This window comes from Neoaquamicrobium sediminum, from assembly GCF_040970315.1.
Lineage (GTDB): Bacteria > Pseudomonadota > Alphaproteobacteria > Rhizobiales > Rhizobiaceae > Aerobium > Aerobium sediminum.
The window spans coordinates 171,017-280,912 of sequence record NZ_JAZHFV010000002.1; the positions used below are offsets into that span (position 1 = coordinate 171,017).

At 63.2% G+C, this 109,896-nt stretch carries 123 protein-coding genes, 2 tRNA genes and 1 riboswitch (2 of these 126 only partly in view); of the genes, 89 read left to right on the top strand and 36 right to left on the bottom strand.

Annotation, left to right across the window (positions count from 1 at the left end; all coding sequences use genetic code 11):
- Positions 1-866 carry the end of a ligase-associated DNA damage response DEXH box helicase gene (locus tag V1479_RS06095; RefSeq protein ID WP_368802133.1) on the top strand. The gene continues 1,645 nt to the left of window position 1, outside the view, so only the last 866 of its 2,511 coding nucleotides appear in the window; its start codon lies off the left edge, out of view; it ends in the stop codon at positions 864-866.
- A gap of 44 nt (positions 867-910) precedes the next feature.
- Complete coding sequence (gene pdeM, locus V1479_RS06100; RefSeq protein ID WP_368802828.1) at positions 911-1,579, top strand: ligase-associated DNA damage response endonuclease PdeM; 669 nt, start codon at positions 911-913, stop codon at positions 1,577-1,579.
- Here pdeM and V1479_RS06105 read toward each other — a convergent pair whose 3' ends face one another.
- From V1479_RS06105 to V1479_RS06120, 4 genes are all read right to left on the bottom strand, one after another.
- Positions 1,580-2,032: a DUF3429 domain-containing protein gene (locus tag V1479_RS06105; RefSeq protein WP_368802134.1), complete on the bottom strand. Its 453-nt coding sequence runs from the start codon at positions 2,030-2,032 to the stop codon at positions 1,580-1,582. It lies immediately after the preceding gene.
- A gap of 5 nt (positions 2,033-2,037) precedes the next feature.
- Entirely contained in the window at positions 2,038-2,841 is an 804-nt protein-coding gene (locus V1479_RS06110; RefSeq protein ID WP_173187164.1) for a TIGR02186 family protein, read from the bottom strand.
- Positions 2,842-2,844: 3 nt separating this feature from the next.
- On the bottom strand, positions 2,845-3,768 hold the full coding sequence (locus tag V1479_RS06115; protein WP_173187162.1) for a sulfite exporter TauE/SafE family protein: 924 nt from the start codon (positions 3,766-3,768) through the stop codon (positions 2,845-2,847).
- A 179-nt stretch (positions 3,769-3,947) separates the two neighbouring features.
- Entirely contained in the window at positions 3,948-7,649 is a 3,702-nt protein-coding gene (locus V1479_RS06120) for a peptidoglycan-binding protein (RefSeq protein WP_368802135.1), read from the bottom strand.
- Positions 7,650-8,069: 420 nt separating this feature from the next.
- Between V1479_RS06120 and V1479_RS06125 the strand changes: the two genes are divergently transcribed.
- The 11 genes from V1479_RS06125 (at position 8,070) to V1479_RS06175 (ending at position 19,399) form a co-directional block, all read left to right on the top strand.
- Positions 8,070-8,507, top strand: a complete 438-nt coding sequence (locus V1479_RS06125; protein WP_368802829.1) for a MerR family transcriptional regulator — start codon at positions 8,070-8,072, stop codon at positions 8,505-8,507.
- A gap of 341 nt (positions 8,508-8,848) precedes the next feature.
- Positions 8,849-10,639, top strand: coding sequence for an acyl-CoA dehydrogenase C-terminal domain-containing protein (locus V1479_RS06130; protein ID WP_368802136.1), 1,791 nt, complete (start codon positions 8,849-8,851; stop codon positions 10,637-10,639).
- Between the two features lie 68 nt (positions 10,640-10,707).
- Positions 10,708-11,874, top strand: coding sequence for an acyl-CoA dehydrogenase family protein (locus V1479_RS06135; protein WP_368802830.1), 1,167 nt, complete (start codon positions 10,708-10,710; stop codon positions 11,872-11,874).
- A gap of 2 nt (positions 11,875-11,876) precedes the next feature.
- Positions 11,877-12,509 (top strand): glutathione S-transferase family protein, encoded by a 633-nt coding sequence (locus tag V1479_RS06140; protein ID WP_368802137.1) that lies wholly within the window; start codon positions 11,877-11,879, stop codon positions 12,507-12,509.
- A 61-nt stretch (positions 12,510-12,570) separates the two neighbouring features.
- The gene (locus V1479_RS06145) at positions 12,571-13,779 is read left to right on the top strand and encodes an acetyl-CoA C-acetyltransferase (RefSeq protein ID WP_173187158.1); all 1,209 of its coding nucleotides are present in this window, start codon (positions 12,571-12,573) and stop codon (positions 13,777-13,779) included.
- An 8-nt stretch (positions 13,780-13,787) separates the two neighbouring features.
- On the top strand, positions 13,788-14,372 hold the full coding sequence (locus tag V1479_RS06150; protein WP_368802138.1) for a cysteine hydrolase family protein: 585 nt from the start codon (positions 13,788-13,790) through the stop codon (positions 14,370-14,372).
- An 11-nt stretch (positions 14,373-14,383) separates the two neighbouring features.
- Entirely contained in the window at positions 14,384-16,597 is a 2,214-nt protein-coding gene (locus V1479_RS06155; RefSeq protein ID WP_368802139.1) for a 3-hydroxyacyl-CoA dehydrogenase NAD-binding domain-containing protein, read from the top strand.
- A gap of 69 nt (positions 16,598-16,666) precedes the next feature.
- Positions 16,667-17,212, top strand: coding sequence for a thioesterase family protein (locus V1479_RS06160; protein WP_173187154.1), 546 nt, complete (start codon positions 16,667-16,669; stop codon positions 17,210-17,212).
- A 97-nt stretch (positions 17,213-17,309) separates the two neighbouring features.
- A complete protein-coding gene (locus tag V1479_RS06165; RefSeq protein ID WP_368802140.1) occupies positions 17,310-17,924 on the top strand; it encodes a 2-hydroxychromene-2-carboxylate isomerase in 615 nt (204 codons plus the stop codon).
- A gap of 89 nt (positions 17,925-18,013) precedes the next feature.
- The gene (locus V1479_RS06170; protein ID WP_368802141.1) at positions 18,014-18,664 is read left to right on the top strand and encodes a S24 family peptidase; all 651 of its coding nucleotides are present in this window, start codon (positions 18,014-18,016) and stop codon (positions 18,662-18,664) included.
- A gap of 9 nt (positions 18,665-18,673) precedes the next feature.
- Complete coding sequence (locus tag V1479_RS06175) at positions 18,674-19,399, top strand: thermonuclease family protein (RefSeq protein WP_368802142.1); 726 nt, start codon at positions 18,674-18,676, stop codon at positions 19,397-19,399.
- Here the strand turns inward: V1479_RS06175 and V1479_RS06180 are convergent.
- Positions 19,388-21,046, bottom strand: coding sequence for a lysine--tRNA ligase (locus tag V1479_RS06180; RefSeq protein WP_368802143.1), 1,659 nt, complete (start codon positions 21,044-21,046; stop codon positions 19,388-19,390). The two genes, V1479_RS06175 and V1479_RS06180, sit on opposite strands and share 12 nt — an antisense overlap.
- Before the next feature lie 155 nt (positions 21,047-21,201).
- Between V1479_RS06180 and V1479_RS06185 the strand changes: the two genes are divergently transcribed.
- Positions 21,202-21,615 (top strand): tellurite resistance TerB family protein, encoded by a 414-nt coding sequence (locus tag V1479_RS06185; protein WP_244648465.1) that lies wholly within the window; start codon positions 21,202-21,204, stop codon positions 21,613-21,615.
- Between the two features lie 6 nt (positions 21,616-21,621).
- Here the strand turns inward: V1479_RS06185 and V1479_RS06190 are convergent, their stop codons facing one another.
- The gene (locus V1479_RS06190) at positions 21,622-22,470 is read right to left on the bottom strand and encodes a transporter substrate-binding domain-containing protein (RefSeq protein ID WP_368802144.1); all 849 of its coding nucleotides are present in this window, start codon (positions 22,468-22,470) and stop codon (positions 21,622-21,624) included.
- Between the two features lie 627 nt (positions 22,471-23,097).
- Between V1479_RS06190 and V1479_RS06195 the strand changes: the two genes are divergently transcribed.
- Positions 23,098-25,044 (top strand): glycosyltransferase family 2 protein, encoded by a 1,947-nt coding sequence (locus V1479_RS06195; RefSeq protein WP_368802145.1) that lies wholly within the window; start codon positions 23,098-23,100, stop codon positions 25,042-25,044.
- On the opposite strand, the gene ppk2 is transcribed toward V1479_RS06195, so the two are convergent.
- Positions 24,966-25,862, bottom strand: a complete 897-nt coding sequence (ppk2, locus tag V1479_RS06200; RefSeq protein WP_368802146.1) for a polyphosphate kinase 2 — start codon at positions 25,860-25,862, stop codon at positions 24,966-24,968. The two genes, V1479_RS06195 and ppk2, sit on opposite strands and share 79 nt — an antisense overlap.
- 98 nt (positions 25,863-25,960) lie before the next feature.
- Between ppk2 and V1479_RS06205 the strand changes: the two genes are divergently transcribed.
- The 3 genes from V1479_RS06205 to V1479_RS06215 all read left to right on the top strand — a co-directional run bounded on the left by V1479_RS06205 (position 25,961) and on the right by V1479_RS06215 (position 29,888).
- Positions 25,961-27,019 carry a sensor histidine kinase gene (locus tag V1479_RS06205; RefSeq protein ID WP_368802147.1) on the top strand — a complete coding sequence of 353 codons (1,059 nt, stop codon included), beginning with the start codon at positions 25,961-25,963 and terminating at the stop codon, positions 27,017-27,019.
- Between the two features lie 98 nt (positions 27,020-27,117).
- Positions 27,118-27,846 (top strand): phosphate signaling complex protein PhoU, encoded by a 729-nt coding sequence (phoU, locus tag V1479_RS06210; protein WP_173187138.1) that lies wholly within the window; start codon positions 27,118-27,120, stop codon positions 27,844-27,846.
- A gap of 137 nt (positions 27,847-27,983) precedes the next feature.
- Positions 27,984-29,888 carry an acyltransferase family protein gene (locus tag V1479_RS06215; RefSeq protein ID WP_368802148.1) on the top strand — a complete coding sequence of 635 codons (1,905 nt, stop codon included), beginning with the start codon at positions 27,984-27,986 and terminating at the stop codon, positions 29,886-29,888.
- Positions 29,889-29,909: 21 nt separating this feature from the next.
- Here the strand turns inward: V1479_RS06215 and V1479_RS06220 are convergent, their stop codons facing one another.
- Entirely contained in the window at positions 29,910-30,419 is a 510-nt protein-coding gene (locus V1479_RS06220) for a GcrA family cell cycle regulator (RefSeq protein ID WP_368802149.1), read from the bottom strand.
- A gap of 380 nt (positions 30,420-30,799) precedes the next feature.
- Here V1479_RS06220 and V1479_RS06225 point away from each other — a divergent pair, with 380 nt between their 5' ends.
- From V1479_RS06225 to V1479_RS06245, 5 genes are all read left to right on the top strand, one after another.
- Positions 30,800-31,999 (top strand): aspartate aminotransferase family protein, encoded by a 1,200-nt coding sequence (locus tag V1479_RS06225; RefSeq protein WP_368802150.1) that lies wholly within the window; start codon positions 30,800-30,802, stop codon positions 31,997-31,999.
- On the top strand, positions 31,996-32,913 hold the full coding sequence (gene argF / locus V1479_RS06230; RefSeq protein ID WP_173187130.1) for an ornithine carbamoyltransferase: 918 nt from the start codon (positions 31,996-31,998) through the stop codon (positions 32,911-32,913). The genes V1479_RS06225 and argF overlap by 4 nt, the downstream gene beginning before the upstream one ends.
- Before the next feature lie 116 nt (positions 32,914-33,029).
- The gene (locus V1479_RS06235) at positions 33,030-34,019 is read left to right on the top strand and encodes an Hsp33 family molecular chaperone (RefSeq protein ID WP_368802151.1); all 990 of its coding nucleotides are present in this window, start codon (positions 33,030-33,032) and stop codon (positions 34,017-34,019) included.
- A 164-nt stretch (positions 34,020-34,183) separates the two neighbouring features.
- A complete protein-coding gene (locus V1479_RS06240; RefSeq protein WP_173187126.1) occupies positions 34,184-34,345 on the top strand; it encodes a hypothetical protein in 162 nt (53 codons plus the stop codon).
- 115 nt (positions 34,346-34,460) lie between these two features.
- Positions 34,461-34,685 carry a hypothetical protein gene (locus V1479_RS06245; RefSeq protein WP_173187124.1) on the top strand — a complete coding sequence of 75 codons (225 nt, stop codon included), beginning with the start codon at positions 34,461-34,463 and terminating at the stop codon, positions 34,683-34,685.
- 28 nt (positions 34,686-34,713) lie between these two features.
- On the opposite strand, the gene apaG is transcribed toward V1479_RS06245, so the two are convergent.
- Both apaG and V1479_RS06255 read right to left on the bottom strand, forming a co-directional pair.
- Entirely contained in the window at positions 34,714-35,106 is a 393-nt protein-coding gene (gene apaG / locus V1479_RS06250) for a Co2+/Mg2+ efflux facilitator ApaG/CorD (protein ID WP_173187122.1), read from the bottom strand.
- 86 nt (positions 35,107-35,192) lie between these two features.
- A complete protein-coding gene (locus tag V1479_RS06255) occupies positions 35,193-36,386 on the bottom strand; it encodes an O-succinylhomoserine sulfhydrylase (RefSeq protein ID WP_368802152.1) in 1,194 nt (397 codons plus the stop codon).
- A 43-nt stretch (positions 36,387-36,429) separates the two neighbouring features.
- Positions 36,430-36,507, bottom strand: a riboswitch (SAM riboswitch).
- 76 nt (positions 36,508-36,583) lie between these two features.
- Between V1479_RS06255 and V1479_RS06260 the strand changes: the two genes are divergently transcribed.
- Positions 36,584-37,675: a 2'-deoxycytidine 5'-triphosphate deaminase gene (locus V1479_RS06260; RefSeq protein ID WP_368802153.1), complete on the top strand. Its 1,092-nt coding sequence runs from the start codon at positions 36,584-36,586 to the stop codon at positions 37,673-37,675.
- Between the two features lie 6 nt (positions 37,676-37,681).
- Here the strand turns inward: V1479_RS06260 and V1479_RS06265 are convergent, their stop codons facing one another.
- Entirely contained in the window at positions 37,682-38,458 is a 777-nt protein-coding gene (locus V1479_RS06265; protein WP_368802154.1) for an ion transporter, read from the bottom strand.
- Positions 38,459-38,611: 153 nt separating this feature from the next.
- Here V1479_RS06265 and V1479_RS06270 point away from each other — a divergent pair.
- A tRNA-Gly gene (locus tag V1479_RS06270) sits at positions 38,612-38,685 on the top strand.
- A gap of 79 nt (positions 38,686-38,764) precedes the next feature.
- On the opposite strand, the gene V1479_RS06275 is transcribed toward V1479_RS06270, so the two are convergent.
- The 9 genes from V1479_RS06275 to V1479_RS06315 are packed head-to-tail and all read right to left on the bottom strand — an operon-like array spanning position 38,765 to position 43,039.
- On the bottom strand, positions 38,765-39,784 hold the full coding sequence (locus V1479_RS06275) for a tyrosine-type recombinase/integrase (RefSeq protein ID WP_368802155.1): 1,020 nt from the start codon (positions 39,782-39,784) through the stop codon (positions 38,765-38,767).
- Positions 39,765-39,965, bottom strand: a complete 201-nt coding sequence (locus V1479_RS06280; RefSeq protein ID WP_368802156.1) for a hypothetical protein — start codon at positions 39,963-39,965, stop codon at positions 39,765-39,767. The genes V1479_RS06275 and V1479_RS06280 overlap by 20 nt, the downstream gene beginning before the upstream one ends.
- Complete coding sequence (locus V1479_RS06285; protein WP_368802157.1) at positions 39,962-40,240, bottom strand: hypothetical protein; 279 nt, start codon at positions 40,238-40,240, stop codon at positions 39,962-39,964. Before V1479_RS06285 ends, V1479_RS06280 begins: the two co-directional genes overlap by 4 nt.
- A complete protein-coding gene (locus V1479_RS06290; RefSeq protein WP_368802158.1) occupies positions 40,237-40,425 on the bottom strand; it encodes a hypothetical protein in 189 nt (62 codons plus the stop codon). The genes V1479_RS06285 and V1479_RS06290 overlap by 4 nt, the downstream gene beginning before the upstream one ends.
- Complete coding sequence (locus V1479_RS06295; RefSeq protein ID WP_368802159.1) at positions 40,422-41,141, bottom strand: hypothetical protein; 720 nt, start codon at positions 41,139-41,141, stop codon at positions 40,422-40,424. Before V1479_RS06295 ends, V1479_RS06290 begins: the two co-directional genes overlap by 4 nt.
- Positions 41,138-42,280 carry a DUF5131 family protein gene (locus tag V1479_RS06300; protein ID WP_368802160.1) on the bottom strand — a complete coding sequence of 381 codons (1,143 nt, stop codon included), beginning with the start codon at positions 42,278-42,280 and terminating at the stop codon, positions 41,138-41,140. Before V1479_RS06300 ends, V1479_RS06295 begins: the two co-directional genes overlap by 4 nt.
- The gene (locus V1479_RS06305; protein ID WP_368802161.1) at positions 42,273-42,512 is read right to left on the bottom strand and encodes a hypothetical protein; all 240 of its coding nucleotides are present in this window, start codon (positions 42,510-42,512) and stop codon (positions 42,273-42,275) included. The genes V1479_RS06300 and V1479_RS06305 overlap by 8 nt, the downstream gene beginning before the upstream one ends.
- 4 nt (positions 42,513-42,516) lie before the next feature.
- Complete coding sequence (locus V1479_RS06310) at positions 42,517-42,777, bottom strand: hypothetical protein (protein WP_368802162.1); 261 nt, start codon at positions 42,775-42,777, stop codon at positions 42,517-42,519.
- Between the two features lies 1 nt (position 42,778).
- Positions 42,779-43,039, bottom strand: a complete 261-nt coding sequence (locus V1479_RS06315; RefSeq protein WP_368802163.1) for a hypothetical protein — start codon at positions 43,037-43,039, stop codon at positions 42,779-42,781.
- 181 nt (positions 43,040-43,220) lie between these two features.
- Here V1479_RS06315 and V1479_RS06320 point away from each other — a divergent pair, with 181 nt between their 5' ends.
- Complete coding sequence (locus V1479_RS06320; protein WP_368802164.1) at positions 43,221-43,478, top strand: hypothetical protein; 258 nt, start codon at positions 43,221-43,223, stop codon at positions 43,476-43,478.
- Between the two features lie 151 nt (positions 43,479-43,629).
- Here V1479_RS06320 and V1479_RS06325 read toward each other — a convergent pair whose 3' ends face one another.
- Entirely contained in the window at positions 43,630-44,298 is a 669-nt protein-coding gene (locus V1479_RS06325) for a LexA family transcriptional regulator (RefSeq protein ID WP_368802165.1), read from the bottom strand.
- Here V1479_RS06325 and V1479_RS06330 point away from each other — a divergent pair.
- The 14 genes from V1479_RS06330 to V1479_RS06395 all read left to right on the top strand — a co-directional run bounded on the left by V1479_RS06330 (position 44,288) and on the right by V1479_RS06395 (position 52,294).
- Positions 44,288-44,503: a helix-turn-helix domain-containing protein gene (locus tag V1479_RS06330; protein ID WP_368802166.1), complete on the top strand. Its 216-nt coding sequence runs from the start codon at positions 44,288-44,290 to the stop codon at positions 44,501-44,503. The two genes, V1479_RS06325 and V1479_RS06330, sit on opposite strands and share 11 nt — an antisense overlap.
- Before the next feature lie 345 nt (positions 44,504-44,848).
- A tRNA-Met gene (locus V1479_RS06335) sits at positions 44,849-44,923 on the top strand.
- A gap of 199 nt (positions 44,924-45,122) precedes the next feature.
- Positions 45,123-45,620: a phage regulatory CII family protein gene (locus V1479_RS06340; protein WP_368802167.1), complete on the top strand. Its 498-nt coding sequence runs from the start codon at positions 45,123-45,125 to the stop codon at positions 45,618-45,620.
- Complete coding sequence (locus V1479_RS06345) at positions 45,620-45,940, top strand: hypothetical protein (RefSeq protein ID WP_368802168.1); 321 nt, start codon at positions 45,620-45,622, stop codon at positions 45,938-45,940. Before V1479_RS06340 ends, V1479_RS06345 begins: the two co-directional genes overlap by 1 nt.
- The gene (locus V1479_RS06350) at positions 45,940-46,257 is read left to right on the top strand and encodes a hypothetical protein (protein WP_368802169.1); all 318 of its coding nucleotides are present in this window, start codon (positions 45,940-45,942) and stop codon (positions 46,255-46,257) included. Before V1479_RS06345 ends, V1479_RS06350 begins: the two co-directional genes overlap by 1 nt.
- Positions 46,258-46,319: 62 nt before the next feature.
- Entirely contained in the window at positions 46,320-46,589 is a 270-nt protein-coding gene (locus V1479_RS06355; protein WP_368802831.1) for a DUF2312 domain-containing protein, read from the top strand.
- Entirely contained in the window at positions 46,589-47,239 is a 651-nt protein-coding gene (locus tag V1479_RS06360) for a ParB N-terminal domain-containing protein (RefSeq protein WP_368802170.1), read from the top strand. Before V1479_RS06355 ends, V1479_RS06360 begins: the two co-directional genes overlap by 1 nt.
- The gene (locus V1479_RS06365; RefSeq protein WP_368802171.1) at positions 47,236-48,387 is read left to right on the top strand and encodes an MT-A70 family methyltransferase; all 1,152 of its coding nucleotides are present in this window, start codon (positions 47,236-47,238) and stop codon (positions 48,385-48,387) included. Before V1479_RS06360 ends, V1479_RS06365 begins: the two co-directional genes overlap by 4 nt.
- A complete protein-coding gene (locus V1479_RS06370) occupies positions 48,384-48,683 on the top strand; it encodes a hypothetical protein (protein ID WP_368802172.1) in 300 nt (99 codons plus the stop codon). The genes V1479_RS06365 and V1479_RS06370 overlap by 4 nt, the downstream gene beginning before the upstream one ends.
- Positions 48,670-48,963: a hypothetical protein gene (locus V1479_RS06375; RefSeq protein WP_368802173.1), complete on the top strand. Its 294-nt coding sequence runs from the start codon at positions 48,670-48,672 to the stop codon at positions 48,961-48,963. Before V1479_RS06370 ends, V1479_RS06375 begins: the two co-directional genes overlap by 14 nt.
- Positions 48,960-49,244, top strand: a complete 285-nt coding sequence (locus V1479_RS06380) for a hypothetical protein (protein ID WP_368802174.1) — start codon at positions 48,960-48,962, stop codon at positions 49,242-49,244. Before V1479_RS06375 ends, V1479_RS06380 begins: the two co-directional genes overlap by 4 nt.
- Positions 49,244-49,684: a hypothetical protein gene (locus V1479_RS06385; protein WP_368802175.1), complete on the top strand. Its 441-nt coding sequence runs from the start codon at positions 49,244-49,246 to the stop codon at positions 49,682-49,684. The genes V1479_RS06380 and V1479_RS06385 overlap by 1 nt, the downstream gene beginning before the upstream one ends.
- On the top strand, positions 49,677-50,255 hold the full coding sequence (locus V1479_RS06390; protein WP_368802176.1) for a hypothetical protein: 579 nt from the start codon (positions 49,677-49,679) through the stop codon (positions 50,253-50,255). The genes V1479_RS06385 and V1479_RS06390 overlap by 8 nt, the downstream gene beginning before the upstream one ends.
- The gene (locus tag V1479_RS06395) at positions 50,252-52,294 is read left to right on the top strand and encodes a DNA cytosine methyltransferase (protein WP_368802177.1); all 2,043 of its coding nucleotides are present in this window, start codon (positions 50,252-50,254) and stop codon (positions 52,292-52,294) included. Before V1479_RS06390 ends, V1479_RS06395 begins: the two co-directional genes overlap by 4 nt.
- Positions 52,295-52,296: 2 nt before the next feature.
- Here V1479_RS06395 and V1479_RS06400 read toward each other — a convergent pair whose 3' ends face one another.
- The gene (locus V1479_RS06400) at positions 52,297-52,611 is read right to left on the bottom strand and encodes a DUF982 domain-containing protein (protein ID WP_368802178.1); all 315 of its coding nucleotides are present in this window, start codon (positions 52,609-52,611) and stop codon (positions 52,297-52,299) included.
- Positions 52,612-52,676: 65 nt separating this feature from the next.
- On the opposite strand from V1479_RS06400, the gene V1479_RS06405 reads away from it, so the two are divergent.
- The 17 genes from V1479_RS06405 (at position 52,677) to V1479_RS06485 (ending at position 63,877) form a co-directional block, all read left to right on the top strand.
- Positions 52,677-53,933, top strand: a complete 1,257-nt coding sequence (locus tag V1479_RS06405; protein WP_368802179.1) for a hypothetical protein — start codon at positions 52,677-52,679, stop codon at positions 53,931-53,933.
- Positions 53,902-54,591 carry a transcription termination/antitermination protein NusG gene (gene nusG, locus V1479_RS06410; protein ID WP_368802180.1) on the top strand — a complete coding sequence of 230 codons (690 nt, stop codon included), beginning with the start codon at positions 53,902-53,904 and terminating at the stop codon, positions 54,589-54,591. Before V1479_RS06405 ends, nusG begins: the two co-directional genes overlap by 32 nt.
- Before the next feature lie 155 nt (positions 54,592-54,746).
- Positions 54,747-55,055: an HNH endonuclease gene (locus V1479_RS06415; RefSeq protein ID WP_368802181.1), complete on the top strand. Its 309-nt coding sequence runs from the start codon at positions 54,747-54,749 to the stop codon at positions 55,053-55,055.
- Positions 55,056-55,276: 221 nt separating this feature from the next.
- Complete coding sequence (locus tag V1479_RS06420) at positions 55,277-55,651, top strand: hypothetical protein (RefSeq protein WP_368802182.1); 375 nt, start codon at positions 55,277-55,279, stop codon at positions 55,649-55,651.
- Positions 55,652-55,712: 61 nt separating this feature from the next.
- Positions 55,713-57,350 carry a terminase TerL endonuclease subunit gene (locus V1479_RS06425; protein WP_368802183.1) on the top strand — a complete coding sequence of 546 codons (1,638 nt, stop codon included), beginning with the start codon at positions 55,713-55,715 and terminating at the stop codon, positions 57,348-57,350.
- Positions 57,347-58,582, top strand: a complete 1,236-nt coding sequence (locus tag V1479_RS06430; protein ID WP_368802184.1) for a phage portal protein — start codon at positions 57,347-57,349, stop codon at positions 58,580-58,582. Before V1479_RS06425 ends, V1479_RS06430 begins: the two co-directional genes overlap by 4 nt.
- Before the next feature lie 10 nt (positions 58,583-58,592).
- Positions 58,593-59,282, top strand: coding sequence for an HK97 family phage prohead protease (locus V1479_RS06435; protein WP_368802185.1), 690 nt, complete (start codon positions 58,593-58,595; stop codon positions 59,280-59,282).
- Positions 59,283-59,301: 19 nt separating this feature from the next.
- Positions 59,302-60,648, top strand: coding sequence for a phage major capsid protein (locus V1479_RS06440; protein WP_368802186.1), 1,347 nt, complete (start codon positions 59,302-59,304; stop codon positions 60,646-60,648).
- A gap of 72 nt (positions 60,649-60,720) precedes the next feature.
- Positions 60,721-60,933, top strand: coding sequence for a hypothetical protein (locus tag V1479_RS06445; protein ID WP_368802187.1), 213 nt, complete (start codon positions 60,721-60,723; stop codon positions 60,931-60,933).
- Positions 60,934-60,935: 2 nt separating this feature from the next.
- Positions 60,936-61,496, top strand: coding sequence for a head-tail connector protein (locus V1479_RS06450; protein WP_368802188.1), 561 nt, complete (start codon positions 60,936-60,938; stop codon positions 61,494-61,496).
- The gene (locus V1479_RS06455) at positions 61,496-61,849 is read left to right on the top strand and encodes a phage head closure protein (RefSeq protein ID WP_368802189.1); all 354 of its coding nucleotides are present in this window, start codon (positions 61,496-61,498) and stop codon (positions 61,847-61,849) included. The genes V1479_RS06450 and V1479_RS06455 overlap by 1 nt, the downstream gene beginning before the upstream one ends.
- Complete coding sequence (locus V1479_RS06460) at positions 61,849-62,058, top strand: hypothetical protein (protein ID WP_368802190.1); 210 nt, start codon at positions 61,849-61,851, stop codon at positions 62,056-62,058. Before V1479_RS06455 ends, V1479_RS06460 begins: the two co-directional genes overlap by 1 nt.
- Entirely contained in the window at positions 62,006-62,449 is a 444-nt protein-coding gene (locus V1479_RS06465; protein ID WP_368802191.1) for an HK97 gp10 family phage protein, read from the top strand. The genes V1479_RS06460 and V1479_RS06465 overlap by 53 nt, the downstream gene beginning before the upstream one ends.
- Positions 62,446-62,832 (top strand): DUF3168 domain-containing protein, encoded by a 387-nt coding sequence (locus V1479_RS06470; RefSeq protein WP_368802192.1) that lies wholly within the window; start codon positions 62,446-62,448, stop codon positions 62,830-62,832. Before V1479_RS06465 ends, V1479_RS06470 begins: the two co-directional genes overlap by 4 nt.
- Before the next feature lie 18 nt (positions 62,833-62,850).
- Positions 62,851-63,306: a phage tail tube protein gene (locus V1479_RS06475; protein WP_368802193.1), complete on the top strand. Its 456-nt coding sequence runs from the start codon at positions 62,851-62,853 to the stop codon at positions 63,304-63,306.
- Positions 63,303-63,728, top strand: coding sequence for a gene transfer agent family protein (locus V1479_RS06480; RefSeq protein ID WP_368802194.1), 426 nt, complete (start codon positions 63,303-63,305; stop codon positions 63,726-63,728). The genes V1479_RS06475 and V1479_RS06480 overlap by 4 nt, the downstream gene beginning before the upstream one ends.
- A complete protein-coding gene (locus V1479_RS06485; RefSeq protein WP_368802195.1) occupies positions 63,728-63,877 on the top strand; it encodes a hypothetical protein in 150 nt (49 codons plus the stop codon). Before V1479_RS06480 ends, V1479_RS06485 begins: the two co-directional genes overlap by 1 nt.
- Here V1479_RS06485 and V1479_RS06490 read toward each other — a convergent pair.
- Entirely contained in the window at positions 63,874-64,167 is a 294-nt protein-coding gene (locus V1479_RS06490; RefSeq protein ID WP_368802196.1) for a hypothetical protein, read from the bottom strand. The two genes, V1479_RS06485 and V1479_RS06490, sit on opposite strands and share 4 nt — an antisense overlap.
- Before the next feature lie 143 nt (positions 64,168-64,310).
- Between V1479_RS06490 and V1479_RS06495 the strand changes: the two genes are divergently transcribed.
- From V1479_RS06495 to V1479_RS06520, 6 genes are read left to right on the top strand one after another with little or no spacing between them, the layout of a single operon-like run.
- Positions 64,311-66,356, top strand: a complete 2,046-nt coding sequence (locus tag V1479_RS06495) for a tape measure protein (RefSeq protein WP_368802197.1) — start codon at positions 64,311-64,313, stop codon at positions 66,354-66,356.
- Positions 66,357-66,358: 2 nt separating this feature from the next.
- A complete protein-coding gene (locus V1479_RS06500; RefSeq protein ID WP_368802198.1) occupies positions 66,359-67,006 on the top strand; it encodes a hypothetical protein in 648 nt (215 codons plus the stop codon).
- Positions 67,003-67,689 (top strand): hypothetical protein, encoded by a 687-nt coding sequence (locus V1479_RS06505; protein ID WP_368802199.1) that lies wholly within the window; start codon positions 67,003-67,005, stop codon positions 67,687-67,689. Before V1479_RS06500 ends, V1479_RS06505 begins: the two co-directional genes overlap by 4 nt.
- Positions 67,686-68,123 (top strand): DUF6950 family protein, encoded by a 438-nt coding sequence (locus tag V1479_RS06510; protein WP_368802200.1) that lies wholly within the window; start codon positions 67,686-67,688, stop codon positions 68,121-68,123. Before V1479_RS06505 ends, V1479_RS06510 begins: the two co-directional genes overlap by 4 nt.
- On the top strand, positions 68,116-68,304 hold the full coding sequence (locus tag V1479_RS06515; RefSeq protein ID WP_368802201.1) for a hypothetical protein: 189 nt from the start codon (positions 68,116-68,118) through the stop codon (positions 68,302-68,304). The genes V1479_RS06510 and V1479_RS06515 overlap by 8 nt, the downstream gene beginning before the upstream one ends.
- A 41-nt stretch (positions 68,305-68,345) precedes the next feature.
- Positions 68,346-68,660, top strand: a complete 315-nt coding sequence (locus V1479_RS06520) for a hypothetical protein (protein WP_368802202.1) — start codon at positions 68,346-68,348, stop codon at positions 68,658-68,660.
- 239 nt (positions 68,661-68,899) lie between these two features.
- On the opposite strand, the gene V1479_RS06525 is transcribed toward V1479_RS06520, so the two are convergent.
- Positions 68,900-69,166, bottom strand: coding sequence for a hypothetical protein (locus V1479_RS06525; protein WP_368802203.1), 267 nt, complete (start codon positions 69,164-69,166; stop codon positions 68,900-68,902).
- Positions 69,167-69,241: 75 nt separating this feature from the next.
- Here V1479_RS06525 and V1479_RS06530 point away from each other — a divergent pair, with 75 nt between their 5' ends.
- From V1479_RS06530 to V1479_RS06545, 4 genes are read left to right on the top strand one after another with little or no spacing between them, the layout of a single operon-like run.
- Positions 69,242-72,709 carry a hypothetical protein gene (locus V1479_RS06530; RefSeq protein ID WP_368802204.1) on the top strand — a complete coding sequence of 1,156 codons (3,468 nt, stop codon included), beginning with the start codon at positions 69,242-69,244 and terminating at the stop codon, positions 72,707-72,709.
- Between the two features lie 7 nt (positions 72,710-72,716).
- The gene (locus V1479_RS06535; RefSeq protein ID WP_368802205.1) at positions 72,717-72,950 is read left to right on the top strand and encodes a hypothetical protein; all 234 of its coding nucleotides are present in this window, start codon (positions 72,717-72,719) and stop codon (positions 72,948-72,950) included.
- 3 nt (positions 72,951-72,953) lie between these two features.
- Complete coding sequence (locus V1479_RS06540; protein WP_368802206.1) at positions 72,954-73,307, top strand: hypothetical protein; 354 nt, start codon at positions 72,954-72,956, stop codon at positions 73,305-73,307.
- The gene (locus V1479_RS06545) at positions 73,304-74,554 is read left to right on the top strand and encodes a sialate O-acetylesterase (RefSeq protein ID WP_368802207.1); all 1,251 of its coding nucleotides are present in this window, start codon (positions 73,304-73,306) and stop codon (positions 74,552-74,554) included. The genes V1479_RS06540 and V1479_RS06545 overlap by 4 nt, the downstream gene beginning before the upstream one ends.
- A gap of 21 nt (positions 74,555-74,575) precedes the next feature.
- Here the strand turns inward: V1479_RS06545 and V1479_RS06550 are convergent, their stop codons facing one another.
- The gene (locus V1479_RS06550) at positions 74,576-75,202 is read right to left on the bottom strand and encodes a class I SAM-dependent methyltransferase (protein ID WP_368802208.1); all 627 of its coding nucleotides are present in this window, start codon (positions 75,200-75,202) and stop codon (positions 74,576-74,578) included.
- A 220-nt stretch (positions 75,203-75,422) separates the two neighbouring features.
- Here V1479_RS06550 and V1479_RS06555 point away from each other — a divergent pair, with 220 nt between their 5' ends.
- The 4 genes from V1479_RS06555 to V1479_RS06570 all read left to right on the top strand — a co-directional run bounded on the left by V1479_RS06555 (position 75,423) and on the right by V1479_RS06570 (position 77,425).
- Positions 75,423-76,184: a peptidoglycan-binding protein gene (locus V1479_RS06555; protein WP_368802209.1), complete on the top strand. Its 762-nt coding sequence runs from the start codon at positions 75,423-75,425 to the stop codon at positions 76,182-76,184.
- A 45-nt stretch (positions 76,185-76,229) separates the two neighbouring features.
- Positions 76,230-76,547, top strand: a complete 318-nt coding sequence (locus V1479_RS06560) for a hypothetical protein (RefSeq protein WP_368802210.1) — start codon at positions 76,230-76,232, stop codon at positions 76,545-76,547.
- A 36-nt stretch (positions 76,548-76,583) separates the two neighbouring features.
- Positions 76,584-76,757: a hypothetical protein gene (locus V1479_RS06565; RefSeq protein ID WP_368802211.1), complete on the top strand. Its 174-nt coding sequence runs from the start codon at positions 76,584-76,586 to the stop codon at positions 76,755-76,757.
- Between the two features lie 80 nt (positions 76,758-76,837).
- Positions 76,838-77,425 carry a hypothetical protein gene (locus tag V1479_RS06570; protein WP_368802212.1) on the top strand — a complete coding sequence of 196 codons (588 nt, stop codon included), beginning with the start codon at positions 76,838-76,840 and terminating at the stop codon, positions 77,423-77,425.
- 22 nt (positions 77,426-77,447) lie between these two features.
- On the opposite strand, the gene V1479_RS06575 is transcribed toward V1479_RS06570, so the two are convergent.
- Positions 77,448-78,035 (bottom strand): hypothetical protein, encoded by a 588-nt coding sequence (locus V1479_RS06575; RefSeq protein ID WP_368802213.1) that lies wholly within the window; start codon positions 78,033-78,035, stop codon positions 77,448-77,450.
- Positions 78,036-78,267: 232 nt separating this feature from the next.
- Here V1479_RS06575 and V1479_RS06580 point away from each other — a divergent pair, with 232 nt between their 5' ends.
- A complete protein-coding gene (locus V1479_RS06580) occupies positions 78,268-79,200 on the top strand; it encodes an LAPAL motif-containing putative phage structural protein (protein WP_368802214.1) in 933 nt (310 codons plus the stop codon).
- A gap of 294 nt (positions 79,201-79,494) precedes the next feature.
- Here V1479_RS06580 and V1479_RS06585 read toward each other — a convergent pair whose 3' ends face one another.
- From V1479_RS06585 to V1479_RS06595, 3 genes are all read right to left on the bottom strand, one after another.
- Complete coding sequence (locus V1479_RS06585; RefSeq protein ID WP_368802215.1) at positions 79,495-81,090, bottom strand: BCCT family transporter; 1,596 nt, start codon at positions 81,088-81,090, stop codon at positions 79,495-79,497.
- A 243-nt stretch (positions 81,091-81,333) separates the two neighbouring features.
- Positions 81,334-81,690, bottom strand: coding sequence for a hypothetical protein (locus V1479_RS06590; protein WP_368802216.1), 357 nt, complete (start codon positions 81,688-81,690; stop codon positions 81,334-81,336).
- Positions 81,691-81,750: 60 nt separating this feature from the next.
- Positions 81,751-81,897 carry a hypothetical protein gene (locus V1479_RS06595; RefSeq protein WP_173187109.1) on the bottom strand — a complete coding sequence of 49 codons (147 nt, stop codon included), beginning with the start codon at positions 81,895-81,897 and terminating at the stop codon, positions 81,751-81,753.
- A gap of 227 nt (positions 81,898-82,124) precedes the next feature.
- Here V1479_RS06595 and V1479_RS06600 point away from each other — a divergent pair, with 227 nt between their 5' ends.
- Both V1479_RS06600 and V1479_RS06605 read left to right on the top strand, forming a co-directional pair.
- Positions 82,125-82,388 carry a DUF6460 domain-containing protein gene (locus V1479_RS06600; protein ID WP_368802217.1) on the top strand — a complete coding sequence of 88 codons (264 nt, stop codon included), beginning with the start codon at positions 82,125-82,127 and terminating at the stop codon, positions 82,386-82,388.
- Between the two features lie 95 nt (positions 82,389-82,483).
- On the top strand, positions 82,484-83,830 hold the full coding sequence (locus V1479_RS06605; RefSeq protein ID WP_368802218.1) for an MATE family efflux transporter: 1,347 nt from the start codon (positions 82,484-82,486) through the stop codon (positions 83,828-83,830).
- On the opposite strand, the gene V1479_RS06610 is transcribed toward V1479_RS06605, so the two are convergent.
- The 3 genes from V1479_RS06610 to blaOXA are packed head-to-tail and all read right to left on the bottom strand — an operon-like array spanning position 83,827 to position 86,130.
- Positions 83,827-84,912 carry a quinone-dependent dihydroorotate dehydrogenase gene (locus tag V1479_RS06610; RefSeq protein WP_368802832.1) on the bottom strand — a complete coding sequence of 362 codons (1,086 nt, stop codon included), beginning with the start codon at positions 84,910-84,912 and terminating at the stop codon, positions 83,827-83,829. The genes V1479_RS06605 and V1479_RS06610 overlap by 4 nt on opposite strands.
- Entirely contained in the window at positions 84,912-85,259 is a 348-nt protein-coding gene (locus V1479_RS06615; RefSeq protein WP_368802833.1) for a DUF952 domain-containing protein, read from the bottom strand. The genes V1479_RS06610 and V1479_RS06615 overlap by 1 nt, the downstream gene beginning before the upstream one ends.
- Before the next feature lie 58 nt (positions 85,260-85,317).
- Complete coding sequence (gene blaOXA, locus V1479_RS06620; protein ID WP_368802219.1) at positions 85,318-86,130, bottom strand: class D beta-lactamase; 813 nt, start codon at positions 86,128-86,130, stop codon at positions 85,318-85,320.
- A gap of 178 nt (positions 86,131-86,308) precedes the next feature.
- On the opposite strand from blaOXA, the gene V1479_RS06625 reads away from it, so the two are divergent.
- Positions 86,309-86,737 carry a hypothetical protein gene (locus tag V1479_RS06625; protein ID WP_368802220.1) on the top strand — a complete coding sequence of 143 codons (429 nt, stop codon included), beginning with the start codon at positions 86,309-86,311 and terminating at the stop codon, positions 86,735-86,737.
- A gap of 3 nt (positions 86,738-86,740) precedes the next feature.
- On the opposite strand, the gene V1479_RS06630 is transcribed toward V1479_RS06625, so the two are convergent.
- A complete protein-coding gene (locus tag V1479_RS06630) occupies positions 86,741-87,142 on the bottom strand; it encodes a hypothetical protein (protein WP_368802221.1) in 402 nt (133 codons plus the stop codon).
- Positions 87,143-87,366: 224 nt separating this feature from the next.
- Here V1479_RS06630 and V1479_RS06635 point away from each other — a divergent pair, with 224 nt between their 5' ends.
- Entirely contained in the window at positions 87,367-88,026 is a 660-nt protein-coding gene (locus tag V1479_RS06635; protein ID WP_368802222.1) for a response regulator, read from the top strand.
- 7 nt (positions 88,027-88,033) lie between these two features.
- Here V1479_RS06635 and V1479_RS06640 read toward each other — a convergent pair whose 3' ends face one another.
- Positions 88,034-91,528 (bottom strand): PAS domain-containing hybrid sensor histidine kinase/response regulator, encoded by a 3,495-nt coding sequence (locus V1479_RS06640; protein ID WP_368802223.1) that lies wholly within the window; start codon positions 91,526-91,528, stop codon positions 88,034-88,036.
- Positions 91,529-91,748: 220 nt separating this feature from the next.
- Between V1479_RS06640 and mscL the strand changes: the two genes are divergently transcribed.
- Both mscL and V1479_RS06650 read left to right on the top strand, forming a co-directional pair.
- A complete protein-coding gene (gene mscL / locus V1479_RS06645; RefSeq protein WP_173187099.1) occupies positions 91,749-92,171 on the top strand; it encodes a large conductance mechanosensitive channel protein MscL in 423 nt (140 codons plus the stop codon).
- Between the two features lie 72 nt (positions 92,172-92,243).
- Complete coding sequence (locus tag V1479_RS06650; RefSeq protein WP_368802224.1) at positions 92,244-93,410, top strand: pyridoxal phosphate-dependent aminotransferase; 1,167 nt, start codon at positions 92,244-92,246, stop codon at positions 93,408-93,410.
- A gap of 9 nt (positions 93,411-93,419) precedes the next feature.
- Here the strand turns inward: V1479_RS06650 and hemA are convergent, their stop codons facing one another.
- Positions 93,420-94,700 (bottom strand): 5-aminolevulinate synthase, encoded by a 1,281-nt coding sequence (hemA, locus tag V1479_RS06655; protein ID WP_368802225.1) that lies wholly within the window; start codon positions 94,698-94,700, stop codon positions 93,420-93,422.
- Between the two features lie 279 nt (positions 94,701-94,979).
- Between hemA and V1479_RS06660 the strand changes: the two genes are divergently transcribed.
- The 3 genes from V1479_RS06660 to V1479_RS06670 are packed head-to-tail and all read left to right on the top strand — an operon-like array spanning position 94,980 to position 99,722.
- Positions 94,980-96,755 carry an N-acetylglutaminylglutamine amidotransferase gene (locus tag V1479_RS06660; protein WP_368802226.1) on the top strand — a complete coding sequence of 592 codons (1,776 nt, stop codon included), beginning with the start codon at positions 94,980-94,982 and terminating at the stop codon, positions 96,753-96,755.
- Between the two features lie 4 nt (positions 96,756-96,759).
- Positions 96,760-98,571 carry an N-acetylglutaminylglutamine synthetase gene (gene ngg / locus V1479_RS06665; protein ID WP_368802227.1) on the top strand — a complete coding sequence of 604 codons (1,812 nt, stop codon included), beginning with the start codon at positions 96,760-96,762 and terminating at the stop codon, positions 98,569-98,571.
- Positions 98,571-99,722, top strand: coding sequence for an osmoprotectant NAGGN system M42 family peptidase (locus V1479_RS06670; protein WP_173187095.1), 1,152 nt, complete (start codon positions 98,571-98,573; stop codon positions 99,720-99,722). Before ngg ends, V1479_RS06670 begins: the two co-directional genes overlap by 1 nt.
- 6 nt (positions 99,723-99,728) lie before the next feature.
- Here V1479_RS06670 and V1479_RS06675 read toward each other — a convergent pair whose 3' ends face one another.
- Complete coding sequence (locus V1479_RS06675; protein ID WP_368802228.1) at positions 99,729-100,157, bottom strand: L,D-transpeptidase; 429 nt, start codon at positions 100,155-100,157, stop codon at positions 99,729-99,731.
- A 298-nt stretch (positions 100,158-100,455) separates the two neighbouring features.
- On the opposite strand from V1479_RS06675, the gene V1479_RS06680 reads away from it, so the two are divergent.
- The 8 genes from V1479_RS06680 to V1479_RS06715 all read left to right on the top strand — a co-directional run.
- Positions 100,456-101,709 (top strand): ABC transporter substrate-binding protein, encoded by a 1,254-nt coding sequence (locus V1479_RS06680; RefSeq protein WP_368802229.1) that lies wholly within the window; start codon positions 100,456-100,458, stop codon positions 101,707-101,709.
- Between the two features lie 112 nt (positions 101,710-101,821).
- Entirely contained in the window at positions 101,822-102,955 is a 1,134-nt protein-coding gene (locus V1479_RS06685; protein WP_368802230.1) for an iron-containing alcohol dehydrogenase, read from the top strand.
- A 103-nt stretch (positions 102,956-103,058) separates the two neighbouring features.
- Complete coding sequence (locus V1479_RS06690; RefSeq protein WP_173187085.1) at positions 103,059-103,895, top strand: AraC family transcriptional regulator; 837 nt, start codon at positions 103,059-103,061, stop codon at positions 103,893-103,895.
- A gap of 194 nt (positions 103,896-104,089) precedes the next feature.
- Positions 104,090-105,097, top strand: coding sequence for a branched-chain amino acid ABC transporter permease (locus tag V1479_RS06695; protein ID WP_173187083.1), 1,008 nt, complete (start codon positions 104,090-104,092; stop codon positions 105,095-105,097).
- A gap of 3 nt (positions 105,098-105,100) precedes the next feature.
- The gene (locus V1479_RS06700) at positions 105,101-106,192 is read left to right on the top strand and encodes a branched-chain amino acid ABC transporter permease (RefSeq protein WP_368802231.1); all 1,092 of its coding nucleotides are present in this window, start codon (positions 105,101-105,103) and stop codon (positions 106,190-106,192) included.
- Positions 106,189-106,998, top strand: coding sequence for an ABC transporter ATP-binding protein (locus V1479_RS06705; RefSeq protein WP_173187079.1), 810 nt, complete (start codon positions 106,189-106,191; stop codon positions 106,996-106,998). Before V1479_RS06700 ends, V1479_RS06705 begins: the two co-directional genes overlap by 4 nt.
- Positions 106,991-109,204, top strand: coding sequence for an ABC transporter permease (locus tag V1479_RS06710; protein ID WP_368802232.1), 2,214 nt, complete (start codon positions 106,991-106,993; stop codon positions 109,202-109,204). The genes V1479_RS06705 and V1479_RS06710 overlap by 8 nt, the downstream gene beginning before the upstream one ends.
- A gap of 4 nt (positions 109,205-109,208) precedes the next feature.
- Positions 109,209-109,896, top strand: the 5' portion of a protein-coding gene (locus tag V1479_RS06715) for a phosphoenolpyruvate hydrolase family protein (protein ID WP_368802233.1). The gene runs 143 nt beyond the window's last position; the window shows 688 of its 831 coding nt (coding positions 1-688); it begins with the start codon at positions 109,209-109,211; the stop codon falls past the right edge of the window.

A 109,896-nucleotide genomic window follows, 5' to 3' on the forward strand; every position in this document is an offset into this window, starting at 1 on the left:
AAAATGAGTGCTTCGTCTCGAACGCCACCGGCCAGGACGCGCGCGTGCCGGTATACGCAGGCGGCAAGTTTCCGCTCTCTACCTATCTGGCTGCCGAGGTTCGTTCGATGCTGGCGGATTCCGAACGCTGGCGGAAGCTGCCCGAACAGGTGGCCGATTGGCTTGCCATCCAGGCGGAAAAATCCGTGCTGCCCAAGGCGGGCGACCTGCTGGTCGAGACCTTTCCACGCGGCAACCGCCACTACATGGTCGCCTATCCCTTCGAAGGCCGGCTGGCGCACCAGACGCTGGGTATGCTGCTCACGCGCAGGCTGGAACGCGCCGGCGCCCATCCGCTTGGCTTCGTCGCCACCGACTATGCCCTCGCCATCTGGGCGCATTCGGATATGGGTGCCCTTTTCCGCAGCGGCGAGTTGCCGCTCTCCGCCCTGTTCGACGAGGACATGCTGGGCGACGACCTCGACGCTTGGCTGGCCGAAAGCTGGCTGCTGAAGCGCACCTTTCGCGCCTGCGCGGTGATCGCCGGGCTGATCGAGAAGCGGCATCCCGGCCAGGAGAAGACCGGCCGGCAGGTGACGGTCTCGGCCGACCTGATTTACGACGTGCTGCGGACGCATGATCCCGACCACATCCTGCTTCGCGCAACACAGGCGGATGCGGCGGCCGGACTGCTGGATGTCAGCAGGCTTGCCGACATGCTCTCGCGGATCAGGGGACGAATCATGCATAAGGACCTGGATCGAATCTCGCCGCTCGCCGTCCCCGTCATGCTGGAGATCGGCAAGGAACGGGTGAAGGGCGAGGCCGACGAGATGCTGCTTTCGGAGGTCGAGGAAGACCTCGTCCATGAGGCCATGGGAGACTGATGAACGTCGCACCGGAAAGACACGGCTTTACGCGCGGCTCTGGCATGATCGCCATTGCCGGTGAGGTCGCGCTGTGCGATCCGCGTGGCGCACTGTTCTTTCCTGACATGCAGCTGCTGGTGGTTTCCGATCTGCACCTTGAGAAGGGTTCGGCCTTTGCGCGGCGCGGCAGGCTGCTGCCGCCCTATGACACCGGTGCGACCCTGGACCTTCTGGATACGGTGATAGCCGATCACCGCCCCACGACGGTGATCAGCCTCGGCGACAGCTTTCACGACGGTTTCGGGGCGGAACGTATGCCGTCCATCTATCGTGACAGGCTGCTTTCGCTGATGGCGGGCCGTGAATGGATCTGGGTCGCCGGAAATCACGATCCGGACGCGCCGGCTGATCTTCCAGGCATCGTCGCGGGCGAGTTGGCGCTTGGCGGCCTGCGCTTCCGCCATGAGCCTCTTGCCGGCGCCGAGCCCGGAGAGATTGCGGGTCACCTTCACCCCGGGGCGGTCGTTGTCCAGCGCGGCCGCGCCGTGCGCCGGCGCTGTTTTGCCACCGATGGCGAGCGGCTCGTCATGCCGGCCTTCGGCGCCTACACCGGCTCCCTCAATGTGCTCGACAAGGCCTATCGAGGTCTGTTCCGCTGGGAGCGTTTCTTCGCCCACATGCTTGGCACCAGCCGGGTCTATACGGTCGCGCACCACCGGCTGCGACGCTGATTAGTTTGTTGCCACGAAGGCGACCAGCATAGCCATGACGGAAAGGAACGTGATGCGGGTGCGCATGCGCCCGTACCATTTCGGCAAGTCGCCCTCGTGGACTGCAAAGGCATCCCAGGTACCCTGCGCCGCAAGCGCGAGGGCGAGCAGCACGAAGGCGGCGTTGCTTGGCAAAAGCGGCGCCATCCAGCCGATGATGACGAGCGCTGTCGCCCCGGCTGCCGCGCGTACCGAAGGCGCAAAACCCCAATGTGCGCCGGCAGTGAAGGTAAGCATCAGCGCGCCATAGCTTGACAGCAATGCTGCCGTCAGTTCCCGCCAGGGATGTGTCGCGTCGATGCTCGCAAGCCAGATTGTAAGTAGCCACATTGGCAGCAGGGTGGCGTAGCCTAGACTGCCGATCTGGCCGCTTTGAGGGACGTCGTTATTGCTGTCTTCGTCCCAATCGCTCACGCCGGTCAGTCCTTGCGGAAGACCACGCGGCCGACCCATCCGGTGAGAAAGGCCAGTGCAACGGCGGCAACGCCGTACAGAAAGCTGTTCTCCTGCGCGGCGCGGAACAGGCGCTGCTCGAACCCGGCCTTCTGGATCGAGAGCTGCGCGGAGCTTTCGTCGATGAAAGCACCGTTCTTGAAAAGGAAGGCGCGCGCCCTGTGCGTGCCGACCGGCACGTTGGGTGCAAGGTGCAGCGTCGCCCGGAACAGACTTTGCGACAGGAAATGCACACCGCCGACGCGCTCGCTAAACAGTTCGGACGCCTTCTTGCGCTCACGCAGTGCGGCTGTGAACTCGGCAATCGTTTCCGCATCGCCAGTCTTGTCGGCCGGTATCAGGGTTATGTTGTCGGCTCCCAGCGCCATCTGACGATAGCTCGCCGGATTGGTCACGTCCTGCCAGGCACGCGTGGTGGCGACGGAATAGGATACGGGAACGCTGACGAAGGTCTCCGACTGGGTGTTGATCCACATGCCAAGCACGCGGTTCTTCTTGCGCACGACGACGGGGCGGGGCGGACCTTCCAGCACCACGATGACATCGTAGCGGCCGTGGCGCGATACCAGCGGATCGGCATTGTCCAGCGCGCCGAAGATGGTCAGATCGGCACCGGAGAAGTCTGCCGTGATCGACACCCGATCGGTGGAGAGGCCGATCTGGATATTCTCCGGATTGGTGGTCTCAGGCGCCTGGGCCGCGGCCGGCATCAGCGGCAGCAGGATCGCCATCAGCGTGCCGGCAAGTGCTGGGAGGCGAACGACAGACATGCTTCAGATCCCCGACAGCGAAGACAGGGAATAGAGCGAGTTCGGACGCACGAAGAGGTCGAACGCCAGCCGCAGCGCCACCGCTACCACCAGCAGTGCGAGTAGTGCGCGCAATTGCTCGCCGCGCAGTTTCTGTCCCGCCTTGGCGCCGTACTGCGCGCCGGCAACGCCACCGATCATCAGGAGGAATGCCAGCACCACGTCGACCGTCTGGTTGGTGGTAGCGTGCACGATCGTGGTGTAGGCGGCGGTGAAGACGATCTGGAACAGCGAGGTGCCGATAACCACGTTTGTCGGCACTTTCAGCAGGTAGATCAGGGCTGGCACCATGATGAAGCCGCCGCCCACGCCCATGATCGAGGCGAGGAAACCGATAATTGCCCCCAGCCCGAGCACGGGGATAACGCTGACAAACAGCTTGGAAGCGCGGAAGCGCATCTTGAGTGGCAGGCGGTGGATCCAGTTGTGCTGGCCGGGCTTGCGCAGCGATGGAACCGCGCCGCCCGCTGCCCGGCGCATCGCGCGCACGCTCTCGATCAGCATCATGGTGCCGACAGTGCCAAGGAGCGCGACATAGAGCAGCGAGACGAAGAGATCGAGCTGGCCGACGCTACGCAGCAGCGAGAACACCCATACGCCGACGGTGGAGCCGACGACACCGCCAGCCAGAAGCACCGTTCCGAGCTTGAAGTCTATCGTGCCCTTCTTGAAGTGCGAAAGCGCGCCTGAGGTGGACGAGGCGATAACCTGGTTCGCACCCGTGGCGACGGCGATTGCCGGCGGAATATTGTAGAAGATCAGCAGCGGCGTGATGAGAAATCCGCCGCCCACACCGAACAAGCCCGACAGGAAGCCCACCGCAGCACCCATGGCCAGAAGCACGACCATGTTGACCGACATTTCCGCGATCGGGAGATAGATGCCCACCGCCAAGCTCGACTATTCGTGTCCGGACCCTGGAACCGTTCCTGCTTTCGAAGCGGACCAGGACGGTACCCCGTTCTTGCGCCGACATGTCCACGAAGTCAAACGCCAGAAGGCGATTGAATCCCGAAAAAATCCGGGATTTGCAGGTATTTGCGCTAAAGCGGCGCGCCGTGTCGCAATTAGCGGCGTTCCAGCAGCGCGCGCACCGTCGGCTCGTCGACTTCGCCGGTGGCTTTCATGCCGTTGTCACCCTGGAATGCGGCGATGGCGGCCTTGGTCTTCGCGCCCATGACACCGTCGGCGGAGCCGGCCTCGTAACCGTTCTTGTTCAGGATCGTCTGGATGTTGCGGACGGCCTGCTTCATGTCGACGCTGGCCGTGACCTCCTCGCCTTCGCTCCAGCTATCGGGAACCTCGACCGTGTTCGCTTCGGCATCGACGGGCTTGGCGCGCCAGAGTTCTACCGCTGCACGGGCATTCTCGAGCTGCTCGGGACGCAGTGCCTTGGCAACCTCGTCGCGCTTGGCGGCCGCGTCCTTGTCGCCGGCCTTGGCAACCAGAGCGAACCATTTATAGGCTTCCTCGAGGTTCTGCTGCATGCCGACGCCCTTGGCGGCCAGGATGCCGAGGTTGAATTGGCTGTCCTGCACTCCGAATTCGGCTGCCTCGGCAAACCAGCGCGCGGCCGTATCGTTGTCGGTCGTGCCGTCAGCGCCCATGGCATTGAGCACGGCGAGATTGTGCATGGCGCTGGCGTTGCCCTGCGCCGCCGCAAGCTGATACCAGGTCTTGGCTGCCTTCACATCGCGTTCGACGCCAATGCCCTTCTCGTAGAGGTTGCCGATGCGGTACTGGGCAGGGGCCAGCCCCTGGTCGGCCGCCTTCTGGTACCACTCGGCCGCCTTGGCCATGTCTTCCTGGGTTCCGCGGCCTTCCGCGTAACGATTGCCGATCTGGTAGAGCGCCTTGGGATCACCGGCGGCGGCGGCCTCGCGCAGCGCGATCGGGCCGGCATCGACGGGGATGGCGGCAACGGCCTCCTCGCTGGCATCGGGTATGCTCGCGATCTCGGCGGTCGTTTCCTCTGCCGGAGCGGTGCTTTCCTCGATCTCGGCCGGCTGCGCGGCTGCTGCTTCCTGTTGCGGCTCCTCAGCCTCGACCGGCAATGGCGCGGCCGCGTCGGCTTCGAGCCAGTCCGTTGAGGCAGCTTGGGTCGCCTGCGGCGCTTCCGTTGTCATCGTCGCGTCCGTGGCTTTGGGGGCATCTTCGCCGGCCATGCGCACGGGCTGATCCGGCGCGTCTTCGATCATCTCCGGTTCAACCGCTTCGGCAACCAGAGGTGCGGAGGTCGGCGCTGGCGCTTCGGCAACAGGCTCATCGCTGTTGCCTCCGATCACGGTTCGGCCGATCTGAAGCCCCGCCAGCGCGATCAGGATGGCGGCGACGCCCATCAGGACCGGCTTGCGGCGGCGCTTGAGGAGACCTCCGAGGCTGAACCCACCGGATTTCGCCTTGGTTGCCGGCCGCCGCTTCATGATCTCGGCCTCAGCGGCTGCTGCCTGGGCAGCCCGTCGCGCCGCGGCGATGAAGTCGGCCTTGGCAGTGTCCGCGTCGGCGCCGGGCTTTGGCGGTTGACCGCGCTCGTCGCGCACCCGCTTCATGATGGCGTTCAGATCCGGTGCTCCGGAACCGGGCTCGAGCGGCTGGTTCGCCAGCTCGGGGTCCAGGCGGCTGTCAAGTTCGACGTTTGGCGCAACACTGTCGGCCTGCGAGGCGTCCTGTGCGTCACCAGCAAGGGGCTGATGTTCCTGTTCGCTGGCGCTGGTCTTGCGACCCGAGAGCGCGCGCGTCAAGCCGCCGAGCATCGAAACGCGTCCGCCGGCTGCTTTCGCGCTGGCTCCGTCTGCATCGTCGCGCAGGGCATCGGCGGCCGCCTGTGCCGCGGCTGCCGCGGCGGTTCGCCTGGCAGTGCGGCCCGTATCTTTCTCGCTTGCAGGTGGAGCCACTTCGTTCGTGGCAGCCATTGGCAACGCCTCGTTCGAAGGCTCGAGCGACGGAGTCCTGTCGGCGTCGAGAAGGGTCTGGCGCGGCGTCGCCGCAGGCTTTGGTTCGGCCGCGCCGCCAGCCTCTATCGTGCCGAGCCTGCCGACGATCTTCAGGAGCGTATCGTGGATGGCCTCGAACGTCTTCGCGTTGCGATCGTCAGAGCGGCGTGTAAGCGCTTCCAGCGATTTCAGATCGTCAACGAGCCCCGCGACCAGCGGTCCCTCGCTGCCCGTGCTCGCAAAATGGCGAACCGTTTCCTCGGCAGCCTGTCTTGCCGCCTCGATCACATCCCGGCGGCTTTCGACGATGGACTGTTCGATCTTGTCGAGCCGCGGACGGATGTCTTCGTCTGCGCTGGCCGGCGAAGGCTTTGAAAGGTGTGATGTGAGGTCAGCGATCTGCGATTCCAGGCTGCGGATAAGGTCCTTGTCGATGCCGGGCTGCAGCAGCGAGGATTCGAGCTTGCTGGACATAGTGTCCATGCGTGCTTCCAGCGAACGGATAGCCTGTTCGTCCGCCGGCGCAGCAGGCTGCTGTTCCAGCCGCGCGGCGAGATCGGCAAAGCGCGCGTCCATCGCCTCGATGAAACGGGCGTCGTGGGCAGCATCGGCACCGGAGTTGTCAATGCGCGCGGCCACGCTTTCCAGCCTGCGCTCCAGATCGCTGAACAGAACCTGACCCTGCGCGACGGAATCCTCGTGACGCTGCTCGAGCATCGCGGAGATGGAAGCGAAACGATCGTCGAGCCCACGGAAAACGTGGTCCATGTCCGGTTGAGCCGGAGCCTGCTCGAGCTTGTAGGAGATCGTGTCGATGCGCTCGGCGAGGCGCTCGATAACCTGCTCGGGCAGGTCGACGCGCTGGGAGATGTCCTCGATACGACTGGAGAGTGCGGCGAGCTGATCCACAAGCACGCCGGACTGGTTGTCTACAGCGGAGTCGTCGAGCTGGCGGGCCAACGCTGAGATTCGCGCCTCTATGCGCTCAAACGGTTCCGGATCGAACGCCGTTGGACGGCCGGCGCCGGCGGAGGCTGCCACGGCACGGGAAATCTCGTCCAGCCGCTCTTCGATCGCGTCGAGCGCTTCCGGTCCGATCCGGTCCTGCTGGTGTGCGAACTGGTCGACGGTGGTCGCCAGGATCTTCATCTTGTCTTCGAGCGAGCGCAGCGTAACAGAGGTCGGCAGTGCGTTGACGGCGTCGCCGATTTGCTCAAGGCGCGCGCTGAGCGCCTGCAAAGCAGGGTCGTCCGCGTTGCCGCCACCGACATTGGCGACCTGGCTGGCAATGTTGCTCCAGCGCTGGTCGAGTTCGCTCCATCGGCGATCGTAGGATTGCACGGTGTCTTCCCGCGCCAGCTTGCCCAGCGCGTTTTTCACCTGCTCCATCTCGAGGCGCAGCATGTTGACCTGACGGTCGTCACTCTGTTCGGCGAGCTTGTGGATCATGCCGGACAGGCGTTCGAACTCGGCGCTCAGGTCTGCAGTCTGGCCAAGCGGCCCCGAACGTTGCATTGCGTCCTCGATTTCCTGCTTGAGCGCGGTAAATTCCCGGCGCAGCCCGGAACCCATCTGGTCGCGCAAGTCGCGGCGAAGCGCGTTCAACTCCGAGGAAAGATCGGCAGTCGATAGGCGATCCTCGCGCCAGGCGCGTTCATACTGATCGGGATGGGTGTCACGCGGCCCCTGGCGGTAGGGATCGCGTTGATCTTCGAGAGGTCTGCGTATCCGCGTTTCCAGCTCGTCCAGGCTGCTGGCAATGTCTTCGAGCGAAGTGCTGGCCCTGCGCCTGCGGCCCGCGTTGATCGAATCGAGATAGGAGCGTCTGTTGTTCATCGAAACGTCCGTCGCCGCTTGATAGCCGGAAGGCCGGGGGTTGCTTCACTCTTTTCCGACGGTTGCCCTTTTGCCGATATCGGCATGACCGGGCTTCCCTCGGCGGAAGGCTCCGTAAGCAACAAAAAACAGGATAACCACGGGACTTCGTCCTGCGGACAATTCCCCGAACGTGGTAAACAAGCCGTTAACCTAAATTACCATTTCGCTTATTGCTGCCTGTGGAGCGCACTGCCTGCGGCAGGATTTCGCACTTGCAGCATAACTTATATGCGCCTATATGCGCGCCAACTGACGGGCCGCGCGTTGCGGTTCGTTTCGACGTTTGGTCCACTTGATCGGATGCTTGTTCGCCCCACTCGCATCCAATCGGCGCTTCCGCGGCGAGCCGAAGCGCAACCCACGGGGAATTGTGAAATGATGAACATGAGGCCGGCCGGCGAAAGCATGGCCAATGCGTCGGAGCTTTCCGACGGGTACATACGTATTGGCGACATGGCCAAGCAGTTTGACGTGACGCTGCGCACCCTTCGCTTCTACGAGGACAAGGGTCTGCTGAACCCTAAGCGCGAGGGCAATACGCGCCTCTACACGCAGCGTGACGTGACCCGCCTGAAGCTGATCATGCTCGGCCGAAAGGTCGGTTTCTCGCTCCGCGAGGTCAAGCAGATCATGGACATGTATGATCCCGATTCCGGCAACGCGAAGCAGCTTCGTACGCTGCTCGACAAGTCCGAGCGCCAGCTCGGCCGGCTGGAGAAGCAGCGCCTCGCCATCGAGGACGCGATCGGCGACCTGAAAAGCGCGATGAACACGTGGCGCTCGGCGCTGGCTGCACGACAGGGCGCAGCGGCCTAAGGCCCCGCATTGCTTGAAATTTGAAAAAAGGGGCCGCTTCAAGCGGCCCCTTTTCTTTTGGTCAGCGCGCCGGCTTCCAGAGCATCTCCCGTGTGTCGGGGCGGTGCGGGCGCAGTGTTATGTCGCCTGTCTGCATGGTCTGGTTCCAATGGAGAATGCGGCCACTTAGCGCGACCTTGTGACAGACGCCCGACAGGGTGAAACCCGCGTGGAAAATTGCCGCATCCTTACAATTGACGTTTACGCAAACGTCAATTGTTGTTAATGTGTCTTTCGATCCTGGCTTCGCCGTGGAACGATCCCGCGCGGTGAAGATCTGCCCGACCTCTGGAGGACTTTTCATGCCGACCTACAAGGCGCCTGTCGCGGACACGCTGTTCGTTCTCAATGATGTGCTTGGCTATGAACGCTACGCCAACCTACCCGGCTTCTCGGATGCCGGGCCGGATGTGCTCGAGGCGATCCTCGAAGAGGCGGCAAGGCTCGCCGAGAACGTCATGCACCCGCTCAACCGTGTGGGCGACGAGCAGGGCTGCACGCGCAACGCCGACGGTTCGGTGACGACGCCCAAGGGGTTCAAGGAAGCCTACGACCAGTATCGCGAAGGCGGCTGGATGGGCCTCTCGGTGCCGGCCGAATATGGCGGGCAGGGCCTGCCCTATGCGGTTCACACGGCGCTTGGCGAATACCTCTCTTCGGCCAACATGGCGCTGATGATGTATCCGGGCCTCACCCAGGGTGCGATCGCCGCGATCCTCGCCCATGGCTCGGACGAGCAGAAGCAGACCTTCGTGCCGAAGATGACCGACGGCGTCTGGACCGGCACCATGAACCTGACGGAGCCGCATTGCGGCACCGATCTCGGCATGCTGCGCACCAAGGCGGTGCCTGCCGGCGACGGCAGCTACAAGATTTCCGGCCAGAAGATTTTCATCTCGGCCGGCGAGCACGACATGAGCGAGAACATCATCCATCTGGTGCTGGCCCGCATCGAGGGCGCGCCGGAGGGCGTGAAGGGCATCTCGCTGTTCATCGTGCCGAAGTTCAAGCTGGATGCCGATGGCAACCCCGGCGAGCGCAACGCGGTGTCCTGCGGCTCCATCGAGGAAAAGATGGGCATTCACGGCAACTCGACCTGCGTGATGAACTACGACGAGGCGGAGGGCTTCCTGATCGGCCAGGAGAATGGCGGCCTCAAGGCCATGTTCGTGATGATGAATGAAGCGCGCCTTGGCGTCGGCCTCCAAGGCCTGTCGATGGGTGAGATCGCCTATCAGAATGCCGTGGCCTACGCGAAGGAGCGTATCCAGGGCCGATCGCTCTCGGGCCCGAAGGCGCCGGAGAAGAAGGCCGACCCGATCATCGTCCACCCGGACATCCGCCGCAAGTTGATGGTGATGCGCGCGTTCAACGAGGCCGGCCGCGCGCTCGTGCTGTGGACCGCGCTCAAGTCCGACGTCGCGCACCGTTCGGGCGACGAGAATGACCGCCAGACGGCTGACGACCTGCTCGGCCTGATGACCCCGATAATCAAGGGCGTGCTGACCGACAAGGGCTTCGAGCATGCGGTGATGGCGCAGCAGGTCTTCGGTGGCCACGGCTACATCGAAGAGCACGGCATGAGCCAGTTCGTGCGCGACGCCCGCATCGCCCAGATTTACGAGGGTGCCAACGGCATCCAGGCGCTCGATCTCGTCGGCCGCAAGCTGGCGCTCAACGGTGGCCGCGCGGTGCAGTCCTTCTTCAAGGAGGTCGGCGACTTCTGCGAGGAAAACCGTGCCGACGAGAAGATGGCGCCGTTCACCAAGGCGCTGAAAAAGGGTCTGAACGACCTTCAGGCGGCCACCATGTGGCTGATGCAGAACGCGATGCAGAAGCCCGACAATGCGGGTGCGGCCTCCACCGACTACCTGCACCTCTTCGGCCTCGTAGCGCTCGGCTATATGTGGGCCCGCATGGTCAAGGTCGCGCAGGAGAAGGTCGAGGCAGGCGCGGCATCGCCGCTGCACGAGACCAAGCTGGTCACGGCCCGCTACTTCATGGAGCGCGTCATGCCGGAGACCGGGGCGCACCTGGCACGCATTTCGGCAGGCGCGGATTCGATGATGGCTCTTGCGAAGGACGCCTTCTAGGGACTATTCCACCAGTCTGTTCAAGCTTGAACGTCTTGCGGAAGAGTATCAGGGAGGTCTTCGTGGCGATGCAACCGGCAGAAATTCTCGGTCTTCCAAGGCCCGCCTGGGCGGGCGACGAAGTCGGCATGCTCTACGACATGGCGAACCGTTTCCTGACGGAAGAGATCGCGCCGCGCTACGAGGAGTTCGAGAAGAACGAGAAGTTCGACCGCGAGAGCTGGGAGAAGGCGGGCGCCAACGGCCTGCTCTGCGCTTCGATGCCCGAGGAATATGGCGGCTCGGGCGGAACCTTCGCGCATGAGAGCGCCATCATCGAGGCGATCGGCCATGTCGGCGTCGATGGTTTCGGCATTGCCCTGCACAACGCCATCGTCGCGCCCTACATTCTTCACTATGGCTCCGACGAGCAGAAGAAGAAGTGGCTGCCGAAACTGGCGACCGGCGAGATGATCGGCGCTATCGCGATGACGGAACCGGGCGCCGGCTCCGACCTTCAGGGCGTCAAGACGCGCGCCGAGAAGGACGGCAACCAGTACCGCATCAACGGGTCCAAAACGTTCATCACCAACGGACAGCTTGCCGATCTGATCATCGTCGTCGCCAAGACCGACCCGGAGAAGGGCGCCAAGGGCACCTCGCTGATCGTGCTGGAGACGGCCGATGCCGACGGGTTCGAGCGCGGCCGCAACCTCGACAAGGTCGGGCTCAAGTCCAACGACACGTCGGAGCTGTTCTTCAACGATGTGCGGGTTCCGACCTCGAACCTCCTGGGTCATGAGGAAGGGCAGGGCTTCATCCAGCTCATGCAGCAGCTTCCCCAAGAGCGGCTGCTGATCGGCACGCAGGCGATCGCCATGATCGAGCGCGCGCTGGCGGTCACCATTGATTACGTCAAGGAACGCAAGGCCTTCGGCAAAGCCGTGATCGACTTCCAGAATACGCAGTTCAAGCTGGCGGAACTGAAGACGGAGGCGACCATCGGCCGTGTCTTCTACAATGACTGCGTGGCACGCCACCTCGATGGCGGGCTCGACCCGGCGACCGCTTCTATGGCGAAATACTGGCTGACCGACCTGCAATGCAAGGTCGTCGACGAGTGCCTGCAGCTTCATGGCGGCTACGGCTACATGAACGAGTATCCGATCGCCCGCATGTATCGCGACGCACGCGTTCAGCGCATCTACGGCGGCACCAACGAGATCATGAAGCTGCTCATCGCGAGGGGGCTGTGAAGATGGCCGAATTCACGCTCTACTGCTTCTCGGAATCCGGTAATTCCTACAAGCCGGCGCTGATGCTCACGCTCTGCGGGGCCGACTGGCAGGCTCGCGGCGTCGAGTTCTTCAAGGGTGAGACGCGCTCGCCCGAATATCGCGCGGTCAATGTGATGGGTGAGGCCCCAATCCTTGTCCACCATCGCGACGAGGGCGATTTCACGCTCAGCCAGTCGGGCGCAATCCTGCTTTATCTCGCCCGCCATTTCGGCAGATTCGGCCACGAGACCGAAGCCGAGAAGTTCGAGATCCTGCGCTGGATACTCTTCGATAACCACAAGCTGACCAGCTACACGGCAACCGAGCGCTTCATGCGCCATTTCCGCGGCAAGAAGGGCGATCCGGCGGCCGAATTCATCTACAGTCGCGCGCAGGATGCGTGGAAGGTGCTGGAAACGCATCTTGCGGGCTGCGAATGGGTCGCTGCCGCGCGCCCGACCATCGCCGACCTGTCTCTTTGCGGCTATCTCTTCTGGCCGCAGCAGATCGATGCCGACTGGAACGACTATCCCGCGATCGGGCGCTGGCTCGACCGCATCCGCAACCTGCCCGGCTGGGCTGCGCCCGAGGCGCTGATGCCGACCGGGCAGTAAACCGTCAACGAAACTCCGGGCGGTGCCGCAAGGGCGCCGCCGGTCGAAAGGGAGAAAACAGATGGCAGACGCATATGTCTATGATGCCGTGCGCACCCCGCGCGGACGCGGCAAGAAGGATGGCTCGCTGCACGAAGTGCCGGCGGTTCGCCTTGCGGCAAAGACGCTGGAGGCCGTGCGCGACCGCAACGGGCTCGACACCTCCACCGTCGACGACATCATCTTCGGCTGCGTCGATCCGGTCGGCGAAGCAGGCTCGGTGATCCCGCGCGCCGCGACCTTCGAGGCCGGTTACGCGACCGAAGCGCCCGGCATTCAGATCTCGCGCTTCTGCGCGTCCGGGCTCGATGCTATCAACCTCGGCGCGGCCAAGATCGCCGGCGGTTCCGACGACATCGTGATTGCCGGCGGCGTGGAATCGATGAGCCGCGTCGGCATGGGCATGTCGGGTGGTGCATGGTTCATGGACCCCTCGGTCGGTTTGCCCGGTTATTTCGTGCCTCAGGGTGTCTCGGCCGACCTGATCGCAACCAAGTACGGCTTCTCGCGCGACGACGTCGACGCCTATGCGGTCGAAAGCCAGAAGCGCGCGGCAAAGTCGTGGGAGAAGGGCTACTTCAAGAAGTCGGTCGTGCCGATCAAGGATCAGAACGGCATGACGATCCTCGACCATGACGAGCATATGCGGCCTTCGACAGACATGCAGTCGCTGGCTTCGCTCAATCCGTCCTTCGTGATGCCGGGCGAGATGGGCGGCTTCGATGCCGTCGCCATCCAGCGCCACCCGGAAGTAGAGGCGGTCAATCACGTGCATCACGCCGGCAATTCGAGTGGCATCGTCGATGGTGCGGCTGCCGTGCTGCTCGGCTCCAAGAAGGCCGGCAAGACGCTGGGCCTCAAGCCGCGCGCGCGCATCCGTGCTTTCACCAACATCGGCTCCGAGCCGGCGATCATGCTGACCGGCCCGGTGGACGTGACCGAGAAGCTGCTCGCCAAGTCCAAGATGAAACTCTCGGACATCGACCTGTTCGAGCTGAACGAGGCGTTCGCATCCGTGGTGCTGCGCTACATGCAGGCGTTCGACATTCCGCACGACAAGATCAACGTCAATGGCGGCGCGATCGCCATGGGCCATCCGCTCGGCGCGACCGGCGCGATGATCTTCGGCACGGTGCTGGACGAGCTTGAGCGCCGCGACCTCAACACAGCACTTGTGACCCTGTGCATCGGCGCGGGCATGGGCACGGCGACCATCATCGAGCGGGTGTAAACCGAACCATGGCGGCTTTTGGAAAAGAGGCGGCGCTGATCCTCGTCGACGTGCAGAAGGCATTTGTCGAGATCGAGGACGCTGGCCGTCGGCGCAACAATCCGCAGGCGGTGGCCAACATGGCGCGCCTGCTGGAGGCCTTCAGGAACCGGGGGCTCGCAGTTTTCCATGTCCGCCATGCGTCAAAGGAGCCAGGGTCCCTGTTGCGCCCCGAGCGCAGCGGGTACGAGGCGATCGGTGAAGCAGCCGAACGGGCCGACGAGCCGGTGCTGGTGAAGCACGTGAATTCGGCGTTCATCGGCACCGATCTCGAGCAGCGTTTGCGTGACGGCGGGTACGAAACGGTGGTCATCGCAGGCATCACCACCAATCACTGTGTCGAGACCACGACGCGCATGGCGGGCAATCTCGGCTTCGACGCGCGTCTCGTGGAAGACGCCTGCTACACTTTCGACCGTGTCGGCCATTCCGGCGAAGTCGAAAGTGCGGAGGCAATCCACGCCATGACCCTTTCCAACCTCGATGGCGAATTCGCCAGGAAAGAAACGACTGAAACGGTGCTGGCGGCGCTTCGCCACAGCGCCGCGGCATGAGGAGCAATCAGATGACCTACAAGAATTTCAACGTGGAGACCGATGCCGACGGCATCGCCCTCGTCACCTGGGACATGCCCGACAAGTCGATGAACGTCTTCACCGAGGAGGTGATGGACGAACTCGACAAGATCATCGACCAGGTCGTAGCCGACGATGCCGTCAAGGGTGCCGTCATCACCTCCGGCAAGGACACGTTTTCCGGCGGTGCCGACCTGACCATGCTGCAGCGCATGCTCAAGCTCTTCCGCGAGGAAGAGGCGCGCGACCACGACAAGGCGATCAAGATGCTGTTCGACGGCGCCGGCCGGATGAGCTGGCTCTGGCGCAAGCTGGAAACCTGCGGCAAGCCGTGGGTCTCGGCGATCAATGGCACCTGCATGGGCGGCGCGTTCGAACTGTCGCTGGCCTGCCACGGGCGCGTGGCCGCCGACTCGGACAAGGTCAAGATGGCGCTGCCGGAGGTGAAGGTCGGTATTTTCCCGGGTGCCGGCGGTACCCAGCGCGTGCCGCGCCTGACCGATCCGCAGTCCGCCTTGCAGATGCTGACCTCGGGCCAGAACCTCTCGCCGAAGAAGGCGAAACAGATGGGGCTGATCCACGAGGTTGTCGAGCCCGCCAAACTCATCGATGCCGCCAAGGCGATGATCGCCGCCGGCCTGAAGCCGGTGCAGCCATGGGATGAGAAGGGTTTCAAGCTGCCAGGCGGACCCGTCTATTCGGCCGCGGGCGCCAACCTGTGGCCGCCGGCAATCGCCATCCTGCGCCGCGAGACCTACGGCAACTATCCGGCTGCCGCGGCGATCCTGAAATGCGCCTATGAGGGCCTGCTGGTGCCCTTCGACACGGCACTCCGGATCGAGCAGCGCTACTTCACCGAAATCTTGCGCTCGACCGAAGCCGCCATGATGGTGCGTTCGCTGTTCGTCTCGCTGCAGGAACTCAACAAGGGCGCGCGCCGTCCGCAGGGCGTACCGGAGACGAAGTTCAAGAAGATCGGTGTCCTTGGTGCGGGCTTCATGGGCGCGGGCATCGCCTTCGTGACGGCCAAGGCCGGCATTCCCGTGGTGCTTCTCGACCGTGACATCGCTGCTGCCGAGAAGGGCAAGGCGCATTCGGCGGGCCTGATGGACGGCGCCATCAAGAAGGGCCGTGCAACGGAGGAGCAGAAGGAACAGCTCCTTTCGCTCATCACCCCGACGGTCGACTACAAGGACCTAGAAGGCTGCGACCTCGTCATCGAGGCGGTGTTCGAGGATTCGGAGGTCAAGAAGAGCGCCACCGAGCAGACGGAAGCCGTCATCGCCAAGGACGCGGTCTTCGCGTCGAACACCTCGACGATCCCGATCACCGGGCTGGCGAAGAACTCCAAGCGCCCGGACAATTTCATCGGCATCCACTTCTTCTCGCCGGTCGACAAGATGATGCTGGTCGAGATCATTCTGGGCAAGAAGACGGGCGACAAGGCGCTGGCCGTGGCCATCGACTATGTTCGCGCGATCAGGAAGACGCCGATCGTCGTCAACGACACGCGCGGCTTCTACGTGAACCGCTGCGTGCTGCGCTACATGTCGGAATCCTACCAGATGCTGATCGAGGGTGTGCCTCCGGCGATGATCGAGAACGCCGCCAAGATGGCCGGCATGCCGGTCGGCCCGCTGGCGCTGACCGATGAGACGGCCATCGACCTTGCGCAGAAGATCATGAAGCAGACCATTCGCGATCTTGGCGAGAAGGCGGTGGACCAGGACCAGTTCGCGCTCATCAACACCATGGTTGACAAGCACGGCCGCCACGGCCGCAAGAACGGCAAGGGCTTCTACGACTATCCGGAAAAGCCGGCCAAGAAACACCTGTGGCCGGGGCTCAAGGATCTTTATCCGCAGCAGGATGCCGACAAGATCGATGTCGAGGAGCTGAAGCAGCGCTTCCTCGTGACCATCGCGCTGGAAGCGGCCCGCGTCATGGAAGAGGGCATCGTCACCGATCCGCGTGAGGCGGATGTCGGCTCGATCCTGGCCTTCGGCTTCGCGCCCTATACGGGTGGCGCGCTCTCCTACATCGAAGGCATGGGCGTGGCCGAGTTCGTCGCACTCGCCAAGAAGCTGCAGAAGAAGTACGGCGCACAGTTCAAGGCACCCAAGCTTCTGGTAGAGATGGCGGGCAAAGACGAGACGTTCTACGAGCGCTTCAACCCTTACCCGAAGGCGAAGAAGGCGGCCTAGGCCCCGAAGTCGTTCCTCTCCCCGTGAGCGGGGAGGGGACCGCGAGGCCGGCAGCAACGGAGCACTCTTATGTATGTCTGGCTGCGCCTCGCCCGCATGATGGCGACCGCCAAATCGCGCGGTCGCTATCGCATGGGCGACGAAAGCCGGTTGACCTTCCGTTGCCTGCCGACGGACATCGATTCCAACCTGCATCTCAACAATGCCCGCTACATGATGCTTGCCGACGTCGGCCGCATCGACATATTTGCCCGCGCGGGGCTTATAGCCTTGGCGCGAAAGCACCGCTGGGCGCCGATGATGGGCGGCTTGCAGGCCGTCTATGTGCGCGAGATCAGGCTCTGGAAAAAATTCGAAGTGGTCTCCACAGTGGAGACCTGGGAAGACACGCAGGTCATCGGGCGGCATCGTTTCGTGCTGGAGGATGGCCGCACCGCGGCACTGGTGATGACCACGGCAGGCGTCTACGATTTCGGCGCGCGGCGTTTCGTGCCGATCGACGAGGTTGTCGGCAATCTTGGTGTCGACGCGAAACCGCGCCAGCCCACGGAGGAGGAACGCACCTTCATGGCCTCCCATGGGCGGCTTCGGCAACTTGCCAAGGATGCGACCTGACCGAGCGCTGGCGCAAGAAAAAGCACACTGTCGGCAATACGAGCGTTGTAGCAGCGACCTGCGACGTTAAAATCAGGCAAAACGAGAAAGCTGCGCCATGACCGCCATCGACTACTATTTCATCTGTTCCTCGCCCTTCGCCTATCTCGGCCACAAGGCGTTCCATGAACTCGCGGCGAGGCACGGCGCTGAAATCCGCTACAAGCCGATCAACATTGGCGGCGTCTGGGAAAAGTCCGGCTCCGTGCCGCTCGGCCAGCGCACGCCGCTGCGCCAGCGTTACCGCCGGATCGAATTGCAGCGCATCGCCGACATGCGCGGCCTGCCGCTGGAGCTCGAGCCCAAATTCTTCCCCGTCGATCCCGGCCTTGCCGATCGCTGCGTGATAGCGCTCGTCAGGCAGGGAGCCGATCCCGCAGGCTTCATCTGGCGCGTGCATCAGGGTGTGTGGGCCAAGGGTGAAAACATCGCCGATCCTGAACAGCTCGCAGCCTATCTTATGGCCGAGGGCCACGATGCAGACGCCGTGCTGAAGGCCGCGGGCGAGCCCGAAGCCGCTGAAACGCTTGCCCGCAACACCAGTGAAGCGAGCGACGCCGGTGCGGTTGGCGCGCCGGTCTACGTGCTCAACGGCGAACCGTTCTGGGGTCAGGATCGGCTCGATCACCTTGCCCACGCGCTGGAAACGGGGCGAGCGCCGTTCAGAGCCTGAGGAAACCGGCGGCATTGGGCTGGACAGTCCGCCGCGCAGGGATTAACTAGGCTGGAAAGGTATTTTTTCCTGTCTTCGGGGAGGGCGCGATGCTCTCGCATGAACGTGTCTGGGCGGCAATCGACGCGCTCGCAGCGGAGCATTCGCTGTCTGCGTCGGGACTTGCCAAGCGGGCCGGGCTCGATTCCACCGCCTTCAACAAGTCGAAGCGGCTGTCGGCTGACGGCCGGCCACGCTGGCCGTCGACGGAGTCGCTCGCAAAGATCATCGAAGCGACCGGCGTCACGCTTGTCGACCTCTTCGCGCTGGTCGAGGAACATCCACGTCGATCTGTTGGGCGGGTGCGGCAAAGGCGTCCTGCCGTTCCGCTGCTCGGTTTCGCGCAGGCAGGCGCGGGCGGCTTCTTCGACGACGCCGGCTTCCCGGTTGGTCAGGGTTGGGAGGAGATCGAGCTTCCCGCCGGCGCGGGCGAGGGCTCCTATGCGCTGCAGGTTCAGGGCGATTCCATGCTGCCGCTCTATCGCGACGGCGACGTGTTGATCGTTGAGCCCGGCGCGCAGGTGCGCAAGGGCGACCGTGTCGTGGTCAAGATCATCAGCGGCGAGGTTACGGCGAAAGTGCTGGCAAGCCGCAGCGCCGAGGCTATCGAACTCGTGTCTCTCAATCCCGCCCATCCCGATCGCACGGTATCGATGGCCGAGATCGAGTGGATGGCGCGCATCGTCTGGGCGAGCCAGTAGGTGCGGCCCGTGGCGGCAATCGTCGCTCTGGCCGGACTCGCCGGCGTGAGCGCCGCGCTCCTGTCTTCCGGCGATTTCCTGACCAGCCACAAAGACCCTGCCGCGGTCGAGACGGTTCCCGTGGAGCCAGAGGCCGTGGCACAGCCGGCCCCCGCGGTGCCGCTGCTGCCCGTTCCTTCTCGGGTCCGGCCCGTTGCACCGGATGTGGTCGCGGCACCACTCGTGGAGCAGGAAGGGCTGGAGCGGATCGATCCGCGCGAGGCGCTGGGCATCGGCCGCGTGCGGGCCCCGTCCGAAGGGCCGCCCGCCGAAACCATGCTTCACCGGCCGGTGGCAACCGCTGCCGGCGCGTTCGAGGCACGTGGCTATCACGTCGCGCTTTCGGGCATCGAGGTCACCGATGCGGATGAGACCTGTGGAAGCGATGGCGCATCCTGGCCGTGCGGCGTGCATGCCCGCACCGCTTTCCGCAACTGGCTGCGCGGCCGCGCGCTGTCCTGTGTTGTGCCGCCGGTTCCTCCGCAGGAAACCGTCGTGACCGAGTGCAAACTTGGCGGACATGACGCGGCAGCTTGGCTGGTCGCCCAGGGCTGGGTGCGTGCCGTGGCCGATGGTCCCTATGCCGAAATGGAGGCCGAAGTGCGGGAAAAGGGGCGGGGGCTCTTCGGCGCAGCACCTTCCAGCGCCGCCCCGCCCCCGCTGACGCTCACCCTGCCTGAAACCTCAGGCGGTTAGTTCCCCGCTCAGCGCCTTGCCGATCAGCGCACGCGTATTGTCGATGCCGTAGAGCGCGGCAAAGGAGCCGAAGCGCGGGCCGCGTTCCTGCCCGATCAGCACCTGGTAGATCATCTGGAAGAAGGCCACCGAGACCCCGGGACCGCCCTCGGGGCTCTTCTTGGAATGATCCTGATAGCGCTCGATTGCGCGGGCGACATCCAGCGCGGCGTTCTGGATCGCCTCGCCATCCGAACCGGCCGGCAGCGTCGCGAGCTTGTCGGCGAGCGCCTGCAGGGCCTCTGCTTCCACCGTATCCGGCGCGCGGAACTGCTTCTGCGGCTTCACGAAGTCTTCGAAGTAGCGGATCGCGTAACCGACCAGCCGGTCGAGCTCGGGATGGGTCTGCGGTGTCACGCCTGCAGCGTGGCGGGAAATGAACCCCCACAGCACCGACTTGTCGTGCGCGTTCGAAGCGCTGACGAGATTGAGCAGCAGGCCGAACGGCACCGGCATGTCGACGACTGGCGGATTGCCGTCATGGATATGCCAGACCGGATTGCCCAGCCGCTCCTTCCAGTCCTGCCGCTGATAGGCAGACAGGAACTGGTAATACTCATCGACCGCGCGCGGAATGACGTCGAAGTAGAGCTTCTTGGCCGTGCGCGGCTTCTGGAACATGTAGAGCGCAAGGCTCTCCGTCGGCGCATAGGTCAGCCATTCGTCGATCGTCAGGCCGTTGCCCTTCGACTTCGAGATCTTCTGCCCGTTCTCGTCGAGGAAGAGTTCATAGACGAAGTGCTCCGGTGCACGGCCGCCGAGCGCGACGCAGATGCGGTCGTAGACGCCCATGTTCGGCCCGTGGTCCTTGCCGAACATCTCGAAATCGATGCCCAGCGCCGCCCAGCGCGCGCCGAAGTCCGGCTTCCACTGCAGCTTGACCTTGCCGCCGGTGACCGGAAGGGTCGTCTCCGTGCCGTCCTCGTCGTCGAAGGTGATCGTTCCGGCCTCTGCATCGACCTTCTTCATAGGGACGTAGAGCACGCGCCCCGTCTTCGGCGAGATCGGCAGGAAGGGGCTGTAGGTCGCCTGGCGTTCCTCGCCGAGCGTCGGCAGCATGATCGCCATGATCGCTTCGTAGCGTTCCGCCACGCGCTTCAGGATCGCGTCGAGGCGACCTGACTTGTAATAGTCCGTAGCGCTGGCGAACTCGTAGTCGAAGCCGAACGTATCGAGGAAGCGGCACAGCATGGCATTGTTATGATGGCCGAAGCTCTCATAGTCGCCCCCGAAGGGGTTCGGCACCACGGTCAGCGGCTTGTGCAGATAAGGCTCCAGGAACGCGCGATCCGGCACGTTGTCCGGGATCTTGCGCATCCCGTCCATGTCGTCCGAAAAGCAGATCAGCTTGGTGGGAACCTGGTCCTCGGTCAGTATACGGAAGGCGTGACGCACCATCGATGTGCGCGCCACCTCGCCGAACGTACCGATATGCGGAAGACCAGAGGGGCCGTAGCCGGTCTCGAACAGCACGACCTCCGGCCAGTTGCCGCCTTCGTAACGTTTGATGATCTTGCGGGCCTCCTCGAACGGCCACGCTTTGCTCTCGCGTGCTGCCGAAAGGATTTCGGGCGAAAGCATCAGCGAGTTCGATCGCAAAGTGGTCATTTCGAGTGTCCTGTGAAGATTTGCGGGCCTTCTTGCCAGCGCGCGCAACGTCTATGCGCGCTTGAGCAATGCGTCAATCGCGACAGGGGTTTTTCATTGCGGTAGCGCTCGCAGCTTCCTACCTTGCGGTTCGGACAGCATCAATGGAGCAGAACATGTCGAAGCCGACCCCGCAGGAAGCGATGGTCTATCTGATGGTCATCATGTCGGCATCCGACCGCGACATGGGTGACGAAGAACTGGCGCGCATCGGTGCGATTGTCCGCACGCTGCCCATCTTCCAGGGCTTCGATCAGTCTCGCACGCTTGCCGTGGCGCAGGAGTGCCAGCAACTTCTGCAGCAGGAAGACGGCTTTGCGAGCGTGTTGGCGCTCATAAAGGGCGCACTTTCCGAGGATCTGCGCGAAACTGCCTACGCGCTTGCAGTCGACATTGCGGCTGCCGACCTTTCGGTGCGCGAAGAGGAAACGCGCGTGCTCGATCTGGTCAAGGATCGCTTCGGGCTGGACCCGCTGGCCGTGGCGGCGATCGAGCGCTCGGCCGCCATCAGGCACCGCACGTCCGGCTGAAACCGCTCAGTAGAAGCTGACAGGGAAATATTTCAGGTAGAGCTCGGCAAACGTTCCGTTGACCGAGATTTCGCGCAGCGCGAAGTCGAACGCGCGCGCCAGCACGGCATCGTCGCGCTTGACGGCGATAGCTAGACCCGAGCCGAGGAATTCCGGTGCGAGGTACGGTCCACCGGCGAAACGACAGCAATTTTGCGATGCAGATCCGGCAAGCCAGAAGGAAAGCCGCATCCCGTCGCCGAAGATGCCGTCGATCCTGCCTTCGCGCAGTGCGTCCTGAAGCCATTCAGGCTTCGTGAAGGTCACCGCTTTGGCGTCCGGAAAATAACGCCGCAGCATGGCCTCGTGGGCAGTGCCCGCCATCACGCCCGTACGCTTGCCGTCGATTGCCTTGTACAGGGGTTCGTACAGCGTGGTGCTCTTGCGAACGATGAAGCGCGCCGGAAAGCGCAGATAAGGCCGGGAAAAGAGGTAGCTTTCCCGGGTCTGCGCATTGATCGGCGTCCCCGCTATCAGCGCTTCTCCCTGGCCCGTTGCCATGGCGGTGTCCAGTTCGTCCCAGGGCAGCCCCTGGATCTGGCAGCGCGCCACGATGTCGAGTTCGCGGCAGACTTCCCGCGCCAGGTCGACATGGAAACCGGACAGCCTGCCTTGCCCGTCCAAAAAGCTGAAGGGGGGAAAATCGATCGTCGTCAGGAAGCGCAGGCGCTCGACGCCGGATAGGTCGGGTTTCGGTAGCCGCTCCCGCTCGTCCCAATAGTTTGGAATGGACGGCTCGGCCGCACGCGCGGCTGAGCCGGCCAGTGCGGTCATGATCGCCAAAGCAGACAGAAGAAGGGTTAGTGTCCGGTGCATGAAACGCCGTCGCCGGTGGAACGAGATTGCCATTCGATAACGGGTTGGGGGCGGTCTCGCAAATCGAATGTCGCATCTCACGCGCGGCCGAACTGTAGTGACATGAAGCAGATACCGCGTCGTCGCGCCTTCTGCTGTCTGCCTGATCGCTTGCCTGCGGGCCTATCAACTGGGGCGCGCAACCCGCGGGCTCTTGTCTGGAGGATCGAAATCCAAATGGATTGCGATGCAACAAGGTCAATGCAGAAAATTACTGCGGATGCAGATGATTAAAAATCTATTGAAAAGCAAAAAAACACCAAATACATTGCAACCTGGGGTGGGGGTTCCATGTACTCGGTGTCTTTCGGGCAGTCTGTCCGATCTGTCGATCTTTGCTGTCAGATACGTTCGTTAGCAACGAAAGGCCTTGCTGCCTTCCGTCGTATCCGGCCGTTGTGCCTGGCCTGTCGCATTGCGAGCGGAGATTAGGCCGTGGCTTTTTCCGGCGCGTCGCATGTTCCCAACGTAGCGCCGCCGATAGGCCCGTCCTTGTTGACCGTTGGGCGACTGAACTGCGCGCCAGATAATGGTCTTCCAGAAGTCGCCCTCGGCTCGGGTCCGTCCACACGCCCCGCAGCAGCGGAAATGTCCCGGGCCAGCCCTCGCGATCTGCTTATGCGCGAATGGTTGCCGGTCATCCGACGAACCAGACTGACATCCGAAATCGTGCTGCGGGCGCTGGATCGCGCGTCCGCAAATGGCACCGGTTTCGTTGTGGAGTTGCTCGCTTCCGGCGAAATCGACGAGGCAGTGCTTTTCCGTGCCATCGCCGATGAACTGGATTTGCCGTTTCTGTCCGAAATCGATGCGAAGAGGCTGAAAGTGCCCGAGCGCTACCGCCTGGCGGCCTTGCGCCGCCCCCGCGGTCTGCCTCTGGCCCTGCTCGAGCGGACGGACGGCACCACGTTGCATGTGATCGCTACGCCCGATGTCGGAATTTCACTCATGCGCGCCAGGCTGGCGGCATCGCCACATTTGAAGACGCGTCTTGTGGTGTCTCCGCCGGGCGTCCTTCGCACTGCTATTCTGGAGCTGACGAAGCGGCGACTGGTCGAGGATGCCCAGAACGGTCTCTTCCTTCGCCACACCGACTTGTCTGCACGCATCGTCGCGAATGCCTGGCAGGGCGCGTGCGTCGCGACGATCCTCGTTGTCCTGCCGCTCTGTCTGGCCGTCGCGGCGATGGAGACCATCCTGGCGCTGCATCTGGTCGCGACGCTCGCCTTTGGCGCCTGTGTTGCGCTACGGATCCTGGCGCTGACAGCAGCCCAGCCCCTGAGATTGCGTTCGCCGCCGCCCGTCGATCCAGCCGCGTTGCCGGTCTACTCCGTCATGGTCGCGCTTTATCGCGAGCGGGAGGTGATCCCGCAGCTTCTGGTCGCTCTCGGCCGGCTGCAATGGCCTCGCAGCAAGCTGGAGATCAAGCTGGTCTGCGAGGAGGACGACCACGAGACGCTGGCGGCGTTGCGCGAGCATAAGTTACGCCCCTGCATCGAGATCATAACCGTGCCGCCAGGACTGCCCCGCACAAAGCCGAAGGCGCTGGCATATGCGCTGCCGCTATGCGGCGGAGAATTCGTCACGCTTTTCGATGCCGAGGATCGCCCGCATCCGCATCAGCTCATCGAGGCATGGCAACGCTTTCATGCCGAGGACGACACGCTCGCCTGCCTGCAAGCGCCGCTCGTCATTACCAACGCATCGGCAAGCCCGCTGTCGCGGATGTTCGCGTTTGAGTATGCAGGGCTTTTCCGCGGTGTGCTGCCATGGCTGGCCGGCCTGGGCGCGCTTCTGCCGCTAGGCGGAACGTCGAACCACTTCCGGCGATCGGCACTCGTGGACGCCGGCGGCTGGGACGCCTACAACGTGACCGAGGATGCGGATCTCGGGCTTCGGCTTAAACGCTTCGGCTATCGCGTCGGCGTCATCACGCATCCAACCTACGAAGACGGGCCGGACGATCTCAAGACCTGGCTGCCGCAGCGTGTGCGCTGGTTCAAGGGCTGGGCGCAGACGTGGCTGGTCCACATGCGTTCACCACGTACCCTTTGGAAAGATCTTGGCCCGCTTTCCTTCCTGCTCATGCAGGTACTGTTTCTGGGTATGCTCGTATCGGCGCTGGTCCACCCGGTCTTCCTATTCACGATCCTCTATGTGATCGCGAAACTCGCCTTGGTCGGCTCGATGCAGAACCTGGAAATCGTGCTGGTCACTATCGGCTTCGTCAACATCCTTGCCGGATATGCGGCCTTCGTCGCAATCGGAATGGCGACACTCACGCTAAAAGAGAAGGTCGGGCTGGTCTCGATCGCCCTGCAAACGCCTTTCCACTGGATGCGGCTGTCGCTGGCGGCCTGGCTGGCGCTGTGGGAAATCTATCGTCGGCCGCACCACTGGAACAAGACGCATCATCGGCCCGCGCGCTCTTTCGTGCGCGCCAGGGCCGAAAACCCTCAGCGCAAGGCCGAGGAAGGCGCGCCGATGATCTTGTCGTCCTCCGCGCCGATAACGTCGAGGTCGCGCCCGGCATAGGGAATTGTGAGCAACAGGCGGCGGATGACGGCCAGACGCAAGCGTCGCTTGTCGTTGGCGCGAACGACCGTCCACGGGGCATGCTCGGTGTGGGTCCGCTCGAACATCAGATCGCGCGCTTTCGTGTATTCGTCCCACTTTTCCATGCCTGCGACATCCATCGGCGAGAACTTCCAAGCCTTGAGCGCGCTGTGCCGACGGTCATGGAACCGGCCGAGCTGGGTTTCCTGCCCGATTGTGAGCCAGAACTTGAAGAAGCGGATGCCGTCGGCGACGATACCTTTTTCGAACAGCGGCGCTTCCTCGAGGAACTTCTCGTGCTGCTCGGGCGTGCAGAAGCCCATTACGGGCTCGACGCCGGCTCTATTGTACCAGGAGCGGTCGAAGGTCACGAACTCGCCGCTGGTCGGAAAATGCGCGACGTGGCGCTGGAAGTACCATTGGCCTCGCTCGGTCTCCGTCGGTTTGGTCAGCGCGACGTTCCGCGCCGTGCGCGGGTTCATGTACTGTCGCGTGACGAAGATCGTGCCGCCTTTGCCGGCTGCATCGCGCCCCTCGAACAGGACCAGCACGCGTTCTCCGCTCTTCTGCATCCAGCTTTGCAGCTTCACCAGCTCTACCTGAAGCTTTTCCAGCGTGTCCTCGTATTCGGATTTGTCCATCTTGCTGTCATAGGGATAGCCGCCCGCCTTCAGTTCCATGTCGTCGACCCAATCCGGGAGTTTTGGATCGTCGATGTCGAAGACACGTTTTTTGCCGTCGATGACGAGCTTGATCGGCTTGACGGGAGTCTCGAATTTGGGGGAGGGGTTGCCCATTGAGATATTCCTGTGATGTGGGGAAACCATGCTATGGGGTGGTCCCGCCCGGGTCTAGAGGCAACGGACCGGCGACATCGGAATTGCAAGGCTCGTAGATGGTTCAGGCGACAGAGCTGCGTATCGGCGACAGTGATGAGATCGACATGCTTTCGGCGCGGGAGCTGGCTGCCGCCGTTCCCGAACCGATCGTCATCTTCGATGCTAGAGGTGCCGCGCTCCACGCTAACCAGGCAGCCATTGCCGCCTTCGGCCAGATCCCCCCGGGCACGCTGCTGCACCATAAGTTCCGCACGCCGGAAATGCAGCAGCTCATTGTGGGTCTGCTTGGCGAGCGACGGCCCGGCGCCATCGACTACAGCGAAAGAGTGCCGATCGAGCGAGCATTTCGGGTTTCGGCGGCACCCGTTGGCGCGCGGGGTCTGTTTGTGGTCCATTTCAAGGATCAGAGCGAAACGCGCCGCATCGATCGTATGCGCGCTGACTTCATCGCCAACGCCAGCCACGAGCTGCGCACCCCGCTCGCCTCGATCTCGGGCTTTATCGAAACACTGCGCGGGCCGGCGCGCAACGATGAGAAGGCGCGCGACAATTTCCTCCAGATTATGCAGGCGCAGACGGAGCGGATGGCGCGGCTGATCGACGATCTCCTGTCTCTGTCGCGCATCGAGATGAAGCCTTACATGCGATCCGAGGCGCGAATCGACCTCGGCGAAGTGGTTGCGGGCGTGGTCGAGTCACTTGGCCATCTGGCACGAGAAAGCGGCGTGGATGTTTTCTACACGCGGCCCAATGAACCGGTCCTGGTCCCAGGCAGCCGTGATGAACTCATCCAGGTCTTCGAGAACCTCGTGGAGAACGCCTGCAAATACGGCGCCTCAGGCGGTAAGGTGGAGATCGAGATCAACAGGACGAGCGCCGGGCCGATACCGGAAGTGGCCGTGACCGTGCGCGACTTCGGTCCGGGTATCGCCGAGGAACACATCCCCCGCATCACAGAACGATTCTATCGCGTGGAGACCACCGTTACACGGCGCGGCACCGGGCTCGGATTGGCGATCGTCAAACATATTCTCACCCGCCATGAGGGTAGGCTGACCGTGAAGTCCAGACTGGGTGAGGGGTCTGCGTTTACGGTGCATCTGCCGGCGGAGTAGGAGAGAAAACAGCGGCTCCAGCGTGCGACGCTTTCTTTTTCCTGTCATCCGACTACCTTAGATTTATCGAAAAGAATCGCCCCGGCAGATCGTCCGCCATGAACTCGCAGCACACCGTCCGCGCCTATGATGAAGAGCTCGCCACTCTGGGCAATCGCATTGCAGCCATGGGCGGCCATGCCGAGCGCATGGTCGATGAAGCGGTCGCCGCGCTGATCAACGCCGATGCAGCGCTGGCGCGTAAGGTGATCGCCGACGACGTCGTGCTTGATGAGGGGCAGCGCTGGATCGACGACCGCGCGATCGTTCTCATCGCCAAGCGCCAGCCGATGGCGGACGACCTGCGCGAAATCATCGGAACGATCCGCATCTCGGCCGATCTCGAGCGCGTCGGCGATCTCGGCAAGAACATCGCCAAGCGCGTAGTCGCCGTTGCCGACACACGCCAGCCGGTGCAGCTTTTCCGAGGGTTGGAAGCCCTCGCCACGCTTGCGCTGACGCAATTGAAGCAGGTGCTCGATGTTTACGCCTCGCGTTCGGTCGGCGCGATAGCGTTCATGCGCGATCGCGACGAGGAGATCGACGCGATGTACACCTCGCTGTTCCGCGAGCTGCTCACCTACATGATGGAAGACCCCCGCAACATCTCGCCATGCACGCACCTGCTGTTCTGTGCCAAGAACATCGAGCGCATCGGCGATCACGCGACCAACATCGCCGAGACGGTCTATTACGTCGTCACCGGCGAACAGCTTCCGCTGGAGCGCCCCAAGGAAGACAAGAGCCATCGGGTGGTGATGATGAACCCGGCGCCGGCCCGGAGCTGACGAGCTGGTTTTCCGGCAAGAGTGCCTTTGCTTGCAATCATCCAGATAGCCGGGACGTAAGCTTGAACTACGATGGTTGACCTCGGGCTCTGCGCAGGCCAAAACACGCGCCGAACCGAGCTAGCCCGGACCGTATTTTGACGCCCACTCCTGCCTATCGTTCCGACATTGATGGCCTGAGGGCGATCGCGGTGTTGACCGTCGTGCTTTATCACTACGGGATCGCTCCGTTTACCGGCGGGTTTATCGGCGTCGACGTATTTTTCGTGATCTCTGGCTACCTGATTACGAAGAACCTTTTCACGGATTTGTCCGGCGACAGGTTCTCGCTGGTGCGGTTTTACGACAGGCGGTTCCGACGCATCCTTCCTGCACTTCTGGTGGTCCTAGTTGCCTCCGTGGCAGCAGGCTACCTGCTGCTGTTGCCAGGAGATTTCGCCCGCCTGGGAGAGAGCGGCATGTTCGCCGCGTTCGGTTTCTCCAATTTCTATTTTCTATGGAGTTCCGGCTACTTCGATCCGGCCGCGGAGATGCAGCCGCTGCTCCACACCTGGTCGTTGGCCGTCGAAGAACAGTTCTATCTGTTCTGGCCGCTAATCATGTGGTGTGTATGGCGGTTGCGCAAGTCAGCCGTGTTCCTGCTGGCAGTGCTGGCGGTTATCGCGCTCGCAAGCTTTGTCGCATCTGTCTATTGGGTCGAAACGGATCAACCTGTAGCATTTTTCATGCTTCATACCCGTGCATGGGAACTCGCTGCCGGTGCCGCCCTGGTTTTTGCAAAACCCATTGCTTCACGTGCTCTGGGCGAAGGCATGGGGTGGGTCGGCCTGGCTCTTATCTTCTATGCTGCGGTCCAACTCACGGCAGAGACGGCTTTCCCTGGTTGGAATGCGCTTTACCCCTGCGTGGGTGCTGCATTGCTGGTCTGGCCGAAGAGCGCTACCACCTCAGCGCATCGTCTGCTGAGCCTGCGGCCGGCAGTTTTCATAGGATTGATCTCCTATTCACTATATCTCTGGCACTGGCCGGTTCTCGTCTTTTTCCGGCACTACGCCAATGCTGCCATGCCGACGCTGACCGAAGCGATCATGCTTATCGGGCTTTCCATCGCGGCGGCCTGGATTTCGCTGCATCTGGTCGAGCGACCGGTGCGGCAGATGCGCTTTCAGTTCTGGACGCCCGGGCGCACGATTATTGCCGGTGCGGTCTCGATGGCGGTAACAGCCGCCATCGCATCCTACTCCTATCTCGGCAACGGCCTACCAGGACGTCTCGATGAACAGGCGCGCCACTACGCAGCGTTCGACCCATACAAGCGAGAGCACGAGTACTCCGGTTGCAGCGTCCGCGCGGTGCCTGCCGACGGCAGTTTGCCGGATTGTCTGACTCGTCAGGGTGGGGAACCCCGGTTGCTTATATTGGGCGACAGCTATGCAACACAGCTCGCCCTGCCTGTCTATCAATCCGCTGACAACGCGACGTTGATAACCATCGGCAACAATGGCTGTCGCCCCGTGCTCGACAGCGTTGGCAGACGACAATGCACTGAATTGATGGCGCGCGCATTCGACACTTATCTGAGCGAGGGCAACTTCGATGCCGTTATTCTTGCGGCTCGTTGGCGCAATGGTAACGACATCAGGAAGCTGCGGAAAACACTCACTGAAATCCTCCGCAGGACCGATCATGTGTATGTGATCGGCCAGCCGATCGAATACACGACTTTTCTGCCTTCACTGTTGGCAAGCGCCTCACTCCCGCGGCGCAGCCACGAGATCCGCGCCTTCAACCGCTACGAGGAGGTCTCAGCGCTCGAGAAGGAGGTCAAGTCTGCTCTTGAGGGATTGCCCGTCACCTATGTCTCGCCGCTGCAGGCGCTTTGCGATGCCGATGGCAACTGCCAGACGGTAACGGACGGCAATGTGCCTATCCAGTATGACTATGGACATCTGACGCGCGAAGGCGCGCGCCTTGTCATAGATCGGCTTATTCAGCAGGGCCTTCTGGACGATGTGGCGCGCGCGAGTGTCGCGGCCCGCTAGGACTATTGGTGCCCCAACCTCTCAGCGGGCGCGGCGGCGTTCCGATACGGGCTGGTATGCGACCTTGGAGTGGTAGCCGCAATAGGGTCCGCTCTCACCGGCCTCGTTGCCGCAGAAGCTGAATTCCTCACTCAGCGGATCGCCGTTCGGCCATTTGCAGGTTCGTTCGTTCAACTCGATGAGCGCCAGCTTGCGCGAGATCGGCACGACGACGTTTGCAGCCGGGCGCATCACCTGCCGGGCAACCGGCTCGGCATCGAACTGCGCGGCAAGCGCGGTGGCGCCGACCGTTGCCGTTACGGTGCGTGTCGGACGGCTCGGCGCCTTGGCGACGCCGGTTGTTGCCGGGGCCTTCTTCGCGCGTGGCTGCGTGGATGAAGTACGACCGCGTGCGGAGAGCTTGAGCCGGTGCACCTTGCCGATGACGGCATTGCGGCTGACGCCGCCGAGCTGGGTTGCGATCTGGCTTGCGCTCAGACCATCCGCCCATAGCTTCTTGAGCAATTCTACGCGTTCATCGGTCCAGTTCATCAGAACAGGCTCCTGCTATCAAAAGTTCGCGGAATCCGAATCCATCGCCATCCGGCCGTAGCCAGCTGGCACCACATCTACTGGGGTGATTAGATCCGCCGCACGAAATCTAGTTATTTCTTGGCTTCAAACTACAGTATCGGCTGACTCCGTGACAAGAGTCCGGCTGCCACGCCGAATCTGTTTTTTCGGTTTTCCCCAACTTGGCTCCGCTTCGCCGTCAATCTGTCATGGCGCGGGCGCCGGGCGGCCTCTGGGATAATCGGTTTCATTTGACACAAGTGCCCGAAAAGCCGATATAAGTTGGCCTCCGCCGCCCTTTGGGCGGCTTTTTTGATCTACTTCGCGCATTCGCCGCGACGCAGTCGACGAGGCATATAATGAACGGTTCGGCGCTTTACGAGACCTTCGCTCGCGCACCCCTGGCCTTCGAACGAGGCGAGGGAAGCTGGCTGGTGACGGACAGCGGCGAGCGCTATCTCGATTTCGCCGGCGGCATCGCAGTCAATTCGCTTGGGCACAGCCATCCGCATCTGGTTGCCGCGCTCACCGAGCAGGCGGCACGTCTGTGGCATGTGTCCAACCTCTACGAGATTCCCGGCCAGCGCCGCCTGGGCGAGCGGCTTGTGGACGCAACCTTCGCCGACAAGGTGTTCTTTACCAATTCGGGCGCCGAGGCGCTCGAATGCGCGATCAAGACCGCGCGTCGCTATCATTATGTAAACGGCGCGCCCGAGCGCTATCGGATCGTTACATTCGAGGGCGCATTCCACGGCCGGACGCTGGCAACCATCGCTGCGGGCGGGCAGCCGAAATATCTCGAGGGCTTCGGTCCCAAGGTCGAGGGTTTCGACCAGGTGCCATTCGGCGACCTCGAGGCCACCGCAAAGGCGATCGGGCCGGAGACGGCCGCGATCCTGATCGAACCCGTGCAGGGCGAGGGCGGCATCAGGCTGCTGCCGGCGGCGATGCTGCAGAAGCTGCGCGCGCTCTGCGATGAGCACGGCCTTCTCTTGATCTTCGACGAGGTCCAGAGCGGTATCGGTCGCACGGGCAAGCTGTTCGCCTATGAATGGTCTGGCATCGAGCCCGACATCATGGCCATCGCCAAGGGCATCGGTGGCGGTTTCCCGGTCGGTGCGTGCCTGGCGACCGACCGCGCGGCCATGGGCATGACGGCCGGCGTGCATGGCACCACCTTTGGTGGCAACCCGCTTGCCATGGCAGTCGGCAACGCGGTGCTCGATGTCGTTCTTGAAGACGGTTTTCTCCAGGCCGTTCAGGACAAGGCGCTTGCGGCCAAGCAGGCGCTTGCGTCGGTCGTCGATGAATTTCCGTCCGTGTTCGAGGAGGTGCGCGGCACTGGCCTCATGCTCGGGCTCAAATGCAGGATGCCGAACACGGCGGTCAACGCCGCGTTCCGCGATGCGCATTTCCTTGCGGTACCAGCCGGCGACAACGTTGTGAGATTGCTGCCGCCGCTGACGGTGACCGTTGAAGAAATCCGCGACGGTGTCGAACGCATCCGGGCGGCTGCCGGCAAGCTGACCGCAGTCAACGGTGCGGGAGGCGCATCATGAGCGGCTCGTTCCGGCATTTCACCGATCTTTCCGACATTCCTTCCAGCGAGCTGCGGACGATCCTCGACGACGCGCGCGCCCGCAAGCATCGCCTGAAGTCCGGCGAGGTCGACAAGCCGCTCGCCGGCAAGGTGCTGGCGATGATCTTCGAGAAGCCGTCGACGCGTACGCGCGTTTCCTTCGACGTCGGCATGCGCCAGCTCGGTGGCGAGACGATCATGCTGACCGGCACCGAGATGCAACTCGGCCGCTCGGAGACGATCGCCGACACTGCGAAGGTTTTGTCGCGCTATGTCGACGCGATCATGATCCGCACGACATCGCATGAGCGCATGCTGGAGTTGGCCGAACACGCGACGGTACCGGTCATCAACGGTCTTACCGACGATACACATCCCTGCCAGATCATGGCCGACGTGATGACCTACGAGGAGCATCGCGGTCCGGTCAAGGACAAGCTCTTTGCCTGGACCGGCGATGGCAACAATGTGCTGCACTCCCTGATGGAGGCCTCCGCGCGCTTCGATTTCCGGCTTAATGTGGCTGTGCCGGAAGGCAGCGAGCCGGCTGGCCCGTTCCTCGACTGGTCGAACGGCAATGGCGGCGCGGTCAAGGTCATGCGCTCGCCGGAGGATGCCGTACGCGACGCCGATTGCGTCGTCACCGATACGTGGGTGTCGATGGGGCAGGAGCATCGCGCCAGAGGGCACAACGTCTTTACGCCCTATCAGGTCAACGAGGCGCTGATGGAGAATGCAAAGCCTGATGCGCTGTTCATGCACTGCCTTCCGGCCCACCGGGGCGAGGAAGTGACGGATGCTGTGATCGACGGGCCGAATTCGGTGGTGTTCGATGAGGCGGAGAACCGCCTGCATGCCCAGAAGGCTGTTCTCGCCTGGTGCTTCGGCGCTTGATCGCGTGCGGATGCACCCCTATCTAGTGGGCTCATCCCGACCATTGGGTATTCACAGCCGCGCATTGCCGGGCGCCGCTTACGTGCGCCGGCAGCGCCACGACAGGAAGTGTTCTGGTGACTGAGACAGACATCAAGCTCGGCGAATTCGGTTTCGCCGGGGACGACCATGTGGTTCCCTTCGAGGTGGCCGCGCTCGACGCCCGTGGGCGTGTCGTGCAGCTCGGCCCCGTTCTTGACGCGATCCTGTCGCGCCACGCCTATCCAGAACCCGTCGCGCGTCTTCTGGCCGAAGCGGTGGCGCTGACGGTCCTGCTCGGCACCTCGCTGAAATTCGACGGAAAGTTCATTCTGCAGACGCGGTCCGACGGCCCGGTCGACATGCTGGTGGCCGATTTCTCGACGCCGAAGTCGCTGCGCGCCTATGCCCGCTTCGACGCAGAGCGGCTGGAGAAGGCGGTGCGCGAGGGCAAGGCATCGCCCTCGGATTTGCTTGGCGTGGGCGTTCTGGCGCTAACGATCGACCAAGGCCAGTATATGCAGCGCTACCAGGGCATCGTGCAGCTTGACGGCACCTCTCTGGAGGAAGCTGCGCGCACCTATTTCCGTCAGTCGGAGCAGATACCGACTGAGGTTCGATTGTCGGTCGCCCGCCAGCTCACGCGCGGGGACGATGGCGCCGTTGAGAACTGGCGTGCCGGTGGACTGCTTGCGCAGTTCCTGCCCGAGGCGCCCGATAGGCTGCGACTGCCGGATCTGCCGGGCGGTGACGGCGACGATGGCGACGCCCCGGACCCAACCGACGATAGCTGGAACGAGGTCAAGGCACTGCTTGGAACCGTGGAGCATGACGAACTGCTCGATCCGACCGTAGGGTCTGAGCGGCTGCTGTACCGGTTGTTCCACGAGCATGGCGTGCGTGTGTTCGAAGGCACGCCCGTGATCGACGACTGCTCGTGTTCGCGCGACCGCATCCGCTCCGTGCTCGACAGCTTCACGGCCGAGGAAATCGCGGAAAGCACGGAAAACGGCGCAATCAGCGTCGCCTGCGAGTTCTGCTCGAAGCAGTACGAATTCGATCCGGCCGAGTTCGCGCCGGCACAGTAGCGTACCGCCCATATCGGCATGCCGGCTCAGGCCGCGCGGTTCACGAATAGCCGAAGGTCGGGGCTCCCGGCCTTCGGTTAATGGTTCCCGAAAGCCTTTGTGAACCTTGTCCCTTCATGTTAACCGCGGCTACGTGGGCAGTTGGGGCGCGCACTGGAAAGCTGATGACGTTCAAGATCATACTCATTGCCCTGACCGCCGCGGCATTTGGCTGGGGATTTTCCGCCCTGGTCGAGCATGCGGACCAGACGATCCGGCCGGACAATCCACCGGTTGCATGCACTGACCGGGCGGGTGAGGGTTGTGCGCGGATGCCTGCACCCTGACGGGACCCGCGGCCAGCCTTAATGAATACTCAACGCATAAAGTGCAGGATTCGGCGTTTCAGGACAGGACCGACGGGCCGATTGCATGGCGAATACCATGGTTACACGCGCCGAGATGCGCGAGGAGACGGCACAAGCCGTGTGCGAGATCGCCATTTGCCTGGCGCAGGCGATTCACGAACTCGATCCTTCCGCGCACCGCCGCATGAACTTCACCGCTGGCAAGGCTTACAACCGGCTTCTGGAAGAGCGGAAAGAACTCGCCGCCGATATCCTCTATCGGTTTGGTCGCGCGCTCATGGACCGGGATCTGTTTCCCGAAGGCGACGAGACCTCCTGACCCGGTTGACGCAGACTTCCGCCATCGTTCAGTTCACCGATTGGGTGCGGTCGGGCAGGTCCAGCGAGAAGGCGGGTATTTCCACGTCGAAGAACTCTCCGTCGCTGCTGCGCACGGTATAGGCACCGACCATGATGCCGGAAGGGGTGCGTAGCGGACAGCCGGACGTATACTGAAAGCTGTCGCCGGGATTGAGCTCCGGCTGCTCGCCCACAACGCCCGGTCCACGAACCTCCTCAACCCGGCCAATGCCGTCCGTGATCCGCCAGTAGCGTGCCAGAAGCTGGACGAATACGTCGGAATTATTGGCGATCGTCACCCGGTAGCCCCAGACGTAGCGGCTGTCGTCGGGATCGGAGCGGTCGGGGAGGTAGAAGGGCTCGACCTCCACCTCGATATCTCGTGTCGTGCTGCGGTACATGGCGATGGCTCGACTCTGCACCCGATTCTGATGCTGGTCTCTACACCGTCAAGGCCCGATGGCGGAAATGTGACGTCGAACAGCCCTCAAGCCGCCTTGCCCAGTGCCCTGTCGATATCCTCGATCAGGTCGTCGGCGTCTTCGAGTCCCACTGACAGCCGCACAGTGCCGCCGAGAATGCCCAGATCGAGCCGGGCGTCTTCGGCAAGGTTCTTGTGGGTGGTCGTGGCGGGATGCGTGACCAAACTCTTGGCGTCACCGAGGTTGTTGGAGATCTTCACGATGTCCAGAGCGTTGAGGAACGAAAACGCCTGCTGCTTGCCGCCCTTGACGTCGAAGCACACCAGCGTCGATCCACCCGTCATCTGCCGCGCGATGATGTCGGCTTGTGGGTGGTCGTTGCGCCCGGGATAGATCACCCGCTCGATCGCCGGATGACAGGCAAGGTGGCCGGCGATGCGTGCCGCCGTCTCGGTCTGCTGCTTGACCCGCAGCGGCAGCGTCTCGAGTCCCTTGAGCAGCGTCCAGGCGTTGAAAGGCGACAGCGACGGCCCGGTGTGACGGAAATAGTCGTGCAGGTTCTCGTCGATCCACTTCTTGTCGGAAAGGATGATGCCGCCGAGGCAGCGGCCCTGGCCGTCAATGTGCTTGGTGGCCGAATAGACGACGACGTGCGCGCCGAGTTCCAGCGGCTTCTGCTGCAGCGGCGTGGCAAACACATTGTCGACGACCAGCCGTGCGCCGGCCTGGTTGGCGAGCTTCGCGACGGCGGCAATGTCAACCACTTCCAGCGTCGGGTTGGTCGGGCTTTCGAGGAAGAACAGCTTGGTATTGGGCCGGATAGCCTGTTCCCATTCGGCGAGGTTGCGGCCATCGACGAGCGTCGTCTCGACGCCGTATTGCGGCATAAGCTTCTCGACAACCCAGCGGCAGGAGCCGAAAAGGGCGCGCGCTGCGACCACGTGGTCGCCAGCCTTGACGCTGCACAGGAGTGCTGCCGACACGGCAGCCATGCCGGATGCCGTCGCGCGGGCGTCCTCCGCTCCTTCCAGTTCGCACATGCGCTTCTCGAACATGTCGACGGTGGGGTTTGCATAGCGCGAATAGATGAAGCCTGGCTCCTCGCCCTTGAAACGCGCCTCGGCTGCCTCGGCACTGTCATAGACGAAGCCCTGGGTCAGATAGAGCGCCTCGGACGTTTCGCCGAACGCGGATCTCGTGGTTCCGCCATGCACCAGCGCGGTCGCCGGCTTCCAGTTGCGCTTCGTTTCAGTCGTCATCGTCAAACCCCAGACACAAAAAAACCGGCCGCGAAGTCGCATGCCGGTTTCCTCTCGGTCCCTTTTAGCGACTTGTTTAACGTGGCTGCAAGCCGACCGGCAAATCACCACGGGATAAACGCCCTTTACGCCCATGGCGGACTTGCGTCAATCGGCTGGCTCATTAAACCTCGCCGCACTGGAACGGGGACGCGGCATTGCGCAGCACAGGCATTCTACCGGATCGCGACATCGCGGCGCTGTTCGACGCCCGCGCGCTGTTATCGGCCGGGCCGCTCGATGCCGACCAGATTCAGCCTGCGAGCCTCGACCTGCGGCTGGGCGCCAAGGCCTATCGCGTGCGCGCGAGCTTCCTGCCGGGGCCGGCGAGCCCCGTGGCCGAAAAGCTTGAGCGGCTCAAGCTGCACGAGATCGACCTGACGTCCGGCGCGGTGCTGGAAACCGGCTGCGTCTACATCGTGCCGCTGCAGGAGAGCCTTGCGCTGCCGACGGACGTTTCCGCTTCCGCAAACCCGAAAAGCTCAACCGGCCGGCTCGATATCTTCACCCGCGTCATGGCCGATCACGGCCAGGAATTCGACAAGATACCGGCTGGCTATAACGGCCCGCTTTTCATCGAGGTGAGCCCGCGCACATTCCCGATCGTGGTCCGCGCCGGATCGCGCCTGTCGCAGATACGCTTCCGCAAGGGCCTGGCGCGTCTGTCGGAAGCCGAGCTGCAGGGGCTGCATGTCCGCCAGACGCTCGTGGCGGCGGAAGAGCCAAACATTTCCGGCGGCGGTATCGCCCTGTCGATCGACCTGCGCGGCGATGCAGACGGGCTCATCGGCTATCGCGGCAAGCATCACACAGCGGTTGTCGACGTCGACAAGCGCGCCGCTCAGGACCTTCATGATTTCTGGGAGCCGCTGTTTGCGCGAGGGCGCAACGAGCTGATCCTCGATCCGGACGAGTTCTATATCCTCGTGTCACGCGAGGCGGTCCACGTGCCGCCGGATCATGCGGCCGAGATGACGCCGTTCGATCCACTGGTGGGCGAGTTCCGCGTTCACTATGCGGGGTTCTTCGATCCCGGCTTCGGCCATTCGGCGGCGGGTGGCACCGGCAGCCGCGCGGTGCTGGAGGTTCGCAGCCACGAAGTCCCCTTCATCCTCGAGCACGGGCAGATCGTCGGCCGGCTGGTCTACGAGCACATGCTGTCGCGCCCCGACAAGCTCTATGGCGTCGACCTGAAGTCGAACTACCAGGCCCAGGGCCTGAAGCTCTCCAAGCACTTCCGCGCCGACTGACCGGACCTACGATTTCAGCGACCGCACTTCCTCGCGAAGGGCGCGTATTTCGGCCAGGATAGTCTCCTGCTCGTGCTGCATGGCTGAGCGCTCCTCCGAAGCCGTGCTTTCGTGCTCCTCCTGCATCGCCGAGACGATGATACCGATGAACAGGTTGAGCACGGCAAACGAGGTCAGCACGATGAACGGGATGAAGAAGACCCAGGCATAAGGGTGCACGTCCATCACGGGCCGCACGATGCCCATGGACCAGCTTTCCAGCGTCATGATCTGGAACAGGGAATAGGCGGACTCGCCGATGGAGCCGAACCATTCGGGAAAAGTTGCGGCAAAAAGCTTCGTCGCCATCACCGAGAAGACGTAGAAGACGAGCCCGAGCAGGAGAACGATCGAGCCCATGCCTGGCAGCGCCGCGATCAATCCCCCGACCACCCTGCGAAGCGACGGCACGACACTGACGAGGCGCAGCACGCGCAGGATGCGCAGCGCACGCAGCACCGACAGATTGCCGGTGGACGGGATCAGCGCGATTGCCACGACGATCAGGTCGAACACGCGCCACGGATCGCGGAAGAAGTCGGTGCGATAAACGACGAAACGCGCGGCGAGTTCGATGACGAATACGGCGAGCACGGCAACGTCGAGCGCCATCAGCAGGCCGCCGAAACGCGCCATGACCGTGGAAGACGTCTCAAGCCCCAGCGTGATGGCGTTGACGATGATGAGGGCGGTGATGACCGCTTCGAAGCGGCGCGATTCGATGAGCGTCCTGAGGGCGTTCAATTCTGTCTCTCCGGCGAGATTGAAGCGACGCGGCAAGGGCCGCGCCAGCGCCTTCAATAGAGCCGCGACCCGGCCGCTTCAACTGCGGTTTTGCGACACGCCGAACATGCCGCTTGACAGGCAGGCCGCCGCCCGCGATCTAATGCGCGTGTCGCGGGTGTAGCTCAATGGTAGAGCAGAAGCTTCCCAAGCTTACGACGAGGGTTCGATTCCCTTCACCCGCTCCACCTTGCACCACAACGCTTTGAGCCCGTTACACGGCATCGCAAAGCGGGCCGGTTTTACAGCCAGTTTTACAATAGCTGTTCACTTTCTGGCCTCGCTGAGTTGCCGGATCGTGGCTTTCAAGGCCGCCTTGCGGTCGACGTAACGGCGGATGATGCGCGCCACGTAGTCCTCTTCCCAGCCCATGATTTCGGCGATAACGCGCTCCGAAAGGCCGGCGAGATAGAACCTCGTCGCCGCCGTGCCGCGCAGGTCGTGAAAATGCAGGTCGCGCTCCTTGAGCCCCGCATCGTCCATCGCCTTTGCAAAGGATGAATTCAGGCCGTCCGCCGTCCATGGGCGCTTGCGGCTGTTGGTGAGCACCGCCGTGGAACGGCGCGGAATGCGCTCCAAAAGCGCGCGTAGATCGTCATAGAGCGGGATGACCGCCTCGCGCCGGTGGCGGCTCTTGCCGGTGGAGATCACGATCGCGTCGTCCTGAATATGCGACCATGACAGGCGCAGCAGGTCGCTGACGCGCAAGCCGGTCGCAGCCGCAAGATCGACGGCGAACATCACCTGTTCCGGCGCCTTGGCGCGCAGCTGGGCGATGTCATCCTCGGTCCAGATGATCTCCGCACGGTTGTTTGAATAGAGCTGCTTGATGCCTTCGCATGGATTCGACGCGATGGCGCCGAGCGGATCTACCGCAAAGGACAGGACGCGCGAAAGCACCTGCATGCCATAGTCCGCCGTGCGCGGCTGATGGGAATACTGGCCCCGCCAGCGGCGGATGATCGGCCTGATCTTTTCGGGACGGTCGAACTGCTTGACGCTGAGATCGCCGAAATAATCCGAGATCCTGTCCAACCACCGCGCCCAGTTCTTTTTCGTTGATGCCGCGAGCTTCGCGTAATCGGGGCTTGCCTTGTATCGATTGACGACCGAGCGAAACTTGCCGCTGTCAGGGAGGCGATGCGCGGCCACGGCCTCGTTGTACGCTGCCTGAAACTCGGGTGTGCCGAGAACGCCCTTGACTGGCGGGCCTCCTCGCCAGGCATAGACGTAAGTCTTGCCCTTCGCCTTGACGACGTGGAGTCCCTTAAGCTCGACCATGACCATGTTTTGCCTCGAATTCCGCCAGCTCGCGATCGAGGTCATTTTCAGCATGAGGCGTGGGAGGGGTAAAGTGCCAGCGGTGCGTGCCGTCCGGCATCGTATCGAGCGCGCAGGGAGAAATGCCCAGATCGCGCAGCGCAGCCAGCGTGCTCTTGAGGTCAGAGACACGGACGCGCTTGCTCACAGCAGGCCTCCCTTGGGCAAGGGATTGGCGCAGTCGGGGCAGGTGTGGGTGTAGGGCTCGTCGCGCTTGGCGCCGGCGATGCGGGGTGCGGTGCCGAACAGATCAGACGTGTCGTTCCGGCCGCGCTGAGGGCCTGCCTTGCGGATGATCCATCCTGCGGCCTTGGCGTCAGCGATCATCACCTGCCAGTCTTCCGCCGCGTAGGTGTTGGGGTAGCTCGCCGGGCAGGAATCGCAGGTGACCTGCGTGCGGTAACCGTGACGGGTGATGCTCATGATGGCGCTACCGTCACGACGCGGCGCATGCACTGGAAGCCGTCCTTCCACTGCCATGGCGTCGCACAGGCAATGCCTTCCGCCAACAGCTCGTCGACGGCGTTAATCTCGGAACCGTCCGCCCATTCCTCCTGGATCAGTCGGCGCCCGGCCTTGAGGCCGATCTCCATTTCTTGCCTGGTCATGGCTGTACCTGATCGATGTTGCCGAGGATGGGGCGGAAGGTGTAGGCGGCTACCCATGGGTTCGCGTCCCAGCCGTAGCCGCGCGCGGCGTTGAGGGTGTCCCAAAGCTCACGAAACCACCTGTAGGGTGTGGCGTAGATGTGTGGGTTCTCTGTTGCCACCATGGGACCGCCATCAAGGCCGGGCACGCGCGAAACCTCGGCACCTTCAGCGATCGCATCCGCCTCGCTGATCTCCTGCAACCGCTGCACGCGCACATCGGTGACGATCAGGGTGATGCGGCTGGCCCAGCGGGGCATGAACATGCCGGGCCGCTTCTTCCCCCGCCAAACGGGCGCCGGTGCGCCGTCCGCCTCGAACAGGATGGCAGAGGAGGTGGGCAGGTCACGGGGTCTGCTGCTGTTCAGCGAGCCGCTGGTCCGCCACGCCTCCTGGACATAGAGGCGGTCGCCGGCAGCATGGCGCGGCATAAAGTGGTATTCCACAAGGTGCTTGCCGGCAGGGCGAGCGAAGAACTGGCCGGCGGCGTCCTTCATTTCGTAAACCCGCCGCCCTGACTTGTTGTCAGTCGCGACCGGCACAAACTCGACGACACTCTCGATGCCCTCGAAATTGATCAACCGTCGCGTCTGCGTCTTGCCGGTGCCGGGCTGCTCGATCTCGCGCAGGATGGCGCGGACCATCGGCGCTGAAAAGAGAATCGGTTTGTCGCTCATAGCGCCTGCACCTCGCGAGGCTGGGGCATGCCGCTGTGCTCCACGCCGTCCAGCAGCCTGCCGGCGCGTTTCTTGCCGACATCGAACATCGACATCGCGCCGGTGCCCTGCAGGAATGCGTTGCGGTCGACGTGGCGGTGTCGAGATCCATCGGCGTGCAGCACGCATTCATCGACGAGGGAATGACGGGTCGCGTCCGGGTGCCTTTCACTCAGGGGCGGATAGCAGGCGTCGATCTGCTGTTCGGACATCTGGCTGACCGCTGACCAGTTGCCCCACTGCTTGAAGAAGAACGGGACGTCAGCCCCGGCGCACTGGTCGCGCAGGGCGCGAGGCCAGTCGGGATGCATGGGGCTGGCCCGGTCGCCGCTCTCGCCGCCGGCGATGACCCAGTCGAGGCGGGTGTTGCCGTCGCACGCGTCGGTATAGGCCGACGCGCTGTCGCTATTCTCAACCCACGCCTCGGCGGTCAACGCGTTGTAGCGTATCTCGGCATCTTCATCCTGCCAGCGGATTGCGCTCAGATCGATCGGCCCGAGCAGCGGCTCGGCCGAGAGGAAGCGGATTGCGGCAGGCGTTGCCAGCAGGTCGGGGATGCGCTCGTCGGCTTCCTTCTGCCGCTCGGCCGAGACGCCTAGCCAGACATTGGGCAGCGGCCACGGTGCGTCGATGCCGACATTCGTATAGGCGCAGTTGTCGCCATGGGCCTTGCGCTGGATCTCGCCGATGCGATCGCGAAGATCCTCGGCTGCGAAATAGGCGAGCATGCGCGCGCTGCGCTTGGTGAGCACCTGGTAGGTGTGCCACCACGTTTCGGCCATGCCGGCGTAGACGCGGTCAATCCATTCGTCGGGCACGTCCTCGTGGAACAGGTCGCCATGGGCGCAGACGAAGATCATGCGCGGGCGGCGCCAGCGGAGCGGCTGGTCGAGCCACTGCTCGTTGAACCGGACCTTGCCGTTCCACACCGGGCCGTTCTTGCTGTCGACCGTGAGGGCGGTGCGGCTGGGGTGGTTTTTCAGGCGGGTGCCCGCCAGCTTCATCGCATAGCAGTTGGCGCAGCCGGGCGAGACGATGGAACAGCCGGTGACCGGGTTCCACGTCGCATCGGTCCATTCGATGGTTGAGTGTTCAGCCATTGTCGGCAATCCATTTGTCGAGCGTCACGAGGAGCAGTTCGTCACCCTGTCCGCCCTTGGCTTCGAGCGTCAGACGTAGGGCGTCGATGATCATGCCGATGGTTTCGATCTGATTGGCCTGCGTCAGGTTCTGGCCGGTGGCAGTGCGTGCTGCCTCGACGAGGTCGGTCACCGCACCGCTTGCGGCGCTCGCCGCAGCAAGCAGAAGGGTGCGTTTTGCCTCCCAATCCATCGGCTCACACTCCCACGCAGGCGGCGAGCTGCGCCTCGTAGACTGCGATGCGCTGCATGCTGATCATGAGGACAAAGCCCGCGACCGCACTGATGGCGAGCGCGATGCCTATCTGCACGGCGACGCAGCGGAAGGCAGCGCCTACCGCCGCGCGGTTCTTCTCGGCTGCCAGCGCCGCGCCGTCGATCGGGTCGAGGACGCGGTGCGGGGCATAGCCGAAGCCCGGCACGATGACGGGCGGATCGATCGGCCGGCGCGGGTCCATCTCAGGCGACCTTTGCCACGAAGGCCTTGCCGGCGAGGCGGCGGGCTTCGGCGATGACGGTCTCGGTCAGATCCTCGTCGGGGAACCGGAGGACAAGATCGTCCATGTCGCAGGAGCCGCGAATGGCGACGATCTCGCGCATGGCATCGGCCACGCGCTCGCGCAGGGGTGTTTTCGGCTTGGGGGTGGCCTTGGCCTTTGCCGCCTTAACCGCCTTGCCAAAGGCGGCCATGTCGGTGTCGATGCCTGAGAAGTGCAGCATGGGAAAATCTCCGTTGTTGTGCGGGCAGCGCTTGCCGCTCGCGGTGGTGATCTGTGGATTGCGGGCTGGAACTGGTGCGGCTGTGGCCGCAGCGGCCGAAAGCCGCGTAAGCTTGCGATGCCGAGGCGCGGGCAAACGCGCCCCGGCACCTGTCACCAACTCATCGGAAAGGGCGAAGGCAATGAGTGGCGATTTCGAACTGAACGCTTCGGGGAACATCAAGCTTTCCCCGCTGGTCGGTTATTCTTCCGCCGTGGCGGCGGGCATGAGCTGCCTGCTACGGCTTGAGTATGTGGAGTCGGAAGAGGCGCTGCGGCTGGGGCAGCACTCGGCCCTGCAGCTGGTGCTGACGCCGGCTCAATGCCGCGAACTTGCCGCGGCGCTATCGAGAATGGCAGATGCGACAGAGAGCGCGGATCAAACCGGGACGCGACAATAGGCCCGAGATCGGAGGGCGCGACACCAAACTGTCCGTCCGGCAGAGCTTGGGTGCGCGAGGCACAGGCAGGCATGGGTTCTCTCCATCGCGGGATTGCGATGGGCGATATTCCCCATACTGTGTAACTATGTCAACCCCAAAATGGGGAACGCTAGCGCGGCGTCATGTGCTTTACGCGCGCCGCCCATACGAGCTCGACATCTTCGATCGGACTTTCAGTCTGCGAGAGCAGGTGGAAATGGCCCGGTTGTGTACCCTTCATGAGCTTCTTGACCAGGATGCGCCCATCAATGGTCTCGCAGACAACAAGCCTGCCGATCAGGTCGTGGGTGACGGGGTAGCGGACGTCGTCATAGTAGACGAGCCACTGGTTGAAGAATGAGCCTAGCGAGTCGCCCCTAACTTCCAGGGCGACGGTATCCTTACCTCCCCCCGGGGGCATGGGCACCTCATCAAAATGTCCGTCTGAATCTGCATAGAAGTGTGCCGCTGCGCCTGCTCCAACGTACCCCATGACGGGGACCAGAGCTTCGGTGATCTCGGAATGCGAGACGCTGAAGGCGGTGGCGGCCTGCTCAATATAGTCACTGGTTAGTCGGCGTTCGCCGCGCTCCAGCTTGATATACTGGCTGCGGGAAACCCCCATTTCCTCGGCGGCTTTGTCGAGAGTCCAGCCTAGGCGATTGCGTATAATTTTGAGATTGTTTCCCATAGCGGGGAACTTAGACGACTGGCGCAGCCGGCGTCGTTCTACAAATTGTCCATTTTGTGCTTGACGATGTTGCACAGAATGGGGAATATCCGGCGCCATGAAGCTCATCGATTACATGCGCCTCCATACGTTGCGCCCCGAAGACATCGCCGACCGCGTCGGCGACGTGTCGCCGTCCGGCGTTCGCAAGTGGATGTCCGGAGAGCGGATCCCGCGTCGCGACCAGATGGAACGGCTTGCCATCGTGACCGCCGGCGCAGTGTTGCCGAACGACTTCTTCACACTTCCCGCATCTGCGGAGGCAGCCGAATGAGCGCCTGCGCGAAAACCCCGTGGGGCGACATGCCTCTTTCCGATTCCAGAACCATGCCGGTCGAGCGGGCCCCGCACGGCGTCGACGACGATGCCTTGCGTGTTGCCGGCGTGGTCTTTCCCGCGCCGGGCGAGGGTGCCTCCCGCCCTTCGTCCGGCGCGGCGTATATCGGCGTCGACCTGGGCAGCGGTGATTACAGCGCGATCTCGCTGGTGCTTTCCGATGCGGTGTTGCTCTCGCTGCGGCTCTCTGCCGCCGAGGCAGGATTGAGCGAGGAGCAACTGATTTCCAATCTGGTCGCGCAGCATGCCGCCAAGATCGGCATCGCGCGGCTTTCCGAGTTTCAGCAGGGTGGGGAAGCGGTATCCCGCGTGGCTCATAACCACGATGTCGCCGGTTCGAATCCGGCCCCTGCAACCACCGATAACAGCAGCCGAAGCGAGCACGGCGAGGGCGGCAATCGGGCCGCTCCCGCACGGGGTGCGGGGCCGCCATGAGATGATGTGTTCGCGGGCGTTTTTCATGCCCGCACTGTGAATCAACCGATCCTTTCCCGCCACGGGAAACGACGCCGGGTTTTCCCGGCGCGGGAAAGCTTTTGTGCCTGAGGAGGCCGCCCATGATCCCGAACGCGAATGCCCGTCACTTCCTGCTCAAGGCAAAGCAGCGCGACCTGATCGCCGCTGTCGGCGGCATCGAGCGCGCCTCGGGCATATGCAACTACGGCAAGAGCACCGTGGGGCGCTGGTCCAATGCCGACAGCCCCGAGCTGATGCCGCTCGATGCGATCTTCGCGCTGGAAGAGGAATGCGGCCGCTTCGACATGAGCGAGGCGATCGCGCAGGCGCGGGGCCAGCGCTTTGCCGATGCCGAAACGGGAGAGGAAGCCGCCAACGCCTGCGTGATGGAACGCCACGCCAACGCGATGGTGCAGATCGGCGAACTGATGACGACGGCTGCGCTGGCCTTTTCCGATGGCAAGCTGACGCCGGCCGAAGCAACGCAGCTCGACAGAATCGCAAGCCGCGTCGAGCGCGCGATGGAAGAGCTGCGCAAGGCCACCGCGAGCGCGCGCGGCGCGGGCGGCATCAGCCTCGTTGCCGGAGGGCAGGGCTGATGCGGGCGCTTTCCTTCGTCTCGCCGGTCGTCAAGCCCGAGCGCGCCCGCGCGCCCTTGCGGCGCTCGATCTTCGACATGGTGGCCGGGCTCAATGCGCCCGTCGCGCCGGACGGTGACCCCGCCGGATGGGCGCTGGCCGATCTCGATGCGCACGAATGCCGGTTTCCGATTGGTCACCCTTCGACGGGCGTTCGCTTTTGCGCCGCCGTCGTTTCCGCCGACGACTGGCGGCCGGGTGCCGTTAACGGCTGCTACTGCCGTTTCCATCGCGACTACCTGCGCGGCCAGCCGCCTGTGACCGAAGACGGGGAAGGCTGATGGCGGCGCAGGCGGTTTCCATCACCATCAAGGTCGCGCCGCGCGCGTACCAACGTCTGCATGAGATGGCGAAGCCCTGGGGCTATTCGCCGACTGTCTATGCGCAGTTGCTGTTCGATGCGGCCTTTGCGGCGCGGATCGGCCAGGAGCGGGACACCCCTGTCAGCGATGCCGAACTCGACGAGCATGTGCGCCTCGTGTTCGCGCTCGCGGGGCAGGCGGATGCCGCCGCGATCGAGCGGGCGACCGGCGTTCCGAAAAGCAGGGTGACGCAGATCCTCGACGGGTTCCGGCAGGTCACACGGGGGCGGCGCTGATGTCCGACGATTACGATCCCTACGAAGCGCGCGGACCGGCGCGCGAGCGTGTCGGCAAGTCGCTGCGCCCCGGCGCCGACGAGGAAGCGAGCGGGCCGCAGACGGTCGCGGCCGGGCAGCTGCGCAGCTTCATCGAGCGGATCGAGCGCGTGCAGGAAGACATCGACGCTCTCTCCGATGACCGCAAGGAAATTTACGCCGAGGCGAAGGCCACCGGATTCGACACCAAGGCGATCCGCGCCCTGGTCAAGATGCGGAAGATGGATCAGGCGGAACGGCAGGAAGCCGAGGCGATCCTCGATCTCTACAAGCATGCGCTGGGGATGGAGTGATGAAGTACCAGCTCCTGCCCCCACTATCTGCTGACGACTATGCCGCGCTCAAATCCTCGATCATCGCGTGCGGGGTGTTGGTGCCTGTCGAATATGACGAGCATGGCAACATCCTCGACGGGCATCACCGTGTGGCGATCTGCGAAAGCCTCGGGTTGGTCAATTTCCCTCGTGTCGTTCGCGAAAACCTCTCGGAGGACGACAAGCGCTCGCACGTCCGGTCATTGAACTTGGCCCGACGACACCTGACGACTTTTCAGAAGCGCGAAATCATCGAAGCGCAATTGTTGGAAACGCCGCATCTTTCCAATCGGACGCTCGCGAAGATACTCGGCGTTGACAACAAAACGGTGCTCAATCGCCGAGTATCACTAGAGAGCAAAGGGCGGTTGAGGCGTCCAGTTCGCGTCCAGGCTAGGAACGGCGTCTATCACCCTGCTGATCGGCCCCGAAGCTTGCCGTCGCCTTTGATGTCGGACGGTATCAGACTCGATGGCCTGCATGTCTATGATGTGATCCGTCGCATCAGGGAGTGTGAGCACGATCTAGCGCTACTCAGGCCGATCGTTGATCGTGGTCTTCCGTCTGATGACCGGCTCACGGTGCGTGACGTTATGCCGTCCTCGTTCTTCGAGGATAGCGGGCAATGAAGTATCAGCTTCTCCCGCGCCTTTCCGCTGACGATTATGCCGCGCTGGAAGCGTCCATCGTGGCGCATGGCGTGCTCGTGCCGGTGGAATATGACGAGGCCGGCAACATTCTCGACGGGCACCATCGTGTCGAGATCTGCGAAAGCCTCGGACTGGTCGACTGGCCGCGCTTCGTGCGCAAGGGGCTTTCCGAGACCGAAAAGCGGACACTGGCGCGCGAACTGAACGTTTCGCGGCGGCACCTTTCCTCGGCGCAGAAACGCGACCTGATCGCCGACCAGCTGCGCGACACGCCCTCGATCTCGTCGCGCGCCATCGCGGCCATGCTCGGCGTGCACCACAACACGGTGCAGACCGTGCGGCAGCAGCTCGTCGATGGTGGCGAAATTAGCCACCACGAGGAAATCGAAGGGCGGGACGGTGTCAGGCAGCCGGCGCGCAAGCCGATCAAGACCGCCTTCCTGCCCGACACCGACAACCGCCGCGAGCTGATGAAGGTGGCGAAGGGGCTGCGCGCGGAAGACCAGAAGACGCGCCACGCGGTGCGGCTGGCGCATATGGATATGGTTGCCGAGAAGGGGCAGGTGACCGCCCACGCCTGGTGGAAGGACGATGCCGGCGGGCCAACCTTTCCCGTGATCTACGCCGACCCGGCGTGGAAGTTCAAAGTCCATTCGGAAGTAACTGGCCGCGAAAAGAGCGCGGAAAACCACTATCCGACGATGGACCTGCCGGAAATTCTCGCGCTCGGCTGCCCCGCCGCGCGCGACGCCGTGCTGTTCCTGTGGGTGACGGATCTCGCCAACGGCCTGGCCTGCATGGCGGCATGGGGGTTCACCTACAAGAGCTTCTGGGCGTGGAACAAGGTCTATCCCGGCGAGCAGACCGGCACCGGCTATTGGAGCTTCGACAATGTCGAGCTGCTGCTGATCGGCACCAGGGGCAACCCGCCCGCGCCGCTGCCCGGCACGCAACCGCTGAAATGCACGGCGCACCCGGTAGGGCGCCATTCCGAAAAGCCGCTCTGGTTCATCGAACAGATCAGCCGGCTCTACCCCGGTGTGCCCCGCCTCGAAATGTTCTCGCGCTCGGCACAGCCGGGCTGGGAGACGTGGGGCTATGAGGCGAGCGCGGAGGCGGCAGAATGACGCCGCGCCCCGACTTCTCGCCGAAGATGTTGTCGCTGTTCCTGCGCGCTCGTGCGTTCCATGCCGTCAATGAGGCCGGGGAGCCGTGGCGCAAAACCGAGATCGTGCGCGCGTGGAAGGCGGCGACGCGGAAGCTCGCCGGGGTGACCAACAGCGAATTCCACCTGGCGTGGATGGGCTGGCTGCAAGCGCCGGAGACGCGGGCGCGGCTTTGGGCGGTGCTTGGGCACTTTCCCTCCGACCACGGCGTGATGCTGACGCATGAGGGGCAGGAGGCGGTCAATGGCGGAATTTGACCATTGCACCTTTGCCCGCGATGTGCGCGCCGCGCTCGAAGAACGAGGCCAATCCTTCGGGCAGGCCTGCGCGGCGCATGCCGGGCTCGACAAGGCGATGCTGTCGCGCGCCGTGCATGAGCAGAAACTGTCGGCGGCGAACGTGCTGCTGCTGTGCGGCGCCTTCGCGCTCGACCCCTTCGCCTATCTCGTGGAACGCCCGCGCCTGACGCTGAAAAGCATTGCGAAACAAGCCGTTACACAATCCGTCCAACGTGAAACACAGGAGACGCGGCCATGAGCGACTCCATGCTGCCGATCATCCGCCAGATGCACGAGGCCGATGACGACCGGGCGCGCGGGGCGATCCTGCTTTCCGTCTCCGATGCGGTGCTGATGAAATATCGCCCGGTGTTCGAGGATGCCTGCCGGCGCGCGCGCTTCGATCTCGGGCTCGAATTCATCAACTGGCGGCGCGCTTCCTGGAGCGCGGTGCGCGGGGCAGACGGGCGTCTGCGGTCTGAATTCGAGGACGTGCGTGTTGCCTTCGCGGCCTTTGTCGCGGGCGGGGAGGGCGGTTGATGGCGGGGCGCGGCTATAACCCGACCTTCGTTGCCGAGGCCCAGCGCAAGCGTTCGCTCGCCGCCATGCGGCGCGCGATGAAGGACGCCGAGCAGGAAGCGCGGCGGCTGGAAAAGGCGGCACGCGATGCCGCCGACGCGATCCTCGAAGCGGCCTATGAGGAGGCGCGCATCATCATGGCGCGCGCCTATGACGAGCAGCCGAAGCCCAAACGGCCGGTTGCCGAGATCATCGGCGAGGTGGCTGCGGAATACCGCATCCCGCCACGCACCATACGCGAGGGCGGCGGCACGAAGACCGTGCGGGATGCGCGCCGGGCAGCACTGCGGCGCACGGTGCGCGAGCGGCAGGACCTTTCCGGCAATGACATCGCCCGCATCTTCGGCGCTATCTCAGCCGAGACCGCCAATCGCGCCATTCGCGAGGCGCGCCATGGATAGGGTGAAGGAAGCCGCCGCGCTGCGCACCGTGGCCGCTCATGTCGACGCGCTGGACGGCGACCGCTGGCAGATCGCCGCCCTCGGCAGCGAGACGCTGCTCGACGCTCTGGGGCCGGACAACAGCCGCGTGACGATCCTCACCTTCACCGCCCACGCCAAGCCCGAGGAAATCGAGCTGGTGGCCGGCGCGCTCGACAATGCCCGCATCATGCTGGACGTCATCACGCGGGCCAAGAAGGTGCTGCGCGCCGCAGATGGCGAAGGCGGCAAGCCGCTGCCGCGCCCTTCCGACACCGCGCGGCTGGCGACGCCCGCCAAAAAGAACCATGCGGCGGAAGCGGCGATGCTGTGCGAGCGCGTTGCCTTCCGCAACTGGCTGATCGAACGCCACGGGCTCGACCTGAAAGGCACGGCTGACGACGCGGCCCGTACCGCGCGCGCGGCGCAGAAGCTGCGCAGCCTGCTGGGCGTGACCAGCCGCAAGGCCATCAACGAAGACGACACCGTGCGCGACCGCTGGATCTCGCTGCGGCAGGACTATTACGCGACGGCGGGAAGGGGGCAGGGGTGAACGACAAGATCATCGTCGACAGCTTCGCGGGCGGGGGCGGTGCCTCCACCGGCATCGAAATGGCGCTGGGGCGTTCGCCCGACATTGCCATCAACCATTCCGCCGATGCGCTGGCTATGCACGAGGTGAACCACCCGGCGACGCTGCACCTCGATTCCAACATCTGGGACGTGACGCCGCGCGAGGTGACGAAAGGCAGGCCGGTGGGGCTGTTCTGGGCCTCGCCCGACTGCAAACACTTCTCCAAGGCCAAGGGCGGCAAGCCGCTCGATCGCAACATTCGCGACCTCGCCTGGGTGGTTGTGCGCTGGGCGGAGGAGGTGAGGCCCGACGTGATCATCCTCGAGAATGTCGAGGAGTTCGTGACCTGGGGGCCGCTCTATGATGACGGCAAGCCGATTGTTGAGTTGCGCGGCCACACATTCGAGGCGTGGACGCGGCGGCTGAAAAAGGCCGGCTACAAGGTGCAGTGGAAGGAACTGCGCGCCTGCGATTACGGCGCGCCGACGATCCGCAAGCGGTTCTTCATGATCGCGCGGTGCGACGGGCTGCCGATCGTGTGGCCGAAGCGCACCCATGGCGACCCGAAGAACGCGGACGATGCGAAGCTGATCCGCGCCGGCAAGCTCAAGCCCTATCGCACGGCGGCGGAAATCATCGACTGGTCTCTGCCATGTCCTTCGATCTTCGACACATCGGAGGAGATCATGCGGCAATACGGGCTGCGCGCGGTTCGCCCGCTCGCAGACGCCACCATGCGCCGCATTGCGCGCGGTGTGGTGCGCTATGTGCTGGAGGCGAAGAAACCGTTCATCGTGCGCACCGACATGGCGAGCGCGGCGGGGCGCAACGGCGTCAACACGCCTGACGAGCCGCTGCGCACGCAGACGACGGCGGGCAGCCATGCTGTCGTCGCTCCTTCCTTCGTCGGCTGTGGCGGACGGGCAGGGCAGAGCGCGCCGCGCGGTGGTGACGAGCCGACCGGCACCATGACGGCGAAGCCGGATGGCTGCGTGGTGGCGGCGCATCTGACGAGCTATTATGGCGACGGTGAAGGCGGAAACGTCCGCGGCAGTTCGCCAGATCGGCCGCTCGCGACTGATACGGCAGGTGGCAATCGTCATGGCGTCGTCGCGCCATACCTCGTGCCGCGCTATGGCGAGCGCGAAGGGCAGGAGCCGCGCACGCGGTCGGTCGAGAAGCCCGCGCCGGTAGTCGTACCGGATGGGAATGAAGGCAGCCTCGTCGCGCCAGTGCTGGTCGAGACAGCGCATGGTGAGGTGTCGCCCAGCGGGGTGAAGCGGTGGGGGAACGGCATCAAGCATGCCGACGAACCGGTGGGAACGGGCACGATCAGCGGCAACCATGCCGTGGCAGCCGTGCATCTGTCGCGCTTCACGCAGAACGGCGTGGGAAGCGGAGCAGACGAGCCGGTCGACACCGTGATGGCCGGCGCGCCGAAGTTCGGCGTGGTTGCCGCCTTCATGGCGCAGCACAACAATGACAGCCGCCGCATCGGCGGCGTCAATCCGGGGCGGCCAGCCGACGAGCCCCTTGCCACGCTGACGCAGGCCGGTGCGCAACAGGGCGTCGTGACGGCGCACATGATGCGCCAGTTCGGGACCTCTATCGGGCATGCGCTCGACGAGCCGACGCATACCGACACCGCGACGGTGAACAAGTCGGCCCTGATCGCGCCGTTCCTCGCCACCTACTACGGAAACGGCATCGGGCAGGAGGCGGATGGCCCGTTGCGCACCGACACCACGAAGGACCGCTTCGGGCTGGTGACAGTCGACATCGACGGGCAGACCTATGCCATAGCCGATATCGGCATGCGCATGCTGACGCCGCGCGAGCGGTTCCGGGCGCAGGGCTTTCCCGACAGCTACATCATCGACCGCAAGCCGGACGGCAGCCCTACCACTTCGACGGTGCAGGGCTCGTGCTGCGGCAACAGTGTGTGCCCGCCGCTCGCCGAAGCGCTTGTCGCGGCCAATTGCGGCCACCTCGCCGCGGCGCGGGAGGCGGCGGAATGATGTCAGCGCTTTCGCCCGCGCCATCGCGGCGGCTTGAAGCCCTTGGGCGCAATCGATTTCGGCCGCGCGCCCAGCAGTATGCCGGCTTCGCGCGCAGCGGCCTCGAACGCCATGCGCGCCGCATAGAGCGTTCCGGGATCGCCGGGCCTGTCCATGGATCGCAGGATCGTCTGCCGGGCGCGCAGGTGCTTGTCGCCCGCTTCGTCCGGCCACTCTTCCAGCAGCATCTTAGCGGCCTGGCCGTTGCTGCTGACGTTGACCGCCGTTCCGCCGCTGACCGCGACGCGGACCGGCTCGCTCCACCAGTCGTTACTCATCACGCGCACTCCAACAAGCCGGTTAAACGCGGCGCGGCGGGAACGGTTGCGCGGGAGGTGGCTGCATGAGCGCCTTCCTACTCGGCACCGGCTTTCGCGCCGACATGGGCACCTGCATTCGCAAGCTGGTGCTGCTGAAGCTGATCGACGCCTGCGAGGATGACGGCAGCCGCATCTTCCCGGCGATCGCCACCGTGGCGCGCGCGGCGCAATGCTCGCCGCGCCAGGTGCAACGCGAGATCCGCGCCTTCCTCGAAATCGGGCTGCTGACGCTGGTGCGCGAGGGCGGCAAGGGCCGGCGCTCGACCAACGAATATGCGCTCGATCTTGCAGTGCTGGGCGCGATCTCGCGCGACGGATGGGACGCCTATGCGGCTGCGCGGGGCGGGATTTCTAAGGGTGACACCCAGTCACCCTTAGATGACGACGCCAAGGGTGACACCGGTGACACGGATAGGGTGACACCGGAGACGCCTAAGGGTGACACCAGGAGTCATACAACCCCTCCAGACTCCTCCATTGAACCCTCAGAGCGCGCGGAGGCGCGCGAGAGAGAGGGCGAGATCGAGGATCCGGTTTTAGGCGATACGCCGGGAACCGCCGCGTTCGAGAAACGGGTGATGCGGTTCTGCAACGGGACGAAGTTTGCCGCCGGGCCGTGGAAGGACTGGGATACCTCGTCGCCGGGCTGGATCGCGCGGCAGTTCGCCAACCTCGACGGCGCCGAACGGCTGGAGGCGGAGCGGTGGCGGGACGCCTACCTGCTCGACATGCGCCAGCGCGGCAAGTCGCCGGTGACCGTGGGCATCTTCCTGCGCGACAAACTGTGGACGGGGCTCGATCCGGCCATTCTTGCCCGTGTCGATCGGGTGAAGGCGGGGCGGCCGGTGGAGGAGGCGAAGCCGGACGGCTGGGCCAAATGCCTCGGGCCGGTGGGCATGGCGTTCCTGTTCGGCAAGATGCTGGCAGGGCCTGCCGATGCCGATCTTGCGGCGCGGCCGTTCCTATCCGACGCGATGCTGCGCGAGGCGTGGCCTGCGGTGTGGTGGTGGCAGGCATCGCAGAGGCAGAAGGGTGGCGGCGTGTTCGCCGATGCGTGGCACGGCTTACGCGACCTGATGGTGCCGGTGCCGGCCGACAGCGGCGCGATGGCGGAATGGAAGGCGGAATTCACCCGGCGCGGATGGCGATGGCTCGCCGCGCTGGACGGGCTCGACGTGGTCTATTGCCCCAAGGGCGGACCGGCAGGGCTGGAAGCATTCGAGGCGGCGGTGAGCGAGGGTCAGAGCGATGATGGCGGTGAACGTGAAGCGGCTGAATAGCGACGAACGCGTGTGGCTCGACCGGGAGGGCGCGCCGATCAATGTCGACAGGGCATGGCACAAGAGCGACCGCGTGATCGCGGAGCGGCAGCGCGAGGAAAGGCATCTGGCGATGGCATCGCTTGACGTGGAAGGCACAAGGCGGTGGTTCGCGCTGCGGGCGGGCAATCGCGGCGAGATCGATCTGCGCGACAGGCTGATCGATTCGCGGGTGGATGCCGTCGTGCCGGTGAAGCAGGTGCCGGTGAAGCGTCGGTTCAAGGTTGAGTGCCGCAAGGTTGTCCACAGGCCGGTGCTTGCCGGTCTCGTATTCGTCAACATCGTGCCGAGCGACGAGGCGTTCTCAGGCCTGCTGCGCGTGAAGGGCGTGGCCAGCCTCGTCGGCACGAATGACAAGCAGTATCGCCCCTATCCGATCGGCGACCGACAGATGAATGGATTCATGGACTTGGCACAGGCAGGCGCGTTCGACGAGCGCAACGCACCGACCGGTTTGCAGGTGGGTGCGAAGGTGCGGATCAATGTCGGGCCCTATGCGGAATTCACCGGTGTGCTGGAGGGATATGCGAAGGGCAGGTCGGCGCGCGTCATGACCTGGCTGTTTGGTCGGGAGATCATCGTCGACGTAAAGCTTGCGCATATCGAGAATCTGGATTAGCGATTCCGACCCATGGACGACCGGGGACTGTGAGGCGCATGCCTCCGATTAGCGGGCCATCGCCACGGCGACAGCGACCCCTCCCGGCCCAGCCCTGACACCGCCGACAGGCGACCGACTCAGGGCCAGTGCGCAAGCTATGTCTGGACATCATCATGGGTGTGGAGAGGGACCGCTCTCGTCAACGTGACGAGACGCTGCCTTGGCGCAAGTGGATCAAGACTGCGCGTTGGCAGAAACTCCGATGGTTCGTGCTCGTGCGCGACCTGTTCACCTGCCAGAAGTGCAAGCGCATCGAGACCGATACGTCGCAGCTCGTCGCCGATCACAAGACGCCGCATCGTGGTGATGAACGGCTGTTCTGGGATGACGAGAACCTGCAATGCCTCTGCAAGCCATGCCACGACGTCGTGAAGCAGGCCGAGGAGCAGGCGTCGGTGCATCAACGCGGGGTCTGGTACTGACCCTCTCGACCGGCCAGTGAAACATCGGCGTGAAACATCAAGGGGGGTGGGTCGAAAGTCTGGACCCGCCTCGCCCCTAGACCCGCGCCCCCCTCATTTGGAGATTTTTTCTCGTGGAACCCGAATTTGACCTATTCGGCGAGGTGGTTCCTGCGTGGCTTGGAAAGCGCGGGCGTCCGCCTTTTCAGCCGACCGAGAAAATACGCAACAAAGTCAAGCTGTTGCTGGCGCTCGGCTGGGCGACGTCGCGCATTGCCGGGGCGGTTGGCATCTCACCGGCGACTTTGAAGCGGTATTTTAGAGCCGAGATGAAAGATCGGCTGTTCATGCGCGACCGGCTCGACGCCCGCCGATTCGAGATCGCCATGGAGCAGGCGAACGCCGGCAACATCACGGCACTGCGCGAACTGGCGGCCATGATCGACCGTAACGACCGTATGGAGATCGAGCGCGATATGGGCTCGAAGCCAAACACTGACGATGGTGCTTCTGCCCGCGTTGGCAAGAAAGCGATCGACGAGCAGCGGGCGCATGCGGCTGATGCGGACCTGATGGCCGAGCTGGAGCGCGAGGCGGCGCAGAATGCAACGCACTGATCCGCTGCCGCGGTTCGCGTGCCCGGATTGGTGGGAGCGTATTCAGGCGGGTCAGATGCCGATGGCAGATGTCCCCCTCAATGCCGAGCGGGCCGCCAAGGCCGTCGCGTTCTTCAATCGCCTGCGGCTTCCGGACGTGCCCGGTACGCCGACAATGGCGGAAGCCTGCGGGGAGTGGTTTCGCGAAATCCTCTGCGCGTTCCTCGCCAGCGAGGATCCTGACACCAAGCAGCGGCTCGTCTGGGAACTGCTGTGCATGGTGCCGAAGAAAAACTCGAAGACGACCTACGTCGCGGCGCTCGGGTTGACGGCGCTCTACATGGAGGAAGCACCCAATCGGCAGATGCTGATCGTGGCGCCAAGCCAGAACATCTCGGAGCGGTGCTTCGACCAGGCGCAGGGTATGATCCGGCTCGACGAGCGGCTGAAGGCAATCTTCAACGTTCAGGATCATCTCAAGTGCATCACCCGCCGCAAGACGGGCACACAGCTCGACGTCAAGAGCTTCGACACGTCGATCGTCACCGGCGAAATCCCGATCCTGACGATCATCGACGAGGTGCACGAGCTGGGCAAGAAGGCCAAAGCAGCGGCTGTCATGCAGCAGATTCGCGGCGGCGGCATCACGATGCAGGGCGGCCAGGTGCTGATGATCACCACGCAGTCAGACGAAGCGCCCGCCGGCATCTGGAAAACCGAGCTGCTCAAGGCGCGCAAGATCAGGGACGGGCAGGGCGGATCGGCCCCGATCATGTTGCCGGTGCTCTATGAGTTTCCGCAGGAACTGCAGAAGCGGCAGGATTTCTGGCGAGACCAGCGCAACTGGTCGATGCTGCTGCCGAACATCAACCGCTCGATCGACGCGGCGCGGCTGATCGCGGATTACGAGAACAACGGTCGCGCGACGCCGCAGGCCGAGCAGATTTGGGCGAGCCAGCACCTCAATATCGAGATCGGCGTTGGTATTGGTGACGATGGCTGGGGCGGCGCCGAATACTGGGATCTGCGCGCAGATCCGACGTTGACGCTGGATGAGCTGCTCGCACGATCGGAAGTTGCGGTCGTCGGCGCGGATGGCGGCGGCCTGGACGATCTCTTCGGTATCTGCGTGATCGGTCGTGAGAAGGTGACGCGGCGATGGTTGATCTGGTGCCATGCCTATGCGCATCCGAAGGTGCTGGACCGCCGCAAAGAAATCGCCGCACAGCTCCGCGACTTCGAAGCTGAAGGTTCTCTGACCTTCTGCGCGGTCTCCGAATACATCGCGGCGATCGCGGCGACTGCCGGTCGTATTCGTGACATGGGGCTTTTGCCCGAGAAAAAGGCGTTCGGGTTCGATCCGAACAACATCGCCGCGCTCGTGGATGCTCTGGCACTCGTCGGCATTGAGGGCGACATGCTGCATCGGCTGCGACAGGGGCCGGCTCTTTCGCCTGCGCTCTGGGGCCTTGAACACAAACTGAGCGACGACACGATCAGCCATGATGGTTCTGGCCTCATGTCCTGGTCGGTCGGAAATGTGAAGATCGAAGTCAAACTCAACGGGAATATGGCGACCAAGGAAGCGGCAGGGCGGGCGAAGATCGATCCGTTCGTAGCAATGCTCTGCGCCGCCATTCTGATGAGCTGGAACCCGGAGGCGATGGGCATGGCCGATCTCGGCGACTACCTCTCCGAACTGAAGGCCATGGCATCATGAATCCATTGAGCTGGCTGGGTTTCGGACGAGCAAAGCTCTCGGGCCGCGATGATGCCGATACGAAGGCAGCCTATGCGCGGGCGCAGGCGGCTCATCCTTCGGTTGATCGCGTGCTGTCGTTGTCGACGGCATGGGCCTGTATCCGGCTGCTTTCAGAGACGAGCGGAACACTTCCGCTGCCGCTGTACCAGAAGATCGACCAGGACAAACGGAGGGTGGCGGACGATCATCCCCTGTATGGCATCCTGCATGATAGCCCGAACTCCTGGCAGACCGCTGCCGAGTTCTGGGAGGGGCAGGTTGCCAACATCTGCGGGTGGGGCAATGGCTTTTCGGAACAGAAGCTGCTGGGAGACCGCCTCGTCGGCCTTGAGCCGTTGCGGCCTGACACCATGGTGCGCCGCGACCAGAATGGCGCCCTCAAATATGTCGTCAACGATCGCGGCAAGCATGAGGTACTGCCGGCGAACAAGGTGTTGCACCTGCGTGGTTTTGGTATCGGCGGCGACACCGGACTTTCGCCGATCCGGCACGGTTGGCAGACGTTTCGCAGCGCGCTCGCTGCAGAAGATGCAGCCCGCCAGTTCATGGAGGGTGGCCTGCAGGTCGCCGGCTTTGCCAAGGAAGGCCAGAATGCGAAGTCGACGGCGGAGCAGCGCAAGGAACTGATGGCGCTGTTCGCCGAGTTCATGGGATCGCCCGCCTCCGGCAAGGTGATGCCGCTGCCTCATGGTTGGGAATACCAGCAGCTGACGATGGACCCGGAAGACGCGCAGCTGATCGAAACGCGCGGTTTCAATGTCGAGCAAGTCTGTCGCATCTACCGGGTGCCGCCGTTTATGGTCGGACACACTCAGAATTCCACAAGCTGGGGCACCGGCCTCGAGCAGCAGCAGATCGGGTTTCTCACCTTTGCGATGCGTCCCTATCTGGTCCGTATCGAGCAGGCCGTAAAAAAGCAGCTTCTGAAACCGGCCGAGCGGCAGACCTACTATGCCGAGTTCGTGCTTGAAGGACTGTTGCGTGCCGATAGCACCGGGCGGGCGGCGCTCTACACATCCGCCGGGCAGAATGGCTGGATGACACGCAACGAGATGCGGCGGCGGGAAAACCTGCCCCCTGTCGAAGGCGGCGACACACTTACGGTGCAGTCAAACCTCGTCCCGCTTGACCAGCTTGGAAAGGCACCGCCGCGCCGGGTGCAGCCCGCGCCCGGCGATCCTGTCGACTAGGAGAACCACTGTGAAAACCAAGGATTTCGCCCTGGAGGTCAAGAACCTCTCGGAAGACGGCACCTTTGAGGGCTACGGCTCGATATTCGGCAATGTCGACAGCTATGGCGAAAAGGTCGTTCCCGGCGCTTTTGTCGAGAGCCTGGCGAAACACCGCCGCGAGGGAACGTCCGTGCTGATGTTGTGGCAGCACAATTCCGAGGAGCCGATCGGCGTCTGGGAAGACCTCGCCGAAGACGCCAAGGGCCTGTGGGGCAAAGGCCGCCTGATCATGGATGTGCAGCGCGCCAAGGAAGCCTATGCGCTTCTCAAGGCGAGGGCGGTACGCGGCCTCTCGATCGGCTATCGCGAGCTGGAATTCGATAAGGATAACGGCGTCCGGCTGCTGCGCAAGCTGGACCTGTGGGAGATCAGCCCCGTGTCATTCCCCGCCAACAATCGGGCGCGGATCGAAGCCGTCAAATCGGAACGCATGGAAGAGTTCGCTCGCCGGTTACGCGATGGCGATCCCATGCCTGTCAAGGAATTCGAGGACCTCCTGCGTGAGGCAGGTGTCCCGAAATCGCTAGCCGTACAGATCGCCTCTGTCGGCTATGCGAAGGCCATTCGGAGTGAGTCCGAGGGTAACGAGGCGAACACCATCGCGGAAGCTACGGCCAAGGCGCTGCGTGAAGCAGCTGCCGCCTTCCGCACGACTTGAAACCTGGAAGGACACTGCAATGACCAGAAACATCGATCGCATATTCGCGTTCGGCCTGCTTGGCTGCATCGCGCTCGCGGCGGCACTTGTCTTCATCGGCGTTGATCCTGTCAGCGCCCATGCGGGCACCGCCATCCTCGCCACGGCAGCCGCAGGCCCGTCTGCCGATCTTCAGCAGCTCGCAATCGACCTGAAAACCGCCGCTGACGAGGTGAAGAAGACTGCCGAGACGACGCAGGCGGAACTGAAGAACCTCGGCAAGGTCACCGACGAGACCAAGCAGAAGGCCGACGACGCGCTCATCAAGCACAATGAGATTGCGGCAAGGTTGACCGAGATTGAGCAGAAGCTCGTCGCGCGTCCCGGCGGGGACGAAAAGCGGGCCAAGTCTGTGGGCGAACTCGTCATCGAAAACGATGAGTTCAAGGCATTCGTCAAGTCCGGCGGCAAGGGGCGCATCTCGATCCCGGTGAAGGCGATCATCTCCGCACTGACCACTGATGCGGACGGATCGGCCGGCGACCTGATCGTGCCGGATCGCCGCCCTGGCGTCATCACGCCGCCCGAGCGCCGGCTGACCATGCGCAACCTGATCACGCCGGGCAACACCGGTTCGAATGCGATCCAGTACGTGAAGGAAACCGGCTTCACCAACAATGCAGCCACCGTTTCCGAAACGTCGGGTGCGGCCAAGCCGCAGTCGGAGATCAAGTTCGATCTGGTGACCTCGGCGGTGACCACGATTGCGCACTGGGTGCTGGCGACCAAGCAGATCCTCGACGATGTGCCCCAGCTGCGGTCCTATATCGACGGACGTCTGCGCTACGGTCTCGCATTCGTCGAGGATAACCAGATCCTGAACGGCTCTGGCACCGGTACCGACCTCAATGGCATCTACACCCAGGCCACGGCCTTCTCGGCTCCGACGACCCTCCCGTCGCCGGTGACCAAGATCGACGTGATCCGCCTTGCCATGCTGCAGGCGTTCCTTGCCGAACTTCCGCCGACCGGCACCGTGCTCAACCCGGTGGACTGGGCGACGATCGAACTGGTGAAGGACACCACCGGGCGCCACATCATCGGCAATCCTCAGGACGGCACCGCGCCGCGCCTGTGGCGTCTGCCGGTGGTTGAAACGCCTGCCATGACCGTCGACAAATACTTGGTCGGCGCGTTCGAGCTCGGCGCGCAGCTCTTCGATCGCGAAGACGCCAACGTCGAAATCTCGACGGAGGACAGCGACAACTTCCGCAAGAACCTTGTCACCATCCGTGCGGAAGAGCGTGTCGCGATGGCGGTCTATCGGCCGGAGGCGTTCATCAAGGGCGACTTCTCCGACAACATCACCTCTGCCACTGCGGCGTAACGCAAGTCGGCTGATCACGAGCGGCGCCGCCAGTCGGCGCCGTTCCCATGAGCCGACCAAAGGAGAACCGCGATGAAACTCTATGCGATCGACCAGGTGAGCATCTCGTCTGTCCAGCCTGACACGTTGAAGGTTGGTCAGTCGTTTGAAGTGTCCGACAAATACGGGGAGGAACTGTTGCAAAAGCTGCCGCACGCCGTGTCGAATACGGCCCCGAAATCAAAGGCCGAAAGCAAGCCGGCGAACAAGGCCGAGAAGGCCGCTCCGCAGAACAAGTCGGCCTGACCATGTCTGTCGTCGTGATCACGCCTCCGTCTCCTGTCGTCACATTCGAGGAGGTGGAGAAGCACCTCGCCGATGTGCCGGCGGAAGACCAGACCTATGTCGAGGGGCTGATCGCGGCGGCGACGGCGTGGATCGACGGGCCGGCCGGTTGGCTCGGTCGCGCGATCGGCGTGCAGCTGCTGGAATGGCAGCTGTCCGCGTGGCCCTGCAACGGCAGGTGGCCCATCCCGGACATGCTGGAGGTCGAGAGCGTCAGCTACATCGACAGTGCCGGGGTTGAGCAGACCTGGCCGCTGCCGGACCCGGTGTGGTTTGAGAACATGCCCGTCGTGCGTGGCAGGCCCGGCGATATCCGCATCCACTACTGGGCGGGCTACGGCAAGCGCGAGGGCGATCCTGCCGCGTGGGCGAATGACACGCCCGCGGCGATCAAGGTCGCGATCATGATGCTGGTCGCACAGTGGTATCACAACCGCTCCAGCGTCACGATCGGAGGCGCTTCCGGCGTGTTGCCGAATACCGTGAATGATCTGCTTTCGCCGTATCGCGTCTGGAGAGTTTGATGGCTCGCTATCAGCCGGATGCCGGCGCACTTCGCGATCGTGTCGCCTTCGACAAGCGCGGGACAGTCGATGACGGCATGGGCAATTCCGTTGCTGGGCCATTCGAGGAACAGTTTTCGGTGCGCGCTGAGCTGCGCGCCCTGCGTGGTAGCGAGGCTGTGATCGCCGGGCGGCTCGAAGGGCGAAACACCTTCGGCGTCTATGTGCGGCCTTCAATCAAAACACGGCTGATCACGTCGGACTGGCGGATGCGCGATACACGGCGTGGAACGGTTTATGCCATCCGCACCGTTGATGCCGTCACGGACCCGCTGTGGATCTACCTCACAGTCGAAAGCGGAGTTGCGGCCTGATGCCCTGGGTGACCTTTTCCAAGGATTTCGACTTCTCGCCGGCCGCGCGACGCGGGCATGTCACCGTCGCCTACAAGACCGGCATGAGGAAGAACGTCACACGCGCGTGTGCGCTGGCAGCCCAAAAGACCGGTGCCCTGATTGAGGATGGCAGCGATGAAGATCCTGAATCTGGCGCGCTTCAAGATAAAGCTGCGCCGACTGCCTGACGTTGCGCGCGCGGAAATCCGGAAGGGACTGGAGACCAGCGCGAACGAGATGGTCGATCTCATGAAGCGCATGGTGCCGGTCGATGAAGGAAAGCTTCGCGACAGCATCGGCTGGACGTGGGGGGCTCCACCTGAAGGTGCGACGGTCTTTGCCACGGCAGCGGGCGAGGCCGGCCTCGTCGTCACCATCTATGCCGGCGATCGCAACACGGTGGTGACGAACGCGCGCGGCATCGAATTCCAGAATGCCTTCATCCAGGAGTTCGGCCGCAATGGGAAACATGCGAGCCCGTTCTTCCGGCCTGCATGGCGGATCAACAAAAAGCGCGCCCAAAGCAGGGTCAACCGGTCCCTCGGCAAGGCAGCGCGCAAGGTGGCGGCAGGCGGATGATCGACACGCAAGTCCAGAAGGCCATCTTCGACGCTCTGAAAGCAGCGCCGGCCGTTGCGGGCGGCAATGTCTTCGACATCGTTCCTGCTGGCGATCCCTTTCCTCGCGTCACGATTGGCGAGGAGCAGATTGTCGCCGATGGGAATTCCTGTGGCGATGGCTGGGAAGTCTTCGCCGACGTGCATGTCTGGTCCCGCCAGGTCGGCTTTCCTGAAGCCAAGACCATAGCCGCTGTGGTGGTGCAGCGCGTGGGCGCCATAGTCGCGATTGCCGGGTTCGAGCTCGTATCCGTCGAGTTTCAGGGGCAGCGAACCTTGCGCGATCCCGACGGCCTCACCAGCCACATCGTCTGTTCGTTCGTGTTCATCATCGACCAAGCCTAACCTCCAAAGGAGATCATCATGGCACCTCCCAAGACCATGAGCGGCAAGCAGCTGCTCGTGCAGATCGGCGACGGCGCGGAACCGGAAGTGTTCGCGCATGACTGCCTCATCAATACCGAGCGCGGCATCGCGTTTGCCGCCGAGACCAACCGGGAAACAATCCCCGACTGCGACGATCCGGATGCCCCTGGCTGGTCAGAGATCACCGTTTCCGGACAGTCCGCCACGATCAGCGGCGCCGGCCGGCTTCACACTACCAGCGTGTCGGAGTGGTTCGACTGGTTCACGTCGGGCGAGGGCAAGAATGTGCGCGTTCTTCTGAACGGCGTCAGCCTTGCCAATGGCGGTGGCCACTGGGCTGGTGTGTTCAAGCTCACCGCCTGGGAAGTGACCGGCCCCGAGACCGGCCGCGCCGCCGTTTCCGTCACGCTGGAAAGCGACGGTGTGGTCACCTGGGTGGATGCAGCGGCATGAGCCGCCACGGGGCTGTCGAACTCGATTGGGCGGATGGTACCTACACCTTCCGCCTGTCGATCGCTGGCATCGAGGAACTGGAGGCGAAGTGGAGCCGGGAGGCAGAGCGCGACGTTTCGCTGTTTTCCGTCGTCACCATTCTCGCTCCTGCTGTTCGCACCGCCCGCCTCGCCCACATTCGGGAAGTGCTGCGTGTGGGACTGATCGGCGGCGGCATGTCGCCGGTCGATGCGCTTGCGAAAGTGCGCCTCTACATCGATCAACGACCCCTCGATGAGAACCGCGACACGGCCTATGCGGTCGCGCTGGCCGGCCTTCAGCGGGTGCACTCCAAGGACCTGGAGGAACCGCCATCGGGGGAAGCGCTCGCGGCGACGTCGGACGCATCGACTTCGCCGCTCTCCGAGGAAGCGCCAGACTGATGGGAATTCCCGACGTCGGCCAGCTGTCGCTGGGCGAATTTGCTGCAGAAGTCAGCGGATGGAACAAAGCGCACGGGAAGGACACGTCCGTTGCTCCGAGCGATGACGATTTCGATCGCGCAGTGCTGGCGGCAAGGGGCGTATCCTAGTCGTCGAACAGGCTTTCCGGAAGGCATGTGATCGAGCCGATACCAAGTCGTTCACTGTGGATGCCCAACGCCTCGGCGATCGCAATGTTGTCCTGTTTTCGAATTTGGCACTCACCGTGGGTGAGGTCCTTGGCGACTACTGTCTCATCATTCCCGATCGCGTGAACCAGCCGATAGGTTTCTCCGCTGTCTGCCGCCGCGATTATTTCGGTCTCCTCTTTGTCGGCCAGCACGTAGGCAAAACCGACAATGGCGGCCAACACCAGAACGGCCTTCAGTCTTCTGTTCATAAGAAAGATCCTCCATGGCAGTCACTGTAGAGCGCCTGATCGCCACTCTTGAGGCGCGTTTCGACAAATACGAGCGTTCACTCGAGAAGTCTCTTGGCCATACCAACAGGACCTTTACCCGGATCGAAACGCGGGGCAAGCAGATGGAACGGCGGATGTCAGCTATCGGCGCTGGCATTGGCACGTCCTTTGCCAAGGCGCTCGCGATTGCGGGCGGCGCCCGGGGTATCCAGTCGCTGATTGATAGCGCCACTCGTATCGAGAACGCTCTTAAGGTCGCGGGATTGGAAGGGGACAACCTTCGCGCAGTTTATGACCGCCTTTTTCAGTCTGCGCAGAAAAATGCCGCGCCGATCGAGGCGATGGTGACGCTATATGGGCGGTTAGCTCAAGCGCAAGATTCCTTGAACGTCTCGCAAAACGAGATGACCAATTTTGTCGACAAGATCGGTGTTGCGCTCCGCGTTTCCGGAGCATCGGCGACAGAGGCATCCGGGGCATTGCTACAGCTGTCGCAGGCGCTTGGCGCGGGGATCGTCCGCGCGGAGGAATACAACTCAATCAACGAGGGCGCGCGCCCAATCCTTCAAGCCGTAGCTGCGGGTCTGAAGGAAGCTGGTGGCGATGTTGCAAAGCTCAGAAGTCTCGTCATCGACGGCAAGGTGTCGTCCGAAGCGTTTTTCCGAGCCTTTGAAGCCGGATCGGTCATCCTTGAGGAGAAGGTTGCAGGAGCGGAACTCACCGTCTCGCAACACCTGGTACGCCTTCGGAACGTCCTTATCGACGCTGCCGGGGACTTCAACAAAGGCAGTGGTGCGGCCGAAGCGTTCGGGAGCATGCTGTCCGAAGTTGCTGACATCGTAAGCCAGACCGACTTTTCGAAGATGGGCGAGGAGATCGCCAAGTACATCGGCTGGGTCAACGATGCGCGCATAGCCGTGATGTCGTGGCTCGAAGCCCACGGCGCGGCGCTAGGTCGAGATCTTGGCCTCGACAGCATCGGGGAGATGTTGACTGGCGGCGCGGCAGTGCGGCAGCTCGGTCCCTTGACCATTACTTCGAGTAAAGCTCTTCAACGGCGGATCGATGACGCTTTTGGCAGCGCGGTCGAAACGGCAGGCGGGCTGACCGAGCGCGCAATTCAAGATGCTTATCAGCGTCGAGGCCAATCGATCGCTGATGGAAAGACCAGACGCCTTCCCGAGACGGAAACAAAGCCGTCTACGGTTTCGCTCAAGGACTACGACCTGCCAGGAAAGGACAAGGGGGCGAAGAAGCGCGCCGACGATTACCAGCGCCTGTCTCAACGTATCGCCGAAAGCACTGCGGCGCTCGTCGCTGAAACCGAGGCGCAGCGTCAGCTTAACCCGTTGATCGACGATTACGGCTATGCAGTCGAGAAGGCGCGCGCCGAACAGGAACTGCTGAGCGCAGCAAAGAAGGCCGGACTGACGATCACACCGGCCTTGCGGAGTGAAATCGCCAATCTGGCCGATCAGTATGCTCTTGCTTCCGCCGAGGCCGCCAAGCTTGCCGAGGAGCAGGACAAGGCGCGCGAGAATGCCGAAAAGTGGCTCGGCGTCGGCCAGGACATGACGAAGGGGTTCATCGACGACCTGATCAACGGGAAGCCGGCTGCGGAATCGTTCGCGAGCGCAATATCCAAGATCGGGGATGCGCTGCTCGACGACGTGCTGTCGGCAATCTCCGACATCAAGAACGCTTCGGGCGGCGGTTTCCTTGGCTTCCTTGGGAGCCTGTTCGGCGGTGGCACGAATTGGGGATCGCTGTCGGCATCCGGCAAATACCTCTTCGACACAGGCGGTTACACCGGCAACGGCGGCAAGCATGAGCCCAAGGGCGTCGTCCACGGCGGCGAATACGTGTTCTCGAAAGACGCCGTGCAAAAGGCCGGCGTCGGCAATCTGGAGGCGCTGCACCGGAGCCTTAAAGGCTATGCCATGGGGGGCTATGTCGCGCCGACAACCGCGAGCATGGCGCGCCCCGCGACGGCATCCGGGCCACCACAACAGGTGAACATCGCGATCGACGTGTCCGGCGCGCGAGGCAATACCGAGATCATGCAGATGGTGGGTGAGGGCGTGCGCGAGGGCCTGCGGCAGTATGATCGCGAGGCTGGACCGTCGATGGTGAAGCGCGTCGTCAACGATCCGCGGGCGGTGGGCTGATCATGGCACTGACCTTTCCCGCTCCCGTCAGCTATATCGCCGATCTGCTGCGCGTGCCGCGCCGGACATTCCGGCTGGACGTGCAGCAGGAGCTTTCCGGCATAGGCAACGGCGATGTGCTGGCTGCCGAACTGGCGCCGACGCGGTGGGTTGCAGACGTCCAGACGAAGCCGATGCGGCCTGCCGCCGCGCGCGCGTTGCAAGCCCGGCTTGAAGCGCTCGACGGGTCGATCAACGCGTTCTACCTCTACGATCCGTGGAAATGCGTCCCGGCATCGGACCCTGGCGGCGTCATCCTTGGCGCTTCGGCGGTGACCATCAACACGATCGGCGTCGACAACAAGTCGATGTCGCTGGGTGGGCTGCCGGCCGGCTATGTGATCACCGAAAGCGACCAGCTCCATTTCGACTATGGCAGCAATCCGACGCGGCGGGCACTTCACCGCGCGCAGGAGACTGTGACAGCCAACGGGCTCGGCGTGACGCCAAATTTCGAGGTGCGCCCGCATTTCCAGCCGGGAGCGACCGGCGGTCTTGCCGTCACGCTGATCAAGGCTGCTGCCAGGATGGTGCTCGTGCCGGGATCGCTGTCGGTGCAAGGCGATGGGGGGCGCACGGTCATTTCCTTCCAGGCTGTGCAGCGGCCATGAAAGACGATCTCGACGCCAATACAATTGCCGCGATCTCCTCGCGAGAAGGGATTGCGCCTGTCCGTTTTCTCTGGATCAAGACCAAGAACCGCGAGACCGGCGCGCTGGAAACCATGGGTCTGTGGAACGGCTGGGACACGACCGACGTCCAGGTGCTCGATCCAGACACGCGGCTTCCGGTGACACGGACCTATCACGCCGGCGGCAGCGCGATTGAATGGCCTGCCGTGCCGCTGGAAACCGGGCTTGTTGTGCGAACGATCCGGTTCAAGCTGTCGCAGATCAGCCCAGCGGTGCAACTCGCTATCCGGGGCTACGACCCGAAGCACGCGCCGGTGGAGTATCACATCGGCTTTCTGGACACGAACACGAAGCTGATGGTGGCGCCGGCGCGGCCCATCTTCGTGGGCAAGGTCAACGGCTCCCCGATCACGACGCCAGCTGCCGGCGGGGAGGGCGGCATCGAGCTCGCCTGTGTGTCCGACAGCCGCGAGCTGACACGCACGAACCCGCTGAAACGCTCCGACGAGATGCAGCGGCGGCGCACCGTTGGCGGTGTCGAGGATCGCATCCGCAAATACGCAGACGTCGCCGGCGGCTGGCTGCAGAATGTCCACTGGGGGGAGACGAAGGCACCGCCCGCGCAGGCCAACGGCGACACACGGCGAGGCATCCTGCAATGAAGCGCTACAGCTTCTGGCGCGACGCACTGTTCCACTATGTGCAGGGCGTGGCCCGCAAGCCTTTCGCATGGGGCGATCATGACTGCGCGCTGTTTGCCGCCGGCGCCGTCGCGGCAATGACTGGCGAGGACTTCGGCGCTCCCTATCGCGGCAAATACAAGACAATGCGCGGCGGTCTGCGACTACTCAAGCGCAAGGGCTTTGCGGATCATGCAGCGCTTGCCGCGTCGCTGTTCGAGGAAATCCACCCGTCAAAGGCGCAGGTCGGCGACATCGCGGCGATCGAGGAAGACGGACACGTCGCGCTCGGCATCGTGCAGGGACCGCGCATCTATGTGCTGCGCCCCGGTGCGGCGGGCATAGGCACTGTCGGGCTGCTGGAAGCGAAGAGGGCGTTCCAAGTGCCGTTCAAAGAGGAGTTGCATCATGAGTGATGGCAAGGTCTCCCGCTTCAACGCTCTCTTCGCGGAGTATGAAGACGCCGCAAGCGCTTGGTTCGTCCAGGAAGAAGAGGGAGACAGCGCGCGCATCAGGGCGCGTTGCGAAGCTGAATACCTCAAAAAGCGCGCAGCTTTGATGGCGTTCGTCGCAAAGGCAATGGCCGAGAAGCGCTGAACCCGCGCCCCTAACCATTCTCCAACATCATAGGTGATCCCATGAAGCGCAGATCATTTCTTGCGATGCTCGGCCTTGCGCCGGTGGCTGGTGCGGCCGCGGCCGTTACCGTTCAAGATGTTGTGGCGGAGCCCAACTTCCGCATGCACACGGTAGCGGGGCCGGGCGGCTATCGCGCCGGAATAGGCTTTGAAACTCGCGCGACTGGCGATGGCGCGTACCGTTCCGCAAACCTGTTCATCGACGAGCAGCAAAAGTGGATTGCGGATGGAGTCCGCGACTTGATCGGTGACGCTCGCGCCATCGTGCGGCACGAGATCGACGGCGCCCCTGTCCCGTCGAAGGGGAGGTTTTAAGCATGGCAACAGGGTCCAGCGCACTGCCGGAGGTCATCACACCGGACATGGTCACTTGCGTTTGGGTTTGCCCCGATTTCGATGCAGCGCGCAAAGCCGCTTCGAGCAGTGGGCAACCCGAGCCGGAGATGACTATCCACCTCGAGGCTGCACCAGCGACACGCGACCATTGCGGGCGGGAAATCCAGATCCGCGATGAGCGCGGGCGTGTCGTCATGCGCCAGTGGAATCGGCGATAATTAGATCATTTCCGGATGCTCGCGCACCTGGCGCAAGTCGTCCTTCATCATAGCCAGTGCCTTGTCGTGGATGGCTACAAATGGCGGAAAATCTGGCGACGCGGGTTCGGTGTACATTCTCAGCGCCAGCTTCTCAAAAGCGTCCAGCGCATTCGGGCCGCCGTGTTCAACAATGGTCTTTAGTGCGAGGCGACAGAACGCTCCGTAGTTGCCTCCCAATGCAGCCAACCCCGCCAGCCGCACATCCTCGTCAGAAATAGCCGTCACGTCGATCCCTCCCGCCGTTGATGCGCCGATAGAACCACGGCGCAAAACCGCTGTCGAATCCACCACAGGCCGAACATGAAGCTTCTACGCATTGCCGCGTGGACCGTCTGGTTCATGCTCGGCTGGACTGCGCTCGCGCATGCCGGGCCTGTGGTGGCCGCGATCGGTGGTCTCATCGCCGCGATCAAGGCCAGCGCGCTCGTCCAGTTCCTCGTCGGCATAGCGCTGAAGGTTGGCGCTTCGCTGATCCAGCGCGCCATGGCCAAGCGCCAGCCGCAGCCGGGCATCAGCGGACAGCTTCGCGTCGGTGGCAACAACTCGTTCTCCTTCATCGTCGGCGACTACGCCACGGCCGGCTCGCTCGACTATGTCGGCACCTGGGGCCGGAGCGGCAAGACACCAAACGCTTACCTGACGCAGGTCGTTACCGTGTCGGACATGATGCAGGGCGGCATCAAGTCTCGCATCTTCATCAACAACGAACTGTGCGAGATCGACTTCGAGGCGACGCCGGTCGAGCAGGGCTACCCGGTCAAGGAATACCGCCGCAACGGCCGCGACTACATGTGGGTGAAGGTGCTGGACGGCACCCAGACCGAGGCCGATCCGTTCCTGCTCGACAAGTTCGGCTCCGATCCGGAACGTCCGTGGACGGCCGACATGATCGGCACCGGCTCCACGATCGTGATGCTGACGGCGCTGCTCAATCGGGAACTGCTGACCGCCATGCCGGTCGGACGCTACGAGCCGCTGCCGCTGCCGCTCTACGACCCCCGCAAGGACACGACCGTCGGCGGCGACGGGGCGCACCGCTGGGGCCAGCCCGAGACCTACGAGGCGACGGCCAACCTGCTGGTGATCGCCTACAACATCGAGCGCGGCATCTTCGCCAATGGCGAGAAGGTGTTCGGGCCGGGTGTGTCTGCCTCGCGCCTGCCGCTGCCGGCTTGGTTCGCGGCAATGAACGAATGCGACGTGCCGACTATTGTCGCTGATGGTGTCGGCGAGGTCGATCCTATCTACGAGCCGCAGTTCAGCGGCGGCTACGAGATCAAGGTTGCCGAGCACGAGCCGGCCGACGTGCTGGAGGAGCTCTTCAAGTCGTGCAACGGGCAGATCGCCGAGAATGGCGGCATCTACAAGCCGCATGTCGGCGCGCCGGGCCTGCCGGTGATGTTCCTGACTGACGAGGACTGGATCGTCACCGATCCGCAGGAGCTGGACCCTTTCAAGGGGCTGGAGCAGACCTTCAACGGGGCGACGGCGACCTATCCGGACCCCGAAGCAGCATGGGAGATGAAGGACGCACCGCAGCGTCTGTTCCCCGACTACGAGGCGGAAGACGACGGCAGGCGCCTGCTGGCGGATTTCCAGTTCAATGCTGTGTCGAGCCCGACGCAGGTTCAGCGCCTGATGCTGTCGATGGTGCGCGACGGTCGCCGCATGCGGTTCCATCGCGGCACGCTTCCGCCCGTCGCCTTCATGCTGGAGCCGCTGGACACGATCTCGTGGACCTCGGCGCGCAATGGCTACATCGACAAGCTGTTCCTGATCTCGTCGAAGGACGAGATGACCAACGTCAACCAGGGCGTTGCTGCGCAGGAGGTCGATCCCTCCGACTACAACTGGACGCCGGGCACGGACAAGCTGCCGTGGTCTGTCGGGCCGATCAATCCACGTTGGCCGGCGCCAATACCGGTTGCGGGGTGGAGCGTTGTCGCCTCGTCGATCAACGATGAAAGCGGCACGCCGCGCCGGCCTGCGATTGATCTTTACGCACCTGGCGACAACGACGACGTTCGGGCAATTCAGATCGAGGTCCGCAATGGCGAGGGCGAGTTGGTCTTCTCCGGCGAGACGCCTTACGGCGACGTTCTTGCGGACGGTCAGACGAAGACGTTCCGCCTTTCGGGGCAGTGGTGCCTGCCGGAGCAGCCTTACACGGTGCGCGGGCGCTTCTTGCCTTATAGCGGCCGTGAACTGCTCTGGACCGGCTGGATGCCCGTCACGACGCTCAACATTCGTTTGGGCGCCGGCGACATCTATCCAGACGGGCTTATCCCTGACCTGCAAGAGTTCATCGACGACGCGATCGACTGGATAGGGCCGGGCGTTCGCGAGCTGATCGACGACGCGCGGCGGCTGGTCGCGTCCCTGCTCGATCAGGAGGCGGGTAACTATCTCGATCGGCAAAGACTGCGGCAGGAAGTGCGCTCGACGCATGCCGACGCCAAGGCCTACGCGCTGTTTGAGATCGAAGCAGCGACCGGGCCGGGGTCCGCGCTGGCGCAGGCGCTCCTGTCGGTTCAGGTCGAGCTTGAGGACAAAGCGGACGCGGCTGCACTGCTTGCGCTGACCACGCGTGTGACCGAAACCGAGAACGGCCTGATCGCAGTCGGGCAGGCACTGCTCGATGTCGAGGCGGAGGTTGCCGAGAAGGCAGATGCCTCTGCTCTCCTCGCGCTCACGGTACGCGTCGAGGAGAACGAAGACGACATTTCGACCATCAGCCAGGCGCTGATCAGCGTGCAGGCTGAAGTCGCCACGAAGGCGTCTACATCTGCTCTGCTGGCGCTGACGACCCGCGTCGATGGCCACGACGACGATCTGTCTGCGATCAGCCAGGCGCTTATCGACATCAATGCCGAGATCGACAACAAAGCCGACTCCTCGGCGGTGTTGCTGCTTCAAGCTCGCGTTGACGACGTCGAGGGCGACGTCACGGCCATTTCCAACGCCGTCATAGCGCTGCAGAGCAACTACAACGACGTTTCGGCCAGCGCCAACTTTCGGATGACGACGAGCGCGGGGCCTTCGGGTTACGCGGCGCGCATTGGTGCGGAGGCAAGGACCGGTGGGGCGGGTACTTACCGTTCCGCTTCGTGGTTCCTTGACGTGCCGGCGATCACTTCGCAGCCCACGCGGTTTGTTATCTTGGCTCAGCAGACGGCCGTTATGACGGCAGCCGGCGTCGTGGCGGCCCTGTTTGACGGTGACACGACGTACATCAACAATGCCCGCATCCGGAACCTGACGGCGACGAATATCGATGTCGATGCGTTGACGGCCACTGTCGGCTTCTTCGACAATGTTCGGATCACCTCGTCGCTGCAGCTTGACCCTGGCGTCGTAATCGAGGGCACGATTGCGGCCGGCGCGGTGACCAATTCGGATGACGACCACCAGACCGGGAGCATAGGAGGCGGGGTCGGCGCAGGCGTTTGGGTTGACGTCGCGGCCATTACGATCGCCAGCCCATCAGGTAACGCCGTTTTCCTCTACACCACCGCGACGCTGACGCGAACAAACCCGACAGGCGGCGTGGACCGAGGATTCAGCATCAGGGTTCTGCGCGGCGCGACCGTGCTGCGTACAATCGGCGGAACCATCGCAAACAATGCCACGATTACACTAGCACCTGAATTGCGCATGGACGCGGCAGGGGCAGGGACGTTCACCTACAAAATCCAGATGCAGAAAGCCAACAGCGATTCCGTGTTCAGCTTTGACGCCACTATCATCGGTCAATGCGCCAAGAAGTGAGGCACCCATGACAACCGCACCCGCTGCGGCCGGCGAAGCCATGCCGGCCACCAGAACTATCCAGATCAATCCTGCCGTCGCGCTGGGCGAGAAACTGGCCTACATCCAGCACCTTGAGAACCGTAATCTCGCGCTGGCCCAGCAACTTCACGATACACAAGCCGGCAACGGCGAACTTGCCGCCAAGGTCGACGAGCTGACTGCCGCGCTCGTGGCGATCGAGACCAAGAAGAAGGGCTGACCGATGGCCACTCAACCCGACCTCGTCGGTACGGTCACGCTGACCAGCGGCTCGACGGCCTTCACGTGGGCCGGAACGTCTCTTGTTGCGGCCGACATTCGGCCCGGTGACCAGATCCTGCTGCCGGGCAAGGCGATGGTGTTGACGATCGCCACGGTGGCGACAACTACGACCGGGACGCTTACCGACAACTGTCCGGCGGCAGCAGCCGGGGCGGCGCAGGCCGCGCGTGTCCGCTATCAGTCCGACCTGTCGCGCACCGCTGCACAGACGCGGCAGTTGATCGAACGCATCAGCGACGGTAACGAGATCGCCGCGACGATCAATCTAATGTCACTGCCACAGGCCGATGCATGACTATTCGCGTTTTCGTTTCTGGCCAATCAAACGCGCTCGGGCGTGGTTTCGCCGGCCCTGATTGGTCCGCAATCGATAGCCGCGTGCGGGTGTGGAACAACGTCAACCCGCTTGGTTTGAATGGGAGCGCGTTCGTGTCGGCACCTGCCGCACGAATTGCCGGCACTTTCCAGTTGGAGGACAGGAACAACGCGGCTGTCTGGTTCGCCCATCGCCTGGCCATTGTCCGTGATGATGACGTGGATGTAACGCTCGTAGCCAGGAGCGGGGCACCAATCTCCAATTGGGCTCCCGGCGAGGCTACCTATCCTCTTCTTCAAGAGTGCATTGATGTCTATGCGGCGACCGGCCAACCGCCTGCCGACGTCTTCATGTGGCATCAGGGCGAGAGTGATGTTTTTGCGGCGTCAGCAACATATCGATCGGCGTTTCTCGACCTGCTAGCGAACCTGACCGCCGCCGACGTGATCGACTCCAATACCATCGTGATCGTTGGTGGGCTACTTGAAGACAATTCATCACGGATCGACTTCAATAACAATGCGCTCAAGGCGCTGGCAGCAGAGAACGCACAAATCTACTACTCCAGCTCCGCAGGACTCACATCAGAAGATGAAGTCCACTTCGATGGAAATTCACTATATTATATGGGCGTCGAGCGATACTTCGCGGCCTATGCGGAAGCGGAAGGTTTCAATATGGCTGATTTGTTTGCATTGGTAAATGAGGGCGGGACGCCGGGCGTTCCGGGCACGGGGGAAAACAAGCTCTACAATTTGCTCAACCTCGCCCTGATCGGCATGGGCAAGAAAAATGTGACGCTCCCGCCCGACTTCGATGGTGCGCTGCCGGGCGACAATTTTCTGACGTCAGCCATGGTCGCGGCCGGTTCGGTCGTCGAGCACGGGACTACGGCAAATGGAAGCTTCGTTCGGCTTGAGAGCGGTATTCAGGTGTGCTGGCACATAGTCCAGCTTGCATATTCGCAAGGTGGGTTGCTGAACGCGCTTTGGACCTTTCCAAAGGCGTATAACGCTCAGCCGGCTGTGCTCTGGACGGGCGGTGCGAAAGCCACATTGCAGACGGGAATGACGGCCGCAGAGAAGGGAACCAGTTTTACTGAAACATTCCCGACCTCTGGGCAGGAGTTGGTTTCCACCAATATTCGGATGGTCAATTCGGCGACTCCATTCACTTCCGGCGACACCTACGGCGCGTCCGTGCTCGCTATTGGCTTCTGGAAGTAGTTGGCGGATGTTGGCTGACACCTAACACTCGGGAGACCTCAAGACGAGATAGTGGTGGTCTCCGGGGAACATCTCGCTGACGAGCACTTCAAAACCCAGCCGATCAGCCAATCCCAGATAGTCATGTGGGAATACATGCTGGTTCAGCGGCTTGTCGTGCTTCCGCATCTCCAAGAGTAGCAGATGTCGCGCCACCCGCCCTAGTTCCGCGAGGGCCGGTTCGATCTCCTCTGGGACGGTGTGCAACAGCACTTTGCTCGTCACTGCTACATCGAAAGACCGGTCTTCGAACGGTAGTCTATCCAATCGCGCTACCGACGCCGAAAAAGGCGCGCCGATATCAGCGCTCGTCTCTTTAGCCCATTCGATTGCGGACGGAGCCTGGTCAACGCCGGCAGCCTCCATGCCGAGCTCGTTCCAGAGGTAGAACCACAGCCCAACGCCACATCCCGCGTCGAGGACAGAACGCCATCCGAAACGGGCGACCTGCTGCATGATCCATTCGCGCTGGTGCGCACGGTCGCGGAAGTTTGGTGTGGAATAGGGCGGCGGTCCGCTGATTACGGCATAGCTTTCTGACACGACGACACCGGTCTGGCGTCGTTCAGCGCTGCGCTGTTCCCAGTAGGCCCTCGGGTCGAAATCCATGCGTCTCCTCCATCGCCAGATGGACTGAATACGCCATCAGTTCTTGGCAGACAACCAGGTGCCCAAGCGCATCAGAACACGAAGGTTCGTCCGACAAAAAGGCCGGCACAGGGCCGGCCGAAGAGTAAGGTTCTAGAGGGGTTGTCGAACAGGACGTGGGCGGTCCTGCGCGCACTCAACCCCCAAGCTCTCATTTCGTTCCAACCACACAGGATTTGCCATGACCACGCTGCTCAAGCGGGGCTCGCGCGGCGCTGCCGTGCGGGACCTTCAGACTATGCTCAATTCCGCCGGCGCTTCGCCGCGTCTTTCGGTGGACGGTGATTTCGGCCCCGCCACGGATCGCGCGGTGCGGGCCTTCCAGCAGAAATACGAGCTCGTCGTGGACGGCCTCGTCGGTCGTCAGACGCTGACCGCGCTGAAACAGGCGACGACACCGGCAAAGCCCGGACGGCCGGAGCCCGACAAGTCGGCAATGCAGGATGGCGTGCCGGCACCGGAGCGGCGCATTGCGGTGGGCAAGCGGCCTTCGAATGCGGACGGCCTGCACCTCGATCACACCGCGCGCCCGATCGACGAGATCATCATCCACTGCGCAGCTACGCCGGAAGGCAAGGACTTCACCGTTGCCGACATCCGCGCATGGCACAAACAGCGCGGCTGGTCGGACATCGGCTATCACTATGTCGTCTATCGCGACGGCCGCGTGATGGAGGGGCGGCCGGTTGGCCAGGTCGGCGCCCATGTTTCGGGCCACAACACCGGCACGATCGGCATCTGCTACATCGGCGGCGTCTCAGCCGATGGGAAGACCGCCAAGGATACCCGCACGGCCGATCAGCGTTCGTCGCTGCTGTGGCTCGTGATGCATCTCGTTGCGCTGCACCGGGGCGTGAAGCGCATCTCAGGCCACAACGAGTATGCGGCCAAGGCCTGCCCGTCCTTCGACGTGCGCAAGGATCCGCTCGGCACGCTCGCCTGAACCCGCGCCCGGCGGCTCCGGGCATTCCCATGAAAGGCAATCACCATGCGCATGCTGTTCATCGCAGCAGCGGCGATGCTTTCGCTCGCCGCCTGTACAACCACCGACCCGACCACTGGCGAGCAGATCATCATCACAGACGTCCAGTCGGGCGCCAAGGCTGCCTGCCGGTTCCTGCCGACCGCAGAGACCGTGGCAGACATCATCGCCACTGACGATCCGCGTCTCGCCACTGCCTCCGCAATCGCCCGCGCGATCTGCGCCGCGCTCGACCCGCAGACGCCGGCCGGCATCATGACGCTCTACAAGGCGGCCCCGACGCTCAACGGCGTGGTGCTGCGCGGCGAGTTCGTCAGCGGGTAGCGCCAGAACATCCATCCTCACACGAAAGGAACTGACATGGACAAGATCTCAAAGGCCATCGCAGCAGGCGTCGGCGGCGCTGCGGCTGGCACCGTCGCCCTGCCATTTATGCCCGACGACACGCCCTGGTGGGGCTACCTCGCGGCCTATGCCGTTGTGACGCTCCTGCCGGCGCTCGTCACCTACATCGCGCCAAAGAACGCGAACTGAACCGCCCAGCGCCGGCTTCGGTCGGCGCGGCGACCTCATAGCATCGGGACATAGGGGCAGGGGCCTTGGAGCAAGACGACATGGCGAACGGCAACGACGCAGCGCGTCACTATCAGGATGCCATTACTGCCCAGATGGGCGAGCGCGTCACAAATCTCGGGCGACGCGTCACAGATATCGAAAGCGAGATGCGATCCGGTTTCCGCCAGATCGAAACATCGATCTCCCAGCTCTCCGCAACGCTTGCCGAGCGCGCGAAGCCGCAATGGCAGGCGATCGGCGTGGCCCTGACCTTCGCCGTCGTCATTGGCGGCATGGCCTATTGGCCGATTCGAGAAGCGACGGGCGATCTCAAGGCATCAATGGGCCGCATCGAAGAGCGGATGATCACGCGGCAGGAGATGGAGTGGCGACAGGCCCGCAGCCAGGAGGATCGCCTTCGCATGGAAAGCTCCATTGCCACCATTCGCGGCGAGCAAGTTCCGCGCGCCGAACTGGATCGGGTATGGTCGAGCTATGACCAGCGGTTCTCCGATCATCAACGGCAGATCGACGAAGTGAAGCAGGCGCAGAACAGCGTCTATGGAGCCCGTGATGTGCTGATCGACATGCGGGAAAGGCTGGACCGCCTCGAGCAGCAGCGCCGTGCGCTTGCGCCGCCGCCTTAGCCCTCAAATCTGATCCCAAAAATTAACACACCCCGCGGCCGAAAGGCGGCGGGGTGTTTTGCGTTTGGCACGGGCTTCTGCCCCATATCATGCTCATTCTGCCGCCCAGGCTGATGCGCGTTGCGATGACGGTATGCGGCTCGGCGCTCAGCGGGAAGGTGTTGCGCAGGATCCTGCCGCTCGGGAACACCCGCCAGCAGCGTCGCCGACCGACAACGGTAACGCGGTTGCCGGTCGTGTTGCCGCAGGCCGAGCAGCGGAAGCGTCTGGTCATGTGGCGAAGCTGGCCGGTCCACGACAATTCTTCGAACCGTTCGCGGCTCATTGAGATCGGCGCGCTGCGCCGGCAGAGCATGCAGTAGATGCCGAGCTGCCAATCCTCGCCGATGTCCCGGAAGGTGATGGCGAAGAACAGCTTGTGAGGGACGGCGTCAAAGAGAAGGTCGTGCGGCTGATCATTCATACGTCCTCGTTTCTGCCGCAACAGCGAGGACGTTATTCCTATGAAGGACGTGCCGTCAACGGTGACGCTGCGTCGACTGGGCCGAAAATTTTTGGACAGGCTAGCGTTTGCCTTTAAACTGGCTATATAGGGCGCGAATTGTGCCACCCGGTGCGCCACTGGTCGGGGCACTGGTTGAAGTCAGCACCTGAAAAAGTGCTGCACTTTCAATAAGTGCCGGAATGCCTCGTTGCCTTTCACCCGCACCGCCGCGATCGCCGGAAACTCCGGCTCATCAGAAAGCCGCCGCGCCTAGCTTGTCGGCACCGCGAGCTTTTCCGCGCCTGTAGGGCGCCGCCGACAACGCAATTTCCACATCTTTTACTTTTATGGAAAGAATATGGTCGACGGGATTCGCGTGACTGTGGGGGAGTATGTCATGCCGCCAGACAGCGACATTGAGATTAAAATCGATTTCAATGCGGATAGTGGTTCGGCCGCGCGTGTTTTCGATATCGCCTCAAACATTATCAGAGCCTTTGAAGATTTAGATCGTGTGCTTATCACGACTGTCGACTCGAGAATTTCGACGGCGCTGATCTTGGAGGATGTTGAGAAGTCTAGCCTCAAGATATTCCTTCGCAACCTCCTTAGGGCAACCGATGACCAGGCACTCAAAGATCTCGACTGGAGGAAGCAAGTCGGCAAATACCTGGTCAAGGCTAAGTATCTAGCCCTTGAATGGCTCGATCAGGACATTGAGGCGGAACAACCCGCCCAAATCGAGGATCTCACTGAGCGCATCCGCCAGCTCGCTGTTGAAACAGACGTCCGGCATTTGCCCGATTATCCGCCACTCAATCCGACGCGCATCGCACAACCTCTAGACGCTCTCCAACGAACGAAATCGCAGTTCCGCGAGGGAGAGAAGCTGCTGATCACGCTCGATAAGACTGAGTATAGGGTTGACCTTCGAAAGCTGTGGCTACCCTCCGAGCACCTACCCGAAGCTCCTGTGGATCAGGAACTCTCGAACGATGCCGACATGGTGCTCATTATCAGGAAGCCTGATTTCCTGGCGAAAACGCAATGGCAATTTCGACATGGCAAATCGACCCTGTCCGCGACAATGGACGTTCCGGAGTGGCTGCACGAATTTCACCAAGGGAAACATCCAATCAAGCCCGGTGATGCGCTGCGTGTCCGGGTTCGGTTTGAGTACCGCTATGATGCAAACGGCGATCTTGCTGACCAGAGAACAACCGTTATCAAGGTGTACGGCGTCATCCAGGCGGCGGTTCCCCCTCCTGGTTTTTTCGACGACGAGGGGTAAATGTCAGAATGGGCGCACTGCCGAGGATCCTGCTCTACGCGACGCTAGAACGTCGATCGCTGCGACGTCCCGATTGCGTTCAGTCGGCCTTCCTGGTGTTTTACAGGGTCGTTGATATCATTGACTGATTTCCCCGCGTTTCGCGCGCGGTTTTACAGCAATGATCCTGATATTGCGTGAAAAGGGGCCGCTTCCCAAGCTTACGACGAGGGTTCGATTCCCTTCACCCGCTCCAGAATCTAAAAACCGCCGCCTCGGCCGAGGCGGCGGTTTTCGTTTTTCATGTCGAGACGTCTATTGCTGCTGCTGACGTTCGCTTCGCAGTGCCTTGAACAGCGCGTAGGTCATGAGCAGCAGGAGGATCGCGAAGGGGAAGCCGGTCGCGATGGCGCCGGCTTGCAGCGCGGCCAGCCCGCCGCCCAGCAACAGCGCGATGGCGATCAGTCCTTCGAAAGTGCACCAGAAGATGCGCTGGGCCACCGGCGCATCGACCTTGCCGCCCGCGGTGATGGTATCGATGACCAGCGAGCCGGAATCGGACGACGTGACGAAGAACAGGATCACTACAATGATGCCGAGAGGCGCCGTGATGCTGAACAGCGGCAGCGGCTCCAGCATGCGGAACAGCGACAGTTCGGGCACGTAGGCCACAACCGTGTCCTGCACGCCGGCATAACCGTCGGCGAGGAACTGCGTGATCGCCGTCCCACCGAAAGTCGTCATCCAGACGATGGATGCGATGGTCGGGATGATGAGCACGCAGGTCACGAATTCACGCACCGTGCGGCCGCGCGAGACGCGGGCGATGAACATGCCGACGAAGGGCGACCACGAAATCCACCACGCCCAGTAGAACGTCGTCCAGCCATGAATGAATGCGTCATCTTCGCGGCCGATCCAGTTGGCCAGCACCGGCAGGTTCATGACATAGTCGGCGCTGTTGGCGAAGAAGCCGGTGACGATGGTTAGCGTCGGGCCCAGAACGAGCACGAATACCATCAGAAGCAGGGCGAGAAACAGGTTGATTTCCGACAGTCGCTTGACGCCGGCGTCAAGCCCGGCAAGCACCGAGCCGAGCGCGACGGCGGTGATGCCGACGATCAGAAGCACCTTCATATTGTCGGTGTTGGGCACGCCGTAGAGGTCGTTGAGGCCCGCCAGCGCCTGCGAAGCGCCGAAGCCGAGCGACGTTGCAAGACCGAACAGCGTTGCGAAGACAGCAAGCACGTCGATGATATGCCCTGTCCAGCCGCGAACACTTTCACCGAAGATCGGATAGAAGGCCGACCGTACCGATAGCGGCAGGCCGAGATTATAGGACGCCAGCGCCAGCGAAAGCGCTACGACCGCGTAGATGGCCCAGGGGTGCAGACCCCAGTGGAAGATTGTGGCAGCCATGCCCATGCGGCGCGCTTCGTCAACGGCCTCGGGCACAAGAGCGCCATCGACGACGGGTGGCGCAAGGCCGAGCGGCGGGTTGTTGAAGTGGTACATCGGCTCCAGCACGCCGAAGAACATCAGGCCGATTCCCATGCCGGCCGCAAAAAGCATGGCGAACCAGCCCCAGTAGGAATAGTCGGCCGTCGCATCCTTGCCGCCGATACGCACATTGCCGAGCGGCGTGACGATGAGCACGAGGCAGAAGAGCACGAAGACGTTCGCCGAGATCATGAACACCCAGTCGAAGGTGGTGGTCAGCCAGACCCGCAGACCGCCAAGTGCCTCGGCGGCGGCTTCGCGAAAGATCAGCGATGCGATCACGAATGCCACGGTGAGCACGCCAGAGATGGCGAACACCGGATTGTGGATATCGAGGCCCATGAACTGGACGTTGTCCTGACCGGGCTCAAGGCCGTGATCTTCAGGCACGATGGGAGCTGTGTCGCTCATTGCATAATCCCTCCTCTGCAATGATTTCGGTCCCTCGCGGCAGGCGCCGCAGACCATCTTCCTCCGCGGGGGAGCATGGAACCGGCGGCGGAAATTAAGGTGCCGATTCGCGACCAATGCTAGGTGAGTTGCGACCAAAGCCCAAACATGGCGGTGTAGAACGAGGCTGCAAGGCAAGAAAAAAGGCCTTCGGAGCGATCTGCCCCGAAGGCCGTGGCACTTTCGTTTTTAGCTGAGTCTGCCTCAGTACCAGGGTCTGCTGTGGTTGTTGTTGTCGGAAAGGGCCTGTCCGACGACAAGACCGATCAGGAAACCAAGAAGTCCAGCCGACGACAACACGGTCGCTGCGGTGCCCGGGTTTTCGCGGATCGCCTCGGACACGGCATGCGCCTGGGTTTTCACCTGTCGCGCCGCGCCACGCGCCTGCGTGGCGGCGCTTGCATAGAGCTCGCTCGCTTCATCTTTTGCGTCTTCGTAAAGCGCCTCGCCGCGCTCGGCGAGCGATGCGCTCAGCTTGCCGACCTCACTCCGAAGGTCGGCGATCTGCTTCTCGAGATCCTTGCGGATGCCGTCGACGTCAATCTTGTCTGAATCTGCCATGGGAGGTTCTCCTGTTGATGCCGACGTTATGCCGCCGGCGTGACGCGTCAGTTCCTGATATTAGTTCTGCTCTACGGACACCCCGGATTCGTCGATGCGCAACTCGACGCCACTCGGCTTGCTCTCCTCACGAAGGACGTAGGCCCCTAATGCGATGACCACGACAATCAGCGCGCCGACAAGGAGATAGAGGTAGTTCTGCTTCATGTGCGCTCCATAGGTAAGGAAGATGAGGTTGAAGATCGGTAGGAGCTTAAAATGGCCACATCATCCGGTGGCTTCTTTGCCGATATAGCGTTTGCCCCTACCCATTTCGCTTTGGTGACCTATAACGCGCAGCGCCGTCTGTTGGTTGCATGCATTGGTTGGCATGCGGCCTTGAAGTTGCCGTTTGCGGCGCGTATCTGCCGCCCATCGTCCCGAGGAGATAAGGCATGTCGGCCATCAACCGTTTTCTGGGTGACTCGCCGCTGCGCGTCGTCATCAAGCTGATTGTGGTGTCGTTTCTGGTGGGCATCGTGATGGCGACGTTCGGGTGGTCTGCCTGGGACGTGATCTATCGGATCGAGGATTTCTTCGTCGGCATCTGGAACCTCGGCTTCGATGCGGTCTACAGGTTCTGGGGTTATTTCCTGCTGGGCGCCGCCGTGGTCATTCCCGGGTTCCTCATCCTGCGCCTCCTGAGCTATCGCCGCTGATGCACTGGCAGATGCACTTGCCGCTGGCTGGATATGGCAGGTGTGACGCCGATGCGGCATGACAGACGGCGCAGGGTTCACAGAGCTCGACCAGCATGACAGCAAGTGAAAGCGCGGCGCCGGTCCGGCGATCTTTCGAGGTCGACAACAGGCTTGTGCTCTCGATCGCGCTCCCGATGATGCTGGCCTATCTGACGACCCCGCTGCTGGGCATCGTCGACACGGCGGTCATAGGGCGGCTGGGTGATGCGGCCCTGCTCGGCGGCCTTGCCGCAGGCGCGATCGTCTTCGATCTCGTCTTCGCGACCTTCAATTTCCTGCGTACCGGCACCACCGGACTTGTCGCGCAAGCCTTTGGCCGTGAAGAGCCTGCCGAGGAACAGGCCGTCTTCTGGCGGGCACTCATCGTTGCCGTTGGCGCGGGCTTTGTGCTCGCTGTGGCCGCGCCTTTGGTGGTTTGGGCCGGCGCGCGCTTCATGGCGGCCGAGCCGGCGGTGACGGAGGCGATGGCGTCCTACGTTGCCATCCGGTTACTGTCCGCGCCCTTCGCGCTCTCCAACTATGCGATCCTGGGATATGTGCTCGGCCGTGGCGAGTCCGGTTTCGGCCTCGGGCTCCAGCTTCTGCTCAACCTCGTCAACATGACCTTGTCGGTCGCGCTCGGCCTGTGGATGGGCTGGGGTGTCGCGGGCGTGGCGTGGGCTACCGTCGCGGCCGAAGCCGTTGCGGCCTGTATTGGTCTAACGTTGCTCATTCTGCGCTTCCGGCGTCTGCCGCCGCTGGCACCAGGCGCGCTGAGGAACGTCGCAGCTCTGAAGACAATGTTCGCTCTCAACCGCGACATCATGATCCGCTCCTTCGTGCTGCTCGGAGCCTTCGCGCTGTTCGCGCGCCAGGGAGCACAGCTTGGCACGCTGACGCTGGCTGCAAACGCCGTGCTGATGAACTTCTTCCTGCTCTCCGGCTATTTTCTCGATGGTTTCGCGACCGCAGCCGAACAGCTTGCCGGCCGTGCAGTGGGTGCGCGCTATCGCCCGGCGTTCATCCGGGCGGTTCAGCTTACGGCCTTCTGGGGCTTTGCCGTGTCCGGCCTGGTTTCGGTGCTTTTTCTACTGACGGGCGATGCCCTGGTGGCACTGATGACGACGGCGCCGCAGGTCCGCGCAATGGCAGGCGACTATCTGCCATGGGCAGCACTCACGGCGGTGACGGGCGTTCTGGCCTTTCAGATGGATGGTGTCTTCATGGGCTCCACCTGGTCGCGCGACCTCCGCAATATGATGCTGCTGTCGTTCGCGCTGTTCATCGCCGCGATGATGACGCTTCCCGCGCAGTTCGGCAATGCCGGCCTCTGGATGTCGCTGCACCTGTTCCTGATCGGGCGTGGCATCAGCCTGCTCGCCATCATGCCGGTGAGGGCGCGAGCGACCTTCCGCGACTAGATCGGCGCGGCTTCCCATTTGGCCAGCGCGGTGTCACGCAACGCGCCGATAGAAGCGACGCCCTCGCGCTGCACGATGGCCGAAAGACCCCGCACGATGCGCGCCGGCAAGGCCGGGCCATCATAGATCATCCCGGTGTAAAGCTGCACGAGATCGGCGCCGGCGCGGATCTTCTCCGCGGCCGTCTCCGCGGACGTGACGCCGCCGACGCCGACAATCACCACTTCCGGCCCCAGCCTGCGCCGCATGCGCGCCAGCACGGCCGTCGAGCGCGCGAACAGCGGCCGTCCCGAGAGGCCGCCAGCTTCGATGGCATGGCTGCTCGCCAGTCCATGTCGCGACAGCGTGGTGTTGGAGACGATCACGCCGTCGACTTTTTTTGCGAGCACCTGCGCCGCGACGTCGTCGAGCTCGGTTTCGTTGAGATCGGGCGCAATCTTGAGGAAGAGCGGCGTGTGCTTGTTGCTTGCCGCGTCCGAAACGGCGCGCGCCTCCGTCACCGCCTCGAGCAGTTCGGCCAGGGCTTCGCGCGCTTGTAGAGCGCGAAGCCCTGGAGTGTTCGGCGAGGAGATGTTGACCGTCAGATAGGACGCAAGGCTCGCAAAGCGCTCCACGCCCAGCCGGTAGTCGGCGACGCGGTCGCTGCTGTCCTTGTTGGCGCCGATATTGACCCCGACGATGCCGCGTCTGCCTGTCCGGGCCTGAAGCCGCGCCAGGCATCGCTCGTGACCGTCGTTGTTGAAGCCCAGCCGGTTGATGACCGCATGGTCCTGCGTGAGCCGGAAGATACGCGGCTTGGGATTGCCGGTCTGCGGCAGCGGCGTCACGGTTCCGACTTCTGCAAAGCCGAAACCGAGCCCGATGAGCGCGTCGGGCACTTCTGCGTTCTTGTCGTAGCCGGCAGCCATGCCGAGCGGATTCGGGAAGGTCAGTCCTCCCGCCTTGACTTCCAGTCGCGTGTCGCGCGCGGGCGGCCGGCAAAACCCGCTACCCGCCTTCAAGGCCGCTATCGAAAATCCGTGAGCCGTCTCGGGATCGAACGCGAAAAGAAGCTTCTGCCCGATCCGTTCGACGCCGCCGATCATGCCGGCAGATCCGGAAAGACGTGAACGCCGTCCGCGCCGAGCGGCAGCGGCTTGACCCACACCACCGCGCCGAGTTCGAGCGGCGCGAAAAGGTGAGGGAACAGTGCCCCGCCGCGCGAGACCTCGTATTTCAGCGCCGATCCAAGCTTGTCCTCGTCGACCGCCACCAGAAGAAGATTGTCCTGCCCGACAAAGTGCTTCGCCGCGGTTTCGCGCGCCTGCTCTGCAGTTGAGAAGTGGATGTACCCGTCGGCGAGATCGACCGGCGCACCGAGGAACACGCCAGCGGTCTGAGCCTCGCGCCACAAGGGCTCGGGGACGATCTTGTAGATGAGCTTGGTCATGCCCGCGCTATAGGCGTAAAGCCGCGCGAAGAAAAGCAGCGCGGCGTCTTCTCGACAACTATCGAACCGACTTTTCCGCAAGCTCCGGCCAGGCCTCCAAAAACGCTTCGCGTGCCCTTAGCCCGCCCGACCGCTTCTGGCGCTGTTCGTCCTGGTCGAGCCTGGCGAAAACGACGGCTGTATCGTCACGTGTAGCCCAGCCGACAAACCAGCCCCAGCCGCGCGCGCGGTTGAGCGAACCGTCCGCATTGCGCGGATAGGCCGAGCCAGTCTTTCCGGAAACGGTCCAGCCGCCTTCGGTCGAGGTACTTTCAACGACCTCGATCGTACGCTCGATCGCGGCCTCGCTCACCGGCAGCTTGCGGTTGAGAAAATTGTGGAGAAAGACGATCTGCTCGCGCGGCGAGATCTTCAGCGACGACCCTATCCAGGATCGTTCGAGCCCATTGTTGCGGCCCGGGTCGCCGGTGAAATCGGCGTTGCCGTAACCCAGTTTGACCCCGTAGTCGGTCATCCGCTCGGCGCCGAGGCTTTTGGCGATCTGTTGCGAATACCAGACGACGGAATATTTCATCCAGCGGGTGGGGTCGGTCGGTTGTGTCCAGTTTTCGCCGCCCCATGCGGGATATCCGTCCTTGAACGGCAGAACCGGGTCGTGACTGTCGTTGAGAAAGCCCGCGTCGTAGCCCATGAGCGCCAGCGCTACCTTGAACGTCGATGCGGGTGTCACCCGCGTCCGGCAATCACCTTCTTCGTGAAGCACCGCACCACTCGCCGCGTCCGCAACGATCGTGCAGATGTTGCGCGCCTCGGCAGGCGCGGCGGCAATCAGTGCGAGCAGGGTCGTCGCGCAGGAAAACACGAGCTTCATGAGGCGGTCCTTGGGGTTCGCAGGGTTTTGAGGCATCATCGAGCCATATGTGGAGAGGTCATCGACCTGACGCAGCAATCGGATATGCCTGTGGCGATTGCGCGGCGGAATCTGCCTTCCGACGCAATTCCGGCGCAAAAACACGCTTCAACTGAATGCCTACTCGAAGGAGGCAGACATGCGACACGGAACGATGCTGGCGGCCGCCGCCCTCACGGTGCTGTCCGTTTCCCCATCCCCGGCTCAGGAGGTTGAGCGCTATCGGCTCGAGCGCACCGACGATGGCTACGTACGCCTCGACACGAAGACAGGCCGGACGACACTGTGCCAGGAACGCAGCGGGCAACTGGTCTGCAAGATGGCGGTCGAGGAGCGCACCGCGTTCGAAAGCCAGATCGATGATCTTGAGGCGCGGGTCGAGGCGCTGGAAGACCGGCTGGCGACGCTGAAGGCCGGCGGCCGGTCCGAGGAACTGCCCAGCGAAGAGGAATTCGAGCAGACGCTCGGCTACATGGAGCGCTTCTTCCGCCGCTTCATGGGCATTGTTGAGGAGTTCGACCGGGAGGAGAAGACGATCCAGCCCGAGCCCCCTGCCGACCGCACCTGAGCCTTATCGCGCGACGACAAGTCCAATGCTTTCAGTGTCCAGGCCGGTTGCGACAAGCACGACTGAGACGAAAAACATGCAGCATGCTGCCGCGAGCGCCCCTGCGGCAAAGCGGCCATAGGTTTCGCGGAGCACTCCGGCGAAGCGGCGCCTTGCTTCCGCGTCGTGAGGGCGTAGGCCGTCTTCCAGATAGAGCCAGACTTCGGTGTGCTTCGGCTGTTGCCGGCCGGCGTAGTGCGCCTTGAGAATGAGGATCCCCGCCATGATCAGCGCGAGCAACGCGCCTGCCCGGAAGGCAGTCGGTGGACTGAAGGCAAACGAGAGCATGATGCAGGCAATCGCGAGCGTGCCAAAACCGACTGCGCGCCCCACGCAGACGAATGCGATCTGGCGGATGGTTTCCATGGCGGTCTCCATCATAGACCAAAGTCTAATAATGAACGCGACCAGCAATCAGCCGCAAGTCACATTCAGGGGAGAATGAGCGGTCGCTGAAATAGTTGCCGCCGTATGCATCCGGGAAGACTCGAGGGGCACGTGCTTGCATTGAGCGGGTGGGAGCGCATAATCGACGTCGCGGCGTCGGCACCCGAGGGTACACTCGGGGCGGCGATTCGGGGGAGGACAGTTTGCCAACGGGCTTTACATTCGTCGTTGCGGACGATCATCCGCTGTTTCGCGGTGCGCTCAAGCAGGCTCTTGCCGGAGTGGGTGAGGACAGTCGCGTGCTTGAAGCGGGCGACTTCGACGGCGTGAAGTCGTTGATTGCGGGCAATGACGACGCGGACCTCGTCCTGCTGGACCTGACAATGCCCGGAGCTAGCGGCCTTTCCGGACTGGTTGCCCTGCGTGGCATCGACTCGACCGTGCCGATCGTCATCGTCTCGGCCCATGACGATCCCATCACCATCCGCCGTGCGCTGGAATTGGGCGCGTCGGGTTTCATCTCGAAATCGGCGAGCATGGATGAAATCCGCCGCGCGGTGCAGACCGTCATCGAGGGCGGCGTCGCGACGCCGGAAGGCATCGATCTCGGCGAGGAGGGAGACCCTGAAATCTCCGATCTGATCGCACGTCTTCAGACTTTGACGCCCCAACAGACGCGTGTTCTGGGCATGCTCGCGGAAGGGCTGCTCAACAAGCAGATCGCCTACGAGCTCAGCGTCTCGGAGGCGACGATCAAGGCGCATGTCTCTGCAATTCTTCTGAAGCTGGGTGTCGACAGCCGCACCCAGGCAGTCATCCGCCTGTCCCGCATCGCCACAGATCCGTTGGCAGGAGCAAGCTGAAGCCTGCTCACTCCGCCGCGGAAAGCATCTTGCGGCAGCGTGTCAGCACTGTCCGGAGGCTTGCGGGTTTCACCGGCTTGTTGATGACGGTGACGTTTATTCGTGCAGCGGCCTCGCGCACTTCATGGGAGCGATCGGCGGTGACGAGAACGGCCGGCATCTCGACCCCATAGGCATCGCGCAGCTTGGAGATCACGTCGAGCCCGTTTTCACCGCGGTCTAGATGATAGTCGGCCAGAATGATGTCCGGTCCAGGCGTGGCGTCGGAAACGTATATATCCGATGACCCGGATGCGGTCTCGACGCGACAGCCCCACCCCTCGAGCAGCAGTCGCATGCCGCTGAGGATCGCAGCCTCGTTGTCGATGCACAGCACGCTAACCCCATCGAGTATGATGTTGTGGCGCACCGACGCGCGCACTTCGCTGACCAGTTCGATGTGAGGGGCATCGACCTTGGGCAGGATGACGGAGAAACGCGTGCCCGCACCCTTGCGCGACTGTAGCTGGATTTCGAGGCGCAGCACGCGCGCGATGCGGTCGACGATCGACAGACCCAGGCCGAGCCCCTGCGCTTCCCGCGCGCCATCCTCGAGCCTTGTGAACTCGCGAAACACGGTGTTGAGCTTGTCGTCGTCGATGCCGATGCCGGTATCCCACACCTGAAGCTCAACCAGCTCGCCACGTCTGCGCACGCCCACCAAAACATGCCCTTTGCGTGTGTATTTGATCGCATTGGAGACGAGGTTCTGCACGAGCCGGCGGAAAAGGTTGCGATCGGTATGAACGGCAAGCGTCGACGGAACGATGGTGAGCTGCAGCCCCTTGGCGGCGGCCAGCGGCTGGAAGTCGGTTTCCACTTGGCGGAGCAGGCCGTCGAGCTTGAATACGCTGTCCACCGGTTTCATGGCACCGGTATCGAGCCGCGAAATGTCGAGCACCGCGCCGAGAATGGACTCGACCGACTCCAGTGAGGATTCGATGTTTCCGACGGCGTCGCCCACCTTGCCATCGCCCACCGACTCCAACAGCGCCGCGCAGTAAAGCCGCGCGGCGTTGAGCGGCTGCAGGATGTCGTGGCCGGCGGCAGCCAGAAAGCGCGTCTTGCCGAGATTGGCTTCCTCGGCCAGCATCTGAGCCAGCGCGAGTTCCTCGTTCACCCGCGTCAGTTCTGCCGTCCGGTTGGCGACGCGCTGCTCCAGCGTTTCATTGACGCGCTTGAGCGCAAGGTCGGCCTGCACGCGGGCCGTGATGTCGGTATAGGTCGCCACGATGCCGCCGTCCGGCATCGGGTTGGTGCGCAGCTCGATGATGCGGCCCGAACGCTTGAGTTCGATCGACCATACCTCCCCGAACCACGTCATCCGGTTCAGCGTCTGGTATTCGGAGCCCGCGGGGATGTCGCCGCGATCGGCCAGATAGCGCAGCACCTGATGCAGCGAGACACCAACTCGACCCATTTCGTCGGGCAGGTCGAACAGGGCGCGGAACTGCCGGTTCCAGCAGGTCAGGCCGAAATCGCGGTCGAAAACGGTGACGCCTTCCTCCATCTGGTCGAGCGCGGTCTGGAGCAGGTCGCGGTTCTGCTGCAGCGCTTCTGTCGCGTCGTCGAGCAGCCGCAGCGTGCCGCGCGAATTGCTGTCATTGCGCTGGAACAGCAGCGACAGGATAAGCCGCGCCGACGACGAGCCAACCGCGCTGGTGAGAAGCTGCTCGGAGAACCGGATCACCGCCATGCTGGCAAGCTCGTTGCCGTTGATTGCGCGGCCTTCCTTCGCCTCGAAATTCTGGAACGAACGCTCGGTGCGCTCGACACCGAGGTAGCGGGAGATCGTGTCCTTGAGGTCGTTGACGGTGACGGCGGTGCGGAAGCGGCGCAGGTTCGGCATCGGCCCAGCATCGCGCGGCACGAACAATGCGCCCTGGATGCGCTCCAGCGGTCTGGCCGCGCGCGAGAGCGAGCCGAGCACGAAGAAAAGCGTGTTGACCGACAGGCTCCAGATCACCCCGTGATTGAGCGGCTCGCCGACCGTTCCGAAGAGTGCCTGCGGCCGTAGGGCTTCCATGCCGAATAGACCGGTGCGAAGGATCTCGGTATCCGGCGGTGCGAGCGAGGGAAACAGCAGCGTGTAAGCCCACACGGCAATGCCGGTCGACATGCCCATCACCGCGCCGCGCCCGTTTGCGCCGCGCCAGATCAGGCCGCCGATGAAGGCCGGCGCGAACTGGGCGATCGCCGCGAAAGAGATCAGGCCGATCGAGGCAAGCCGCGTGTTCGTCGTCGTTTCGCGATAATACAGGAACGCAGCGAACAGGATGACGAAGATGGCCGCGCGGCGGACGTTCAGGATGACCTGCGACCAGTCTTCGCGGTCCGGCTGTCGCGACTTGAGCAGGCGTCGCATGACGAGCGGGATCACGAGGTCGTTGGAGATCATGATTGACAGCGCGACGCTTGCCACGATCACCATCGCTGTAGCTGCCGACAGGCCACCGATAAATGCAAACAGCGCGAGCGCGTTCTGGCCGTAGTGGAGCGGCAGCGAGACGACGTAGAGGTCGGAATTGGCATCGGACGGCATGATCGCCAGCCCGGCAAATGCAATCGGAATGACGAACAGGTTGATGGCGACGAGATAGAGCGGAAACATCCAGCTCGCCTTACGCAGTTCCTCCTCGGAGCGGTTCTCCACCACGGTTACGTAGAACTGACGCGGCAGCATGATGATCGCCAGGCCAGAGAGGACAGTCATGACGATCCAGGTGGGCAGCGAGGTGCTGTAGCCGAATGCGCTCTGCACCTGGGCATTTGCGGTGACCGTCGCGATCAGCTCGGCGGGACTGCCGAGCAGGATGAAGGTGATGGCGATGCCGATGGCAAGAAAGGCTGCGAGCTTGACCAGCGATTCCACAGCCACGGCCAGGATCAGACCGTCCTGATGCTCGGTGGCATCCGCATGCCGCGTGCCAAACAGGATGGCGAACATGGCAAGCAGCAGCGCCACCGCCAGCGATATGTCCCCGATGAAAAGATCGACCGCCGGCGGCGCGCCGTTATAGTGCTCGACCATCAGGCTGACCGAGCCTGAGATGGCCTTCAATTGAAGCGCGATATAAGGCACGGTGCCGAACATGGCTATGACGGTCGCGATGCCGGCAACGGTGAAACTCTTGCCGTAGCGTGCGCCGAGGAAATCGGCGATCGACGTGATCTTCTCGGACTTCGCGAGTCGGATGATCCGCGTCAGGAACGGATAGCCGAACAGGAAGACCAGCACCGGGCCGATATAGATGGTCAGGAACTCGAAACCGCGTTCGCTCGCCAGCCCGACGGAGCCGAAAAACGTCCATGATGTGCAGTAGATCGCCAGGCTGAAGGCGTAGATGTACGGTCTGGCGCGGCCTGGACCATGGGTCGCAGCGCGCCGATCGCCGACGCTCGCAATGGCGAACAGCAGCGTCACGTATGCGATTGCCACGATGACGATGACCCAACCCTGCACCTGCCGTCCAACCTCCCATCCAGCGGTGGCGTGTATTCTCGATGAGGCAATCACAGCTCGGCAAGGCTGTCCATTGATCTTACGGCGGGGTAGGCATCGCGGACGGTTGCGGCAATCGCGCATTCGCGCTTATCGCGAGCGCACTTTTTGCTATGGTCAACGTGGCCGGCCTTCAGCGGGCTCTCGATTCGACAACGATTCCATTCTCCAGGAGGGACGGATGATCAAGGAATTTCAGGAGTTTATTGCCAAGGGCAATGTGATGGACCTTGCCGTCGGCGTCATCATCGGCGGCGCGTTTGGTCTGATCGTGTCATCGCTGGTGGACGACATCATCATGCCGGTCGTGGGGGCGATCTTCGGCGGGTTCGACTTCTCGAACTACTTCCTGCCTCTGTCCTCGGAGGTCACCGCATCGACTCTTGATGCGGCAAGGGAGCAGGGTGCGGTCTTTGCCTACGGCAACTTCCTCACAGTGGTGATCAACTTCCTCATCCTCGCCTGGATCATTTTCCTGATGGTCAAGATGGTGAACAACATGCGTCGCCGTCTGGAGAAGGAGAAGGAGGCGGCACCGGCCGCGCCACCGCCGGTGGATGTCCAGCTTCTGACTGAGATTCGCGATCTGCTTGCCAAGAAATAGCCCACAGGTAAGATCATCGGTATCGAGACCCCGGCTTTCCATGGCCGGGGTCTTCCTTTGGCGAGGCATAGCGTGAACCAGCTTTCCCATCTTCGAGCCGAGGCGCAACGGGCACCCGAAAGCGGCATCGTCGCAGTCATGAGTCATGGTCGGGGCAAGGAGGGGTTGATCCCGCTCTGGGCCGGCGAAGGCGATCTGCCAACGCCTGCATTTATCTCGGATGCGGCTGCCTCCTCACTTGCCGCCGGCGAAACGTTCTATACCTGGCAACGCGGTATCCCGGAACTGCGCGCGGCACTGGCGCGCTATTACGGTCGCCACTTCGGCCGCACGTTCGCACCCGAGGAGTTCATCGCGACGAATGGCGGCATGCATGCGATCCAACTCGCGCTCGACGCCGTTGCGGGCCATGGCGACGAGGTTATCTACCTTTCTCCGGCATGGCCGAACTTCGCCGCTGCGGCGGGAATTGCAGGCGCCACGCCGGTGCCGGTCGTACTTGATGCATCAGCAAATGGATGGACCTGCGACGTCGAAAAGATCGCAGCCGCGATCACACCGTCCACCAGGGCCATCTTCGTCAACACGCCGTCCAATCCAACCGGTTGGACCGCCGATCGGGAAACACTCGCTTCGATTCTCGATCTGGCGCGTGAACGCGGTCTCTGGATCGTCGCCGACGAGATTTATTCGCTGTTCTATTATGGCGGTACGCGCGCACCGTCCTTCATCGACGTGATGGAACCGGACGACCGCATCATCTTCGTCAACAGCTTCTCCAAGAACTGGGCGATGACGGGCTGGCGCGTCGGCTGGCTGAAGATACATCCCGAACTGCAGCAGGTCTTCGAGAACCTGATGCAGTATTCGATTTCGGGCGTCCCGGCCTTTCTGCAGAAAGGCGCGGTCGCGGCACTCGACGAGGGCGATGCGTTCATCGCGGAGCAGGTAGAACGGGCGCGGGCCGCGCGCGACATCGTGTGCGACAGGCTGCGGTCCACGGGACGTGTCGAGCTTTCGCCGCCCGCAGGCGCGTTCTACGCCTTCTTCAAAATCGACGGCGCGGAAGATACCACGGCCGCGGCGTTCGATATCATCGATCGGGCTAATGTCGGACTGGCGCCCGGCACGGCGTTTGGTGTGGGCGGCGAAAGCTACTTCCGCTTCTGTTTCCACCGCCGGCTCGACGAGGTCGAGGAAGCGGCGGAAAGGCTCGCCCGCTGGATCGAGGCGCGCTGACCGGCCGGCTCAACCGCCGGACTTGGCAACCACCAGCGGCACGATGCGGTCGGAACGCACAGGTTCCTGCGGTTGCGTCTCATCGCGGAACGGTATGCCGAGCGCGGTCCAGGTTTCCACCAGCGCATCCTTCAGCGTGCCGATCAGCGCGTCGTCGTGGCACGGCGTCGGGGTGATGCGAAGGCGCTCCGTGCCGCGCGGCACCGTCGGATAGTTGATGGGCTGGATGTAGATGCCATGCTTGGCGAGCAGGCGGTCGCTGGCCATCTTGCACAGCTCCGGATCGCCGACCAGCACGGGCACGATATGCGTCTCCGACGGCATTACCGGCAGGCTGGCGGACGACAGCACGTCCTTGGTGTGCCGGGCCTGTCGCTGCTGCGCGTCGCGCTCTGCCTGCGACGTCTTCAGGTGGCGGATCGAGGCGGTCGCCGCCGCCGCGATCGAAGGCGGCAGCGCAGTAGTGAAGATAAACCCTGGCGCATAGGAGCGGACGGCGTCGATCACCTCGCGGGTGCCGGTGATGTAGCCGCCGAGCGCGCCAAAAGCCTTGGCAAGCGTACCTTCGATCACGTCGATGCGGTGCGCCAGCCCGTCACGCTCGGTAATGCCGCCGCCGCGGGCGCCGTACATGCCAACGGCATGTACTTCGTCGATATAGGTCATGGCGTTGTATTTGTCGGCGAGATCGGCAATCGCCTCGATCGGAGCGATGTCACCGTCCATCGAATAGACGCTCTCGAAGACAATCAGCTTGGCGCGCTCGCGGCCGGCCTGCTCGAGCAGGCTTTCGAGATGCGCAAGATCGTTGTGGCGGAAAATCTTCTTCTCCGCGCCGGAACGGCGCACGCCCTCGATCATCGAAGCGTGGTTGAGCTCGTCTGAGAGGATCAGGCAGTTCGGCAGCAGTCTGCCGATCGTGGAGATCGACGCCTCGTTGGAAATGAAGCCCGACGTAAAGACCAGCGCGGCGTCTTTGTCGTGCAGGTCGGCCAGTTCCAGTTCCAGCTCGACCAGCGGGTGGTTGGTGCCGGAAATGTTGCGCGTGCCGCCGGCGCCCGAACCCATCGACCCGGCCGCATCCTGGGAGGCGGCGATAACCTGCGGATGCTGTCCCATGCCGAGATAATCGTTGGAACACCACACGGTGATTTCGCGGGCGTCGCCATTTGCGCGCCAGATCGCCTTGGGGAACGAACCGACGATCCTCTCCAGATCAGCAAACACCCGATAGCGCCGCTCCGCATGGAGCTGGTCGATCGCTTCTTCGAAAAACCGCTGGTAGTTCATGTCGCCTTCCTGAAATTTCGGCCGGAAAATAGTCGTTGCGGCCAGATGCGTCCATGTCGCCCGGTCGGGCAAATTGCCACGCCGCGAAAGCGACGTTTCATGGGCTTTTGAGCCGATTCCGGATCCGACGCGTTGATCTCGCGCAACCATCTGAAATTTTATTGGAACCATATCCGCAACGTCACGTTGGCAAGCAGGCGGGTCACGGACGGGGGCCGGTTTCGGCTTGCCCGGTGAAACCGCTGTGTGGAAACGACAAACGGAGGTTTTGCCCCAACCGTGTGTGGAATTTGCGGAGAAGTACGCTTCGACGGCGCCCAGCCATCGACACTCGCCCAGACCAGGATGATGGAGGCGCTGGCACCACGTGGACCGGATGGAAGCGGCCTCGTGATGCACGGGAATGCAGCCCTTGCCCATCGCCGGCTTAAGATCATCGACCTGACCGAAAAGGCCCGCCAGCCGATGGTCGATGCCGAGCTTGGCATGACCATCGCCTTCAACGGATGCATCTATAATTATCCGGAGCTTCGCCAGGAACTGGAGCAGAAGGGCTACCGCTTTTTCTCCCACGGCGACACCGAGGTCATCCTCAAGGCGTGGCATGCATGGGGCAAGGAGTGCGTGAATCGCTTCCACGGCATGTTTGCCTTCGTGATCCACGAACGCGACACGGGGCGCGCCGTGATGGCCCGGGACCGCTTCGGCATCAAGCCGCTCTACCTGGCCGAAACGCCGCATTCGGTGCGTTTTGCCTCTTCGCTGCCGGCGCTCCTGAAAGGCGGCGAGGTCGACACCTCGATCGACCGCCATGCGCTGCACCACTACCTCTCCTTCCACGCCGTCGTGCCGCCGCCGCGCACGATCATCAACGGCGTGCGCAAGCTGCCGCCGGCCACGATCCGCGTGATCGAGCCCGACGGACGCAAAACCGACACCGTCTACTGGTCGCCGCCCCACGAGCGCGATCCGTCGATGTCGGGCCTGTCGTCACAGGACTGGCGTGACCTTGTCCTGGATTCGCTGCGTACGGCGGTGAAGCGCCGCATGGTCGCTGACGTTCCTGTCGGCGTGCTGCTTTCGGGCGGCGTCGATTCGAGCATGATTGTCGGCCTGCTGGCCGAGCAGGGTCAGCATGGCTTGATGACCTTTTCGGTGGGCTTCGAGGAAGCCAATGGCGAGAAGGGCGACGAGTTCGTCTATTCCGATCTGATCGCCAAGCACTTCGAAACCGACCATCACAAGATTTTCGTGCCGTCCGAGCGCTTGATGGAGGCGCTTCCGGGCGTCTTTGCCGCCATGTCGGAACCGATGGTTTCCTACGACAACGTCGGCTTCTACCTGCTGTCGCAGGAGGTCTCGAAGCACATCAAGGTCGTGCAGTCGGGGCAGGGTGCCGACGAGGTTTTCGGCGGCTATCACTGGTACCCGCCGCTGGCCGCATCCAACGATGTCGTTGGAGATTATGCGCGCGTGTTCTTCGACCGCTCGCACGAGACGATGTCGCGCCACGTGAATCCGGATTGGCTCGTCGACGAGGATGCCAGCCGTCAACTCGTGGCCGAACATCTGCTGCGAGGCGGTGCGGATACGCCCGTGGATGCCGCGCTTCGGCTCGACAGCCAGGTCATGCTGGTCGACGATCCGGTCAAGCGCGTCGACAACATGACGATGGCCTGGGGACTGGAGGCACGTGTTCCGTTCCTCGACCACGAACTGGTTGAACTGGCTGCCAAGGTGCCGCCCGAGGAGAAGCTGCGCGACAATGGCAAGGGTGTGCTGAAGGATGCCGCCCGCCTGGTGGTGCCGCACGAGGTGATCGACCGCAAGAAGGGCTATTTCCCGGTTCCGCAGCTCAAATATGTCGACGGCCCCTATCTGGACATGGTGCGGGACGCCCTGACGTCGCGGGTCGCAAGGGAGCGCGGGATTTTCCGGGAGGATTATCTGGAAACGCTGTTTGCCAATCCGTCCGACCACATCACGCCACTGCAGGGATCCGAACTCTGGCAGGTTGGGCTCCTAGAACTCTGGATGCAGACCCATGGGGTATAGTGGAATGGCCAAGAACCCCGGGGGCGACGATCGACAGCCGCGCAGTCGGTCGGACAAGGCGCTTGCGCACCGGCTCAAGCGATTGCGCGCCGAATCGATGAAGCCCCCGATGGGGCTTTCGGACGCTGAGACCGAGGCGCGGGAGGAAAACGCCTCGGTCGATTGCGGTTGGGGCAGGCTTCTGTTCGCCCAGACATTCGGGGAACCCGAAGACCTGATCGAGGCGATGCGCAAGGAAGGGCCGGAGCGGCGCGACATCGCCTTTTATGTACGGGACCCGCATGTGCTGCTCGCGGCGGCACCGCAGGAGGTCTTTCTCGACCCGTCTCATACGTTCCGCCTTGAGCTCGCAACCTATCGGTCGAGCAGGCGCCAGCCGCGCGGCTTCTTCGTGCGGCGGCTTTCTTCCGAATCCGACGCCCGCGCCGTGAACCGCATTTATGCCGCGCGCGGTATGGTGCCGGTGCGGCCCGATTTCTTCTGGTCGAACCGCGACAATCGCGCCATCACCTATTTCGTCGCCGAGGACGAAGCATCCGGCGAAATCATAGGCACGGTGACCGGTATCGATCATGGCCGTGCATTTTCCGATCCGGAAAACGGTTCGTCGCTCTGGTGTCTGGCCGTCGACCCGCAGGCGCGTCATCCCGGCATCGGAGAGATGCTCGTTCGCCGGCTGGCCGAGCACTTTTCGGCGCGCGGCGCGGCCTACATGGACCTGTCGGTGCTGCACGACAACGATCAGGCGATCGCCCTTTACGAGAAGCTCGGCTTTCGGCGCGTGCCGGTTTTCGCCGTCAAGCGCAAGAACCCCATCAACGAGAAGCTCTATTCGAGCCCGCTCGCGGAATACGATGCGCTCAATCCCTACGCCCGACTGATCGTCGACGAGGCGCGGCGTCGTGGCGTTCATGTGGAGATCACCGATGCAGAGGGCGGTTTCTTCCGGCTGTCGCAAGGCGGTCGGTCGGTTCATTGCCGCGAAAGCTTGTCGGAACTGACCTCGGGCGTGGCCATGTCCATCTGCGACGACAAGGCGGTGACCCGCCGCGTGGTCGAGAATGCCGGCCTTGTCGTACCGGAGCAGATGGTGGCCGAAGGCGACACTAAATCGCTGAAGACCTTCCTCAAGAAGCATGGCAGCGTGGTCGTGAAGCCGGCGCGCGGAGAGCAGGGCAGGGGTGTCGCCGTCGGGCTCGAAACGCTGGAAGATATCGAGCGTGCCATCGCAGCCGCCCACGAGATTTGCGACCGCGTTCTCGTCGAGGCCTGCTTTGCGGGCGAGGATCTGAGGCTTGTCGTCATCGACTTCAAATTGGTCGCGGCAGCGGTGCGCCGTCCGCCACGCATTGTGGGCGATGGAAGGCAAAAGATACGCAGCCTGATCGAAAGCCAGTCGCGCCGCCGCGCCGCCGCCACCGGCGGTGAAAGTCGCATCCCGGTCGATGCGGAGACGGAACGCTGCCTTGCCGCTGCGGGCCTCACACTGGACTCCGTGCCAAAGAAAGGCGAGGATATCGTCGTGAGGAAAACGGCGAATCTGCATACGGGCGGCTCCATCCACGACGTCACCGGCATCGTTCATCCACGCCTGGTCGAGGCGGCGGTGGCGGCCGCGCGCGCGATCGACATCCCTGTCGTGGGTATCGATTTCATGGTGCGTTCGCCCAGCGAGCCGGACTACGTTTTCATCGAGGCAAACGAACGGCCGGGCCTTGCCAACCACGAACCACAGCCGACGGCGGAGCGCTTCCTCGATCTGCTATTCCCTCTCTCGGGACACAGGGCTGCTGCACAGGCACTCGGCAAGCTCTAATGGCAATCGACGAAGCTTATCTGCTAGCGCAACTCAAGGCGCTTTTGGAGATCGACAGCCCCACCGGCTACACGGATCAGGTCGTCCACTACTGCTCGCAGGAACTGGAGCGCCTTGGTCTTAAACCGGAACTGACCCGGCGCGGTGCGATCCGCGCGGTGCGTCAGGGAAGCCGGCGCAAGGGCGCCCGCGCCATCGTCGCCCACCTCGACACGCTTGGCGCGCAGGTCAAGCTTGTGAAGGACAACGGCCGGTTGGAATTGGTGCCGATCGGTCACTGGTCGGCGCGGTTCGCAGAAGGCGGTCGCGTCACGCTCTACAGCGAGCAGGGTAGTTTCCGTGGAACCGTTCTGCCGCTGAAGGCGTCCGGTCACACGTTCAACGACGATGTCGATACGCTGCCAATCGGCTGGCCCAATGTCGAGCTGCGCATTGATGCGGTGACACAGTCGCGCGCCGAGACGCGCGCGATGGGCATCGATGTTGGCGATTTCGTCGCCTTCGACACCGGTGCTGAATTCCTCGACAACGGCTTCATCAATTCGCGCCATCTGGATGACAAGGCCGGCGTCGCCATCGCGCTGGCGGCACTGGAGTCGCTGGAACGGGAAAACGTCACGACGCCTGTTGACGTGCATTTCCTCTTCACCATCGCTGAAGAGGTGGGTGTGGGCGCTGCCGCTATCGTTACCTCGGAGATAGCATCGATGGTGACGATCGATAACGGCACGACAGCCCCCGGCCAGAATTCATCCGAGTTCGGCGTCACGATCGCCATGGCCGATCAGGCCGGTCCCTTCGACTATCACCTGACGAAGAAGCTGGTCGATCTATGCCGCGAGGAGGACATCCCGTTCCAGAAGGACGTGTTCCGCTATTATCGGTCGGATTCAGCCTCGGCCATCGAGGCGGGCCATGACGTGCGCACCGCGCTGATTGCGTTCGGCATCGATGCCTCTCACGGCTACGAGCGGATTCACACGCACGCGCTGACATCGGTGGCGTCGCTGACGGCTGCCTACGCGTCGAGCCCGCTGGAGATTGCGCGCGACGTCAAGGACGTGTCAGGGCCGGAAGGCTTTCCGAGCCAGCCGACCGAAGAGGCCAGCCAGCCAGATTTCGACCCCGAGAAGATCGCCGGCGCGGAGTAGGCGGCGTCAGCGCTGCACGACGATACGCGTGTTCTTCAGGCCTTCGCGCCGAGTCATCTCGAACAGCACCCTGGCATTTTCCGGATGAAGGCGAATGCAGCCTGAAGACGCCGGTCGGCCAAGCCGGCTGATCTGGTCGGTGCCGTGCACGGCGTAATTGCCATTGTAGAAGATCGAGTACGGCATCGGCGCGTTGTTGTAGCGGCTGGACCGATGGTTCTTCGAAAGCCACTTGGCCGACCAGGTCCCCGACGGCGTCACCTTGCCCGCGCGGGCGGTCGAGACCTTCCAGCGATATTTGACCTTGCCGCCATGCAGCACCGTCATGGTCTGGGTCGAGATGTCGACCTTGGCGACGATCGTCGCTGCTTCTGCAGTTAGTGGCGCGCCGATAGCTATAGCTGACGCGAGTGCGATACCTGCAATCAGTTTCATTTCTGCCCTAAGCCCCATTTATGCCGAGAACAGGATAGTCGCTTCCAAATATAGCGACAATTCATTTTCGCGTTATGAAGAAAAAGGCTTAATAACCGCTTGCGTTGCAGCGCTGTGAGAGATCGAGGTCTCGCCGCGGTCTTACGACGGCCAAAAATCAGACGCTCGGATATAAGTCGGAACACCGGGGGATCAGCGCGCGGTCGCGTGTTGCCTAACGTGGTGTTGTCACAGCACGGCCGCGCAACAGACGTAACGGGAGGAATACCGCGCTGGCCCGCAAGGGAGGACCGAAAGCATGAAACTGAAACTCATCAGTACTGTCGCAGCGCTCGCGATCCTCGCGCCCGCCGCGGCATTGGCACAGGACGACACGATCAAGATTGGTCTGATGGCGCCGCAGGAAGGCGTTTTCACCGAGCCCGGCAATGACGGCATCCGTGGTTTCGAGCTCGCGCTGAAGAAGTTCAACGGCGAGATCAACGGCAAGAAGATCGAATGGGTGCTCGGCCCGACCGACGCTACGCCTGATCGCGCGGTGCGCGAGGCCCGAAAGCTCATCGAGCAGGACCAGGTGGATTTCATCATCGGGCCGTTGTCGGGCTCCGAAGGCCTGGCGCTGCGCGACTACGCAAAGACCATCCCCGGCAAGACGATCATCAATGCCGCGTCGGGCGCGCTTGAAACGACCTATGTCGATCCGGCGCCGAATTTCTTCCGCTTCCATCCGGATGGCGCGCAGTGGGGCTATGGCCTTGGCAGTTATGTCGTCAACGAAAAGGGCTGGAAGAAGGTCGCCACCATCGCCGCCGACTATTCGTTCGGCTACACCAACTTCATGGGCTTTGCGGTCGACTTCTGTAAGGCCGGCGGCGAGATCGTGGAGCGCTTCTGGCTGCCACTGGGCAGTGGCGACTTCGCGTCGATCATCGCGGCTCTGCCTTATGACGTCGATGCCATCTATCTCGGTGTCGGCGGCACGGACGCCATCAACTTCCTGAACCAGTACGAGCAGGCCGGCGGCGATACCAACATCATCGGCGGCACGATCATGGTCGACCAGACGGTTCTGACCGCGCGCGGGCGCGCCAAGGAAGCGCTGATCGGCACGCCCAGCTCCGGCGTTCAGGCGGACGATTGGCAGGACGAGAACTGGCAGGCTTATGTGAAGGCCTATCAGGAAGCGTTCCCGGACGGGTTGCCCACGCCGTCGCTGTTTGCCACCAACTACTACAACTCGACCATGGGTGCGCTGATGGCGCTTGAGGCGATCGACGGCGAACTCGACGATGACCAGGCGAACTTCCACGCCGCCCTTTCGGCGGTGGAGATGGATACGCCGAACGGCCACATAAAGCTCGACGAGAATCGTCAGGCTATCGGCTCGGTGTTCATCACCGAAGTGGTCGAAGGCGACGACGGCGAACTCTACAACACGTTCAAGGCCAAGGTCGACAATGTCGACCAGAAGCTCGGCATGACCAAGGAGGAGTTCGATGCTATCGGCCTTCCTTCCCGCGATACGCCGGATTGCGCGGCGTTGAATCCGTAACGCGAATGCGGACGGGCAGGGTTCGATCCCTGCCCGTCGGCTCTCATCGGACAGATTCATTCAGCAGGGCGGACGACACTCACCGCGCCGTCGCCCGGCGGAGCGCGTTGCCATGTCGCTCATCAGCTACGTGACCAAGATTCATTTCGCGGAGAACGTCCTGGAGGACGCGCTCGAGGCCGAACTGGAGCGGCTCGGTCTGTGTCGGCCGATGATCGTTTCAGACAATGGCACCTCGCGGCGCAATGTGCTGGATCGGCTGCTCGCAGCCGTGCCGCGGCCGGTTTCCCCAACTGTCTACGAAAGCGGATGCTGCCGGGCAACGGAAGAGGCCTGTGCCGAGGCCGCGAACCTCTATCTCGATTGCGAGGCGGATGGCCTGATTGCGTTCGGCGGCGCGGCCGCTTTCAACCTGACGAAGGCCGTCGCGCTGCGCGTGAGCCATGATGGCGCTTTGCGAAACTATGCCGGCACGGAAGGCGGCAGGCCGCGCATCCTCGACATCATCCCGCCAATGATCGCGATACCGACAATCGCGGGCTCCTGCGCCGAAACCGTCGGCATCGCTGTCGTTTCCCTTCGCGACGGTTCCAATGTTTCGTTTGTTAGCCAGTTCCTGACGCCGCGCGTAGTGATATGCGATCCGACGCTGACGCTTGATTTGCCTGCCGGCGATACGGCCGCTGCCGGCATGGACGCTCTGACCCACTGCCTCGAGACCTATATTTCCACCGCGTACAACCCACCGGCAGATGGCATCGCACGGGACGGACTACGCCGGGCGATTGCCCATCTGGAGCGCGCCGTCGCCGACGGTAGCGATCTCAACGCCCGCCGCGAGATGATGGCGGCGGCGCTCAATGGGGCGCTGGCCAACCAGAAGGGGCTCGGTGGCGTTCATGCGATGAGCCACGCGCTGAGCGGCGTCGTGTCCGGTACGCTCGATCATGGCGCCACCAATGCTGTGCTTCTTCCGCTGGTGCTGGAGTTCAACGCACCGGCCGTGGCCGACCGCTACGAGGACATCAAGCGCGAGTTCCGGCTTCCGGCCCGTGCCAGCCTTGCGGACGCCATCATGCGGCTGCGCGAGCGCATCGCGCTGCCGGCGCGTCTCGGCGACATCGGCGTGATTGGCGGTGACCTGCCGCGCGCCGCGACATTGGCAGCCGCGGATTACGCCAACCGTACGAACCCCCGCCATGCCGGCGCACACGACTATCTTTCCATGCTGCAGGCCGCATTATGAGCCGTCTTTCTGACGTTGCGTCATGGGGGCTGGACTCGGCCGCAGGCTGGATTACAGTGAAAGAAAAAATCCGCATCCCGAAAAATTGCGGAAAGGGAGGAGCATGAGCACCGCGTTGGCAGTGCATCACGGGCCATTTGGTCGCGTGGCGCTGTACAATCTTGATCGTTCGCTGGCCCTGCATGCACACAGGGAAGGCCATCTGATCTTTCACATCCAGGGCCCCGCCGCGTCCATCAGGATCGATGAAGACGTCTATCCACTGTCCGGCGGGCAGGCTGTAGCAATCAGCCCATGGCAGCCGCACAACTACATGTCGCTGGATCATGATGAGCCGTCGCTCTTTCTCACTCTGTACATAAAGCCGTTCTGGTTTCTCGAGGCGAGCCGCCAGGCCAATGCCGCGCTGCGCTTCGGGCGCAGCCCGATCGATGTGACGGAACAGATCTGCCGCCTGTCGCTGCAGGTATCGTCCGCCATGCTTGAGGATGCGGACGACAGCTTCGTCGCCGGCTATCTCTACGAGCTGACGCAGGCCTGCTTCGACCAGTCGTGGCAGTGGGTCGCGGAAGGCGCGACCTTCACCCGCTGCGCGCCGCCCGTGCGGGACTTCCGCGTGCGCAACTCGGTCAAGCTCATGCAGCATCGCGTCAGCGAGCGCATCGTCCTCGACGAAATCGCCAAGGACTCCGGCCTGTCGCGGCCGCACTTCTACAAGCTCTTCCGCCAGCAGGTGGGCATCACACCCAATATCTACCTGAACACCCTGCGCATGGAGAGCGCGCTTCAGCGTCTGACAACCTCGCACGACGCCGTGACCGATATAGGTCTCGATCTCGGCTTCTCCTCTCAGGCGAGTTTCACGCGCTTTTTCATCGCCAATGCCGGCATCGCGCCGAGCGACTATCGGCGCGTCGTTCATTTCGCCGGCGTTGCCTGACGGAAGCATTTCCGTCGACGGCAGTCGGTTTTGGCGATGATTGGCGACAGCAAGAGACTGTCGGGTATGCGCGATCGCGCATCTTGCGCTTAGCTTGACGACGAACAGATGCGATGCGGCTCTAGGGAGGAGAGTATCGGCATGATCGGCAGTCGAGTGCGACCGTTGTCGGAAGACCGGTCCGGGAGGACGGGTTGAACGGCTTTGTCCAGCGCAACCCTATCTGGACGGTAATCATTGCCGTGCTCGTCGCCGCGTTCGTCTGGGCCGTGGTGGCACCCTGGCCGCCCGGCATGGAGGCGGTGGTCGGGCGCAAGCAGATCTTCCTCAATGCGCTTTTCAACGGCATCACGCTGGGCGCGCTCTATTTCCTCGTGGCAAGCGGCTTCACCCTCATCTTCGGCCTGATGAAGAACGTGAACCTCGCGCATGGTTCGCTCTATCTGCTGGGCGGCTATATCGGCTACGAATTCGCGGAAGCGACGGGATCGTGGCTCGGAGCCTTCGTCGTTTCCTTCGTCATCGTGGCGCTGCTCGGCATCGTCCTGCAATATGTCGTTTTCCGGCGGATGGAGGGCGAGGACCTGCGCCAGACGCTGGTGACGATCGGCATCTCGATCGTGCTGGCGGACCTGATGCTGTGGCGTTGGGGGAGCCATTCATACCAGATACTGTCGCCCGATTTCCTCAGCGGACCGACGACGCTGCCTCTGATCGCGGGCGTACGCGGCGATGGCGAGATCGTCTATCTGAGATTCCCGGCAGTACGCATCGCCATTCTTGTCGCTTCCATCGTGCTCGGCGCGCTGATGTGGCTGGCGCTCAACCGCACCCGCATCGGCATGCTGATCCGCGCAGGTGTCGACGACCGCGACATGCTCGCCGCCTCTGGCGTGCGTATCCAGTATGTCTTCGTGCTGGTCTTTGCCTTCGGCGCGGGTCTCGCCGGCATGGCAGGCATAGTCGGCGGCACCTTCCAGTCGGTCGCGGCCGGCGAGGACATGCGTTTCCTGCTTGCCTCGCTCGTCGTCGTTATCGTCGGCGGGATGGGATCGATCTTCGGGGCAGCGCTCGGCGCGCTGCTCATCGGCCTCGCCGAACAGCTCGGCTCGGTTTACGCGCCGACCTATTCGGTCGTTCTCACCTTCCTCATCATGGCGCTCGTGCTGGCATTTCGCCCGCAGGGCCTCCTCGGGCGCTGAGCCATGGCCGCAGTGGACCCGACCAGCGTTGAAAGAGGCAGGAGGGCGGCCAGGACCGGGCAAGCCTCGGACGTGCCGGCCTGGCTCCAGGGGTTGCCCGTCTCATGGTGGGTCGTCGGCGTCATCCTTCTGTTCATGCCGGTCGTTGCCAATGATTTCATCCTGTTCCAGATCTTCGGCTGGGGGTTCATCCTCGGCATGATCGCGCTCAGCCTGATGTTTTTGGGCGGATATGGCGGCATGGTCAGCCTCGCGCAGATGTCGATCGCAGCCCTTGCCGGCTACATGATCGCCATACTCGGCAGCAGCGGCGTCCAGACCATCAGCCTCAACTGGCCGTGGTGGCTGGCGATCCCGGTAGCGATCTTCATAGCGGCCGCGTTCGCCACCATGATCGGTGCGCTGGCGGTGCGTACCGAGGGCATCTATACGATCATGATCACGCTCGCGATCGCGGCGGCCTTCTTCTATTTCACGCGTCAGAACTACACGATCTTCAACGGCTATACCGGCTTTGCCAACGTGGTCCCGCCGGACCTGTTCGGCATCAACTGGCGCCAATCCGTGCCATTCTATTACCTGTCGCTGGCCTGCGCGGTCATCGCCTATTGCGTCGTGGTCTACGTGTCCCGCTCACCCTTCGGGCTTGCCCTGCAGGGCGTTCGCGACAATCCCCGCCGCATGGCCGCCCTCGGCTTCAACGTTTTCGCGCACCGCGTCTTCGCCTACACGTTTGCGGGCGCTATCGCCGCCGTCGCCGGCATTCTGATGGCCTGGCAGAACGCGCAGATATCGCCGGGCACAGCAGGCTTGCCGGCGGTCATCGACATCCTCGTCATCGCTGTCGTCGGTGGCATGAAGCGGCCGATCGGCCCGTTTATCGGGGCGCTGATCTACGTCGTCCTACGCACTTTCGCGCCGGACATCCTGCTGACGCTCGGTCTTTCGGGCGATCGTTTCAAGCTGCTGATCGGCCTCGGTTTCCTGGCCATCGTCTACTGGTCGCCGGATGGTGTGCTCGGGCTGTGGGAGCACTGGCGCGCTCGCCGCGCCAAGGCAGGTGATCCGCTGACACGTGGCGGAGACGCGCAATGAGCCCGGCCGCCAGCACCGTGGAACCGCGCAGCGTGGGCGATCTCCTGAACGCGACCGGCAGCGGCAATGCGCTGGAACTGCGCGGTGTCACCCGCATGTTCGGTGCACTCGCGGCGCTGACCGATGTGACGCTGACCGTCAAGCCCGGCGAACGGCGCGGCGTGCTGGGGTCCAACGGTGCCGGCAAGACGACGCTGTTCAACTGTGTGACCGGCGATTTCCTGCCCACATCGGGCACGATCCGCTTGTTCGGCGAGGACGTGACTCGTTTTCCGGCACACGAACGCATCCGCCGCGGGTTGCGACGCACCTACCAGATATCGCTGCTGTTCGGCGGCCTCACCGTTCTCGACAATGTCTACCTCGCCTGCCGGGGCGTTTCGCGCGGCCGCTTCTCGCTGGTGCGCCCACGCCGCAATGACGCGCTGATGCAGTCGGCTTTCGAGCTCATCGAGGCCGTGCACCTGAGCGATGTCGCCGAGACGCTGGTGGCCGAGCTTTCCTACGGCCAGCAGCGGCAGCTCGAAATCGCGCTGGCGCTCGCCGGTGCGCCGCGCTTCATCCTGTTCGACGAGCCTGCTGCCGGCCTTTCACCGACCGAGCGAGCCGACCTTGTGGCAATCCTGACCAGCCTGCCGCGGCATATCGGCTTCATCATCATCGAACACGACATGGATGTGGCGCTGCGTGTCGCCGAAAGCGTTTCGATGATGCACAACGGCCGCATCTTCAAGGAAGGCCTGCCTAGCGAGATCGAGAACGATCCCGAGGTGCAGGAACTCTACCTCGGAGGCGGCCATGGCTGAACGCCAGGGGGAGAGACGGCGCATAGGCCAGCCGACGCTGGAGATACGCGGGCTCAACGTCTATTACGGCGCTTCGCACGCCCTGCAGGGCGTCGATCTGACGCTCGACAGCGGCGTGGTCTCGGTTGTCGGCCGCAACGGCATGGGCAAGACGACCCTGTGCAACGCGATCATGGGCCTAGTGCCCGTTTCCAGCGGATCGATCACCTTCGCCGGGCAGCAACTGGTCGGTCTTACCCCGTCGCGTATCGCGCAGCTCGGCATCGGCTACGTGCCTCAGGGGCGCCGCCTTTGGCGGTCGCTCACGGTCGATGAACACCTGCGCATGGTGGGCGCGGGCAGGAGCGGCGCCTGGACCATCGACCGTGTCTATTCGACCTTCCCGCGCCTTGCAGAGCGGAAGACCAATGGCGGCGGGCAGCTTTCGGGCGGCGAGCAGCAGATGCTGGCCATCGCGCGCGCCCTGCTGGTCAATCCGAAGCTGCTCGTGATGGACGAGCCGACGGAAGGTCTCGCGCCGGTCATCGTCAATCAGGTCGAGGAAATCCTGCTGCATATCGGCGAGGAGGACGGCATCGACGTTCTCGTCATCGAGCAGAACATCGGCGTGGCGACGGCGGTGGCCGAGCGTGTCGGCATCATGGTCAACGGTCGCATCAACCGCGTGATCGATTCTGCCCAGCTCGCCACAGACCGCGATCTGCAGCAGCGACTGCTGGGCGTCGGCCGCCATTCCGAAGACGACGGGCGACGCCAGGCCACCGCGGACACGGAAGGCGAGGCCGCTCCAGTTCCTGTTCAGCCGACCGCGCAGAAAATTTACCTTTCCAATCCGATCGTGCCCACACGTTGGTCGCAGCCGGTGCCGCGCCGCCAGATCATTCAGTCGGCACGTACGGTCAGCGGCACAGCCGGGCCGGCGGTAGCGCGAGGACTTCCCGAACTGCGGCCGCTCGCCACGCCCGGCGAGCAGGTGGTGATCATTGCCGGCACGCTGGACACGAAAGGCGAGGAACTGCGCTTCATGCGCGACCTCATCCGCGAAGCCGGGCTACCCGTGCGCATGGCCGACCTTTCCACTGCCGGCCGTCATTCCGGCGCGGAGATTCCAGCCCATCAGATCGCGGCCTATCATCCGCGCGGGGCAAGCGGCGTCTTCTCCAGCGATCGTGGCGAGGCAGTCGCTGGCATGACGCTCGCCTTCGAACGGTGGATTCGCCGCCAGTCGGGCATTGCCGGCATCATCGCGGCAGGCGGATCGGGCGGCACGGCGATGGTGGCGCCTGCCATGCGAGCGTTGCCCGTCGGCGTGCCCAAGATCATCATCTCCACCATCGCGTCGGGCGACGTCTCGCGTTATGTCGGCCCGGCCGACATCACGATGATGCATTCGGTTGCCGACGTTCAGGGCCTCAATTCGATCACGCGGCAGGTGCTGGCCAACGGCGCCAACGCGCTTGCCGGCATGGTGCGGGCGCGCCGGGATACGCAGCAGCAGTCCGGGCGCGACGATCGGCCTGCGGTCGCGCTTACCATGTTCGGCGTGACCACCGCCTGCGTGCGCCAGATCGCGGCCGAACTCGAAAGCGACCACGACTGCCTCGTCTTTCACGCTACTGGCACCGGTGGTCAGTCGATGGAGAAGCTGGTCGAGTCCGGCCAGCTCGAAGGCGTGATCGACGTCACCACCACCGAGGTTTGTGACATGCTGGTGGGGGGTGTCTTTCCGGCGACGGAAGACCGCTTCGGCGCGATGATCCGCGCGCGCATGCCCTATATCGGCTCGGTCGGCGCGCTCGACATGGTGAACTTCCGCGCTTTCGAGACGGTGCCGGAGGCCTTCCGTAGTCGCAACCTCTACCGGCACAATCCGGAAATCACCCTGATGCGCACCACGCCTCAGGAAAACACGGCCATGGGGCGCTGGATCGGCGAGCGGTTGAACCGGATGGAAGCGCCGGTGCGCTTCTTCCTGCCGGAGGGCGGTGTTTCCGCGCTCGATGCGCCCGGCCAGCCCTTCCATGACCCGGCGGCCGACGAGGCGTTGTTCGCGGCTTTGGAAGGCACGGTGCGCCAGACCTCGACACGGCAGCTCATCCGCCTGCCGCATCACATCAACGCCCCTGAATTCTCCGCCGAGATCGTGAAGGCCTACCGGATGCTGCACGGCGGCGGGCGGCCGCAGCGACGGGCAAAGGTTAGGTAGCAGCATGGCGATACCGCGACAGCAAATCCTGGAAAAATTCCGCGCGATGATCGCGCGAGGCGAGCCGATCATCGGTGGCGGCGCCGGCACGGGGCTTTCGGCCAAGTGCGAGGAAGAAGGCGGCATCGACCTCATCGTCATCTACAATTCCGGGCGCTACCGCATGGCCGGTCGCGGCTCGCTTGCGGGCCTGCTTGCCTATGGCGATTCCAACGCGATCGTCGTTGACATGGCGCGCGAGGTGCTGCCGGTGGTGAAGCACACGCCCGTGCTGGCCGGCGTCAACGGTACCGATCCATTCCGTGTGATGGATGTCTTCCTGCCGGAGCTGAAGCGCCTGGGTTTCTCCGGTGTCCAGAACTTCCCGACCGTCGGCATCATCGACGGCACTTTCCGCGCCAATCTGGAAGAGACCGGCATGTCCTACGGGCTCGAGGTCGACATGATCGCCAAGGCCCGCGCACTCGACATGCTGACGACGCCCTATGTCTTCAACGAGGACGAGGCGGCGGCCATGGCGCGGGCGGGTGCCGACATCATCGTGTGCCATATGGGTCTGACGACGGGCGGCTCCATCGGCGCCGAGACTGCGCTGAAGCTGGAGGACTGCCCGGCGCTGATCGATGCCTGGGCCGAGGCCGCACTGAAGGTCAATCGGGACGCGATAGTGCTTGCCCATGGCGGGCCGGTCG

Excerpts from the sequence above, each read along its gene's own strand:
- pdeM (WP_368802828.1), top strand. The coding sequence starts at position 911 with ATGATCGCCATTGCCGGTGAGGTCGCGCTGTGCGATCCGCGTGGCGCA.
- V1479_RS06110 (WP_173187164.1), bottom strand. The coding sequence starts at position 2,841 with ATGTCTGTCGTTCGCCTCCCAGCACTTGCCGGCACGCTGATGGCGATC.
- V1479_RS06120 (WP_368802135.1), bottom strand. The coding sequence starts at position 7,649 with ATGAACAACAGACGCTCCTATCTCGATTCGATCAACGCGGGCCGCAGG.
- V1479_RS06125 (WP_368802829.1), top strand. The coding sequence starts at position 8,070 with ATGAACATGAGGCCGGCCGGCGAAAGCATGGCCAATGCGTCGGAGCTT.
- V1479_RS06130 (WP_368802136.1), top strand. The coding sequence starts at position 8,849 with ATGCCGACCTACAAGGCGCCTGTCGCGGACACGCTGTTCGTTCTCAAT.
- V1479_RS06135 (WP_368802830.1), top strand. The coding sequence starts at position 10,708 with ATGCAACCGGCAGAAATTCTCGGTCTTCCAAGGCCCGCCTGGGCGGGC.
- V1479_RS06140 (WP_368802137.1), top strand. The coding sequence starts at position 11,877 with ATGGCCGAATTCACGCTCTACTGCTTCTCGGAATCCGGTAATTCCTAC.
- V1479_RS06145 (WP_173187158.1), top strand. The coding sequence starts at position 12,571 with ATGGCAGACGCATATGTCTATGATGCCGTGCGCACCCCGCGCGGACGC.
- V1479_RS06150 (WP_368802138.1), top strand. The coding sequence starts at position 13,788 with ATGGCGGCTTTTGGAAAAGAGGCGGCGCTGATCCTCGTCGACGTGCAG.
- V1479_RS06155 (WP_368802139.1), top strand. The coding sequence starts at position 14,384 with ATGACCTACAAGAATTTCAACGTGGAGACCGATGCCGACGGCATCGCC.
- V1479_RS06160 (WP_173187154.1), top strand. The coding sequence starts at position 16,667 with ATGTATGTCTGGCTGCGCCTCGCCCGCATGATGGCGACCGCCAAATCG.
- V1479_RS06165 (WP_368802140.1), top strand. The coding sequence starts at position 17,310 with ATGACCGCCATCGACTACTATTTCATCTGTTCCTCGCCCTTCGCCTAT.
- V1479_RS06170 (WP_368802141.1), top strand. The coding sequence starts at position 18,014 with ATGCTCTCGCATGAACGTGTCTGGGCGGCAATCGACGCGCTCGCAGCG.
- V1479_RS06180 (WP_368802143.1), bottom strand. The coding sequence starts at position 21,046 with ATGACCACTTTGCGATCGAACTCGCTGATGCTTTCGCCCGAAATCCTT.
- V1479_RS06185 (WP_244648465.1), top strand. The coding sequence starts at position 21,202 with ATGTCGAAGCCGACCCCGCAGGAAGCGATGGTCTATCTGATGGTCATC.
- V1479_RS06190 (WP_368802144.1), bottom strand. The coding sequence starts at position 22,470 with ATGCACCGGACACTAACCCTTCTTCTGTCTGCTTTGGCGATCATGACC.
- V1479_RS06195 (WP_368802145.1), top strand. The coding sequence starts at position 23,098 with ATGTCCCGGGCCAGCCCTCGCGATCTGCTTATGCGCGAATGGTTGCCG.
- ppk2 (WP_368802146.1), bottom strand. The coding sequence starts at position 25,862 with ATGGGCAACCCCTCCCCCAAATTCGAGACTCCCGTCAAGCCGATCAAG.
- V1479_RS06205 (WP_368802147.1), top strand. The coding sequence starts at position 25,961 with ATGGTTCAGGCGACAGAGCTGCGTATCGGCGACAGTGATGAGATCGAC.
- phoU (WP_173187138.1), top strand. The coding sequence starts at position 27,118 with ATGAACTCGCAGCACACCGTCCGCGCCTATGATGAAGAGCTCGCCACT.
- V1479_RS06220 (WP_368802149.1), bottom strand. The coding sequence starts at position 30,419 with ATGAACTGGACCGATGAACGCGTAGAATTGCTCAAGAAGCTATGGGCG.
- V1479_RS06225 (WP_368802150.1), top strand. The coding sequence starts at position 30,800 with ATGAACGGTTCGGCGCTTTACGAGACCTTCGCTCGCGCACCCCTGGCC.
- argF (WP_173187130.1), top strand. The coding sequence starts at position 31,996 with ATGAGCGGCTCGTTCCGGCATTTCACCGATCTTTCCGACATTCCTTCC.
- V1479_RS06240 (WP_173187126.1), top strand. The coding sequence starts at position 34,184 with ATGACGTTCAAGATCATACTCATTGCCCTGACCGCCGCGGCATTTGGC.
- V1479_RS06245 (WP_173187124.1), top strand. The coding sequence starts at position 34,461 with ATGCGCGAGGAGACGGCACAAGCCGTGTGCGAGATCGCCATTTGCCTG.
- apaG (WP_173187122.1), bottom strand. The coding sequence starts at position 35,106 with ATGTACCGCAGCACGACACGAGATATCGAGGTGGAGGTCGAGCCCTTC.
- V1479_RS06255 (WP_368802152.1), bottom strand. The coding sequence starts at position 36,386 with ATGACGACTGAAACGAAGCGCAACTGGAAGCCGGCGACCGCGCTGGTG.
- V1479_RS06275 (WP_368802155.1), bottom strand. The coding sequence starts at position 39,784 with ATGGTCATGGTCGAGCTTAAGGGACTCCACGTCGTCAAGGCGAAGGGC.
- V1479_RS06285 (WP_368802157.1), bottom strand. The coding sequence starts at position 40,240 with ATGAGCATCACCCGTCACGGTTACCGCACGCAGGTCACCTGCGATTCC.
- V1479_RS06290 (WP_368802158.1), bottom strand. The coding sequence starts at position 40,425 with ATGACCAGGCAAGAAATGGAGATCGGCCTCAAGGCCGGGCGCCGACTG.
- V1479_RS06295 (WP_368802159.1), bottom strand. The coding sequence starts at position 41,141 with ATGAGCGACAAACCGATTCTCTTTTCAGCGCCGATGGTCCGCGCCATC.
- V1479_RS06300 (WP_368802160.1), bottom strand. The coding sequence starts at position 42,280 with ATGGCTGAACACTCAACCATCGAATGGACCGATGCGACGTGGAACCCG.
- V1479_RS06305 (WP_368802161.1), bottom strand. The coding sequence starts at position 42,512 with ATGGATTGGGAGGCAAAACGCACCCTTCTGCTTGCTGCGGCGAGCGCC.
- V1479_RS06310 (WP_368802162.1), bottom strand. The coding sequence starts at position 42,777 with ATGGACCCGCGCCGGCCGATCGATCCGCCCGTCATCGTGCCGGGCTTC.
- V1479_RS06315 (WP_368802163.1), bottom strand. The coding sequence starts at position 43,039 with ATGCTGCACTTCTCAGGCATCGACACCGACATGGCCGCCTTTGGCAAG.
- V1479_RS06320 (WP_368802164.1), top strand. The coding sequence starts at position 43,221 with ATGAGTGGCGATTTCGAACTGAACGCTTCGGGGAACATCAAGCTTTCC.
- V1479_RS06330 (WP_368802166.1), top strand. The coding sequence starts at position 44,288 with ATGAAGCTCATCGATTACATGCGCCTCCATACGTTGCGCCCCGAAGAC.
- V1479_RS06325 (WP_368802165.1), bottom strand. The coding sequence starts at position 44,298 with ATGAGCTTCATGGCGCCGGATATTCCCCATTCTGTGCAACATCGTCAA.
- V1479_RS06340 (WP_368802167.1), top strand. The coding sequence starts at position 45,123 with ATGATCCCGAACGCGAATGCCCGTCACTTCCTGCTCAAGGCAAAGCAG.
- V1479_RS06345 (WP_368802168.1), top strand. The coding sequence starts at position 45,620 with ATGCGGGCGCTTTCCTTCGTCTCGCCGGTCGTCAAGCCCGAGCGCGCC.
- V1479_RS06350 (WP_368802169.1), top strand. The coding sequence starts at position 45,940 with ATGGCGGCGCAGGCGGTTTCCATCACCATCAAGGTCGCGCCGCGCGCG.
- V1479_RS06360 (WP_368802170.1), top strand. The coding sequence starts at position 46,589 with ATGAAGTACCAGCTCCTGCCCCCACTATCTGCTGACGACTATGCCGCG.
- V1479_RS06365 (WP_368802171.1), top strand. The coding sequence starts at position 47,236 with ATGAAGTATCAGCTTCTCCCGCGCCTTTCCGCTGACGATTATGCCGCG.
- V1479_RS06370 (WP_368802172.1), top strand. The coding sequence starts at position 48,384 with ATGACGCCGCGCCCCGACTTCTCGCCGAAGATGTTGTCGCTGTTCCTG.
- V1479_RS06375 (WP_368802173.1), top strand. The coding sequence starts at position 48,670 with ATGGCGGAATTTGACCATTGCACCTTTGCCCGCGATGTGCGCGCCGCG.
- V1479_RS06380 (WP_368802174.1), top strand. The coding sequence starts at position 48,960 with ATGAGCGACTCCATGCTGCCGATCATCCGCCAGATGCACGAGGCCGAT.
- V1479_RS06385 (WP_368802175.1), top strand. The coding sequence starts at position 49,244 with ATGGCGGGGCGCGGCTATAACCCGACCTTCGTTGCCGAGGCCCAGCGC.
- V1479_RS06390 (WP_368802176.1), top strand. The coding sequence starts at position 49,677 with ATGGATAGGGTGAAGGAAGCCGCCGCGCTGCGCACCGTGGCCGCTCAT.
- V1479_RS06400 (WP_368802178.1), bottom strand. The coding sequence starts at position 52,611 with ATGAGTAACGACTGGTGGAGCGAGCCGGTCCGCGTCGCGGTCAGCGGC.
- V1479_RS06405 (WP_368802179.1), top strand. The coding sequence starts at position 52,677 with ATGAGCGCCTTCCTACTCGGCACCGGCTTTCGCGCCGACATGGGCACC.
- nusG (WP_368802180.1), top strand. The coding sequence starts at position 53,902 with ATGATGGCGGTGAACGTGAAGCGGCTGAATAGCGACGAACGCGTGTGG.
- V1479_RS06415 (WP_368802181.1), top strand. The coding sequence starts at position 54,747 with ATGGGTGTGGAGAGGGACCGCTCTCGTCAACGTGACGAGACGCTGCCT.
- V1479_RS06425 (WP_368802183.1), top strand. The coding sequence starts at position 55,713 with ATGGCAGATGTCCCCCTCAATGCCGAGCGGGCCGCCAAGGCCGTCGCG.
- V1479_RS06430 (WP_368802184.1), top strand. The coding sequence starts at position 57,347 with ATGAATCCATTGAGCTGGCTGGGTTTCGGACGAGCAAAGCTCTCGGGC.
- V1479_RS06440 (WP_368802186.1), top strand. The coding sequence starts at position 59,302 with ATGACCAGAAACATCGATCGCATATTCGCGTTCGGCCTGCTTGGCTGC.
- V1479_RS06445 (WP_368802187.1), top strand. The coding sequence starts at position 60,721 with ATGAAACTCTATGCGATCGACCAGGTGAGCATCTCGTCTGTCCAGCCT.
- V1479_RS06450 (WP_368802188.1), top strand. The coding sequence starts at position 60,936 with ATGTCTGTCGTCGTGATCACGCCTCCGTCTCCTGTCGTCACATTCGAG.
- V1479_RS06455 (WP_368802189.1), top strand. The coding sequence starts at position 61,496 with ATGGCTCGCTATCAGCCGGATGCCGGCGCACTTCGCGATCGTGTCGCC.
- V1479_RS06460 (WP_368802190.1), top strand. The coding sequence starts at position 61,849 with ATGCCCTGGGTGACCTTTTCCAAGGATTTCGACTTCTCGCCGGCCGCG.
- V1479_RS06465 (WP_368802191.1), top strand. The coding sequence starts at position 62,006 with ATGAAGATCCTGAATCTGGCGCGCTTCAAGATAAAGCTGCGCCGACTG.
- V1479_RS06470 (WP_368802192.1), top strand. The coding sequence starts at position 62,446 with ATGATCGACACGCAAGTCCAGAAGGCCATCTTCGACGCTCTGAAAGCA.
- V1479_RS06475 (WP_368802193.1), top strand. The coding sequence starts at position 62,851 with ATGGCACCTCCCAAGACCATGAGCGGCAAGCAGCTGCTCGTGCAGATC.
- V1479_RS06480 (WP_368802194.1), top strand. The coding sequence starts at position 63,303 with ATGAGCCGCCACGGGGCTGTCGAACTCGATTGGGCGGATGGTACCTAC.
- V1479_RS06485 (WP_368802195.1), top strand. The coding sequence starts at position 63,728 with ATGGGAATTCCCGACGTCGGCCAGCTGTCGCTGGGCGAATTTGCTGCA.
- V1479_RS06490 (WP_368802196.1), bottom strand. The coding sequence starts at position 64,167 with ATGAACAGAAGACTGAAGGCCGTTCTGGTGTTGGCCGCCATTGTCGGT.
- V1479_RS06495 (WP_368802197.1), top strand. The coding sequence starts at position 64,311 with ATGGAACGGCGGATGTCAGCTATCGGCGCTGGCATTGGCACGTCCTTT.
- V1479_RS06500 (WP_368802198.1), top strand. The coding sequence starts at position 66,359 with ATGGCACTGACCTTTCCCGCTCCCGTCAGCTATATCGCCGATCTGCTG.
- V1479_RS06505 (WP_368802199.1), top strand. The coding sequence starts at position 67,003 with ATGAAAGACGATCTCGACGCCAATACAATTGCCGCGATCTCCTCGCGA.
- V1479_RS06510 (WP_368802200.1), top strand. The coding sequence starts at position 67,686 with ATGAAGCGCTACAGCTTCTGGCGCGACGCACTGTTCCACTATGTGCAG.
- V1479_RS06515 (WP_368802201.1), top strand. The coding sequence starts at position 68,116 with ATGAGTGATGGCAAGGTCTCCCGCTTCAACGCTCTCTTCGCGGAGTAT.
- V1479_RS06520 (WP_368802202.1), top strand. The coding sequence starts at position 68,346 with ATGAAGCGCAGATCATTTCTTGCGATGCTCGGCCTTGCGCCGGTGGCT.
- V1479_RS06530 (WP_368802204.1), top strand. The coding sequence starts at position 69,242 with ATGAAGCTTCTACGCATTGCCGCGTGGACCGTCTGGTTCATGCTCGGC.
- V1479_RS06535 (WP_368802205.1), top strand. The coding sequence starts at position 72,717 with ATGACAACCGCACCCGCTGCGGCCGGCGAAGCCATGCCGGCCACCAGA.
- V1479_RS06540 (WP_368802206.1), top strand. The coding sequence starts at position 72,954 with ATGGCCACTCAACCCGACCTCGTCGGTACGGTCACGCTGACCAGCGGC.
- V1479_RS06545 (WP_368802207.1), top strand. The coding sequence starts at position 73,304 with ATGACTATTCGCGTTTTCGTTTCTGGCCAATCAAACGCGCTCGGGCGT.
- V1479_RS06550 (WP_368802208.1), bottom strand. The coding sequence starts at position 75,202 with ATGGATTTCGACCCGAGGGCCTACTGGGAACAGCGCAGCGCTGAACGA.
- V1479_RS06555 (WP_368802209.1), top strand. The coding sequence starts at position 75,423 with ATGACCACGCTGCTCAAGCGGGGCTCGCGCGGCGCTGCCGTGCGGGAC.
- V1479_RS06560 (WP_368802210.1), top strand. The coding sequence starts at position 76,230 with ATGCGCATGCTGTTCATCGCAGCAGCGGCGATGCTTTCGCTCGCCGCC.
- V1479_RS06565 (WP_368802211.1), top strand. The coding sequence starts at position 76,584 with ATGGACAAGATCTCAAAGGCCATCGCAGCAGGCGTCGGCGGCGCTGCG.
- V1479_RS06570 (WP_368802212.1), top strand. The coding sequence starts at position 76,838 with ATGGCGAACGGCAACGACGCAGCGCGTCACTATCAGGATGCCATTACT.
- V1479_RS06580 (WP_368802214.1), top strand. The coding sequence starts at position 78,268 with ATGGTCGACGGGATTCGCGTGACTGTGGGGGAGTATGTCATGCCGCCA.
- V1479_RS06585 (WP_368802215.1), bottom strand. The coding sequence starts at position 81,090 with ATGAGCGACACAGCTCCCATCGTGCCTGAAGATCACGGCCTTGAGCCC.
- V1479_RS06590 (WP_368802216.1), bottom strand. The coding sequence starts at position 81,690 with ATGGCAGATTCAGACAAGATTGACGTCGACGGCATCCGCAAGGATCTC.
- V1479_RS06595 (WP_173187109.1), bottom strand. The coding sequence starts at position 81,897 with ATGAAGCAGAACTACCTCTATCTCCTTGTCGGCGCGCTGATTGTCGTG.
- V1479_RS06600 (WP_368802217.1), top strand. The coding sequence starts at position 82,125 with ATGTCGGCCATCAACCGTTTTCTGGGTGACTCGCCGCTGCGCGTCGTC.
- V1479_RS06605 (WP_368802218.1), top strand. The coding sequence starts at position 82,484 with ATGACAGCAAGTGAAAGCGCGGCGCCGGTCCGGCGATCTTTCGAGGTC.
- V1479_RS06615 (WP_368802833.1), bottom strand. The coding sequence starts at position 85,259 with ATGACCAAGCTCATCTACAAGATCGTCCCCGAGCCCTTGTGGCGCGAG.
- blaOXA (WP_368802219.1), bottom strand. The coding sequence starts at position 86,130 with ATGAAGCTCGTGTTTTCCTGCGCGACGACCCTGCTCGCACTGATTGCC.
- V1479_RS06625 (WP_368802220.1), top strand. The coding sequence starts at position 86,309 with ATGCGACACGGAACGATGCTGGCGGCCGCCGCCCTCACGGTGCTGTCC.
- V1479_RS06630 (WP_368802221.1), bottom strand. The coding sequence starts at position 87,142 with ATGGAAACCATCCGCCAGATCGCATTCGTCTGCGTGGGGCGCGCAGTC.
- mscL (WP_173187099.1), top strand. The coding sequence starts at position 91,749 with ATGATCAAGGAATTTCAGGAGTTTATTGCCAAGGGCAATGTGATGGAC.
- hemA (WP_368802225.1), bottom strand. The coding sequence starts at position 94,700 with ATGAACTACCAGCGGTTTTTCGAAGAAGCGATCGACCAGCTCCATGCG.
- ngg (WP_368802227.1), top strand. The coding sequence starts at position 96,760 with ATGGCCAAGAACCCCGGGGGCGACGATCGACAGCCGCGCAGTCGGTCG.
- V1479_RS06670 (WP_173187095.1), top strand. The coding sequence starts at position 98,571 with ATGGCAATCGACGAAGCTTATCTGCTAGCGCAACTCAAGGCGCTTTTG.
- V1479_RS06675 (WP_368802228.1), bottom strand. The coding sequence starts at position 100,157 with ATGAAACTGATTGCAGGTATCGCACTCGCGTCAGCTATAGCTATCGGC.
- V1479_RS06680 (WP_368802229.1), top strand. The coding sequence starts at position 100,456 with ATGAAACTGAAACTCATCAGTACTGTCGCAGCGCTCGCGATCCTCGCG.
- V1479_RS06685 (WP_368802230.1), top strand. The coding sequence starts at position 101,822 with ATGTCGCTCATCAGCTACGTGACCAAGATTCATTTCGCGGAGAACGTC.
- V1479_RS06690 (WP_173187085.1), top strand. The coding sequence starts at position 103,059 with ATGAGCACCGCGTTGGCAGTGCATCACGGGCCATTTGGTCGCGTGGCG.
- V1479_RS06700 (WP_368802231.1), top strand. The coding sequence starts at position 105,101 with ATGGCCGCAGTGGACCCGACCAGCGTTGAAAGAGGCAGGAGGGCGGCC.
- V1479_RS06705 (WP_173187079.1), top strand. The coding sequence starts at position 106,189 with ATGAGCCCGGCCGCCAGCACCGTGGAACCGCGCAGCGTGGGCGATCTC.
- V1479_RS06710 (WP_368802232.1), top strand. The coding sequence starts at position 106,991 with ATGGCTGAACGCCAGGGGGAGAGACGGCGCATAGGCCAGCCGACGCTG.